At 71.2% G+C, this 113,072-nt stretch carries 101 protein-coding genes and 1 pseudogene (2 of these 102 only partly in view); 53 read left to right on the top strand and 49 right to left on the bottom strand.

Translation table 11 applies throughout. From position 1 onward, the window contains the following. From ACIHCX_RS23915 to ACIHCX_RS23900, 4 genes are all read left to right on the top strand, one after another. Positions 1-510, top strand: the 3' portion of a protein-coding gene (locus ACIHCX_RS23915; RefSeq protein ID WP_400032655.1) for an SIS domain-containing protein. The gene continues 246 nt to the left of window position 1, outside the view; only the last 510 of its 756 coding nucleotides appear in the window; its start codon lies beyond the left edge, outside the window; its stop codon occupies positions 508-510. Positions 511-691: 181 nt separating this feature from the next. After that, entirely contained in the window at positions 692-2,119 is a 1,428-nt protein-coding gene (locus ACIHCX_RS23910) for a PAS domain-containing protein (protein ID WP_400032653.1), read from the top strand. Between the two features lie 419 nt (positions 2,120-2,538). Then, a complete protein-coding gene (locus tag ACIHCX_RS23905; protein WP_400032651.1) occupies positions 2,539-3,231 on the top strand; it encodes a metal-dependent transcriptional regulator in 693 nt (230 codons plus the stop codon). 471 nt (positions 3,232-3,702) lie between these two features. Then, positions 3,703-4,605, top strand: a complete 903-nt coding sequence (locus ACIHCX_RS23900) for an alpha/beta fold hydrolase (protein WP_400032649.1) — start codon at positions 3,703-3,705, stop codon at positions 4,603-4,605. 6 nt (positions 4,606-4,611) lie between these two features. Here ACIHCX_RS23900 and ACIHCX_RS23895 read toward each other — a convergent pair whose 3' ends face one another. From ACIHCX_RS23895 to ACIHCX_RS23885, 3 genes are all read right to left on the bottom strand, one after another. After that, entirely contained in the window at positions 4,612-6,222 is a 1,611-nt protein-coding gene (locus tag ACIHCX_RS23895; protein WP_400032647.1) for a transporter, read from the bottom strand. Continuing rightward, positions 6,219-7,016 carry an ABC transporter ATP-binding protein gene (locus ACIHCX_RS23890; RefSeq protein WP_400032645.1) on the bottom strand — a complete coding sequence of 266 codons (798 nt, stop codon included), beginning with the start codon at positions 7,014-7,016 and terminating at the stop codon, positions 6,219-6,221. Before ACIHCX_RS23890 ends, ACIHCX_RS23895 begins: the two co-directional genes overlap by 4 nt. A gap of 72 nt (positions 7,017-7,088) precedes the next feature. Next, positions 7,089-7,763: a bifunctional DNA primase/polymerase gene (locus ACIHCX_RS23885; RefSeq protein ID WP_400032643.1), complete on the bottom strand. Its 675-nt coding sequence runs from the start codon at positions 7,761-7,763 to the stop codon at positions 7,089-7,091. A 327-nt stretch (positions 7,764-8,090) separates the two neighbouring features. On the opposite strand from ACIHCX_RS23885, the gene ACIHCX_RS23880 reads away from it, so the two are divergent. Both ACIHCX_RS23880 and ACIHCX_RS23875 read left to right on the top strand, forming a co-directional pair. Continuing rightward, complete coding sequence (locus tag ACIHCX_RS23880; protein ID WP_400032641.1) at positions 8,091-9,476, top strand: transcriptional regulator; 1,386 nt, start codon at positions 8,091-8,093, stop codon at positions 9,474-9,476. A 192-nt stretch (positions 9,477-9,668) separates the two neighbouring features. Then, positions 9,669-11,288, top strand: coding sequence for a hypothetical protein (locus ACIHCX_RS23875; RefSeq protein ID WP_400032639.1), 1,620 nt, complete (start codon positions 9,669-9,671; stop codon positions 11,286-11,288). A gap of 50 nt (positions 11,289-11,338) precedes the next feature. Here the strand turns inward: ACIHCX_RS23875 and ACIHCX_RS23870 are convergent, their stop codons facing one another. Next, the gene (locus tag ACIHCX_RS23870) at positions 11,339-12,649 is read right to left on the bottom strand and encodes an ABC transporter substrate-binding protein (protein ID WP_400032637.1); all 1,311 of its coding nucleotides are present in this window, start codon (positions 12,647-12,649) and stop codon (positions 11,339-11,341) included. A 117-nt stretch (positions 12,650-12,766) separates the two neighbouring features. Between ACIHCX_RS23870 and ACIHCX_RS23865 the strand changes: the two genes are divergently transcribed. Both ACIHCX_RS23865 and purU read left to right on the top strand, forming a co-directional pair. Continuing rightward, on the top strand, positions 12,767-13,267 hold the full coding sequence (locus ACIHCX_RS23865; RefSeq protein WP_400032635.1) for a hypothetical protein: 501 nt from the start codon (positions 12,767-12,769) through the stop codon (positions 13,265-13,267). A 46-nt stretch (positions 13,268-13,313) separates the two neighbouring features. Further along, positions 13,314-14,198, top strand: a complete 885-nt coding sequence (gene purU / locus ACIHCX_RS23860) for a formyltetrahydrofolate deformylase (protein WP_400032633.1) — start codon at positions 13,314-13,316, stop codon at positions 14,196-14,198. A 46-nt stretch (positions 14,199-14,244) separates the two neighbouring features. On the opposite strand, the gene ACIHCX_RS23855 is transcribed toward purU, so the two are convergent. Continuing rightward, positions 14,245-15,471 (bottom strand): zf-HC2 domain-containing protein, encoded by a 1,227-nt coding sequence (locus ACIHCX_RS23855; RefSeq protein WP_400032631.1) that lies wholly within the window; start codon positions 15,469-15,471, stop codon positions 14,245-14,247. Continuing rightward, a complete protein-coding gene (locus ACIHCX_RS23850) occupies positions 15,468-16,049 on the bottom strand; it encodes an RNA polymerase sigma factor (protein ID WP_400032629.1) in 582 nt (193 codons plus the stop codon). The genes ACIHCX_RS23855 and ACIHCX_RS23850 overlap by 4 nt, the downstream gene beginning before the upstream one ends. Positions 16,050-16,429: 380 nt before the next feature. On the opposite strand from ACIHCX_RS23850, the gene ACIHCX_RS23845 reads away from it, so the two are divergent. Beyond that, positions 16,430-16,798 (top strand): STAS domain-containing protein, encoded by a 369-nt coding sequence (locus ACIHCX_RS23845; RefSeq protein WP_400032627.1) that lies wholly within the window; start codon positions 16,430-16,432, stop codon positions 16,796-16,798. Between the two features lie 572 nt (positions 16,799-17,370). Next, positions 17,371-17,883 carry an ATP-binding protein gene (locus tag ACIHCX_RS23840; RefSeq protein ID WP_400032749.1) on the top strand — a complete coding sequence of 171 codons (513 nt, stop codon included), beginning with the start codon at positions 17,371-17,373 and terminating at the stop codon, positions 17,881-17,883. Positions 17,884-18,241: 358 nt separating this feature from the next. Here ACIHCX_RS23840 and ACIHCX_RS23835 read toward each other — a convergent pair whose 3' ends face one another. After that, the gene (locus tag ACIHCX_RS23835) at positions 18,242-19,348 is read right to left on the bottom strand and encodes a GlxA family transcriptional regulator (RefSeq protein ID WP_400032625.1); all 1,107 of its coding nucleotides are present in this window, start codon (positions 19,346-19,348) and stop codon (positions 18,242-18,244) included. Positions 19,349-19,420: 72 nt separating this feature from the next. Here ACIHCX_RS23835 and ACIHCX_RS23830 point away from each other — a divergent pair, with 72 nt between their 5' ends. After that, positions 19,421-20,734, top strand: a complete 1,314-nt coding sequence (locus ACIHCX_RS23830; RefSeq protein WP_400032623.1) for an MFS transporter — start codon at positions 19,421-19,423, stop codon at positions 20,732-20,734. A gap of 49 nt (positions 20,735-20,783) precedes the next feature. Here the strand turns inward: ACIHCX_RS23830 and ACIHCX_RS23825 are convergent, their stop codons facing one another. Then, the gene (locus tag ACIHCX_RS23825) at positions 20,784-21,998 is read right to left on the bottom strand and encodes a flavin-containing monooxygenase (RefSeq protein ID WP_400032621.1); all 1,215 of its coding nucleotides are present in this window, start codon (positions 21,996-21,998) and stop codon (positions 20,784-20,786) included. 121 nt (positions 21,999-22,119) lie between these two features. Between ACIHCX_RS23825 and ACIHCX_RS23820 the strand changes: the two genes are divergently transcribed. After that, positions 22,120-22,722: a GNAT family N-acetyltransferase gene (locus ACIHCX_RS23820; RefSeq protein WP_400032619.1), complete on the top strand. Its 603-nt coding sequence runs from the start codon at positions 22,120-22,122 to the stop codon at positions 22,720-22,722. Positions 22,723-22,762: 40 nt separating this feature from the next. After that, positions 22,763-23,650 carry a GNAT family N-acetyltransferase gene (locus ACIHCX_RS23815; protein WP_400032617.1) on the top strand — a complete coding sequence of 296 codons (888 nt, stop codon included), beginning with the start codon at positions 22,763-22,765 and terminating at the stop codon, positions 23,648-23,650. Between the two features lie 19 nt (positions 23,651-23,669). Here ACIHCX_RS23815 and ACIHCX_RS23810 read toward each other — a convergent pair whose 3' ends face one another. Beyond that, the gene (locus ACIHCX_RS23810) at positions 23,670-24,335 is read right to left on the bottom strand and encodes a pyridoxal 5'-phosphate synthase (RefSeq protein ID WP_400032615.1); all 666 of its coding nucleotides are present in this window, start codon (positions 24,333-24,335) and stop codon (positions 23,670-23,672) included. A 187-nt stretch (positions 24,336-24,522) separates the two neighbouring features. On the opposite strand from ACIHCX_RS23810, the gene ACIHCX_RS23805 reads away from it, so the two are divergent. Further along, the gene (locus ACIHCX_RS23805; RefSeq protein ID WP_400032613.1) at positions 24,523-24,900 is read left to right on the top strand and encodes a helix-turn-helix domain-containing protein; all 378 of its coding nucleotides are present in this window, start codon (positions 24,523-24,525) and stop codon (positions 24,898-24,900) included. Position 24,901: 1 nt separating this feature from the next. On the opposite strand, the gene ACIHCX_RS23800 is transcribed toward ACIHCX_RS23805, so the two are convergent. The 7 genes from ACIHCX_RS23800 to ACIHCX_RS23770 all read right to left on the bottom strand — a co-directional run bounded on the left by ACIHCX_RS23800 (position 24,902) and on the right by ACIHCX_RS23770 (position 31,008). Further along, the gene (locus ACIHCX_RS23800; protein WP_400032611.1) at positions 24,902-25,153 is read right to left on the bottom strand and encodes a hypothetical protein; all 252 of its coding nucleotides are present in this window, start codon (positions 25,151-25,153) and stop codon (positions 24,902-24,904) included. Beyond that, positions 25,114-25,866 carry an IS3 family transposase gene (locus ACIHCX_RS23795; protein ID WP_400032609.1) on the bottom strand — a complete coding sequence of 251 codons (753 nt, stop codon included), beginning with the start codon at positions 25,864-25,866 and terminating at the stop codon, positions 25,114-25,116. The genes ACIHCX_RS23800 and ACIHCX_RS23795 overlap by 40 nt, the downstream gene beginning before the upstream one ends. A gap of 221 nt (positions 25,867-26,087) precedes the next feature. After that, on the bottom strand, positions 26,088-26,777 hold the full coding sequence (locus ACIHCX_RS23790) for a hypothetical protein (RefSeq protein ID WP_400032608.1): 690 nt from the start codon (positions 26,775-26,777) through the stop codon (positions 26,088-26,090). A 33-nt stretch (positions 26,778-26,810) separates the two neighbouring features. Next, positions 26,811-28,691, bottom strand: a complete 1,881-nt coding sequence (locus ACIHCX_RS23785) for a hypothetical protein (protein WP_400032606.1) — start codon at positions 28,689-28,691, stop codon at positions 26,811-26,813. Positions 28,692-28,831: 140 nt separating this feature from the next. After that, positions 28,832-29,044 carry a hypothetical protein gene (locus tag ACIHCX_RS23780; RefSeq protein WP_400032604.1) on the bottom strand — a complete coding sequence of 71 codons (213 nt, stop codon included), beginning with the start codon at positions 29,042-29,044 and terminating at the stop codon, positions 28,832-28,834. Between the two features lie 1,156 nt (positions 29,045-30,200). After that, a complete protein-coding gene (locus tag ACIHCX_RS23775) occupies positions 30,201-30,440 on the bottom strand; it encodes a hypothetical protein (protein ID WP_400032602.1) in 240 nt (79 codons plus the stop codon). Between the two features lie 91 nt (positions 30,441-30,531). Continuing rightward, positions 30,532-31,008, bottom strand: a complete 477-nt coding sequence (locus ACIHCX_RS23770) for a helix-turn-helix domain-containing protein (RefSeq protein ID WP_400032600.1) — start codon at positions 31,006-31,008, stop codon at positions 30,532-30,534. 220 nt (positions 31,009-31,228) lie between these two features. Here ACIHCX_RS23770 and ACIHCX_RS23765 point away from each other — a divergent pair, with 220 nt between their 5' ends. The 3 genes from ACIHCX_RS23765 (at position 31,229) to ACIHCX_RS23755 (ending at position 33,154) form a co-directional block, all read left to right on the top strand. Further along, positions 31,229-31,513 (top strand): helix-turn-helix domain-containing protein, encoded by a 285-nt coding sequence (locus ACIHCX_RS23765; protein WP_400032598.1) that lies wholly within the window; start codon positions 31,229-31,231, stop codon positions 31,511-31,513. A gap of 94 nt (positions 31,514-31,607) precedes the next feature. Then, the gene (locus tag ACIHCX_RS23760) at positions 31,608-32,204 is read left to right on the top strand and encodes a sigma-70 family RNA polymerase sigma factor (protein ID WP_400032596.1); all 597 of its coding nucleotides are present in this window, start codon (positions 31,608-31,610) and stop codon (positions 32,202-32,204) included. Continuing rightward, complete coding sequence (locus ACIHCX_RS23755) at positions 32,201-33,154, top strand: BN159_2729 family protein (protein WP_400032594.1); 954 nt, start codon at positions 32,201-32,203, stop codon at positions 33,152-33,154. The genes ACIHCX_RS23760 and ACIHCX_RS23755 overlap by 4 nt, the downstream gene beginning before the upstream one ends. A gap of 55 nt (positions 33,155-33,209) precedes the next feature. Here ACIHCX_RS23755 and ACIHCX_RS23750 read toward each other — a convergent pair whose 3' ends face one another. The 3 genes from ACIHCX_RS23750 to ACIHCX_RS23740 all read right to left on the bottom strand — a co-directional run bounded on the left by ACIHCX_RS23750 (position 33,210) and on the right by ACIHCX_RS23740 (position 37,858). Next, on the bottom strand, positions 33,210-34,454 hold the full coding sequence (locus tag ACIHCX_RS23750) for a WxL protein peptidoglycan domain-containing protein (protein ID WP_400032592.1): 1,245 nt from the start codon (positions 34,452-34,454) through the stop codon (positions 33,210-33,212). Between the two features lie 93 nt (positions 34,455-34,547). After that, entirely contained in the window at positions 34,548-36,524 is a 1,977-nt protein-coding gene (locus tag ACIHCX_RS23745; protein WP_400032590.1) for a fibronectin type III domain-containing protein, read from the bottom strand. 125 nt (positions 36,525-36,649) lie between these two features. After that, positions 36,650-37,858, bottom strand: coding sequence for a HupE/UreJ family protein (locus ACIHCX_RS23740; protein ID WP_400032588.1), 1,209 nt, complete (start codon positions 37,856-37,858; stop codon positions 36,650-36,652). 170 nt (positions 37,859-38,028) lie between these two features. On the opposite strand from ACIHCX_RS23740, the gene ACIHCX_RS23735 reads away from it, so the two are divergent. Continuing rightward, the gene (locus tag ACIHCX_RS23735) at positions 38,029-38,700 is read left to right on the top strand and encodes a hypothetical protein (RefSeq protein WP_400032586.1); all 672 of its coding nucleotides are present in this window, start codon (positions 38,029-38,031) and stop codon (positions 38,698-38,700) included. Between the two features lie 119 nt (positions 38,701-38,819). Here ACIHCX_RS23735 and ACIHCX_RS23730 read toward each other — a convergent pair whose 3' ends face one another. Then, entirely contained in the window at positions 38,820-39,452 is a 633-nt protein-coding gene (locus tag ACIHCX_RS23730; protein ID WP_400032584.1) for a TetR family transcriptional regulator, read from the bottom strand. 134 nt (positions 39,453-39,586) lie between these two features. Between ACIHCX_RS23730 and ACIHCX_RS23725 the strand changes: the two genes are divergently transcribed. From ACIHCX_RS23725 to ACIHCX_RS23715, 3 genes are all read left to right on the top strand, one after another. After that, complete coding sequence (locus tag ACIHCX_RS23725) at positions 39,587-40,312, top strand: VOC family protein (RefSeq protein ID WP_400032582.1); 726 nt, start codon at positions 39,587-39,589, stop codon at positions 40,310-40,312. 189 nt (positions 40,313-40,501) lie between these two features. Further along, positions 40,502-42,847, top strand: a complete 2,346-nt coding sequence (locus ACIHCX_RS23720; RefSeq protein WP_400032580.1) for a PQQ-binding-like beta-propeller repeat protein — start codon at positions 40,502-40,504, stop codon at positions 42,845-42,847. A 183-nt stretch (positions 42,848-43,030) separates the two neighbouring features. Beyond that, positions 43,031-43,657, top strand: coding sequence for a hypothetical protein (locus tag ACIHCX_RS23715; RefSeq protein WP_400032578.1), 627 nt, complete (start codon positions 43,031-43,033; stop codon positions 43,655-43,657). A 76-nt stretch (positions 43,658-43,733) separates the two neighbouring features. Here ACIHCX_RS23715 and ACIHCX_RS23710 read toward each other — a convergent pair whose 3' ends face one another. From ACIHCX_RS23710 to ACIHCX_RS23700, 3 genes are all read right to left on the bottom strand, one after another. Then, the gene (locus tag ACIHCX_RS23710; protein ID WP_400032576.1) at positions 43,734-43,907 is read right to left on the bottom strand and encodes a hypothetical protein; all 174 of its coding nucleotides are present in this window, start codon (positions 43,905-43,907) and stop codon (positions 43,734-43,736) included. Between the two features lie 183 nt (positions 43,908-44,090). Next, on the bottom strand, positions 44,091-47,045 hold the full coding sequence (locus ACIHCX_RS23705) for a BTAD domain-containing putative transcriptional regulator (RefSeq protein WP_400032574.1): 2,955 nt from the start codon (positions 47,043-47,045) through the stop codon (positions 44,091-44,093). Positions 47,046-47,283: 238 nt separating this feature from the next. Further along, a complete protein-coding gene (locus tag ACIHCX_RS23700) occupies positions 47,284-48,801 on the bottom strand; it encodes a CehA/McbA family metallohydrolase (protein ID WP_400032572.1) in 1,518 nt (505 codons plus the stop codon). A 62-nt stretch (positions 48,802-48,863) separates the two neighbouring features. On the opposite strand from ACIHCX_RS23700, the gene ACIHCX_RS23695 reads away from it, so the two are divergent. The 3 genes from ACIHCX_RS23695 (at position 48,864) to ACIHCX_RS23685 (ending at position 52,716) form a co-directional block, all read left to right on the top strand. Then, positions 48,864-51,449: a bifunctional FO biosynthesis protein CofGH gene (locus ACIHCX_RS23695; RefSeq protein WP_400032570.1), complete on the top strand. Its 2,586-nt coding sequence runs from the start codon at positions 48,864-48,866 to the stop codon at positions 51,447-51,449. Positions 51,450-51,528: 79 nt separating this feature from the next. Further along, the gene (locus ACIHCX_RS23690) at positions 51,529-52,095 is read left to right on the top strand and encodes a hypothetical protein (RefSeq protein ID WP_400032568.1); all 567 of its coding nucleotides are present in this window, start codon (positions 51,529-51,531) and stop codon (positions 52,093-52,095) included. Between the two features lie 9 nt (positions 52,096-52,104). After that, entirely contained in the window at positions 52,105-52,716 is a 612-nt protein-coding gene (locus ACIHCX_RS23685; RefSeq protein WP_400032566.1) for a hypothetical protein, read from the top strand. A gap of 11 nt (positions 52,717-52,727) precedes the next feature. On the opposite strand, the gene ACIHCX_RS23680 is transcribed toward ACIHCX_RS23685, so the two are convergent. Next, positions 52,728-53,537 carry a hypothetical protein gene (locus ACIHCX_RS23680; RefSeq protein ID WP_400032564.1) on the bottom strand — a complete coding sequence of 270 codons (810 nt, stop codon included), beginning with the start codon at positions 53,535-53,537 and terminating at the stop codon, positions 52,728-52,730. A gap of 212 nt (positions 53,538-53,749) precedes the next feature. On the opposite strand from ACIHCX_RS23680, the gene ACIHCX_RS23675 reads away from it, so the two are divergent. Then, entirely contained in the window at positions 53,750-57,265 is a 3,516-nt protein-coding gene (locus ACIHCX_RS23675; protein ID WP_400032562.1) for a tetratricopeptide repeat protein, read from the top strand. Here the strand turns inward: ACIHCX_RS23675 and ACIHCX_RS23670 are convergent. Then, positions 57,253-57,453: a DUF397 domain-containing protein gene (locus ACIHCX_RS23670; protein WP_400032560.1), complete on the bottom strand. Its 201-nt coding sequence runs from the start codon at positions 57,451-57,453 to the stop codon at positions 57,253-57,255. The genes ACIHCX_RS23675 and ACIHCX_RS23670 overlap by 13 nt on opposite strands. Next, positions 57,450-58,262 (bottom strand): helix-turn-helix domain-containing protein, encoded by an 813-nt coding sequence (locus tag ACIHCX_RS23665; RefSeq protein ID WP_400032558.1) that lies wholly within the window; start codon positions 58,260-58,262, stop codon positions 57,450-57,452. Before ACIHCX_RS23665 ends, ACIHCX_RS23670 begins: the two co-directional genes overlap by 4 nt. Positions 58,263-58,375: 113 nt before the next feature. Here ACIHCX_RS23665 and ACIHCX_RS23660 point away from each other — a divergent pair, with 113 nt between their 5' ends. Continuing rightward, a complete protein-coding gene (locus ACIHCX_RS23660) occupies positions 58,376-58,810 on the top strand; it encodes an ATP-binding protein (RefSeq protein WP_400032556.1) in 435 nt (144 codons plus the stop codon). 290 nt (positions 58,811-59,100) lie between these two features. Further along, positions 59,101-60,222: an ADP-ribosylglycohydrolase family protein gene (locus tag ACIHCX_RS23655; RefSeq protein WP_400032554.1), complete on the top strand. Its 1,122-nt coding sequence runs from the start codon at positions 59,101-59,103 to the stop codon at positions 60,220-60,222. A 126-nt stretch (positions 60,223-60,348) separates the two neighbouring features. Here ACIHCX_RS23655 and ACIHCX_RS23650 read toward each other — a convergent pair whose 3' ends face one another. From ACIHCX_RS23650 to ACIHCX_RS23640, 3 genes are all read right to left on the bottom strand, one after another. Continuing rightward, on the bottom strand, positions 60,349-60,540 hold the full coding sequence (locus ACIHCX_RS23650; protein ID WP_400032552.1) for a DUF397 domain-containing protein: 192 nt from the start codon (positions 60,538-60,540) through the stop codon (positions 60,349-60,351). A 182-nt stretch (positions 60,541-60,722) separates the two neighbouring features. Then, entirely contained in the window at positions 60,723-61,580 is an 858-nt protein-coding gene (locus ACIHCX_RS23645) for a helix-turn-helix domain-containing protein (protein WP_400032550.1), read from the bottom strand. Positions 61,581-61,866: 286 nt separating this feature from the next. After that, positions 61,867-62,622 (bottom strand): GPP34 family phosphoprotein, encoded by a 756-nt coding sequence (locus tag ACIHCX_RS23640; RefSeq protein WP_400032548.1) that lies wholly within the window; start codon positions 62,620-62,622, stop codon positions 61,867-61,869. 470 nt (positions 62,623-63,092) lie between these two features. Between ACIHCX_RS23640 and ACIHCX_RS23635 the strand changes: the two genes are divergently transcribed. Next, positions 63,093-65,540 carry a D-alanyl-D-alanine carboxypeptidase gene (locus tag ACIHCX_RS23635; protein WP_400032546.1) on the top strand — a complete coding sequence of 816 codons (2,448 nt, stop codon included), beginning with the start codon at positions 63,093-63,095 and terminating at the stop codon, positions 65,538-65,540. A gap of 163 nt (positions 65,541-65,703) precedes the next feature. Beyond that, positions 65,704-67,578: an MFS transporter gene (locus tag ACIHCX_RS23630; protein WP_400032544.1), complete on the top strand. Its 1,875-nt coding sequence runs from the start codon at positions 65,704-65,706 to the stop codon at positions 67,576-67,578. Positions 67,579-67,692: 114 nt separating this feature from the next. On the opposite strand, the gene ACIHCX_RS23625 is transcribed toward ACIHCX_RS23630, so the two are convergent. The 3 genes from ACIHCX_RS23625 to ACIHCX_RS23615 all read right to left on the bottom strand — a co-directional run bounded on the left by ACIHCX_RS23625 (position 67,693) and on the right by ACIHCX_RS23615 (position 70,243). Continuing rightward, a complete protein-coding gene (locus ACIHCX_RS23625) occupies positions 67,693-68,598 on the bottom strand; it encodes a MerR family transcriptional regulator (RefSeq protein ID WP_400032542.1) in 906 nt (301 codons plus the stop codon). 62 nt (positions 68,599-68,660) lie between these two features. Beyond that, positions 68,661-69,182, bottom strand: a complete 522-nt coding sequence (locus ACIHCX_RS23620) for a glutathione peroxidase (protein ID WP_400032540.1) — start codon at positions 69,180-69,182, stop codon at positions 68,661-68,663. Beyond that, the gene (locus ACIHCX_RS23615; protein WP_400032538.1) at positions 69,179-70,243 is read right to left on the bottom strand and encodes a winged helix-turn-helix domain-containing protein; all 1,065 of its coding nucleotides are present in this window, start codon (positions 70,241-70,243) and stop codon (positions 69,179-69,181) included. Before ACIHCX_RS23615 ends, ACIHCX_RS23620 begins: the two co-directional genes overlap by 4 nt. A gap of 75 nt (positions 70,244-70,318) precedes the next feature. On the opposite strand from ACIHCX_RS23615, the gene ACIHCX_RS23610 reads away from it, so the two are divergent. Beyond that, positions 70,319-71,572, top strand: a complete 1,254-nt coding sequence (locus ACIHCX_RS23610; RefSeq protein ID WP_400032536.1) for an MFS transporter — start codon at positions 70,319-70,321, stop codon at positions 71,570-71,572. A gap of 158 nt (positions 71,573-71,730) precedes the next feature. Here the strand turns inward: ACIHCX_RS23610 and ACIHCX_RS23605 are convergent, their stop codons facing one another. The 6 genes from ACIHCX_RS23605 to ACIHCX_RS23580 all read right to left on the bottom strand — a co-directional run bounded on the left by ACIHCX_RS23605 (position 71,731) and on the right by ACIHCX_RS23580 (position 77,416). Then, positions 71,731-72,195: a hypothetical protein gene (locus ACIHCX_RS23605; RefSeq protein WP_400032534.1), complete on the bottom strand. Its 465-nt coding sequence runs from the start codon at positions 72,193-72,195 to the stop codon at positions 71,731-71,733. A 201-nt stretch (positions 72,196-72,396) separates the two neighbouring features. After that, positions 72,397-72,681, bottom strand: a complete 285-nt coding sequence (locus ACIHCX_RS23600) for a hypothetical protein (protein ID WP_400032532.1) — start codon at positions 72,679-72,681, stop codon at positions 72,397-72,399. Positions 72,682-72,771: 90 nt separating this feature from the next. After that, the gene (locus tag ACIHCX_RS23595) at positions 72,772-73,671 is read right to left on the bottom strand and encodes a carbohydrate ABC transporter permease (RefSeq protein WP_400032530.1); all 900 of its coding nucleotides are present in this window, start codon (positions 73,669-73,671) and stop codon (positions 72,772-72,774) included. Continuing rightward, a complete protein-coding gene (locus ACIHCX_RS23590; RefSeq protein WP_400032528.1) occupies positions 73,668-74,840 on the bottom strand; it encodes a carbohydrate ABC transporter permease in 1,173 nt (390 codons plus the stop codon). The genes ACIHCX_RS23595 and ACIHCX_RS23590 overlap by 4 nt, the downstream gene beginning before the upstream one ends. Before the next feature lie 6 nt (positions 74,841-74,846). Next, entirely contained in the window at positions 74,847-76,091 is a 1,245-nt protein-coding gene (locus ACIHCX_RS23585; RefSeq protein ID WP_400032526.1) for an extracellular solute-binding protein, read from the bottom strand. A 251-nt stretch (positions 76,092-76,342) separates the two neighbouring features. Continuing rightward, the gene (locus ACIHCX_RS23580; protein ID WP_400032524.1) at positions 76,343-77,416 is read right to left on the bottom strand and encodes a LacI family DNA-binding transcriptional regulator; all 1,074 of its coding nucleotides are present in this window, start codon (positions 77,414-77,416) and stop codon (positions 76,343-76,345) included. A 122-nt stretch (positions 77,417-77,538) separates the two neighbouring features. On the opposite strand from ACIHCX_RS23580, the gene ACIHCX_RS23575 reads away from it, so the two are divergent. Continuing rightward, entirely contained in the window at positions 77,539-79,659 is a 2,121-nt protein-coding gene (locus ACIHCX_RS23575; protein ID WP_400032522.1) for a glycogen debranching N-terminal domain-containing protein, read from the top strand. 156 nt (positions 79,660-79,815) lie between these two features. On the opposite strand, the gene ACIHCX_RS23570 is transcribed toward ACIHCX_RS23575, so the two are convergent. Further along, positions 79,816-80,610: a hypothetical protein gene (locus tag ACIHCX_RS23570; RefSeq protein ID WP_400032520.1), complete on the bottom strand. Its 795-nt coding sequence runs from the start codon at positions 80,608-80,610 to the stop codon at positions 79,816-79,818. 213 nt (positions 80,611-80,823) lie between these two features. Between ACIHCX_RS23570 and ACIHCX_RS23565 the strand changes: the two genes are divergently transcribed. From ACIHCX_RS23565 to ACIHCX_RS23555, 3 genes are all read left to right on the top strand, one after another. Continuing rightward, entirely contained in the window at positions 80,824-81,405 is a 582-nt protein-coding gene (locus ACIHCX_RS23565; protein ID WP_400032518.1) for a hypothetical protein, read from the top strand. Between the two features lie 73 nt (positions 81,406-81,478). Further along, a complete protein-coding gene (locus tag ACIHCX_RS23560; RefSeq protein WP_400032516.1) occupies positions 81,479-82,054 on the top strand; it encodes a SigE family RNA polymerase sigma factor in 576 nt (191 codons plus the stop codon). Next, on the top strand, positions 82,054-82,794 hold the full coding sequence (locus ACIHCX_RS23555) for a hypothetical protein (protein WP_400032514.1): 741 nt from the start codon (positions 82,054-82,056) through the stop codon (positions 82,792-82,794). The genes ACIHCX_RS23560 and ACIHCX_RS23555 overlap by 1 nt, the downstream gene beginning before the upstream one ends. A gap of 36 nt (positions 82,795-82,830) precedes the next feature. Here the strand turns inward: ACIHCX_RS23555 and ACIHCX_RS23550 are convergent, their stop codons facing one another. After that, positions 82,831-83,475, bottom strand: coding sequence for an RraA family protein (locus ACIHCX_RS23550; RefSeq protein WP_400032747.1), 645 nt, complete (start codon positions 83,473-83,475; stop codon positions 82,831-82,833). A 205-nt stretch (positions 83,476-83,680) separates the two neighbouring features. Between ACIHCX_RS23550 and ACIHCX_RS23545 the strand changes: the two genes are divergently transcribed. The 5 genes from ACIHCX_RS23545 to ACIHCX_RS23525 all read left to right on the top strand — a co-directional run bounded on the left by ACIHCX_RS23545 (position 83,681) and on the right by ACIHCX_RS23525 (position 90,075). Continuing rightward, positions 83,681-84,640, top strand: coding sequence for a D-2-hydroxyacid dehydrogenase family protein (locus ACIHCX_RS23545; RefSeq protein ID WP_400032512.1), 960 nt, complete (start codon positions 83,681-83,683; stop codon positions 84,638-84,640). 240 nt (positions 84,641-84,880) lie between these two features. Then, positions 84,881-85,897 (top strand): questin oxidase family protein, encoded by a 1,017-nt coding sequence (locus tag ACIHCX_RS23540; RefSeq protein ID WP_400032510.1) that lies wholly within the window; start codon positions 84,881-84,883, stop codon positions 85,895-85,897. A gap of 103 nt (positions 85,898-86,000) precedes the next feature. Beyond that, on the top strand, positions 86,001-88,331 hold the full coding sequence (locus ACIHCX_RS23535) for a FlgD immunoglobulin-like domain containing protein (RefSeq protein ID WP_400032508.1): 2,331 nt from the start codon (positions 86,001-86,003) through the stop codon (positions 88,329-88,331). Positions 88,332-88,448: 117 nt separating this feature from the next. Beyond that, positions 88,449-89,180: a ferritin-like domain-containing protein gene (locus ACIHCX_RS23530; protein WP_400032506.1), complete on the top strand. Its 732-nt coding sequence runs from the start codon at positions 88,449-88,451 to the stop codon at positions 89,178-89,180. 70 nt (positions 89,181-89,250) lie between these two features. Next, positions 89,251-90,075: an aminoglycoside adenylyltransferase domain-containing protein gene (locus ACIHCX_RS23525; RefSeq protein ID WP_400032504.1), complete on the top strand. Its 825-nt coding sequence runs from the start codon at positions 89,251-89,253 to the stop codon at positions 90,073-90,075. A gap of 320 nt (positions 90,076-90,395) precedes the next feature. Here the strand turns inward: ACIHCX_RS23525 and ACIHCX_RS23520 are convergent, their stop codons facing one another. Further along, entirely contained in the window at positions 90,396-90,617 is a 222-nt protein-coding gene (locus ACIHCX_RS23520) for a hypothetical protein (RefSeq protein ID WP_400032502.1), read from the bottom strand. A 218-nt stretch (positions 90,618-90,835) separates the two neighbouring features. On the opposite strand from ACIHCX_RS23520, the gene ACIHCX_RS23515 reads away from it, so the two are divergent. The 3 genes from ACIHCX_RS23515 to gap all read left to right on the top strand — a co-directional run bounded on the left by ACIHCX_RS23515 (position 90,836) and on the right by gap (position 94,097). Further along, positions 90,836-91,858, top strand: a complete 1,023-nt coding sequence (locus ACIHCX_RS23515) for a DNA-directed RNA polymerase subunit alpha (protein WP_400032500.1) — start codon at positions 90,836-90,838, stop codon at positions 91,856-91,858. Between the two features lie 150 nt (positions 91,859-92,008). Next, entirely contained in the window at positions 92,009-92,965 is a 957-nt protein-coding gene (locus tag ACIHCX_RS23510; protein ID WP_400032498.1) for a GlxA family transcriptional regulator, read from the top strand. A gap of 133 nt (positions 92,966-93,098) precedes the next feature. Then, positions 93,099-94,097 (top strand): type I glyceraldehyde-3-phosphate dehydrogenase, encoded by a 999-nt coding sequence (gene gap, locus ACIHCX_RS23505; protein WP_400032496.1) that lies wholly within the window; start codon positions 93,099-93,101, stop codon positions 94,095-94,097. A gap of 64 nt (positions 94,098-94,161) precedes the next feature. Here the strand turns inward: gap and ACIHCX_RS23500 are convergent, their stop codons facing one another. Together ACIHCX_RS23500 and ACIHCX_RS23495 are read right to left on the bottom strand one after the other, a co-directional pair. Continuing rightward, positions 94,162-94,575 carry a cytidine deaminase family protein gene (locus ACIHCX_RS23500; protein ID WP_400032494.1) on the bottom strand — a complete coding sequence of 138 codons (414 nt, stop codon included), beginning with the start codon at positions 94,573-94,575 and terminating at the stop codon, positions 94,162-94,164. A gap of 53 nt (positions 94,576-94,628) precedes the next feature. Then, positions 94,629-95,351 carry a hypothetical protein gene (locus ACIHCX_RS23495; RefSeq protein WP_400032492.1) on the bottom strand — a complete coding sequence of 241 codons (723 nt, stop codon included), beginning with the start codon at positions 95,349-95,351 and terminating at the stop codon, positions 94,629-94,631. A gap of 502 nt (positions 95,352-95,853) precedes the next feature. Between ACIHCX_RS23495 and metG the strand changes: the two genes are divergently transcribed. From metG to ACIHCX_RS23465, 6 genes are all read left to right on the top strand, one after another. Next, positions 95,854-97,470 (top strand): methionine--tRNA ligase, encoded by a 1,617-nt coding sequence (metG, locus tag ACIHCX_RS23490; RefSeq protein ID WP_400032745.1) that lies wholly within the window; start codon positions 95,854-95,856, stop codon positions 97,468-97,470. A gap of 226 nt (positions 97,471-97,696) precedes the next feature. Beyond that, positions 97,697-99,277, top strand: coding sequence for an SPFH domain-containing protein (locus ACIHCX_RS23485; RefSeq protein WP_400032490.1), 1,581 nt, complete (start codon positions 97,697-97,699; stop codon positions 99,275-99,277). Next, the gene (locus tag ACIHCX_RS23480) at positions 99,274-100,587 is read left to right on the top strand and encodes an SPFH domain-containing protein (protein WP_400032488.1); all 1,314 of its coding nucleotides are present in this window, start codon (positions 99,274-99,276) and stop codon (positions 100,585-100,587) included. The genes ACIHCX_RS23485 and ACIHCX_RS23480 overlap by 4 nt, the downstream gene beginning before the upstream one ends. A 337-nt stretch (positions 100,588-100,924) precedes the next feature. Further along, positions 100,925-101,719: a calcium-binding protein gene (locus tag ACIHCX_RS23475; protein ID WP_400032486.1), complete on the top strand. Its 795-nt coding sequence runs from the start codon at positions 100,925-100,927 to the stop codon at positions 101,717-101,719. Positions 101,720-101,945: 226 nt separating this feature from the next. Further along, positions 101,946-103,412 carry a SpoIIE family protein phosphatase gene (locus ACIHCX_RS23470; RefSeq protein ID WP_400032484.1) on the top strand — a complete coding sequence of 489 codons (1,467 nt, stop codon included), beginning with the start codon at positions 101,946-101,948 and terminating at the stop codon, positions 103,410-103,412. Between the two features lie 565 nt (positions 103,413-103,977). Beyond that, positions 103,978-104,295, top strand: coding sequence for a hypothetical protein (locus ACIHCX_RS23465; RefSeq protein WP_400032482.1), 318 nt, complete (start codon positions 103,978-103,980; stop codon positions 104,293-104,295). 1,116 nt (positions 104,296-105,411) lie between these two features. On the opposite strand, the gene ACIHCX_RS23460 is transcribed toward ACIHCX_RS23465, so the two are convergent. Beyond that, entirely contained in the window at positions 105,412-105,963 is a 552-nt protein-coding gene (locus tag ACIHCX_RS23460) for a hypothetical protein (protein WP_400032480.1), read from the bottom strand. Positions 105,964-106,806: 843 nt separating this feature from the next. Here ACIHCX_RS23460 and ACIHCX_RS23455 point away from each other — a divergent pair. Continuing rightward, positions 106,807-107,013, top strand: a complete 207-nt coding sequence (locus ACIHCX_RS23455) for a hypothetical protein (protein WP_400032476.1) — start codon at positions 106,807-106,809, stop codon at positions 107,011-107,013. 586 nt (positions 107,014-107,599) lie between these two features. Here the strand turns inward: ACIHCX_RS23455 and ACIHCX_RS23450 are convergent. Both ACIHCX_RS23450 and ACIHCX_RS23445 read right to left on the bottom strand, forming a co-directional pair. Beyond that, the gene (locus ACIHCX_RS23450) at positions 107,600-108,091 is read right to left on the bottom strand and encodes a tetratricopeptide repeat protein (protein WP_400032474.1); all 492 of its coding nucleotides are present in this window, start codon (positions 108,089-108,091) and stop codon (positions 107,600-107,602) included. A gap of 852 nt (positions 108,092-108,943) precedes the next feature. Beyond that, a complete protein-coding gene (locus ACIHCX_RS23445) occupies positions 108,944-109,153 on the bottom strand; it encodes a hypothetical protein (RefSeq protein WP_400032472.1) in 210 nt (69 codons plus the stop codon). 686 nt (positions 109,154-109,839) lie between these two features. Between ACIHCX_RS23445 and ACIHCX_RS23440 the strand changes: the two genes are divergently transcribed. After that, the gene (locus ACIHCX_RS23440) at positions 109,840-110,664 is read left to right on the top strand and encodes a hypothetical protein (protein WP_400032470.1); all 825 of its coding nucleotides are present in this window, start codon (positions 109,840-109,842) and stop codon (positions 110,662-110,664) included. A 93-nt stretch (positions 110,665-110,757) separates the two neighbouring features. On the opposite strand, the gene ACIHCX_RS23435 is transcribed toward ACIHCX_RS23440, so the two are convergent. The 3 genes and pseudogenes from ACIHCX_RS23435 to ACIHCX_RS23425 form a co-directional block, all read right to left on the bottom strand. Then, on the bottom strand, positions 110,758-111,147 hold the full coding sequence (locus ACIHCX_RS23435; RefSeq protein WP_400032468.1) for a hypothetical protein: 390 nt from the start codon (positions 111,145-111,147) through the stop codon (positions 110,758-110,760). After that, a complete protein-coding gene (locus ACIHCX_RS23430) occupies positions 111,144-111,386 on the bottom strand; it encodes a hypothetical protein (protein WP_400032466.1) in 243 nt (80 codons plus the stop codon). The genes ACIHCX_RS23435 and ACIHCX_RS23430 overlap by 4 nt, the downstream gene beginning before the upstream one ends. Positions 111,387-111,484: 98 nt before the next feature. After that, a pseudogene (locus tag ACIHCX_RS23425) lies at positions 111,485-111,732 on the bottom strand (hypothetical protein). A 489-nt stretch (positions 111,733-112,221) separates the two neighbouring features. Here ACIHCX_RS23425 and ACIHCX_RS23420 point away from each other — a divergent pair. The 3 genes in view from ACIHCX_RS23420 to ACIHCX_RS23410 are tightly spaced (at most 43 nt apart) and all read left to right on the top strand, a layout consistent with a single transcriptional unit that may run on beyond the window. Beyond that, the gene (locus tag ACIHCX_RS23420; protein WP_400032464.1) at positions 112,222-112,614 is read left to right on the top strand and encodes a type II toxin-antitoxin system RelE/ParE family toxin; all 393 of its coding nucleotides are present in this window, start codon (positions 112,222-112,224) and stop codon (positions 112,612-112,614) included. Positions 112,615-112,657: 43 nt separating this feature from the next. Then, the gene (locus ACIHCX_RS23415; protein ID WP_400032462.1) at positions 112,658-113,029 is read left to right on the top strand and encodes a helix-turn-helix domain-containing protein; all 372 of its coding nucleotides are present in this window, start codon (positions 112,658-112,660) and stop codon (positions 113,027-113,029) included. Between the two features lie 11 nt (positions 113,030-113,040). Beyond that, positions 113,041-113,072: the start of a hypothetical protein gene (locus ACIHCX_RS23410; protein WP_400032460.1), read on the top strand. Its footprint extends 427 nt past the window's final position; 32 of the gene's 459 nt are visible here — the first part of the coding sequence; it begins with the start codon at positions 113,041-113,043; the stop codon falls past the right edge of the window.

Below are 113,072 nucleotides of genomic sequence, written 5' to 3'. Positions count from 1 at the left end.
GACGTCGTGCCCGCCACCCTCGGCTCCGCCCTGGAACGCGTCGACGGCCTCGCCACCGCGGTCCTGGACAGCTCCCCCCTCCGCTCCGGCGACGCCTTGGTCGTCGTCTCGCTGTCCGGGCGCAACGCCCTGCCGGTGGAGATGGCCATGCGTGCCCGCGCCCTCGGCGTGCGGGTCGTCGGCGTGACCTCGGTGGCCTACGCGACCGAGACCACGTCCCGGAACGCCTCGGGGACGTTCCTGAAGGACCACTGCGACATCGTCCTCGACTCCAAGATCGCGGTCGGGGACGCCGAACTCACCCTCGACACCGTCGCGGCCCCCTTCGCGCCCGCCTCCACCGTCGTCACCTCCGCCCTCCTCCAGGCGGTCATGGCCACCACCGCCGGCGTCCTCGCCGACCGCGGTGTCGAACCGCCGCTGCTGCGCTCCGGCAACGTCGACGGCGGCCACGAGTGGAACGCCCAGGTCTTCGACCGGTACGCCGACCGGATCTTCTACCGGCACTGACCGGACCGCACGCGCACGCGCACGTCCACGGCGTCGGTCCCCGCGCATGGGAATTTCCCCGGACGGCAATTCCTTCCATGTTCTGGGAACTCGGTGTGTGCTGGGTCACGTTCCAGTTGAATGATGGGCAGTGAGCGAAACGACGTGCCGTACGTGCGGACGCAGCCTGCAGGGGGTCCAGGTGAGTGCTTCCCGGCGTAAAGGGGCCACCGACGAGCTGGGGCCGGACGAGCCCGAGCCCGAGCGGGACGGCTCGCAGGGGCCCGACGCCCACGACGGCTCCGACCTGCTGGCCGCCCTCCTCGACGGCATGGACGCGGCCCTGTGCGCCTTCGACGCCGACGGCGTCGTCACCCACTGGAACCGTGAGGCCGAGCGCATCCTGGGCTGGACCGCCGCCGAGGCCGTCGGACGGCACGGCTTCGCCGGCTGGGCCGTGCGCAGCGCGGACGCCGAGGAGGTCGAGGGGCGGCTGATGTCCGCCATGCACGCCCCCGGACGCCAGGTGCACGAGTTCGCGCTGCTCACCAAGGACGGCGGCCGCGTCCTGGTGCGGACCCAGTCCGCGGTCGTGCACGGGCCCGACGGCAAGCCCGCCGGCCTGTACTGCGCCTTCAGCGAGGTGCACGCGCAGATCGACCTGGAGCGGTCCATCGCGCTCAGCGAGGCCCTGTTCGAGGACGCCTTCTGGGGCGTCGTCCTCGTCGACGCCGACCTGCGGCCCGCCGTCGTCAACCCCTACGCGGCCCAGGCCCTCGGCATCGGCCGCACAGCGGCCCTGGGCCGGCCGCTCGGCGAACTGCTCGCCCAGGGCGCGGAGGAACTGGAGAGCGCGCTCACCCACGTGCTGGCCGAGGGCGCCCCGCCCGCCCCCGCGGAGCTCTGGGTGGGCGTACGCACCGCGGAGGGCGACCGGCGGCGCTGCTGGCGCAGCGGGTTCGTCCGGCTCGCCTCACCGCTCGCCGAGGAACCGGTACCGCTCGGCGTCGCCTGGCTCTTCGCCGACGTCACCGAGGCCAAGCAGGGCGAGCAGGAGGCCGCGCTGCTGCGGTTCCGCGGCAACCAGCTGCACCGGGCCGCCCGTGCCGCCGCCGAGTGCGAGGACCCGGCCGAGGCCGCCACCGTCCACCTCGACTTCGCCCTCGCCGGCTTCGCCGACCACGCCCTGATCGACCGGGTGGCGGGCGCGGCCCCGGCCGACTCCGAGACGGCGGCCCCGGTCCGGCTGGTCCGCGTCGCGGCCACCCCCTCCGGCGGCCCCGGGCCCAGCCTGCTCACCGGGCAGGCCGGGCTGCCCGTCCGCTACGGAACGGGACACCCCGCCCTCCAGTGCGTCGAGCGGGTCGGCTCCGTGCGGGCCTCCGCCGGGTCCGTACCGGCCGACCGGGCGCGTGAGTGGGCCGAGGCCCGGCAGTGGCCGTCGGACACCGTGCACGCCCTGTGCGCGGTGCTGCGCAGCCGCGGACGCACCCTCGGCGTCGTGACCTTCCTGCGCGGCTCCGGCCGAGCCCCCTTCGAGCGTGCCGACGCGGCCTACGCCGAGGACGTGGCCGCACGCATCGCGGCGGTCCTGGACCTCGCCCTCCTGGCGAAGGACACCCGCGCCTGACCGCACGAGGGCGCCTTGCCGCGCCGACGCACCGGCTGGCGCGAAAAAAACCTGTTGTGTATCGCCGGTCCACTTCCTAGGGTGTTGTGCACACACGAAGGGAGGTGATCCGGTAGATGAGTGAGACCCGGACGCGTGAGGTGGCTGCGGGCTAGCGGCCCGTCACCCCACCCTGTGCGGTGCCGGACCGGCGCGTGAGAACACGTGCGGCCGGCCCAATTTCAAGCAGTCACCCGACCCGCGAGCTGCCGGTACGTCCGGCCGGCTCCTCCGCCGAGGCGGAGGGACCCAGCTCGCGGGTCGTCTGCGTTGCGCGAGGCCTGCCCGGTTGTCAGTGGGATGCGTCAGAATTGACTCCAGGGCCAGCGCACGCGCCGGGAAGCCGCCGGGCTTCCGGCCGAGGTAATCGAGGGGCACGTATGTCCGGACTGATCGACACCACGGAGATGTATCTCCGCACCATCCTCGAGCTGGAGGAGGAAGGCGTCGTCCCCATGCGCGCCCGGATCGCGGAGCGACTGGACCAGAGCGGGCCGACGGTGAGCCAGACGGTCGCGCGGATGGAGCGCGACGGCCTGGTCTCGGTGGCCCCGGACCGGCATCTGGAGCTCACGGACGAGGGCCGCCGGCTGGCCACGCGCGTGATGCGCAAGCACCGGCTCGCAGAGTGCCTGCTGGTCGACGTGATCGGCCTGGAGTGGGAGCAGGTGCATGCCGAGGCCTGCCGCTGGGAGCACGTGATGAGCGAGGCCGTGGAGCGCAGGGTGCTGGAGCTGCTGCGGCACCCGACCGAGTCGCCCTACGGCAACCCGATCCCGGGCCTGGAGGAGCTGGGCGAGAAGGACGGCGCCGACCCCTTCCTGGACGAGGGGATGGTGTCGCTGTCCGACCTCGACCCGGGGGCCGACGGCAAGACGGTGGTCGTCCGCCGGATCGGCGAGCCGATCCAGACGGACGCGCAGCTGATGTACACGCTGCGCCGCGCGGGCGTGCAGCCCGGCTCGGTGGTCAGCGTGACGGAGTCGGCGGGCGGGGTGCTGGTCGGCAGCGGCGGCGAGGCGGCGGAGCTGGACACGGAGATCGCCTCGCACGTCTTCGTCGCCAAGCGCTGAGCGGGCCGCCGCCGGGCCGCCGGTCCGGCTCGCCGTGTTCCCCCGTCCGTGGCTCAGCGCGTCGAAGCGCAGCGCGCGGTCGCCGGGCGTGCGAGGCTGTCGCGAAAGGCGTGGGGTGTGAAGGAGGGGTGGGGGAGATGTGCCGCAGATGTGGGGAAGGCCCCGGCGCCGTGCGGCGCCGGGGCCCTGCCTCCCCTTCGGCGACCCGGAGCCCCGAGCTCTCAGGGTCGTCCCCCGCGGACCCCTTTTCCCCGAGTGGTCCGCCTCCCGTTGAAGATCTCCCCAGGGGGGCGGCGATCAATCCTGGCCAGGCGTCACTCGAACGAGGGGTGTTGGCGGCGGTACCCAAATTTTCGAATAGGTATTCGATAATCTGAGTGCCCGCGTGGGAGGGGCCCGCGGCCCGCGCTACAGGAATGTGCACGACGGCATACAGAAGCGGAACACGGTTCCAGGGGGGTGCCAGGACCAATGGTGCGGCGCATCGACGTGACCGGGTCGGGCGGTGTACGGCTCGCCGCCTGGGAGTTCGCCGAGCCTCCGAAGGCCGTGCCGGGGCAGGTGAGGGAGCGGACGCCGGAGCGGTCCGACGCGGGACCCGGGCGGACCGACGGCGTGCTGTTACTGCACGGACTCATGGGCCGTGCCTCGCACTGGGCCGCCACCGCCCGCTGGCTCTCCGGGCGGCACCGCGCCGTCGCCCTCGACCAGCGCGGGCACGGCCAGAGCGAGAAGCCGCCGCAGGCCACCTACACCCGTGAGGCCTACGTGGAGGACGCCGAGGCCGCCCTCGAACAGCTCGGCCTCGGCCCGGCCGTCGTCATCGGGCACGCGATGGGCGCGCTGACCGCCTGGCAGCTGGCCGCCCGCCGCCCCGACCTGGTGCGCGCCGTCGTCATCTGCGACATGCGGGCCTCCGCGCTCGGCGCCGCCTCCCAGCGGGAGTGGGAGGACTGGTTCCGGGCCTGGCCGGTGCCCTTCGCCGCCCTCGCCGACGTACGGAAGTGGTTCGGCGAGGACGACCCCTGGGTGGAGCGCCCCAACCCGGCACGCGGCGAGTTCTACGCCGAGGTCATGCACGAGAGCGCGGACGGCTGGCGCCCCGTCTTCGATCCGCGGCAGATGCTGGCCTCCCGCGAGGCCTGGGTGTACGACGCCCACTGGGAGGAGCTGGCCCAGGTCCGCTGCCCGGCCCTCGTGCTCCGCGGCCTGGACGGCGAACTCGGCCGGGCCGAGGCCCAGGAGATGGTCCGCGTCCTGCCGCGCGGCGAGTACGCGGAGGTGGCCGACGCCGGTCACCTCGTCCACTACGACCAGCCGGAGGCCTGGCGGACGGCCATCGAACCCTTCCTGGAGGCGGTGCTCACCGGATGAGCCCCCTCAGCCCTTGCTCACCGCCGTCAGGATCTCGGGCAGCCGGGCCGCCGTGCGTGGCGCCGCCAGACGCAGGCCCAGCAGGATGAGCGCCGCCCCGTACGCCGCGCCCACCGGCAGCAGCAGCCAGCTCCAGCTGCCGCCGGAGGCGCTGACGTTCGACCAGATGAGGAGGGCGATGAACGGCGAGCACAGCAGGGCCGCCGCGACCATGCCGCCGAAGATGGAGGCGAAGGCGAGACCGGCCTGACCGGCGGCCACGTTCTTGTGGCCCTCCTGCGGGATGGAGTACGGGAAGCGGGCCGACGTCCACGCCCCGGTCCCCAGCAACGCGCCGAGCAGGGCGAAGGACAGGCCGAGCACCTCCGGCAGCCGGCGCCACTCGCCGAGCAGGCCCGCCGTCAGCACCGTGACCAGGGTGGCGTACGGCAGGGTGATCAGCAGCAGGGCCAGCGCCCGCGCGCGCAGCTCGACGTAGGCGTCCCGCGGGGCCGAGATCGTCAGCGCGACCAGCCAGAACGCGGAGGTGTCCTGGCCGAACTGGTTGTACATCTGGATGCCGAGCATGCCCGCGGCGAAGCAGGCGAAGTACGGCGTCCCGTTGTCCCGGACCGCGTTGAACACCGGGACGATCAGTCCGATGGCGAGCGAGGTCACCCAGGCCGCCTTGGTCTTCGGGTCGCGCCAGACGTAGCGCAGGCTGCGCTCCATGACGGTGCCGGTGCGGCCGGCCGGCAGCCACCGCGCCAGGCCGCCGCCCTCGCGGGCCCGCTCGCGCGCGGGGGCGGCGGCGGACTGGAGGGTCGAGGAGTCGGGCGAGGTCATCAGCCGGGTCAGGCTGCGCGACCACACCACCAGCAGGGCGGCCAGGGCGGCCGCGGTCAGCGCGAGCTGGGCCGTCGCCACGCCGTAGGAGCCCCTGCTCACCGAGTCCACCGCGCCCACCGCCGACGCGGGCGGCAGCCACCGCAGCACGTCCGCGACCGGGTCGAGCTGGCCCAGGCCCGCCGTCCCCAGGCGCTGCATGCCGAAGTTGACGACCTGCGCCCCGATCGCGATGACCAGTCCGCTGAGCACCGCCAGGTCCCGTCCCTTGCGGCTGGTCAGCAGCCGGACGTTGGCGGCGGCCACGGCCCGCGCGAGGGCCACGCACACCAGCAGCGTGAGCACGAGGGCGAGGACCGCGACGACGGACGCCGCCGCCCCGTGCGCCACCGAGATCACGCAGCCCACCAGCAGCAGCACCGTGAACAGCGGCCCGATGCCCACCAGGGACGCCGCCAGCAGGGCGCCGACCAGCGGTCGCGGCCGCAGCGGCAGCATCACCAGCCGGGTCGGGTCGAGGGTCTCGTCGCCGCTGGGGAAGAACAGCGGCATCACGGCCCAGCCCAGCGCCAGCACGGCCACGCCCAGCACGGCCACGGCGTCGATGTGCGCGTGGCCGCGCAGCGCGATCAGCGCGGTCATCTGGAGCGCGGCGAACAGCAGCGCGACGACGGCCGACGCGATGAACGCGGCACGCCGCCCGCCGGACTGCCTGAGCCCGTTGCGCAGCAGCGAGAGCTTCAGCCGTACGACGACGGGCGTGACCGAGGGGGCCCCGGTGCCGGTGCTCATCGGGAACCGCCGCCCAGCCAGTCCAGGTGGGATCCGGCGTCCCGGCCCTGCGCGCCGACGAGTTCGAGGAACGCCTGCTGAAGGGTGGGAGCCTCGCCGCGCACCTCGGCGAGCGTGCCCTGGGCGCGGATGCGGCCGGCGGCCATCACGGCCACCCAGTCGCACAGGGACTCGACCAGTTCCATGACGTGCGAGGAGAACACGACGGTGGCGCCGGAGGCGGTGTACCGCTCCAGGACGCCCCGGATGGTCTGCGCGGACACCGGGTCGACGCCTTCGAAGGGCTCGTCGAGGAAGAGGACCTCCGGGTTGTGCAGGAGCGCGGAGGCGAGTCCTATCTTCTTGCGCATGCCGGTCGAGTAGTCGACGACGAGCTTGTGCTGGGCGCCGGCGAGGTCCAGCACGTCCAGCAGCTGCGTGGCCCGCCGGTCCACCTCGTCACCGGGCAGCCCGCGCAACCGCCCGGAGTACGACAGCAGTTCCCGGCCCGACAGCCGCTCGAAGAGCCGCAGCCCCTCGGGCAGCACGCCGATCCGCGCCTTCACCGCCACCGGGTCCCGCCACACGTCGTGCCCGACGACCTCCACGGTGCCCTGGTCGGGCCGCAGCAGCCCGGTCACCATGGAGAGCGTGGTGGTCTTCCCGGCCCCGTTGGGCCCGACCAGACCGATGAACTTCCCCGCGGGCAGCTCGAGATCGATCCCCGCGACGGCGACCTGCTCCCCGAACCGCTTCCAGAGCCCTTGCACGCGTACGGCGTTTGTACCCACTACGACTGCTCCCTCCGTCGGCATGAACCCTACGGGGCTCCCCGCCCGAGGGGCGCGGGACCGAGCTGATCCGGGGTTCCGCCCTGCGCGGGTGGCCTACCGGTCCCTTCCGCACGCGTACGCCAGCGGCGGGGCCAGCTCCTCGACGTCCGGCAGCCACCGGTTGGCCGGCGTCGGCCGGCAGGCCCACTGCACGGCCCGGGACCCGCACCGTGTGGGCGGCGCCGCCACGTACGCCCCCTCGCCGAGGGCGACCAGGTCGAGGGAGGCCGGCGACCAGCCCAGCTTCCGTACCAGGTACGGCAGTTTCACGGACGTGCCCGGCAGCACGAAGAACTGCATCCGCCGCCCGGGGGTCAGGATCACCGGCCCCAGTGCCGACCGCATCCGCTCCAGCCGGGCCAGCGCGAGGAACCCGGCCGTCTCCGGCACGGAGACCGCGTCGAACGTACGGCCCGTGGGCAGCAGGATCGACGCCGTCGGCCGGTGCTGCCACATCCGGCGCACCGTGCTTGCGCTGCCGGTCGCCAGGGACGCCCAGTCCCCCCGCGCCGGGTGCGCGCCGGGCGCGGCGCACCCGGGGTCCGCGCAGGAGCAGCGCTGCATCCCGCCGACCGCCACCAGCCAGGTGCCGGGGAACACGTCCCAGTGGCGTTCCTCGGTGTAGCGAACGGCCGTGTCCAGCAGCGACTCCCCGCGCTGCTGGGGAATGTGACCGGCCACCCGGTCGGCGCTCTGTGCGGCTTGCGCGCCCGCGATCGTCTCTTTCACGCCCCACTCAACTGCCGCGCCCACCTGGAGTTACGGGCGGGTCGCGTGGGTGGACGCGCCGGGGTGGAGCACCCCCTCGGTGCCCGGGGCGCACGGGTGCATGGGCGGGGGCGCGCGGGAGGATCGCCGCCGGACGCCGGGTAGATCTGTGGGGGGCGGCATCCACCTTCACCCCGGCAATCCTCACATGTCCCGCATTGTCGGTATGTCCACGGGGCATCGATCTCCACGGCCGGAGTTTCCGCCGGAGCGCGGATCGCGTCCGGCCGCGCAAGAGCCGTCAACCCGGTGCGTGGGCAGGCACCGCAGCCTCAGGGGGTTAACGCCATGGCCGCCAGGCCTCTCGTCGCGCGGCAGCCGAACGAACGGTTGCAGGCGCTCATCCAGGAAGCGGGCTGCTCGAACGCCGGGCTGGCCCGCCGGGTCAACATGTGCGGCGCCGAGCACGGTCTCGACCTGCGCTACGACAAGACGTCCGTGGCGCGCTGGCTGCGTGGACAGCAGCCGCGCGGCCGGGCCCCGGCGATCATCGCCGAGGCGATCGGCCGCAAGCTCGGCCGTACGGTCACGATCGACGAGATCGGCATGGCCAACGGCAAGAACCTCGCCTCCGGCGTGGGCCTTCAGTTCTCGCCGACGGTGCTCGGGGCCGTCGAGCAGGTCTGCGAGCTGTGGCGCAGCGACGTGGGCCGCCGGGACTTCCTGTCCGGCTCCGCCGTCGCCGCCTCCGCGCTGGTCGAGCCGAGCCGTGACTGGCTGATCTCCGCGCCGGATCCGCAGGTGGCGCGGGCGGCCGGGTCGCGGGTGGGTCAGTCCGACGTCGCCGCCGTACGGGCCATGACGCAGGCGCTGGTCGACCTGGACCACAGCCACGGCAGCGGGCATGTGCGCCCGGTGGTCGTGCACTACCTCAACAGCGTCGTCTCCGGGCTGCTCGCCGGCTCCTACCGGGAGGCGGTGGGCCGCGACCTGTTCGCCGAGGTCGCCCGACTCACCGAGCTCGCCGGGTACATGGCCGTCGACACCGGCCAACCGGGCCTGGCCCAGCGGTACTACATCCAGGCGCTCCGGCTCGCTCAGGCGGCCGGCGACCGCGGCTACGGCGGCTATGTGCTGGCCGCCTCCATGAGCCACCTCGCCGCACAGCTCGGAAACCCGCGGGAGATCGCGCAGTTGGCGCGCGCGGCGCAGGAGGGCGCGCGCGGCCGTGTGACACCGCGTGCCGAGGCGATGTTCCACGCGGCCGAGGCGCGCGGGCACGCCCTGATGGGCGACGCGCGGGCGGCCCAGCTGTCCGCCGGGCGGGCGGTGAGCGCGCTGGAGGCCGCCCAGCCGCACTCCGGGGACGATCCGACGTGGATCGCGCACTTCGACGAGGCCTATCTCGCCGACGAGTTGGCGCACTGCCACCGGGACCTGGGGCAGGCGGAGGCGGCGGCGCGGGCGGCGCGGGAGTCGCTGGCCGGGCACCCCGCGTCGCGGGCGCGGCGACGGGCCATCGGCCATCTGCTGCTCGCCACCGCGCAGGTGCAGCAGCGCGAGGTCGAACAGGCCTGCAGCACCGCGCTGAAAGCGGTCGAGCTGCTGCGCACGCTGCGCTCCGACCGGGGCGCGGAGTACCTGGAGGACTTCCAGCAGCGCCTGGAGCCGTTCCGGGACGAGCCGGTGGTGCGGGAGTTCGGGGCACGGCTGGAGACGCGGGTGGCGGCGTGAGCGTGTTTCCGGGTTCCTCGGGCCGCACATGTCCGTTGTGAGACCCGGGACATAAAGCAGCGTGCAGGGCGTGGGTTTTGTTACTGCCGTCACAGGGAAGGAGGTCTGGCCCTGTGCTGCGTGGCACGGGGCTCCGGGGACCCGGTAGCGTGAGCCGACGATTCCGAAGGTCCCCCATTCGTAGGAGTCCCGGTGACGCAGAGTGGACAGGGCGAGGAGCCCTCGGCGCGGCCCGCGCACGAAGGCATCGTGCTGCCCTCCGACGGTGGTGAGCCCCTGCTGCCGGGCATGCCCGGCGGACCGGGTGGCCACCCGGGTGCCGGGCAGCCGGCCGGTCGGGCCCCGGGGGCGACCCCGGCCGGCGGTCAGGCCTGGGGCCAGCCGTGGGGCCCCGACCCGCAGCAGCAGCCGCAGCAGCAGGACCAGGGCTGGCAGCAGGCGTGGGGCTCTCCTGAGCCGTACCAGCAGGGCCAGTGGGACGTGCAGGGCCAGGCGCCCCGGCATCCGGGCGCGGGCCCCCTGCCCCCGGAGAACGCCCCGTCCCACGGCGCCCCGCCGTACCAGCAGCCCGGCGCCGACCCCTACGGCGCCCCCGCGCACGGGCTGCCGCCCGCCGGTGCCGACCCCTACGGTGTCCCCGGCCACTCCATACCGCCGGGCGCGCACGGGCTGCCGTCCTCCGGGGCGGACCCGTACGCGGCCGGGCACGGCGCCCCCGCGCAGGGGATGCCGGGCGCCGACGAGGGAGCGACGCAGTACATCCCGCCGGTCCCCGGTGGGCCCGCGGACGAAGGGGCTACCCAGTTCCTGCCGCCCATGGGAGGCGCGGCGGTGGACGAGGGAGCGACGCAGTACATTCCGCCGGTGGGGCCGGGAGCCATGCCGCCGGCGGCGGGCGGCGGTCCGGCCCCGTTCCCGGGCGGGATGCCCCAGGGTGCCGCACCCGGTCACCCCGACGCCGAGGCGACGCAGTTCATCGCGCCCGTGGACGCCCAGGCGGACGGGCGGCAGACGCCGGCCGAGTTCGACAACCTCTTCCGCAACGACTCCGGCGGCGCGGGCCCGGCGACCCAGCAGCTGCCCCACCTCCCGCAGGGCCAGGCCGACCAGTTCCACGCCCGGCCCGAGCCCACCCCGCCCGCCGGGTACGACGGCGACGGCGGCCGCGGAGGCCGGCGCACCGGCTCGCGGGTGCCGGTGATCGCGGCCGTGGGCGTCGGGATCGCCGTCCTCGGCATCGGCGCCGGGGCACTGCTCAGCGGCGGCGACGGCGACAGCGACAGCGGCGACAAGAACACCAACGTCGCGGCCACCGCGCCCGCCACCGACGACGCCTCCGCCTCGCCCGCCGCCGACCCGGCCAAGGAGCAGGCGGTCGAGTTGGACAAGCTGCTGGCCGACAGCGGCAGCAGCCGCGCCTCCGTGATCAAGGCGGTGGCCGACGTCACGAACTGCTCCAACCTCGACCAGGCGGCCTCCGACCTGCGTGCCGCGGCCGAGCAGCGCAAGGGCCTGGTCAACCGCCTGGGACAGCTGTCCGTCGACCAGCTCCCCGCCCACGCCGAGCTGACGGCGGCCCTCGACAAGGCCTGGAAGGCCTCGGAGTCGGCGGACCTGCACTACGCGGCCTGGGCCGACCAGGCCCACGGCAAGAAGGGCTGCAAGAAGGGCCACGCCCGTCCCACCGGCGAGAGGCATGCGGGCGACCGCGAGAGCAACGTCGCCAGCGGCCAGAAGGCCAGGGCCGCCCAGCTGTGGAACTCGATCGCGAAGACGTACGGCCTCACCCAGCGTCAGCCGACCCAGCTGTGAGGCCCGGTCACCGCAACAGGCCCTAGGACCCCTCGCCGGAGCGGGCCGGCTCAGTCGGCCTCCTCCAGCGTCTTCGCCACGTTGACGAAGCCCTTCGCGGCCGGCACCAGCCGGCCCCGGCGCACCGTCTGAAGGGACACGTCGGCGTTGGTGAGGCGGGCCAAGCCGGTGGAGGCGAGCAGGTCGGACAGACGCCACCGCAGCGGCGGGGTCAGCCCGCCGGTGCGGACCTCGAGCCCGCCGTCGAGGGCGCGCCGCACGGTGGAGGCGCTCACCTCCCCGTCGCCGATCTGCTCGATGACGGCCCGGAGCACGGTGTAGGCGATCCATGTGGTCTGCACCCCGGCGTCCTCGGGGTCGATGCGGTTGTCGCCGAAGGCCGCCTCGTTGATCACCTTCTTCATCCCGTCCCAGCGCGCGTCGCTCGCCACCGGGTACCAGCCGGTGAGGTGCGCCCCCTCGTACGGGCCGGACCGCCCGCCACTGGCGTCGATCACGGTCTGGTCGACGCTGCCGAGCACGGCGGCGGTGCGCACCTCGGGATAGGAGTCGCGCGCGCGGCGGAAGGAGTCCATGAAGATGTTCGTGCGCTCCCCGAGGGCGGGGATCACGCAGCCCGGCCGGCCCGGGTCGGCGCTCGCCTGCCGCAGCGCCAGATCGGCCTGGTCGGAGTATTCGGTGGCGTCCTCGGCGGCCCGCTGGTCGTCGGCCGGTTCGTGTCCGCCGGCCCGCAGCCCCGCGTTGAGCAGCCCGGGCAGCTCGTCGCCCGCGATGGTGTCGGGCCGGATCAGGGTGACCGGGCCGCACTGCTGGGCGAGCTCCTTGCCCAGACCGGCCAGCAGGGCGGGCTGGCCGCCGTTGACGGGGTAGGACAGGGCGCGGGTGAACTCGGTGGTGGTGACGCCGTAGCCGCCGATGAACGGGATTCCGGCCCCCTCGAGGGGCGGGAAGAAGGAGTCGCTGTACTGGCTGTAGGAGCCCACGACGGCGACCGCGTTCTCCTTGACGGCGCGCCGCGCGCACTTCGCCGCGGCCACGCTCTCGTTGCCCTCGTTGCAGGTCAGCACGTTGAGCCTGCGGCCGGCGATGCCGCCGTGGGAGTTGACCCAGCGGGCGTAGGCGAGGGCCATCGCGGGCATGCCGGGCTTGTTGGTCGCCCGCGTGTTCTGAGGCGCCCACGTCATCACGGTCACGGAACCGCCCCCGGAGCCCCCCGTGGCACCGGGGACGATTCCGCAGCCGGCGGCGAGCGAGGCACACGCCAGCAGAGCCCCCGCCGGCAGCAGGGCTCTTCTCACGGACCGGGTGAGGCGAGTAAGGGGGAAGAGGAATGTGCCACGGGAGCTTCGCCTGCCGGTCATGCTCACGCACGATTCCGCCACATCGCCAACCCGTTGATGACTCTCGGTCAACGAGTGGTGACGTATGGGTGAATTACGGGGGCAGGTGGGACCCCTGGGGCGGGGAACGTACGATCGATGACCGTGCAAGGTTCGGAGAACTCTTCCCGTCGCGGCCGTCGCTCCTCCACCATGGGCGGCATGCCACTCAACGACATGCCGTGGTGGCGCTGGCGCAGCAATGTGCGTTCCGCGCTGCACATGCTCTCCGACCCGGTGTTCCAGCGCGACGTCTGGCTCGCAGGCGTCGAAGGGTACGGCGACGTGACCGACGCCGTCTACCGCCTGGTCGAGGACACCTGGCTGGACAACTGGTCCGCCGAGAAGTACGTCGGCACGATCTTCCGGGACTCCCAGGAGGCGGCGCTCGTCGACACCGCGGTCCTGCGGGTGCTGCGCATCATGCACCAGGTCGGCCCCGACGCGCCGGTGTCCGCCTACCTCGACCACCACGGCTGGCCGGAGGCGGTGCGGGCGGCCTGCGATGCGCACGTGCGCCTGGCGGCGAGCGACGGCGAGGACCCGGACGCGCCGCCCCGCAGCCTCGAGGTGCTGAGGATCCTGACCCGTTCCGCTTAGCGGACGAGGAGCCACGCGCGGGGCCGGACGTGAGACGCTGTCCCGCATGAGCGAGCAGTCCTCCCGAGCCGCCGCGGCGCAGGCCGATCAGTACATCCTCATCCTGTCGTGCCCGGACAAGCAGGGCATCGTGCACGCGGTGTCCAGCTACCTGTTCATGACGGGCTGCAACATCGAGGACAGCCAGCAGTTCGGCGACCACGACACGGGACTGTTCTTCATGCGGGTCCACTTCTCGGCCGAGGCGCCGGTGACGGTGGACAAGCTGCGCGCCAGTTTCGCGGCGATCGGCGACTCCTTCGGGATGGACTGGCAGATCCACCGGGCCGACGAGAAGATGCGCGTCGTGCTCATGGTCAGCAGGTTCGGGCACTGCCTGAACGACTTGCTCTTCCGCGCCCGGATCGGCGCGCTGCCGGTGGAGATCGCGGCGGTGGTGTCCAACCACACCGACTTCGCCGAGCTGGTGGGGTCGTACGGCATCCCCTTCCGTCACATCCCGGTGACCAAGGACACCAAGTCCGAGGCCGAGGACCGGCTGCTCGAGATCGTGCGCGAGGAGAAGGTCGAACTGGTCGTCCTCGCCCGTTACATGCAGGTCCTCTCCGACGACCTGTGCAAGCAGCTCAGCGGCCGGATCATCAACATCCACCACTCCTTCCTGCCGAGCTTCAAGGGCGCCAAGCCGTACCACCAGGCGCACGCCCGGGGCGTGAAGCTGATCGGCGCGACGGCGCACTATGTGACCGCCGACCTCGACGAGGGCCCGATCATCGAGCAGGAGGTCGAGCGGGTGGGCCACGACGTCACCCCGGACCAGCTGGTCGCGATCGGCCGGGACGTGGAGTGCCAGGCGCTGGCGCGCGCGGTCAAGTGGCACGCGGAGCGCCGGATCCTGCTGAACGGGCGCAGGACGGTGGTCTTCGCGTAGCGCGCGGTCCCTCGGGGAGGCCGTCCGGTCGCGGCCGTCGGCGGGCTCACATGCGGCTGAGGGACGCCGCCGCGCACAGCACGTCCCGGATCGCCTCACGGTCGCCGACATGGCCGGCCGCCGCCTCCCGAGGGGCCACGTGCCCGGCCGTCAGCCGGCAGAACTCCACGCCGTCCAGCGCCACATGGGCCACCTCGTGGTCCGCGGAGCCCACCGCCGCGGGCGAGTCGAGCGGGATCAGCCACTGGCCGCCGCCCAGTCCCTCGATCTCCAGCCGCAGACTGCGCCCCGGGGCGCCCGCGGTCACCAGGCGCCGGGCGCGGGCGGGTGAGGCCAGTCCGGCCCGCCGCCGCGCGGCCAGCACACCCGGCAGCATCCGGGCGGCGAGGTCGATCATCCGGTGCAGGTGGCGCGGGGCCGGCGGGTCGTACGGGTAGTCCACGGCCTCCGCGATGTCCTCGGCGTGCACCCAGCACTCGAAGGCGCGGTCGAGCATCGCGTCGGGCAGCGGCAGTTCGAAGGCGCCGTACGGCACCGGCGGCCTGCGCACACCGTTCGCGGCGAAGGAGACCGTCCGCACCAGGGCGTGCGTCTGCTCCCGCCACGGCGCCCGCACCGAACGGGTCGGCGGGCGGTGCGCGGCCCGCCAGCAGGCCTCGGTGCGCGCCGCGGGGGTGGGCCCGTCGGCGGCGCCGGTCGCGTCGCCGAGCGGGTCGTCCAGGCCGAGGGCCACCGCGACCAGTCCGTCGACGCTCATCAGATGCGCGATGACCCCGGCGACGGTGGTGCGTCGGCTGGTGGCGTCCTCGCCCTCGAACCACCGCAGCCGCACCGGGGCGTGCCACTCGCGGTCGTCCATGTCCTGGAGCAGCGCGTCCAGGCGCGCCGTCTCGGCGTCGTAGGGCGCGGCCCAGTCGGGCACCGGGATCCGCGGCGGCCGCCGCTCGAGACAGCTCTCCAGGACCTGTGTGCGCAGCCCCGGGGCCGGGTCGAGGGTGTCGGGCCGGTGCAGCAGACCGACCGCCTCCCGCAGCGCCAGCGCCTCCTGCGCGCAGTCGCCGCACCCGCCGAGGTGCTCCTCCACGACAGCCGTCTCCTCCGGCGAGCACGCGGCCAGCGCCCAGGCCCCGAGCAGCGACTTCAGCAGGGAGTGCGCGGGCCCGCCCTGATCCTTCGCCTCCGGGGTCTCCGCGGCCTCTGTGATCTCCGCGGTCTCTACGGTCCCCGGGGTTTCCTCGGTCTTTGCCGGCTCCGGGGCGGCGTCCGGGGTCATGCGGCGCCTCCGTGTCCGGAGGGCGTGTCGGGGGCGTCCACGGTGTGGGCGGTGGAGAGGAGCTGGAGGCCCAGGCGCAGGCGGCGGCGGGCCTCGTCCTCGGTGACGCCGAGGTCGGCGGCGGTCTGCCGGTAGTCGCGGCGCTGGAAGTGGGCGAGTTCCAGGGCGGCGCGCAGCGGGGCCGGCATGGAGTGGACGATGTAGTCGGCGCGGGCGGCGGCGGAGGCACGGCACACCCTGTGCTCGAGCTCCTCGGCGGAGCCCGGTCCGCCGCCGGCCAGCGCGGCGCTCTCGGTGGTGCGCAGCCGCCGCACGGCGAGGCGGTGGGCCAGCCCGGCCACCCAGGCGCGCAGCGGACCCTGCCGGGGGTCGTAGGCGTCGGGGTGCTCCCAGACCTGTGCGAACACCTCGCGGGTGATGTGGTCGGCGGCCTGCTCGTCGCCGAGGACCCGGTGGGCCAGGCCGTGCACGAGCGAGGCGAAACGGTCGTAGAGCTCACCGAGGGCGGCCGCCTCTCCGCGTACCAGCCGCTGCCGCATTCTGCGGTCCCAGTGGGGCGGTGCGTCCGTCTTCGCCATGCGGCCCCCTCCGCGCCCGGCCGTGCCGCGCCCTGCGTCCCGGCCCGTTCCTCGTCCGGCGTGTGTGTCCGGCGTGCGTGTCCAGCGTGTCCGACGTGGTCTTCTCGAATGTAGTCGGCATGTCCGACAGCACACGCCCCTTTATGACAATGTGCGCCCCCCTGAGAACTGCTGGTGGCGAGGGAGCAAGGGTGTTGTGCCCTTTCGAACGTGACTGAAGCCGACCGAAGCTGACCGAAACAAGTCGCTGGCGGAGCGGTCCCGGTTTGCTGTCCTGCGTTTGGGGGAACGGCCGCTGGGCAGCCGCGCGGAGAGAAGCGTAGGGACTGGTTCCGTTTCCGAGCGGTTCCGGGGAAGTTCCGGCTGACGGAGGGCGGGCCGTGGCGTTCAAGGTGACCGACGACGAACAGGGCGAGTGGAGCGTGCTCCGGGTCGCCGGCGAACTGGACCTGATGACCTCGCCGACGCTGCGCCAGAGAGTGCACGAGGTGGTGGCCGAGGGGCGCCACGACCTCGTCCTGGATCTCTCCGAGGTCTTCTTCTGCGACTCCAGCGGCGTCGGTGTCCTCATCGCGGCCCGCCGGCTGATCCGCTCCTGCCGGGGCCGGCTGCGCCTGATCCTCCCGGCCCGCGGCGCGGTCGACGGATCCCACGTGAACCGCGTCCTCGGCGCGCTCGGCGTCCGGCGCCTCTTCGACGTCTACCCGGACCTGGCGGCGGCGGTGGACGACGAGCCGCTGTCCGCCTGACCGGCCGGCCGCCGAACCCCCTTCGCCCAGCCCGTACTTGAGCCCCCTCCGCGGCGTCTCGCCCCACGGAGGGGGCCGCCGTGCGTGCGGGCGGGTGCCCAGCCAGGCAACACGCCCGGGCGCACGAGCAGTTCGGAGCGCCCACGGGTACCTTCCGGGCCGCGCTGCATGCCGCGACGCGGGGCGCCGGACGTGAATGTCGCCGATCGTGGCGCTGGGGCGTCACGGAGCGTTGATGTCGGGTGGTGTCCCGGGCGCGACTCGTCACGTCCCGGAGCCGCCGTCGTGCTCGGGTACCTTGTGTGGGATGCGAGTGCTTCCGAGCCTGAGCCGTCCCATGACGAGCGTCGCACAGTATGGCGCACGGGTACTCCTTCGCGCGGGAATATGCCCGAAGCGCTTGTTGCGGTGACGGTACGTCAACCATGCTGTCTCCCAAGGGAGTCACGTTCCGTGACCCTTGCTCTGGCTGTTGTTCTGGCCATGCAGAAAATGGCTACGATCGTGGCCTCGTGAGGCGCGAGGCTGTGTGTCCGCCGGTTCGGATGGTGTGAGCGGTGCAGGTGCTTCAAGTGCAGCTGGAGATCCGGCCCGACCCCGCGGAGGTGGGGCGAGCCCGGCGGTGGGCCCGGTCCCGGCTCGCCGGGTCGGGGATAGCGGCGGACGAGCCGCTCGCCGAGACCCTGGTCCTGCTCGTCTCCGAACTGGTCACCAACGCCGTGGTGCACACCGGCTGTCCGGCCGTGCTGCGGCTGCTCCTGTCCGGGGGACCGGCCGGGGCGGCCACCACCGTGCGCCTGGAGGTGGCCGACGTCAGCACCCGTGCCCCCGTGCCCCGCTGCTCGGGCGACGAGTCGACCAGCGGCCGCGGCCTCGCCCTCGTCGACGGCCTCGCCGACCGGTGGGGCTGGTGCCCGGAGGGCGTGGGCAAGCGCATCTGGTGCGAACTCGACCGCTGCGCCACGGCCGTGGAATCGGCGGAGACGGCGGCGTCGACGGGCTGCGGGCGTTCGGCCCCGGCGTACGAGGGGCTGGTCCAAGGGGCCTACGGGGCTTTCGGGGGCCTGGCGTACGGGGCGGTGTAGGTCCGGGCCCGCAGTACCGGTGTTCCGGTGTTCCGGTGTCCTGCCGTACCCGCGGCGCGGTCGTGCGCCGGGAGATGCTTCTGTGCGCGCCCTGTTGCGATGGGGCATAACGGGTAAACCGGCAGGGTGGTGTTGACGCCTCGTGTTCGCCTGATCACGCTGGTGGTCAGCGATTCGCCGTGAGGGGACGCCGAGGGCCGGGGCACCGGAAGTCCTCGGCGAGTGTGGGTCGTGATGCCGGCGCCGACCGGTCCCTTCAGGGTCCGAGGGGGTGGGGCCGGTGCGCCGGGATCGGGTGGCGGCGCGCTGCCGTGTTCGGGGCGGGCAGGGGCGCGCCGCCGGCCGCGCCTGCCCCGCCTCAGCGGTGCCCGAACACCGGGCGCTTGTCCACAGGCTGTGGACAACCTGCCGGGTTCCGGACCTCCGCTCCGGTTCGGGGGGAGCCGTTCACCCGGAAGGTCCGCCGGTAGGCCGTCGGTGTCACCCCGAGCGCCGTCTGGAGGTGCTGCCGCATCGACTGGGCCGTGCCGAAGCCGGCGTCCCGGGCCACCTGGTCCATGGACAGGTCCGTGGACTCCAGCAGGTGCCGGGCCCGTTCGACGCGCTGCTGGGTGAGCCACTGCCCCGGACTGATCCCGGCCTCCTCGCGGAAGCGCCGGGTGAAGGTCCGTACCGACATCGCCTCCCGCGCGGCCATGTCCTGCAACCGGATGGGCTCGTGCAGGCGGCCCAGCGCCCACGCCCGCGCGGTGGTCGTGGTGGCCAACTGCGGGTCGGGCAACGGGCGGTGGATGTACTGTGCCTGGCCGCCGTCGCGGTGCGGCGGTACGACGGTCCGCCGGGCCACCTCGTTGGCGACCGCCGTGCCGTGGTCGCGGCGCACCATGTGCAGGCACAGGTCGATCCCGGCCGCGACGCCCGCCGAGGTCAGCACGTCGCCGTCGTCGATGAACAGCACGTCCGCGTCCACCTCGACCTGCGGGAAGACCCGTTGGAAGTGGTCGGCGTCGGCCCAGTGCGTCGTGGCGCGCCGCCCGTCCAGGCGGCCCGCCGCTGCCAGCACGTACACGCCCGTGCAGATGGAGGCGAGGCGGGTGCCGGGCCGGATGTGCGCCAGGGCGGCGGCCAGTTCCCCGGTCAGCACCCCCTGCTCGTAGACCGGGCCGAGTTCGTACGAGGCCGGGACGATCACGGTGTCGGCGGTGGCCAGGACCTCCGGCCCGTGCGGCACGTGGATCGAGAAGTCGGAGTCCGTCTCCACCGGTCCCGGCGGCCGGACGGAGCAGGTGACGACCTCGTACAGCGGCCGTCCGGCGGTGTCCACGGGCCGTCCGAAGATCCGGTGCGGGATGCCCAGCTCGAAGGGCAGCAGCCCGTCGAGGGCGAGGACGGCGACGCGGTGCGGGCGGAAGTCCGTGGTCCCGTCCATGGCCCTGTCCGTGATCCTGTCCGTGCTTCTGCCCATGGCCCGATCCTAGCGAATGCTGTCCTTCAGGCCAGTGGAGCCGGCCGGGCCGGATACCGGAAGCTCTAGGGCGTGACCCAGACAACCGAAGCCGCGTCCGCCACCGAGGCTCGAACGCCGTCCGCCCGCCGCGCGGCCCGCGTCCACCGGGCGTGGTTCGTCGCCGCCGTCACCTTCGTCACGATCACCGGCGCCGCGGCCTTCCGCTCACTGCCCGGACTGCTCATCGATCCGCTGCACCAGGAGTTCGGCTGGTCGCGGGGCACCATCGGCGCCGCGGTCTCGATCAACCTCGCGCTGTACGGGCTCACCGCGCCCTTCGCCGCCGCGCTCATGGACCGCTTCGGCATCCGCCGGGTGGTCGCCGCCGCGCTCGTGGTGATCGCCGCCGGGTCCGGACTGACCGTGTGGATGACCGCCGCCTGGCAACTGTGGCTGTGCTGGGGCCTGCTGGTCGGCCTCGGTTCCGGCTCGATGGCGCTGGCCTTCGCGGCGACGGTCACCAACCGCTGGTTCACCGCGCGGCGCGGCCTGGTCACCGGCATCCTCACCGCCGCCTCCGCCTCCGGCCAGCTGATCTTCCTGCCGGTCCTGTCCTGGACCGTCCAGTCGCACGGCTGGCGCCCGGCCGCCGTCACGGTGGCGCTCGCGGCCCTCGCCGTCGTCCCCTTCGTCTGGCTGTTGCTGCGCGACCACCCGGCGGACGTGGGCGTGAAGCCGTACGGCGCCGACGCGTTCGTACCGAAGCCGGAGCCCCTTCCCGGGGCCGCCCGTCGCACCCTGGCCGTCCTGTCCTCGGCGGTGCGCACCGGTCCCTTCTGGCTGCTGGCGGGCACCTTCGCCATCTGCGGCGCCTCCACCAACGGCCTGATCCAGACCCACTTCGTGCCCGCCGCCCACGACCACGGGATGCCCATCACGGCGGCCGCCTCGCTGCTCGCGGTCGTCGGCGTGTTCGACGTGGCGGGCACGATCGCCTCCGGCTGGTTCACCGACCGCTTCGAACCGCGCCGCCTGCTCGCCGTGTACTACGCGCTGCGCGGTGTCTCGCTGCTGTTCCTGCCGATGCTGCTGGCGCCGAGCGTGCACCCGCCGATGGTCTTCTTCATCGTCTTCTACGGTCTCGACTGGGTCGCCACCGTGCCGCCCACCCTCGCCCTGTGCCGGGAGCACTACGGCGAGGACAGCGCGATCGTCTTCGGCTGGGTGCTCGCCTCCCACCAGGTCGGCGCGGCCCTGGTCGCCTACCTCGGCGGCCTCGCGCGGGACGTCTTCGGCTCCTACGACGTGGTCTGGTACGCCTCGGGCGCGCTGTGCGCCGCGGCGGCGCTGATGGCGCTGGTGATCCGGAGGCGGCCGACGGTCCCGATCCCTGCGGTCGCGTGAGGCCTCCGGCGGCCGCCGCAGCGGGCGGGCGTCGGTGACGGCGTGCCGGTCAGGCCGGCAAGCGGGAGACCCGGCGGCCGCCCTTGCGGGCGTTCTCCTTCGCGACGGCCTTGGCGATCCGCTCGGCGTCGAGCGCCAGTTCGCGGAGCATGCCGCTGATGGGGTTGGTGAAGCCGGTGAAGTACAGACCGGGCGCGTTCCTGGGCGTGCGGCGGCCGCGGACGACCGGCCTGCCCCGGGAGTCAAGCACGTCCAGATGGCCGACCAGGCCTTCCAGGGCGCGGACGTAGCCGGTGGCGGCGATGACGGCGTCCGGCTGGATACGGGTGCCGTCGGCGAGGAGGACCTTGCCGCTCTCGAAGCCCTCCACGGCGGCCACCACCTCGACTTCGCCCTTGCGGACCGCGTCGACGAGACCGACGTCCTGGACCGGGATCGCGCCCTGCCCGACCCGCGAGTACAGGCCGGCGCGGGGACGGGGCAGGCCGTGCGCCGACAGGTCCGGCACGGACAGTGCCGCCACCGGTCTGGCCAGCAGGTCGACGAGCCGGACCGGCAGCCGCCGCACCAGCACCCCCGTGTACTGGGCGGCCCACCCGGCGGTCGAGCGGCGCACGATGTGCGGGGCGGTGCGCACCGACAGCCGTACCCGTGCGGCCCCGCCCTCCGCCAGGTCCACGGCTATCTCCGCGCCGGTGTTGCCGGCGCCGACGACCAGCACGTCACGTCCGGCGTACGGCCCGGCGTCGCGGTACTCGCAGGCGTGCACGAGTTCGCCCGGCCCGCCCTGGTACGTCTCCCGGCCGGTCCAGTCCGGCACGCGAGGCGTGTGGTTGTGGCCGGTGGCGACGACCACCGCGCCGCCGGTCAGCTCCCGTCCGCCGGAGGCGCGCAGCAGCCAGCCGGTGCCGTCCGGCGCGGGCTCGACACGGGAGACCTCGACGCCGGTCACGACCTCCAGCCGGTGGTGCTCGGCGTACTTCTCCAGGTACCGCACCACGTTCTCGCGCGCGACCCATCTGCCGAACCGGCGCGGCATCGGCAGCCCGGGCAGCGCGGACAGGCGCCGGGTGGTGTGCAGGCGCAGCCGGTCGTAGTGCCGCCGCCAGGACGCCCCGACCCGGTCGGACTTCTCCAGGACGACCGCGCGTATGCCCCGCGCGCGCAGTGCCTGGGCGGCAGCCAGCCCGCCCGGCCCGCCGCCGATGACGTAGACGGGACGGTCGGCGTGCCGCGCTGCGGAGGCGCTGGTCGAGTCGGTCATGAGCGCGAGAGTAGATCGCCCGCCTGGTGTGAGGGGCCGCCGTCAACGCCGTAACCGGTTGCGGATTGATCACAACCGCACGCGTGTGCGGTCCGGGTGCGCGGCGGTGTCTAATGGGCCGGTGACCGCCGAACTCCGTGACCCAGGGAACCTCGCGACGGTACGGGCCTCGGGGCACGGGCTGCTGCTGGGCCCGTGGGACCCGGAGTCCGACGCCGACGTACGGGCGTGGCTGCGCGGCATCACCGACCCGGAGTTCCGCCGCTGGAACACACCGCTCGTCCCCGTCACGGACCTCACCGGCGCCCGTGACTCGCTGCGGACCCGGGCCGTGCGCGCGGCGGAGGGCTCGGCCGCGTCCTTCCGGATCGCGGACGCCGAGAGCGCCGCGACGCTCGGGCACATCGGCGTCAACGACATCCGCCTGCCGCTCGGGGTCGCGAGGATCGGCTACTGGGTCCTGCCCGAGGCCCGCGGGCGCGGGGTCGCCACCCGGGCGCTGAAGCTGGTGGCGGGCTGGGCGTTCGGCGAACTGCGCCTGCACCGGCTGGAACTGGACCACGCCGTCGGGCACGGGGCGTCCTGCCGGGTCGCCGAGCGCTGCGGTTTCCGGCACGAGGGGACCCTGCGCGGGGCGATCTTCGAGGCGGAGCGCAGGGACGCCTTCAGGGACGCGCACCTGCACGCGCGTCTGGCGACGGATCCGGAGCCGGACGCCCCGTAAACACGAAGACGCCGGGCGGCCGTTGGCAGGACCATGGGGCATGCCTTCCGACGACTGGTACCTGATCGACGACGTTGATGAATTCCTGGCGCGTGCGGGGGAGTTCCTGCGCTCACGGCCCGCACCCCACACCGTGCACCTGACGGTGACGGAGAACCTGCGCTCGAGCGGCAGCCACATCTACGGGGACGCCGACCCCGAGTTCGGCGTGCTCCCCGGAGAGGGAGGGGCGCGGGAGGGAAAGACAGGTGACACCGACGTGCGGGCGACCTTCTTCCGTACGCCGCCGCACACCCTCAACCCCACCCCCCTGACCGAGGACGAGGCCGACGCGCTGGCGGCGCTGCTGGCGGGCCAGGGGCGTGAGCTGCCCGGCGTCTCCGCGGCCCGCGACACCGCCGCCGCCTTCGCCGCGGCCTGGCAGCGCCACACGGGTGCCGAGGCGGTCCTGCGGGAGCGGATGCGGCTGTACCGGCTGGACGAGCTGACCGTCCCGCAGCCGGTCCCGCCCGGGCGTGCGAGGGTGGCCGGCGAGGCCGACCGGAAGCAACTGGCCCAGTGGTTCGAGGAGTTCTGCCGGGACGCGGGTGAGCCGCTCCTGCGGGACGCGCAGGAGTGGGCGGACGAGCGCGTCGAGCGCGGTGACGTCATGTTCTGGCAGGACCCGGACGGGACGGCCGTCGCCATGGCCGGGGCGAGCGTGAAGGTCGCCGGACAGGTACGGGTGGTCGGGGTCTACACGCCGGCGCACCTCAGGGGGCGTGGATACGCGGGAGCCGTCACGGTCGAGGTCACCCGCGCCGCGCTCGCCTCGGGAGCGGAGGAGGTGCTGCTGTTCACCGACCTCGCCAATCCGACGAGCAACGGGCTGTACCAGCGCATCGGCTACCGACCGGTGTCCGACTTCGCGGTGTACGACTTCCGTTGAGCCGCCGCACGGCGTCGGGTCACGGCCACAGCAGCTCGCGGGCCCAGCCGTCCCCCGTACGGCGGTAGCGGAGCCGTACGTGGCGGCGCCGGGCGTCGCCCTGGAAGAACTCGGCCTCGGTGGGCTGGAGGCGGTAGAGGGTCCAGGAGGGGACCTCGGTGTCCGGGGCGCCGGCGGCCCGCTCCCAGGCCGACTCCGAGGCCCGGGCCAGCTCGTCCAGGGAGCCCAGGACCTCGCTCTGACGGCCGGTGAGCGCGGCGGCCAGGGCACCCGTCGAGCGGGCGTGCAGGTCCGCGTGCGCCTCCTCCCGCGGAGCGACCGTGACCGGGCCCCGGACACGGACCTGGCGGCCCAGGACCGGCCAGTAGAAGGCGAGGGCTGCGTACGGACTCGCGGCCAGGTGACGGCCCTTGCGGCTGCCGGCGTGGGTGGCGAAGGACCAGCCGGCGGTGTCCGCGCCGTGCAGCATCACGACGCGGACGTCCGGCCGACCGTCCTCGTCGGTCGTCGCCAGCGACATCGTGTGCGGCTCCGTCTGCCCGGCCGCCGCCGCCTCCGCCAGCCACCGCGCGAAGAGGGGCAGCGGGGCGGCGGGCGCCGTCGCGGGGTCGAGGGCGGGCAGCTCGGTGCACTCCGGGTCCCAGACGCGAAGGGACGCCAGCAGCTCGTGAAGATCCGGTTCCATGCCCCGAGTATCACCGCGCGGCACTCTCCGCCGACCGGTGGACCGTCTTCCGGCCGTCGCGGCCGCCACCGAAGTCCGCCGCCGAAGGCCGTGGCCGGAGAATACGTGCAGAACGACCGGAGGGTACCGCCGTTAGACTCATTGGCAAGCGGCCGACCGACCCCCCTCCACACAGGAAGTACCAGCGGTGCCCAACACACTGCAGGAAATGATCAAGAAAAAACTGGATCAAAAAGGCTGGTCCTACAGCGATGTAGCGCGCCGCGGCGGCATCTCTCGCTCGACTGTCCACCATCTGGCGACGTCGGCGCAGCTGGCCCAGATGCCTCAGCAGACCACCCTCGAAGGTTTGGCCAGAGGTCTGGGTGTGCCCGTGGCGCCTGTTCTGCGGGCCGCGGCCGAGGCCGCTGGTATCCAGGTCTATTTCGAGAACGCGCCGAAGAACACGGATCCCGAGGTGGACATCCTCATCGCCAGCGTGCAGAAGCTCAGTCCCACGGACCGTCGGCATGTGGCCGCGCTCGTCGAGTCGCTGTTGCAGGCAGGGGAGTCCCAGGCGGGGTGAGTCAGGGTCCGGTGCATCGGAATCCCTCCCTGCCCGCCGTTCTGATCCAGTTGATCAGTGTCTGTACGGTCCCGTAGTCGAGTTCCGCCATCCTGATGATGGCCCGCAGGTCGCTGGAACCCATCGGCACGCATGCCGCGTCCAGGGCGCAGTACAGCAGCACCTGATGGGCCTGCGTCGCCGAGAGAGGCCTTCCCGCATCCATCCCGACCCTCAGTTCTTCGGCGATGGGCAGGGGTGGTGTGACGTCCATGTCTCCAGTTTTTCCTCGAGCAGTCCCGGGTCTTTCCCGTCGTGGTGGTCCCTGAGTTCGCCGCGCATCCCTGCCCAGAACGCCTCGGCCACCGCGTGATCGCACCAGTCGCCGACGGTCCCGGAGTTCCGCCCGCGCCTCAGGGCCAGCGCGCGCCTGGTGAAGCGGCACCCGGCAGGACTCCTCTTCGTGGTGCCGGCGGCCGGTTCCGCGGCGGCCGCGTGCGCGACCGCGTCGGCGAGCGCGCGATCGATGAGCAGGGCGCTTTCCCCGGGGCCCACACTCCAGCCCACCAGGTGGTGCGAGACCGAGTCGAGGACGACGGAGGCGGACAGAGCGCCCGTGGGCGTTTCGTAGGTGAACACGTCGACGATCCAGCGCCGGGTGGATACCTCGGACACGGTGGGCGGCGCGTCCTCGGGCGCCCTTCCGGACCTGCCCCGGAGGCCGGCCTGAGTCATCAGGAGTTCCACCGTGCCATGGCTGACACTGATGCCGTAGCGGCGGCCGAGTTCCTGTTGGACGCGGCGGTAGCCGAAGGCCGAACCGGACGAGCGGTGGATGTCGAGAATGATCCGGGTCAGCCAGGCGTGCCGCAGTGAACGGGCCGACGGAGTCCGTTCACGCCACGCGTAGTAACCGGACTCCGAGACGCCGAGCAGCTCGATGACTCCACGCGCGGGGAAGCCCTCCTCCGCCATCCTGGAAATCACTTCGTACCTTCTTTTGGGCGTACCACTTCCCTCATGAGGTCGATGACGCGCCGGCATGCCGCGAGCTCGCCCTCCAGCTTCTCGATGCGGGCCTGCGCTCGCTTCAGCCCGGACTGCGACGCGCGATGAGCGCTGCTCACTGGACCTCACTCTCCGGCTGGAATTCCAGCACTCAGGGCTGCGGGGGGAGTCCACAGCCCTGAGCGTTCTGGGGGTCCGGCCTACCGGACGTGGCGGTGCATGGTCACGGTCGGGGCGAAGTCGGCCAGGGGGTCGCCGCCGTTGCCCCTCGGCGCGCGGGCCGCCTCACGGTCGAGGACCGCCTTCACCTGCTGGGCCAACGCGTCCGCCTGCAGGCTGAGCCGGGAGATCGGCAGACGAGACGCCTTGAGGGCGTCGACCTGGCGGTTGATCGAAGCGAGTTCTCCACGGGCTTCGCGGCTGAGGCCGAATCCCCGGGGCGTGGCCACGATGAACTGGTACGCCGCGGAGTACGTCTCGCACGCCGGGCAGTGTTGGTTGACGGCACTGCTGATGTTGGAGGCGTTGACGAGGCGCGCGTTCCGGCCGGCCGTCGTGACGATCTGGTAGGAGAGGGCGATGGAACGGCAGGGGGCGTCGAGGGAGCAGCCGGCCGACTGCGCGACGGCCCGGTTGTTCGCCGCCACGGCGACGGACGGACCGTATTCGTGGATCCTGAAGGATTCGTCGAACTGGTTCACGTGGGCCCTGTCTGCGTGACTGTGCGCCATGTCGACGGCGACGGCGACGGCCGGGAAGACGCGGGACGTGCCGGGGCTGGCACCCGCCGGGGTGGTGCTGGCCGTCATGGCCAGTCCGGCGGTCGCGGCGATGCCGAAGCCGATCGCCGCCTTGCTGGACTTCTTGGTGCGCGGCTTGCGGTGGTTCACGGTTCTCTCCTGCGGATGAGGCGGTGTGCGGGGTCAGGAAAAGCCGGCCCATGGCGGGGCGGTGACAGAGGGTGAGGGGAAGTCGGTGACGGACTCCGAGGGTGGGGGAGTGGGGGACGCGGAGGCCGTCCGGCTCTCGGACGGGCGCGCGGACGGCGTGGTGGGGGTGCTGCCCGTCGGAGCGGACGGGGTGGGTACGGGCTCCGCCGTGCGGGCGGCCGGGGTGCCGGCGGGAGGCGTCGAAGCGGTCGCCGAGGTGGCGGGCGTGGTCGCCGCGGACGCGGATCGCGTGACGTCCGGGGACGGAGTGCCGCTGTGCCGCGTGGATCGCCTCTCCTCGGGTGCGGTGCCGGCGGGGCGGCTCGTCCGGGAGGCCGAGGGAGTGGGGTGCGGGGCCCGAACGGTGGGCACGCCGGGTTGCAGGACCGGGGTGACCGGGGCCGCCTCGGGAAGCGGCTTGGGTGCGAGTCCCTCCACCCAGGCGGTGGTGAGGACGGCGCAGCCGGCGACGACCGCGGCCGCCAGGGCGAGACGCATGGCCGGCTTTCCCGCTGTCGCCTTGGTGGCGGCCCGGGCCAGGCGGACCGCCAGCCGGCCCGAGAGATAGGCGCCTCCCGCCATCGGGCACAGCAGCATGAGGGTGCCGATGACGCCGACCAGCCCGGACGCCAGGTGCCCCGAGGCGAACGCCAGGTAGGTGCCGAGGCATTGGGCCGAAAGGCTGCGCACCGCGGTGGTCAGGAGACGCGGAAGGTTCCACAGGGCGTACGCGGCCTCCGCCACGAGCAGGGGGATCACGGTCAGGACCCACACCGTCACGACGACCCGGGCGGTGCGCTTGAGGCCGACCACGTCCGGGAGGGCCCGTTTACGTCCCGGCACCATGCTCAACAGGATGGGCTTGACCTTGCCGTACAGGTCGGGAACGCCGGCCAGGTCGCCGAGGATGTAGTAGCCGTCGAGCCGCACCACCGGCATCAGCTGCTCGAGGACCTCGAAGTGCGCGAGGTACACGGCGGCCAGGAAGAAGGTCTGGCCGGTGAGCAGGTAGCCCCCGGTGAGGGCCAGCATGAAGATGACGTTGAAGTACACGCCTCCCAGCCCGGTGCGCAGCCGGCCGGCTCTCCCGATCCGGTACACGTCGGTGACGTCCGTGTACATGGACGGCCAGATCAGGAAGATGCCGCAGCCGATCTTTCCGGGTACGCCGCCGCTGTACCGGCAGGCCGACGCGTGTCCGAACTCGTGGAAGACGAGGGAGGCGACGGTCAGCACGAAGAGGAGGAGCATCCACACCGGCTGCTCGAGTACTTGCAGCACGGGCGTGATGGCTCCGTGGACACCGAAGAGCCAGATGTCCATGGCGGCGGTGCCCGCGAGTGTCAACACCACGACCAGCGGCCGGTGCAGCCAGGACAGGGCGGCGGCGATGCGGGCCACCTGCGCCTCACGGAAGATCACCTTGTGGCCCCGGAGGGCGAGGAGCAGGTCGGAGCGCGGGGTGGGGAGCTCCTCCGGCTGCTCGCCGAAGGGAACCGTGACACCGAGGGGGGTGAGCTTGCGCTCCACCAGGTAGACGACGTTCTCCGTGCTGACCTCGGCCCCGTAGCGCCCACTCACCCGGTGGGAGATCGTTTCGGCGTCGCGTACGCCGTCGACCGACCTCACGACGAGGTACAGCAGGCGCGACAGCTGGATCACCTGGCCGTCGGCCCGGCGGACGATGTACTTGGAGTCGGTGAAGCCCGACCCCTGGTACTCCCCGAGGATCTGCAGGCCGTTGCTCAGCCGGGGCACCGGCGCGGCGCTCCACGTCAGGGGGAAGCCGGCCGCCTCCTGCGGGGGACATGCCTCCCAGTAGTGCGGAACCTGACTGTCCAGCGTTCTGGAGCCGCCGTGTTCTTCGGCCGCCATCTTCCTCTTCTCCAAGGCGCGTCTGGCGTGGTGGCGTACGGTCACAGCGCTGGTCCGCAGGCGTGCCGTAGGGGATGCGTGGTGGGGAGAACGTGCAGGGCCAAGTCCGCCGACCTGGCCCTGCACGGCGCCCGAGCGAGTTACTGCTGAATGCTGATGGTCTGCGCGGCCTCGGACTGGGCGACGGCGTACGGCGAGCACTGGTTCAGCGCGTACGACTCGTTGTGCGCGTCCACGTGCGCGACCTTCTTCGTGATGTTCGACATCTTGGTGAAGTTGAACGAGAACTTCCCCAGCGCCTCCCGGCCGGGCAGCAGTTCAGCGGTCTCGGCCTCGAGCTGGTCCATGTTCATGAGGACACCTTTCATTCATTGAAGGGGTGTTGAGGGGATCCGGACGGCAACCCCGCTCTCCGTGGCCGGGCCATGCGGAAGACCCTGCTGCGGAGTTGGGCGCGGCGGGACCGCTGGTGGAACCAGCGGCCACACGCCATCGGCGCCGTCCGGACCCTCCGGACAGGTCGTCCGGAGGGCCTGGACAGTAGTCGAAGCGGAAGGAGGAGTGCAAACCGCGTATATGCGACATGCGTTCAAAAGCGCACGATCGTTCACTTCCGCCCTGCCGCCGTGCCGGGGCGGGTCGCGCCGGCCCGTCCCTCCGGCCGAGGTCCGAACGATCTCCGGAAAAGCCGGGGCAGATCAATGACGGATATCCGGCGCCATGGAACGCGAAATAACAGATGGTGAGGGTGTCGCCCTGTTTCGCAACTCCTTGAAACACGGGTCATTCAAGGGTTGGAATTCGCCCGGAAGGGATAATTCACGCTGTTCCGCGAGCCGGTCGGGTGGCTGATTTCGCCACGCCCGCCAATTCGTCTGGACGGGTGCTTCGAATAAGCGGGACGCCGCTGGTTCCGTACGCTCGGAAAGGCCGCTGAGCTGTGGGTTTGAATCCCGGATGACTGTCCCCGGGTGTGTCCGGCCGCGCATCGACTTCCGTGAGGGGCCAGGTAATTCGAGGTAGCGTCGTCGCAGCGGCAGGGAAACAGGGAATTCCTGCTGTTCGAAAGGAGAGTAAGTGAAGACCATTGCTAGATCGGTGGCGGTCGCACTTCTGACCGCCGGGGCCGTCGTGGTGCCCGCCTCGGCAGAGGCGATCGCGGCACCGCTCCACGTGCCGGCCTCCGTGACCTTGGCGGCCCACGGCGGGCACCACGGCCCCCACGGGTACCGTCACGACGCTGACCTGTGGCGATACCGTGGCGACGGCCGTGGCTACTGGCGTCATGGCAACTACCGGTACGGGAACTGCGGCCGCGACTGGGATGACTGTGCTTGGGACCGGCACACCTCGTCGCACTACTGGGACTGCTACCCCTCCTGGCGCCGTTAGTGCCGCTGTGGTGAAAGGCCGCGCCGCCCGCCGTCGAACCTTCCGACGGCGGGCGGCGCCGTTTGATCACGACCCGGAACCTGTACGGTGCAGGGATTTCGCTGTGGGGGCCCGTGCTCAGTCGACGGCCAGTCTGTAGACCGTCAGGATCTTTCCGTCGAGCGGGACGCGGGAATCCACCCGGAGTGTTCCCAGTGTGGGGACGACTCTGCTGACGGCCTGGAGTTCGGCCACGCTGAGAACCGCGGTGGCGGCCTTGATCAGATCGGTCAGCGTTGTCTCGGGTACTTCCTGGCGCGTGTCACCGGCGAGTAAAATCACTGGCTCACCAGTGCTGCCGCGGACGACAGCGGTCATTGAAGTTCCTCGTACGACGAGCACCTACTACCCCTCTCGCCGGCGCGCCATTTCCAGCCCGCCGATCCTGGCACGGCAGGAGGGTATACGGTCACCCTCGTGCAACGGCCTCCCAGGCGTAGGTCGCGTCGATTTCCTCCTGGAGCGTGATCGCGTGGACGATGCTCCCGTTGAGCGTCCTGCGAATGATGGGATCGGTGATCCCCCACGCGTTCATGGCCTCGTCCGGGGAGAGCGCTGCCGAAACCGCCTCCCGACGTGCGGGCGCGGGGCCTCGTTCTTCGGGGATGAGGCCGCTTTCCACCACCATCGTTCGGTGGTCGAGATTGAGGACCGTAGCCCACTTCGCCAGTTGTGAGGGGAGCGGCAGGGTTCTGCCGTCCAGCGTCCGGCTGATGGTGGTCAGGCTCAGCCCGGTCAGGCTTGCGAGTTGCGCGCGACCGCCCTTGCGCCGGCGGACGTCGTACCCGGCCGCGGTCGCGGCCGCGGTGAGATAGGCGCCGACACGTCGTGCCTGCGCCTGCCGCATGGCCCGATCGCCTTGGTGGGCATCTTCCGTACTCCGCATGTTTCGGAGGGTAGCGCGCATGCATGTACTTTCACGCTAGTTGCATGCGTGCACCTTCGCAGGTCAGGTCCTAGATCGGCATTCTCGCAGGCCAACTCCTCAATGTCGTACCTATATACGAATATAAATAACCTTGCGTCACTTCGTCCTGGCAACTTCCATACGTCCGTGCGTGTGGGTTAGGCGCACGGATGCAAGTTCTTGAGGAGGTCCTGCGACCATGCTCCGTCTCCACATGGCCGAGCTCCTGACGAAGGCCAAGGAGCTTGGTGACGAGAGCGTTGCCGACGTGGCGCAGCGCACCGGTATCAGCAGGTCGACGCTGCACCGGCTCGCGGCCGGGTCGAAGGAGCCGAGTCTCGCCACGCTCTGGACACTGCGTGACGCCTACGGGGTCGGTCTGGACACCCTCGTCTACGACGACCCGGAGACCACGCGGGGCGCCGCCGTTCCACGCAGGCGTCCGGCGCCCGATCCGGTCGGGCGCCGGCGCGGATCCGGCTGACGCCCGCGGAGCTTCGGCCCGAGGCCGGGCCCCGAGCGGTCCCTCCTCGTCACCAACCCACCACCGTCGCTCACTTCACGATTGGAAGCAGGACGTGATTTCTCATGCTCAAGCCCTGTACGGCGGCCACTCGGCGAGGGAACCGGCCCTCATCACCCGCGCCCAGCAGGGCGATCCCGAGGCGTTCGGCGAGCTGTACCGGATGTACCACGACGCCGTCGCCGCGTTCATCAGCATCCGCGCCAGATCGAACCCGCCCCTGGTCGAGGACCTCACCGCCGACGTCTTCACGAAGGCGTGGGCGAAGATCGGCACCTTCCGGTGGACCGGTACGTCGATCCGTGCCTGGCTGTGCACGATCGCGCGCAACGTGGTCGCCGACCACTTCAAGGTCGCCGCGACACGGCGCCTGACCTTTGTCGACCAGATCACCAACGTGGGGGACGTGTGGGCGACCCCGGTGAGCACCGCCGAGGACACGGTCCTGTCCACCCTTGCCGCCGCGGACCTGCACGATGCGCTCTCCGGCATCACCCCGCGCCAACAGGCCGTCATCAGGCTGCGGTTCCTGAGTGAACTGTCCGTCAGCGAGACGGCCCGCACCATGGGCACCACCGACGCCGCCGTCAAGACCCTCCAGTGGCGTGCGCTCGACTCGCTCCGCAGGGTCTATGTGAAGGCGGAAGCATGACGAGCACCCCCGAAAGCCGGGACGACGCCGAGGTCGAGCGGGAACTGATCGAGCAACTGGCGCAGCTGGCCCGGAGATTCATCGCCGACCTCCAGACGCAGGGGCGCCTGGTGGAAACCGGCGGCGCCGAGGCCCTCCAACGGTTGCGGGAGCAGGACGAGACCCAGCGGGGCCTGCCCGAGGCGGACCGGGCCGTCGTCATCGCCGAAGCCGATGCGGAAGCGGTCGTCGGTCCGACACCGCGCATCGTGGCGCCCCGCGACGCGATCTCCCTGCCGGGCAACGGTCTTGGCGCGCTCGTCGTGCCCGATGCCGCGGCACCTGTGCCGCAGCCGGCCGTCGTGCCCGTCGCCGAGCAGATCCCCACGGTCAGGCCCGCCGCCGCCCGGACCCCGGGCACCGAGGAGCAGAGCCCGGTCCACTGGGATCCGGCGCAGGCCAGGACGGCCGCGGTGGTGGCCAGGCTGCGGGCCGAGAACGCGGGCCGGCTCGAGATCAGGCACATCACCTCGAACCACGAGCGGGTCACCGTCCACATCCACGCGCTGTCACTCGGCGACTGGGACTACTGGCTGACCGCGATCGGCGCACCGCTCGACGCTCCGTCCCACCGCACCGGATGGGCCCAGATCGTGCACGGACAGGTCGACGGTGTCGAGGTACAGCTCACCGCGGACGAGGTGCCCCGCCTCCTCGACCAGGCCGCGGAGGCCGCCGGGGAACCCTTCCGTCTGGGAGGGCGCGTCTACGACCTCGCCCGCGGCCAGCTCGACCGCCATGGCCAGCTGTGGCGCTACCTCGGCCAACGCCAGGACGACGGCGTGCCGCTGCTGGCGCTCGGCGGAACCAGCGGCCCTCTCTACCCGCTCACCTCGATCGTCACGGTCAACGGTCCGCTGTCCGTCGCCGAGACGCAGACCTCCGCGGGCTCGTCCGACACCATGCAGTGAGCCCCGCCGCCGAGCGCGGTGAGCCGGCCGCCGACTCGACGCCGCAGGGGGGCCGTCAGCTCTTCGGCGCGTTTTCCGGCTCCGGCGTCTTCTCCGGCTCCGGCGTCTCCGGCGCCTTCTCCGCCTCGGGCGTCTTTGCCGCCTCGGGCGTTTCCGGCGTCTCGGTCGTCTCTGGCGTCTTCGGTGTCTCCGGCGCCTTCTCCGGCTCCGGCGTCTTCGCCGCCTCCTCGGTCGTCCCCTTCTCACGAAGGGCCTGGGCGACCGCGTCCCGCACGCGGGCGTCCTCGCGCAGCTTGCGCCGGGCCCGGCCGCGACGGGTACGGACGACCGCGCCCGCGGTGAGGGCGATCAGCAGGACGAGGATCAGCAGCAGCGTCCACGGGACGGCCCAGCCGTGCGCGGTGGCCGGCACCGGATCGAGCGCGGTGGTGGAGCCCGAGGCGTCGGTGAGTAGCGGGGTGAGGGTGGCGGTCGCGGTCAGGACGACGCCGGGCGTCACGCCGCGCACGGGCACGGTGACCTTCCAGCTCTCGCCCGGGAGCAGCTCCGGCGGCGCGGGGATCCGACCCGCCTCGGTCCGCAGCCATCCGAACGGTCCCGCGACCGCCACCGACTGCCGGGCCGAGAGCACGGCGTTGCCGGTGTTGTGGATCGTGTACGTGACGGTGGCGTCGCCCGCGGCGAGCGGGTTGGCCGAGCCGGAGTAGTCCACGTGCAGGTTCTCGACCGCCAGGGTCGGCCTGAGGTCGCCGCCGACCCGCAGCTTGACCCGGATGCCCAGGCGCCGGTCCACGTTGATGCCCTCGGCCTCGTCGGACTGCCGCAGCGAGGTCAGGACGCCGCCCACGTAGTCGCCGGGCGTGGCGTTGTCGGGCACGGTGACCGTGAAGGGGACCTGGACGGACTTGCCGGGCCGGAGGACGACGCTCCTGCGGTCGGCGTGGACCCAGGCGCCGACGCCGACGGACTTCTTGTCCTTGGTGAGCAGGTCGAGTTGACCGGTGTCGGTCGTGAAGCCGTCGGCGGCGTAGACGGCCAGGGTGAGCGGGGCCTTGCCGCGGTTGGCGACGACCATGGCGTCCTCGACGCGGCCACCGGGGTTCACGGCGTAGCTGAAGCTGGACCGGTCGGCACCGTAGCTGTTCGGCGCCGTCCTGACCGTCCAGGTGACGTCGCCGCCCTCCGCCGCGGCCGGAGTGGCCCGCACCCCGGTGAGGGCGAAGGCCATGAGCAGAGCCAGGGCGGCGGTGCGGGCGAGGGCGGTGACCGTGGTCTTCCGGCGCGTTGCGGGCAGGGGCATCTCGGGGTCCTCGGGCGGTCTGGTGCGGGTCTGGGGCGAGCGGAGGGGGGTGGGCACCGGAAGGTGCCCACCCCCCAGGTCAAGCGGTTACGGTCAGCTGCTCAGCGCAGTGATCGTGAGGGTGGCGCGGTAGGCGCCCTTGTCGACGCTGCCCGGGATCTTCAGATCCAGGTCCGCGCCCAGCTTGGCGTTGCCCTTGGGGTGGCCCTGGTCGGCCCAGCCGAGCCCGCGCGAGACGGACAGACCGGCGCCGCCGTCGTAGCCGGAGGCCACCTCCCCGCTGGCCTTGGCGCCGGCGCCCTCCTGGAGCACGTTCGGCGTCCAGCCGAGGTAGGCACCGGAGAACACCTTGTCGGCGTCCTTGAAGTCACCCACGCTGGCCGAGATCGACCACGGGGCGAGCGAGCGGCGGCTGTCCGACACGAGGATCGGGTTGATCCTGCCGTCGGCCTGGAAGTAGGCGCCGTCGTGGTCCTTGGCCGTGCCGAGGTCCACCAGGCCGTTGTAGCCGTCGATCGTCCAGCCGAACTCGCCCGGGGCGGCGTTCGGGACGTTCACCTGGATGTCCTGGCCGCTGCCGTGGTACGGGTGCACGGTGACGTTGTCGACGAGCGAGCCGACCGGCTGACCGGAGGGCGTGTTGGTGCAGGAGACCTGGCCCAGCTCCACCGACGCGTTCGGCGCCTCGCAGGTGCCGCTGCGGACGTTCTCGACGACGAGCTTGTCGTTGCGCACCTTGACCTTGACGTAGGTGCGGACGTTCTCCTGGTTCTGGACCGAGTTGTACCAGTAGTTGTCCGGGTTCAGCGGGTCCGCGCCGTTGCCGTCGCCGGTGGTGCCGCTGTTGTCCGGCTTGGTGATGCCGTAGTACTTCGAGCCGGAGGCCGAGTTGGCCGTCACGTACAGCACACCGCCGGGACCGGGGTACACGTCGGCCGCGCCGGGCTTCTCGTCCTTGTTCTGCTTCGCGCTGTTCTTCAGCAGGTAGCTGCGCGAGTAGGCGTGGTCGTGGCCGGCCAGCACCAGGTCGACGCCGAGCTTGGAGAAGGCCGCCGGGAGGTCGTTGCGGCGCACCTTGGCGTCGGCGTCCTTGGCGTGGGAGGCCGGCGAGTACATGGCGTGGTGGAAGACGAGCACCTTCCACTTGGCCTTGGAGCCGTGCTTGTTGATGACGTCCGTGACGTAGTCGATGTGCGCCGCGTCGCCGCCGCCGCCCTGGCTGGTGGCGTAGCTGTTGCTGTTGATGTCGATGAACAGCACATCCTTGTAGATGTACCAGTAGTTGCCACCGGACGTGTTGGAGCTCGGCTGGCCGTTGGAGTACAGCGGCGCCGAGCGGTCCGTGTTCGGCGTGTACAGGTGCTGCTCGTACGCCTTGCCGCCGACGTCGTGGTTGCCGATGGTGGCGGCCCACGGGTACTGGCGCAGCTGGTCGGGGGCGAGGAAGGCGTCCCACTGCGACTCGGTGTTGGCGGTCTCGACGTGGTCACCGCCCGACACCAGCAGCTCGGCGTCCGGGTTGGCCCCGACCGCGACGTCCAGGGTGTCCTGCCAGCCGGCCTGGTCCTTCGCGGTGTTGCCGGACGAGCCGATCTGCGGGTCGCCGAAGAACAGGAAGTCGTAGTCGCCCTTGTAGTCCTGCGTCTTGAAGGAGTACGTCGGGGACCAGTTGCCCTCGGAGCCGACCCGGTAGGAGTACGCCATGTGCTCCTGGAGGCCGGTGAGGGTGGCGTGGCGGTTGTAGCCGCCGCTGGTGGAGATGTTCTCGCCGCCGAGGGCGTCGAAGGTGGTGGCGGAGGCCGGGAACTCTCCGTTGTCGAGCTGCGCCGTCGGGGCGAGCTGGACCTTCTGCGTGGTGTCGGCCGAGGAGTACCAGGTCACGGTGCGCTGGGACTCGTTGGCGCCGACGCCGAGGATGATGCCGGTGAACGTGCCGGTCTCGGCTGCCTGGACGGGGGAGGCCAGGCCGCTGCCGAGGGCCACGGTCAGGCCCAGGAATGCCGCGGCGGCACCCGTGGCCACCCGGCGCCGCGCAGACCCGGAGGACTGCGAGGAGGGTCTCGAAATCATCAGACTCGTTCCTTAGGTGCACGAAGGTGCAGGGAATGGAGGCCAACAAGGTCTCTGGATTTGGTAAATCAATCGCAAATGTGATCTAGGGATCAGCTGAACTTCCCGCTAGACCTGGGCTGTTCTCAGCCCTCGAGCACCCGCTGCACGCACCACACCAGACCCATGGCGGCCACCCCCGCGCACAGCGCGCCCGTCGCCCACGCGCCCGCCCTCGGCGCCCGGCGGCGCAGCAGCGCGAGAAGCGGGAAGACGAGCACGATGATCCCCAACTGCACGGCTTCGATACCGACGTTGAACACCAGCAGGGACCACAGCAGGGTCCACGACCACGGCTCGTCGATCCCCAGGGCCCCCGCGAAACCCAGACCGTGCACGAGCCCGAAGCAGAACACGACCCCGAGGCGCAGCCATCCGGCCCGGTCCAGGCCCAACGGCCCTTCCTCGGCGGTGTCGTGGAGGGCGACCCGGTCGTCGCCGCACCGCGGCAGCCGCCACAGGTGCCAGCCGGCGACGACGGCGATCGACAGCGCGATGACGGGCTCGACGATCCGCTCCGGCACGTGCACCAGGCCGAGGGCGGCGAGCAGGAACGTCACCGAGTGGGCCAGGGTGAAACTCGTGGCCGCGAGCACGATCTCCCGCAGCCGGCGGGACCCGGCGATGAGCGCCAGCAGGAACAGGATGTGGTCGACACCGGTCAGCAGGTGCTCGGCGCCCAGGCGGAAGAACTCCCAGAACCGCTCGTACCACGACTGACCGATCGAGAAGGAAGGGTGGCCGGCGTCCAGCGCCGCACTGCCCGACAGGCCCGCCAGGTCGTAGGTGGCGATCGTCCGGGTGCCGCGCACGTAGCCCTCGGAGTCGGGGAAGAGCGCGCTGCGCACCTCGGGGTCGCCCTGCCCGGCGCAGGACCACTCGAGCGGCATGACGGCGTACGGCACGCCCTCCTGCCGGCCGATCGTGAAGTCACCCGCCCGGGACGGTGTGCAGGCCGTGCCGCCGGAGCCGACCGAGAAGCGCTGGGTGACGTACGCGAAGGCCGACTCGGTGTGGGATTCGAGCGCCGCGGCCTGTGCCTCGGCGTCCTCGGCCTCGAAGGCGGCGGTGCCCACCTGGAAGAGCGGATCGTCGTGCTCGAAGTCGGCGGCGGACACGATGAAGAGGTCGTACTCCAACTCCAGCACCGTGCGTATGCGACCGCCGTCGCCGCCGGTGACGTGGACGTACACGACCGACGAGAACCCGTGCGCGGAGGCAGGTTGCCCGACGCCCAGGAAAGCGATCACCGCCGCGGTGATTCCGACGAGAGCGCGGCGGACCCGTGATGACATGGTGGCTCCTTGAGGTTTCCCGTGCACGGTGCATGCCATCGGTGAACAAACTCGGGCCCGTCGGCGAACCGTTGAGAAACAAGCCCCGCAACCGCCCGCGCGGAGGCGATCCGCGGCGATCGGGAGGGGAGGATGACGGCGCACCCCTCATCACTCGGAGGACGATCGCCTTGCGCTCCCCGCTTCGCGCCATTGCCACGCTGGCCGCGGCCGCCGCGCTGGTCGCCGGATGCGGCTCCGGCGACGACTGGTCACGGCCGCACCCCAAGCCCACCGCCGTCGGCATGCTCGGCGCGGGCTTCACCGACCCCTCCGCCCCACCCACCCCAGAGGCCACGGTCACGCCGCGGCCCGGTTCCTGGCAGCAGGTCCACCCGCCGAAGGGCTACCGCGTGGTGCTGCTCACCGCGGGCGAGGACCGTCCGACCAGGGCCCTGGCCGCAGCGGTCGAGGACTGGGCCGCGAGCGAGCACGTCGACCTCAGGACGGTGGCCGCCGACGGCCCCCACGACCTCGTCCCCGCCATCACCAGGGCCATCGACATGGGCCCCGACCTCGTCATCAGCGCGGGCAACGATCTCGTCGACCCGCTCGCCGTGGTCACCGCGAGCCATCTGTCGCAGCAGTTCCTGGTTGTCGGCGCGGAACTGGCCGAACCCACCCACAACGTCACGGCCGTCGACTGGTCGGGTGCGTCGTTCCGCGGCGAGGGGCTCGGCATGTCCTCGACGTACGACCCGAAGTCGTTCACCGCCGCACGCTGCGCGGCCGCCGTCGGGGCGGGCGTCGCGGCCGTGCTCCACGACCTGACGGGCATAGTGATCTGGCTCGACCACCACTAGGGCCTGGGCCCCCTAGGCAATCTTCCCCCACAACGCAACAGGCGGCGGTCCACTCGGGTGGACCGCCGCCTGCCTGACAGGACTTGGGGCCTGGAGGGACTCCGAGGCCGGGGCGCGGGCTATCGGGTCGGCTTCTTGCCGGTGACGCCCAGGTGGACCAGCAGCGCAAGGTTCGGTTTCAGATCGGCCTGCTTCACCCCCGAGACGAAGCCTTTCTGGTGCGAGGCCACCGCCGCGAGCATCGCGACGAGCGAACCGGCGACCGCCGCCGGATTCACGTCCTTGTCGACCCGGCCCTTGGACTGGAGTTCGGTGACCGTGTCCGTCAGGGAGTTGTTCACTGAGTTCAGGATCTTCATACGGATCTTGTAAAAGCGCTTGTCGCCCTCGGCGGCACCGAGATCGATCACGCGCAGGATGGCGTCGTTGTGGCGCCAGAACTCCAGAAACCCGTCCACGAGTTCCTGCGCCGTCTGCCAGCCGGCCTTTCCGGTCCACGACCGGCCCTCGAGCAGCCCGGCCAAACCGGCGCCCTCGGCGGCCATTTGCTCCGCGATCTCCAGAACGGCGCCTTCGACGTCAGGGAAATACTGATAGAAGGTCGCGGGCGAAGTGCCCGCCTTCCTGGCGACATCGATGACCTTGACGTCCCGGTAGGGGGAGGAGCTGAGCATCTCGCTGAGGCAGTCGAGCAGCTTCTGCCGGGTCGCCTGCCCACGTCGACCGGCCACGCGGCCGTCGACGGTACGCACTTGTCCTGTCATGTCGTCAGCTTACCGAGCAGTGATCGGAGCGCGATTCGGCCGACTGCAAATGGGGTGCATGCGCTCAAAGGGGCTGGTGTGCCTGGTCTGCGGGTCGCGCGTGACCCGGCTAGTTTGGCGACATGGCCGAAAACAGGGCATCCGCGAGCACAGAGGGCGTCCCCTGCTGGGTGGACGCGCAGCTTCCCGACGTCGAGGCGGGCAAGCGGTTCTACGGTGCGCTCTTCGGGTGGAGCTTCGCGGAGGAGACGTACGGCGGATCCGTACCGGCCCGGCTGGAGGGGGAGCCCGTCGCCGCGCTCTCACCGAAGACGGACGGCCGGATGCCCACCGTCTGGACCGTGTACTTCGCCACCCCGGACGTCCGGGCGCTGGCCGAGCGGATTCGGGCCGCCGGCGGGCAGGTCGTGACCCCGCCCACTCGGGTCGAGGGCCTCGGCACGGCCGCCCTCGCCGCCGATCCCGAGGGTGCGGTCTTCGGGCTGTGGCAGCCGGACAGCCACCAGGGCTTCGGCAGGCGCCGCGAGCCGGGCACCTTCGTGTGGGCCCAGTTGTACGCCCGCGACATCGAGGCCGCGAACGTCTTCTACGGCGGACTGTTCCGCGACGCCCTGTTCGGGCCGGGCGCCGAGCCCGACTTCGGCCGGTCTCCCGTCTTTGAGGTCTTTCCGCCCGAGATGCCGCCGCACTTCCTCGTCCACTTCCGGGTCGCCGGGATGGAGGCCGCCCTCGGCACGGTCGCCCGGCTCGGCGGGCGGGTGCAGGTACCGCCTTTCGGGACGTCGTACGGAACCGTCGCCGTCGTCGCCGACAATCAGGGGGCGTCCTTCGCCCTGCTGGAGAGGTGAAATCCGCCCCCCGGCCGGGAAGAGGGGGGTTTGCGGCATGACATCCCGATGTGTCGCCGGGTTCGCAACCTGTGCGCCGGACAGGAAGAATCAGGGTGCGTGCCGCCAAGGCGGTGCGGTGGTGAGACGCTGCACGTCGGTCGCGTACATATGTGGGTGGCGCGGCTCGTACGGGGAGGTGGCAGGCAAGTGGTGGATCAGCTGACGCAGCACGACCCTCGGCGGATCGGGCCGTTCGAGGTGCTGGGACGGCTGGGTGCCGGCGGCATGGGGCTGGTCTATCTCGCGCGCTCGGCGTCCGGGCGGCGCGTGGCGATCAAGACGGTCCGGACCGAGCTGGCCGAGGACCAGTTGTTCCGGGTCCGCTTCACACGTGAGGTGGAGGCCGCGCGGGCGGTCTCCGGCTTCTACACGGCCGCGGTCGTCGACGCGGACCCGCGCGCCGCCGTGCCGTGGCTGGCCACCGCCTATGTCCCCGCGCCCTCCCTCGAGGAGATAGTGACCGAGTGCGGTCCCCTCCCGGCCCAGGCGGTGCGCTGGCTGGCGGCGGGCGTCGCCGAGGCGCTCCAGTCCATCCACGGCGCCGGGCTCGTCCACCGCGACCTGAAGCCGTCCAACGTCCTCGTCGTCGAGGACGGGCCGCGCGTGATCGACTTCGGCATCGCCTCCGGTGTCTCGAACACCCGGCTGACCATGACGAACGTCGCCGTCGGTACCCCCGCGTACATGTCCCCCGAGCAGGCCAAGGACTCCCGCAGCGTCACCGGCGCCAGCGACGTCTTCTCGCTCGGCTCGATGCTGGTCTTCGCCGCCACCGGGCACCCGCCCTTCCACGGCGCCAACCCCGTCGAGACGGTCTTCATGCTGCTGCGCGAGGACCCCGACCTGGAAGGGCTCCCGGACGAGCTGCGTCCGCTGATCGATTCCTGCATGGAGATGGAGGCCACCGCCCGGCCCAGGCCAGCCGACCTCCAGGCCCAGCTCGCCCCCCATCTGTTCGGCTCCGGCTCCGACGACAGCGGTACGGCCTCGGCCTGGCTGCCCGAGCCGGCGGTCGGCCTCATCGAGTCCCGCCGCGGCGGCCGCCTGGCCGTGCAGCCCGCCGCGCCCGGTCCCCGCGGTGGTGGCTCGGTCCCCGTACCGCCCCCGCCCTCGCACAGCCCCGCCGTCCCGGCGCCGTCCGCGCCCGCGCCGGTGGGCGTCCCCGACTCCGGTCCCGTGCGGCTGGCCGGCGCCCAGGTGCCGATCGGGCCCGGGCCGCGCGTCGCCGACGCCCGCGCCGCCGCCGTCAAGGCGCCCCCGCCGGAGGCGGGCCTGGCCGCCACCTGGTCCAGACCGCACCCCGGCGTCAACGGCGCCGACCCCGCCATGCCGGTCGTGCCGCCGGCGCCGCCGGAGACCCCGGCCGGGTGGCGGCCGTGGCGCTTCCGCATGTCCAACGACGTCTGGGGCACCCCGTCCGTCGCCGACGACCTCGTCTACGTGACCTCCTTCGAGGTGCACGCCCTGGACGTGGCCACCGGCCGCCGCCGCTTCAAGACCCGCGACGTGGCCTGGTCCATGGCGGTCGCCGACGGCCGGGTCCACGCCTCCGACGGGCCCACCCTGTTCGCCCTGGACGCCCGCGGGGGCGCCGATCTGTGGCGGGTGCAGACCGACTCCTGGGTGTACTCCCTCAAGGCCGACCGCGGCACGGTCGTCACCGGCACCCGCGGCGGGGGAGTCCAGGCCTGGGAGGCCACCGGCGGTCAGAAGCTGTGGGAGACCAACGGCTGCCAGACGGACTTCGAGTCCCCCGAGGCCGGCCCCGTCGTCCACGACGGCACGGTGTACGTCTGGCAGGACGCCCGCCTGCGCGCCCTGGAGGCCCGCACGGGCGAGGAGCGCTGGTCCTACCCGATCGGCGACGCGGCCTCCTGCGGCGGCGTGCCGGTGCGGGTCACCCCGGCCCCCGACGGCTACGTCTACGTCTGCGCCGGCACCCGTGTGCTCGCCGTGGACGTGGCGAGCGGCCACGTCCGCTGGCACTTCGAGGCCCCCGCGGTCTTCCTCTGCCCGCCGGCCTTCGCGCCGGGTCCGACGGTGAGCGGCGGCGGCGTCTACCTCGCCGACTACCTCGGCACCGTCTACGCCCTCGACGCCACCGACGGTCGCGACCGCTGGCGCATCGCCACCGAGTCCCGGGCCTCCGTCGCCCCGGTCCTGGTCGCCGCCGGGCACGTCCACGTCGGCAGCGGCAGGGGCCTGTACACCCTGGACGCGGTCACCGGAACGCCCAAGTGGCGCTTCCAGGCGGGCGGCGAGATCGTCGGCTCCCCGGCCGTCGCCGAGGGCCGCATCCACTTCGGTTCCACCGACCACCTGCTGTACACGCTCAAGGCCGACGACGGCCGGCTGCGCTGGAAGCTCGCCACCGGCGGCGAGATCACCGGCTCCCCGGTGGTCAGGGACGGGGTCGTGTACGCGTGCAGCAAGGACCGCTGCGTGTACGCCCTGGACGCGGAGAAGGGGACGGGCACCGCCCGCACCACCTGACCCCGTGCCGGGGCGGTGGGGTGACGGCCGTCGTACGGGATACACGGAAGGGGTCTCGGACGACGGCCGCCGGTCCAGATCAGCGGTGCTCGGTCACCGCCCACGCACAGGACGCTACTTCGCGTACGGGCCCGTCGCCAGGCGAATCCCGGCGGGCCGGCGTTGCGCCGTTAGGGTGATCGCATGCAGACACGGGGGCGCAGGATCAGGTTCACGGCGGTGTCGGTGGTAGTGGTGCTCGCCCTGACGGGCTTCTCCCGAAGCCACGGTCACGGCCACGGCCGACACGGCAGCGGTGGCGGAGGCGGCTGCAGCAACTCAAACCAGAACCACGACAGTTCGACATCGAGCGGCTCGTACGGTGGTTCGTCCGGTAGCTCGTACGGTGGTTCTTACGGCGGCTCGGCCGGCGACACCGAAACCAGCGACACCAGCGACACGGGCGGTACCGGCGGCACCGGCGGGACCTACCACCGCCGTCCCGGCTACCGCTCGACGCCCACCCCCTCAAGCAGCGGCACCGGCAAGGGCCGCGACCTGCGGGACGCCACGGTGAGGCTGATCAGCTGCGCGACGCAGAAGAGGCCGTACGCCACCGTCGAGATCACCAACCCCAACGACAGCAAAGCCGAGTTCCAGGCCTGGGTCACCTTCTACGACGCCGACGGAACCCTGCTCCTGAAGAACTCGTCCCCCACGGTCCCGGTCCCCGCGAACGGCAGGGCGACCACCGAGATCAAGCTCGGCGCGAGCTACCTGCTGTCGGCCGACCGCTGCGAGACGGACCCCACGGCCGCCCCCAGGAACTGACCGCCCCCGAACACACCTCGGCCGCGGCGGCTCCCCCTCGGTGCCACCGCGGCCGATCCCCCGTTTGTTGAGGCCGTCAGGCCTTTTCGTCGGTGATGTGGGTGTCGAGCGGCTTGACGGTGCCGTCCTTCAGCGGGGCGTCGGTGATGTGGGTGTCGAGCGGCTTGACCGTGCCGTCCTTCAGCGGGGCGTCGGTGATGTGGGTGTCGAGCGGCTTGACGGTGCCGTCGGACTTCTTCGCTTCCGCCATCGTTGTTCAACTCCTGTGGCTCTGTGGTCGTGAGGCCCGCCCGGCGACTCCCCCGAGGGCCGCCGGACGGACTGGTAGGGACCGCTCACCCTAGTGGCGGGCCCGATGCGAGCCGTCTGCCCCCCGACGCGACGGCTTGACAGGACGAGAGTGCCGTAAGGGCATAAACAAACGATGAACGCCTCAACGGACGCTTTGGGCAGTGCGCGTGGGAAGAAGCAGTTCCTGGACTTCGGCCGCCTCGGCGGCCCCCAGTGCCTCGTAGAGCGACAGCGCGTCGTGCCAACAGGCTTTGGCACGGTCGACCTGGTCGACCTGGTGAAGTGCCTTTCCCAGCAGGGTCAGCACGTTGCCGAGACGCCAGTCGCCGCCGATCCCCCGCAGCAGGGCGAGGGACTGCTCTGCGAGGGCCGCGGCCGGCGCCGGCTTGTTCGTGGCGAGACCCACCTCGGCGAGGCGGAAGATCGTCATGCCCTCCCAGAGCCGCTGTCGGCTTTCCCGGAAGCCGCCGAGCGCTTGGGTGAACTGCTCCGCCGCCTCGTCGAGTTCTTCGGCCTGCGCCAGTGCGAGCCCGAGAGCGTAGCGCCCGTTCGCACCGCGCAGCGTGTGACCCAGACGGTCGTAGATGTCGACGCCCTGCTGTGCGAGGTCGATGGCGCTGGCGGTCTCTCCCAGGGCGAGGTGTGACCGGGAGAGGTTGCACAGGGCGCTTGCCTCGCCCGCCAGGTTGCCGTCCAGGCGGAAGTTGGTGATGGCCTGCTGCAAGAAGGCGGCGCCTTCGTCGTGGCGGTTCCGATAGACCGCGATCACGCCGCAGTGATTCGGGACCCAGCAGTTCAGGGCCGCGTCGTCGAAGTCGGCGATCAACGATGCCGCATGCTTGGCCTCTTCGTCGGCCTGCGCGAAGCGACCGGCCACCAGATGTGCCTCGGTCAGCGTGATGCGCGCCCTGGCCTCGGCGCGGGCGTCATCGCGGGTCTGCGCGGCTTCGCGGGCCGCTGTCGCGGCTGCTCCGTAGCCGAGGCCGTTCGCGCCGGACTCGGCCAGGTCCTTCGCGGCCCAGAGGAGATCGACGGCTCGGCGCAGCCCGCTGTTGCCGACCGACTGACTCACACAGGCCAACAGGCAGTCGGCCTCTGCGTACAGCCAGTCGCGTGCCGCACGGCGATCGCTGAACCGCAGGCCCGGGAACGCCGTTGGTTCCAGGTGATCCACCAGTCGGTCCCCCGGCCGTTCGATCGCGTAGACGCCGGCTGCCGTGGCCAGGTAGAAGTCCAGCAGCCGCGACATCGCCGCCTCCCGCTCGCCCGGCGGGTGTTCGTCGCGTTCCGCGCAGGCGCGGGCGTAGAGGCGGACCAGGTCGTGGAAGCGGTAGCGGCCGGGGGCCGCCGATTCCAGGAGGGACGTGTCGACCAGGGACTCCAGGAGGTCCTCCGTGTCCTCCACCGGGAGGTCCAGTACGGCCGCCGCCGCGGCCAGGGAGATGTCCGGGCCGTCGGCCAGCCCCAGCAGACGGAACGCCCTGGCCTGCGCCGGCTCCAACTGGCCGTAGCCCAGCTCGAACGTGGCCTTCACCGCCAGGTCGCCCGCCTGGAGTTCGTCCAGGCGGCGGCGTTCGTCCGCCAGCTTCGCCGCCAGGACCGAGACCGTCCAGGTGCGGCGGGCCGCGAGGCGGGAGGCCGCGATCCGGATGGCGAGCGGCAGGAAACCACACGCCGCCACCACGTCCAGGGCCGCCTCGCGTTCCGAAGCGACCCGCTCCTCGCCCACGATCCTCGTGAACAGGGACAGCGCCTCGTCCGGGCTCATCACGTCCAGGTCCACCAGGTGCGCGCCCGCCAGGTCCACCATCCGTACGCGGGACGTCACCAGGGCCGCGCAGCCGTCGGTGCCCGGCAGCAACGGCCTCACCTGGGCCGCGTCCCGCGCGTTGTCCAGCAGGACCAGCACCCGGCGGCCGTCCAGGACCGAGCGGTACAGGGCCGCCCGCTCCTCCAGGGATTCGGGGATCGCCGTGTCGGCCGTGCCGAGGGCGCGCAGGAAGGAGCCGAGGACCGTCTCCGGTTCGGCCGCCCTCGCGCCGGCCCCCTGGAGGTCCACGTACAACTGGCCGTCCGGGAAGGCGGCCCGCGCCTGGTGGGCCACGTGGACGGCCAGCGTCGTCTTGCCCACGCCGCCGATCCCGGCCAGCGCCGACACGGCCATCACCCGCCCGTCGGCCGAGGCCAGCACCTCGCTCAGCTCCGCCACGAACGAGCTGCGTCCCGTGAAGTCCGGTACGGTCGCCGGGAGTTGTGCCGGGCGCACCGGGACCACCGCCGGTTCGGCCGCCGGAGAGGACGGCTCCGCGAGGGCAGGGTCGGCCTGGAGGATGCGCTGTTGCAGTTCGCGCAGTTCCGGGCGGGGGTCCACGCCCAGCTCGTCCGCGAGCAGGCGCCTGGTGTCGGCGTACACCGCCAGCGCCTCCGCCTGCCGGCCGCTGCGGTACAGCGCCAGCATCAGCAGCTCGCGCAGCCGTTCCCGCAGCGGGTGCGCCGCCGTCAGCGCCGTCAGCTCCGAGACGGCCTCCGCGTGGCAGCCCTGTTCGAGGTCCATGTCCAGGCAGGCCTCGAGGAGTTGCAGGCGCCATTCCTCCAGACGCACGCGCTGCGTCTCCGCGTACGGACCGGGCACGCCGGCCAGCGGTTCCCCGTCCCACAGGGCGAGCGCCTGCCGCAGCAGTTCGCGTGCCTGGCACAGGTCGCCGGCCGACCGGGCCTTCTCGGCACGGGCCGCGAACTCCTGCGCCTCGGCCAGGTCCAGTGCGCCCTCGGCCGGCCCGCGCACGGCGTACCCGCCGGACTCGCTGACCAGCACCCCCGGATCCAGCGCCTTGCGCAGCCGGGAGGCGTACGTCCGCACCGCCGCCAGCGCCTGCGACGGCGGCTCCTCGCCCCACAGCGCGTCGATCAGCTCGGCCGCGGTCGCGGTGCGGCCCTCGCGCAGCAGCAGCGCGGCCAGCAGGGCGCGTTGCTGCGGGGAGCCGGTGGGAAGGGGCTGCTCACCGCGCCAGGCACGCACCGGTCCGAGCACGCTGAAGCGCAGTGTCGCCGACTGCTCGGCACGCCGCTGCTCAGGCACCCGCGGTACACCTTCCATTGCTTCCCCCTGGCCCCCTGTCGCACCGTCAACAATCAGACCCAGTTTGCCTTGTTCACGGCAGATGCGTCAGCTCCCGAGACCGCGATCACAGCGCCGCACTTCCCACGACACAAGCCCCACACATCCTCTTCGCACGCTCTCTGCCGCGGCGGCGGGGCGCGCACGGTCATCCGCGCGGGCATTCGACAGGCACCCGCACGGGCTCCCAGCGGTCGTCCACCCGGGCACCCGCCACTCAGCCGTGCGCGGCCGTCCCCAGGAAGATCGGGTTCGTGAGCGCCGCCATCACGCCGGGCAGCGGGCCCACCGCCGTCTCGTGACGCACCTCCGCGCGGACGTAGGCCGCGTACGCCGGGGTCGTACGCCACTCGACGACCCCCGAGCCCGACACGGGGAACGGCTCGCTGGTGAGGAGCACCCCCTGGTCGGTCACGAGGCGGACCGAGCAGCGCGGCACACCGCGGGCCTCCAGGCGGACCGTCACCGGGGAGTCCGCGGCCACCCGCAGTCGCTCCCCGATGCCCGCCCGCTCGCCCCCGGGCCCCGTCGCGGTGAAGGCGAGTGACACGTTCGCGGACTCGGCGACGTACGAGCGGCCCGCGCGGATGCCGTCCTGGACCGCCTCCCGGGTGAGGTCGTCGGCCAGGACGACCGTCTGGGGCAGGCCCACGGAGTCCGGTGGCCGGTGGGCGTCGCTGCTGCCCATCGCGGGCAGCCAGCGCCGCTCCTCCCGTGCGGCCGCCACGAGCGTGGCGTCCCACGCGGCCACGGCCGTCTCGTCGTCCGGGGTGAAGGGGCCGTTCCACACCTCCACCGCGTCCGCCTCGCCGAAGCCGAACTTCCAGGCGCAGCCGACGCAGCCGGCGTGCGGATGGGCGGGCACGACCAGGCCGCCCGCGCGGCGGATCTCGCGGGCGAAGCGGCCGAAGCGGTCCTCCCGCGCCCGGTAGCGCCAGTCGACGAAGGTGCCGGGGTCGGTGCCGAGGGCCAGGACGTGGCCGTTCCTCGTCGTCACCTCCTCGCCCAGCATGATCAGCAGGTCGTCGCCGGCCAGGTCCGCCCAGTGCGCGTGGGCGGCGTGGGTGTTGTGCTCGGAGCTGTTGATGAAGTCCAGGCCGGCCGCCCTGGCCTGCGCCGCGATCTCAGCCGGGGTGCGGCTGCCGTCGGAGTACCGGGAGTGGATGTGGCAGTCCCCCCGGTACCAGGCCCGCCCCCGCCCCCTGGCCCACTGCGGCGGGTACGACGGGGGTACGGCGGCGCCGGGCGCGCCGTGGGTCAGGCAGACCGTCAGCTCGTACGACAGGCCCTGCGGGGCGACCGTGTAGGGCCCGAGCGCGATGTGCCAGACACCGGCGTCGACCGGCCCGGCGAGGTAGCCCGGCGTCGCGTCGTCCGCGCGGATGAAGAACTCCGACCGCGCCCCGCCCGACCACCCTCGGAACCCCGGGCCGCCCAGCTCGGTGCCGCGCTGGTCGAAGATCCCGATGTCCAGCGCGTTGCCGGGGGTTCCGGCGGGCACGGCCGGCCTGTCGTAGGTGTACGAGACCCCGATCTCCCGCACCCCGTCCGGGACGTCGACGGGAACGTACACGTAGTCGGGGGCGCCCGGCGCCAGCGTGCCCCGGATCGTCCGGGTCACCCGCCCGCCGTCCGCGCCCCCGGCACCACTAGCGAAGGTCACGCCTCCCAACGTAGGCGCAGCGGCGGCGGCCGTCACGGTCGGAGTGCGCCGTCCGGGTCCGCGGCCGGACAACCGGCGGTGCCGGCCGGTCTTTCCTTGATCGGCCCTGGTGACCGCGACCGTATGCTCGAAGGATGACGACTTCCGCGACCTCCGGAACCGGTCCCACCGAGAACTCCCTGCGTCGCGCCCTCAAACGTGCCCGGGACGGGGTCGCGCTCGACGTCGCCGAGGCGGCGGTGCTGCTCCAGGCCCGGGGTGAGCACCTCCAGGACCTCGCCGCCTCCGCGGCCCGGGTGCGGGACGCGGGTCTCGAGGCCGCCGGCCGCCCCGGCGTCATCACCTACTCCAAGAGCGTCTTCATCCCGCTCACCCGGCTGTGCCGGGACAAGTGTCACTACTGCACGTTCGTCACCGTGCCCGGCAAGCTGCGCCGCGCCGGGCACGGGATGTTCATGTCCCCCGACGAGGTCCTGGACATCGCCCGCCGCGGTGCCGAACTCGGCTGCAAGGAAGCCCTGATCACCCTCGGCGACAAGCCGGAGGACCGCTGGCCGGAAGCGCGTGAATGGCTGGACGCGCACGGCTACGACGACACCATCGCCTACGTACGCGCCGTCTCCATCCGCATCCTGGAGGAGACGGGACTGCTGCCCCACCTCAACCCGGGCGTCATGACCTGGACGGACTTCCAGCGCCTCAAGCCCGTCGCCCCGTCGATGGGCATGATGCTGGAGACGACCGCCGAGCGGCTCTGGTCCGAGCCGGGTGGCCCGCACCACGGCTCCCCGGACAAGGAACCGGCCGTACGGCTGCGGGTCCTTGAGGACGCCGGCCGCTCCTCCGTCCCCTTCACCTCCGGGATCCTGATCGGCATCGGCGAGACGTACGAGGAGCGCGCCCAGTCCCTGTTCGCGCTGCGCAGGATCGCCCGTGCCCACCACGGCATCCAGGAACTGATCATCCAGAACTTCCGCGCCAAGCCGGACACGGCCATGCGCGGCATGCCCGACGCCGAACTCGACGAGCTGGTCGCCACGGTGGCCGTCGCCCGGCACATCATGGGCCCGTCCGCCTGCCTCCAGGCCCCGCCCAACCTGGTGGACGCGGAGCACGAACGGCTCATCGGCGCCGGTATCGACGACTGGGGCGGTGTCTCCCCGCTCACCATCGACCACGTCAACCCCGAGCGCCCCTGGCCCCGGATCGAGCAGCTCGCCGAGAAGTCGGCCGCGGCCGGCTTCGAACTGCGCGAACGGCTCTGCGTCTACCCGGAGTTCGTCACCCGCGGCGAGCCCTGGCTCGACCCGAGGCTGCTGCCGCACGTCCGCGCCCTGGCCGACCCCGCGACGGGCCTGGCCCGCCCGGACACGGTGGCCGAGGGTCACCCCTGGCAGGAGCCCGACGAGGCCTTCACCGCCACCGGCCGCACCGACCTGCACCGCACCATCGACACCGCCGGCCGCACCGCCGACCGCCGTGGCGACTTCGACGAGGTGTACGGCGACTGGGGCGCCCTGCGCGAGGCGGCCGCCCCCGGCATGGCCCCGGAGCGCGTCGACACGGACGTACGGCAGGCCCTGCGCACGGCCGCCGACGACCCGACGAAGCTCACCGACGACGAGGCGCTGGCGCTGCTGCACGCGGACGGCCCGGCCCTGGACGCGCTGTGCGGCATCGCGGACGACGTCCGCAGGTCCGTGGTGGGCGAGGACGTCACGTACATCGTGACGCGGAACATCAACTTCACCAACGTCTGCTACACCGGCTGCCGCTTTTGCGCGTTCGCCCAGCGCCGCACCGACGCGGACGCCTACACCCTGTCCCTGGACCAGGTCGCCGACCGGGCCCAGCAGGCCTGGGACGTCGGCGCGGTGGAGGTCTGCATGCAGGGCGGCATCCACCCCGACCTGCCGGGCACGGCCTACTTCGACATCGCGCGCGCGGTGAAGGAACGCGTCCCCGGCATGCACGTGCACGCCTTCTCCCCGATGGAGGTCGTCAACGGCGCCAGCCGCACCGGCCTGTCCATCCGCGAGTGGCTCACCGAGGCCAGGGCGGCGGGCCTGGACAGCATCCCCGGGACGGCGGCGGAGATCCTCGACGACGAGGTCCGCTGGATCCTGACCAAGGGCAAGCTGCCCACGGCCACCTGGATCGAGGTCGTGACGACGGCCCACGAACTGGGCATCCGCTCCTCGTCGACCATGATGTACGGCCACGTGGACCAACCCCGCCACTGGCTGGGCCACCTGCGCACCCTGGCCGGCATCCAGCAGCGGACGGGCGGCTTCACGGAGTTCGTGACGCTCCCCTTCATCCACACCAACGCCCCGGTGTACCTGGCGGGCATCGCGAGGCCCGGCCCCTCCGTACGGGACAACCGGGCGGTGACGGCGATGGCGCGCCTCCTCCTGCACCCCTGGATCCCCAACATCCAGACGAGCTGGGTGAAGCTGGGCGAGGCGGGCGCCGCCGAAATGCTCCGCTCCGGCGCGAACGACCTCGGCGGCACGCTGATGGAGGAGACGATCTCCCGCATGGCGGGCTCCTCCTACGGCTCGTACAAGTCCGTCGAGGACCTGGTCGCGGTGGCGGCGGCGGCCGGACGCCCAGCGAAGCCGAGGACCACGCTCTACGGCGAGGTCCCGGAGGAACGGCGGCGGGCGGCGGCCGCGTCGGACGGCCACCTGCCGGACCTGCTGCCGGTCCTCGACTGAACCGAGGCAGACGCAGCTCGCAGTACGATGATCCGACCCCCGGTGGAGGGGTCGAGTAGCACCGAGGAGATGCGTGCCCATGGCGGCCCGAATACCTTCGTGGGCCTGGGTCAGCGGCCTGACCGTGGGCGCGGTCGCGGCAGTGGCCGTACTGGCGGTGAAGGCCGACCAGGGTCCCCACCCCACGGCCGCGACGGCCCACCCGCGACCCACCCCCTCGGCGAGCGCCAGCCCCTCGGCCAAACCCACGCCCCCGGCTCCGCCGGCCGTCCCGGCCGACTCGGGCGTGGGCCGCCGCGTCGTCTACGCCCTCGCCCAGAAGCGTGTGTGGCTGGTCGACGAGAGCGACAAACCCACCCGCACCTTCCCGGTGTGGCCGGGCACGGTGAGCCCCGACCCGGGCGCCTACGCGATCTCCCAGCGCGTGGCCGCGACGACCGGCTCGGACGGCGTGCAGATCGAGCACATCACGTACTTCGCGGGCAAGTCCGGCGTCTTCATCGCGTTCAGCAACGCCGTGGACGGCGCCTCACCCCCGCCGGCCGCCGCCGACGCCAAGACGGGCGGCATCCGCATGGGCAAGCCCGACGGCACGGCCCTGTGGACCTTCGCCGCCCAGGGCACGAAGGTCGAGGTCGTCCCCTAGGTTCTGCCCATGGAACTGGCCCAGACCGTGGCCCGGCTCGACCAGTGGCTGAAGGAGCACGCCCCGGGCGACTTCCGGCAACTCGCCCCGCCCGCCGAGCCCGCGCTCGTAACGGCTGTGGCGGAGAACCGGTTCGAGCCGCATCCAGACGTCCGGTCCTGGCTCGCCCTGCACGACGGCTCGGCCCTCGACCCCACGCCCGCCGCAGGCGCCTTCGTGCCCACCGACTTCCCGCTCCTGGGGGCCGTTGGCATGTCCGTCGGGCTGCGGGAAATGGAGGAGGAGGTCGCCCGGGCCCTGGAGGAGGACGAGGCCGAGTACGTCGTCGGTGTGACGGCGGACGTGCGCTGGCTGCCGGTGGCGATGAACCACACGGGTGGACAGCTCGTGGTCGACCACCGGGAGGGCCCCGGTTTCGGCGCGGTCCTGGAACTGGACCCGTCCATCGACGTGAACGGAGTGAAGCGCTGGGACAGCCTGTCCCACCTCTTCGACTCCGTCCTGGACGCCCTGGTCCATGGCACCCCGGTCGCCACAGCCAGCGGTGCGCGGAGCTTCCCACGCATCGAGGACACGGGAAACTCGTTGCCTCACGTCGTCTGGGACATCTACTACGGCTGACCGGTCCCGACTCATCGGAGGAAGAAGCTCGGCTCTCTTACGGCCACTGTGGATGCCAGGTCGCGCAGTTCGCCGTCAGTGATGTGCGTTCCGTACGAAGCGAGCACGGTCACGGCACCATTCCGACGCACGAAATAGAAGACCGCGTGCTGCCTGACCGTGCGCCAGGTGTTCGGGGCCACCGGTTCGCACGGCATCTGGTACAAGGGGCCACTGGAGCCTTGCGCCTCGCAGACCGGTGGGTGGAAGCCGGACTCCACCGGTGCCACGGTCACATGGACGGCCCAGCCGTTCGGATCATTGACGTCGACGCCGGCCCGCTCGGGCCACAGGCGGTAGAAGAGCTCGTGATCGTGCCGAGTGGCCCATGGGTGGTCGAGGCGGTAACCGGTGACGTCGGGCGCCAGCAGGGGGACGTCGGCATCCACGAGCTCACTGCGCTTGCTCGTTTCAGTGCGGTGGTCACCCACGAGCCCCGAAAGCGGCCACAACAGAGCAAGAGCAATGAGCAGCACGATCCGGGGCCGCCAGAAGACGGGACGGGGCGCGGTCAGGACAGTGGCCAGCGCGAACAGGGCGGCCGAGGTCAGCGGGAGAACCGCTGTCGGAAGGCTCCCGACGAGCGCCCGATCGTTCAGCTCCGCCCCGAACCAGAAGAGCAGGCTGGTGAGCACAGCAACCCGCCAGGCCGGCCGGACACCCGCCAAGCGCAGCAGCAGCCAGCTCGTCAGGAAGCCAACCACCGCTGCCGCTCTGAACAGCAGAAGGGCCAACCCCAGGCAGCCCCACTCTTGCTGATCGCACGGGAGGAGTTCATCCAAGGGCCAGGCGGACAGCGCGGCGGCAAGCACAATCAGAGCTGCCCCGAGCCCGGCTCCGACCGCCGACGACCTGGCCACACGGGTGCCCAGGAACGAGCGCCACCGAGTGGGTCCCCGATCCCCTCCAGCGCGTACCGATGCCATCTCCTCTGCCGCCCCCTCCGCAAGCCCGACCTGGAGACCGATCATGGGTGCGCGAGAAGGGGGCTGACATGAGTACACGTACTCAATGGCCCGGGCGCCAACTGCCTTGCTACTCCTGGCTCATGCGCTCTTGGGCGGCGCTGCCGTCGACGACCCACATCCGCAACCGGAACGGCCTGGGCGCGGGCGCGGGATTCGAGCCACTTCCGGACATCGCGAGCCGCGCGGGCCAGAATTGCCGCAGGGGCGAGGCGACGGAGGGGGACGAACGGATGGCGCAGGCGCGGCGGTCGATGCAGGACCTGGTCCGGCAGCGCAGGCGGGCCGGGTTCGTCGGACGGCGGGCCGAACGGGCGGCGTTCCGGGAGAACTTCGGCCATGCGCCCGAGGACGAGCGCCACCGCTTCCTGTTCCATGTGCACGGCGACGCCGGGGTCGGAAAGACCTTCTTGGTCAGGGAGATGGAGCACACCGCCCGGGAACGCGGAGCCCTGACGGCGTACGTGGACGAGGGTGTCGGCAGCGTGCCGGAGGCAATGGCCGCGATCAGCCGCCAGTTCGCCGAGCACGGATTCCGGTGCAAGGAGCTGGACCGGTTGCTGGCCGCGCACCGGGACCGCCGGCACGAGGCCGAGGCGGCGGTGGCCGCGATGGAACCGCACCCCGAAGGCCCGTCCCCGGTGAGCACGACGGCGGTACGGCTGGGCCTCGCGGGGATCGGGCTGATACCCGGGGCCGGGCCCTTCGTCGGGGCCGTAGACGCCGCCCAGCTCGCCCAGGGGGCGGACCGGTTACGGGCGAGCCTCAGCGCCCGCTTCCGCAGTCAGGACGACGTGCAGCTCGTGCTGTCGCCGGAGCGGAGCCTCACGCCGGTGCTGCTCGGCGAGCTGACGGACATCGCCGACCAGGTGCCGTGGATCGTCCTCTTCCTCGACACGTACGAGGTGACGGCCCCGTTCCTCGACAGGTGGCTGCACGACATCATGGCGACGGATCGGTACGCCGGATCGCTGCCTGCCAACGTCGTCGTGGTCACTGCCGGTCAGCAGCGCCTGGACCCCGCACGCTGGAGCGGCTTCTCCGACTTCGTCCAGGACGTTCCCCTCGGCCCGTTCACGGACGAGGAGGCACGGGGGCTCCTGGCCGTCAAAGGCGTCCTGGCCGAACCCGTCGTCGAGGAGGTGATGCGGCTCACCGGTGGGCTGCCCGTACTGGTTTCCACCCTCGCCGAAGCCCGGCCCGACGATCGCGAGGACGTGGGCGATCCGAGCGCGACGGCCGTGGAACGCTTCCTGAAGTGGGAGCAGGATCCGATACGGCGGGCGGCGGCGCTGGCCGGTGCCCTGCCCCGGCGGCTGGACGTGGACGTGTTCCAGGCGGCAGTGGACTGCCCGGAGGAGGACGTCGAACCGCTCTTCGCGTGGTTGCGCGGCATGCCGTTCGTCAGCGAGCGGGGCGACGGACTCCGGTACCACGACGTCGTACGGGCGCCGATGCTGCGGTTGCAGCGACGGCGTTCCCCGCGTGGCTGGGCACAGCGGCACGAGCGCCTGGCGGGGGCCTTCGGCGGCTGGCGCGCGGATGCGGCCAGGGGCCTTCGGCCCGACGAGGAGTGGGAGCACGAGACGTGGCGGGAGCTGCGCCTCGAGGAGAAGTACCACCTGCTGTGCTCCCAGGGGCTCGCGGTTCTCGGTGAAACGTTGCTGGACCTGGTTCTGGCCTGCCGTGAGGAGCGGGTACTCGGCCGCCGGTGGGCGCGGATGCTGGAGGACGCGGGGGAAGCCACGGACATCCCTGTTCTGCGGGAGTGGGGAAGGTGTGTGGGTGAGGCTCTGTCCGACGAGCAGTCCGGGGTGCGCGAGGCGATGGACCGGCTCCTGGCCAGGACCGGTCTGGACGTTCGCGGGCGGGCTGTGGCGCACACGGTGCGGGGCAGGGAACTGCGGAACGCCGGCGAGTACCAGCGGGCGCTGGCCGAGTACGACCGGGCGGTCGAACTCGATCCGGAGCTGTCCTGGGCCCATTACGGGCGGGGCTACACGCTCGCCCTGTCGGGTGATTCCTCCGCGGCGTTGGCCGAGTACGACCGTGCCGACGAACTGGCCCCCGACACCGCATGGATCATCGCGGAGCGCGGGGAGACATTGCGGGTCCTGGGACGGTTCGAAGAGGCCCTCGACGCGTGCGACCGGGCTTTCCGTCTGGACCCGACCGACGCCTTCCCGCTCGCCTCCAGGGCGGCGTGCAAGCATGCGCTCGGGCAGTACGACGCCGCTCTCGCCGACTTTGACCGGGCGCTGAGCCTCGATGAGGACTACCTGTGGGCACTGGTGAGGAGGGCCCGGCTGCACCGCACCAGGGAGCAATGGGACGAAGCGTTCGCCGACCTGGACCGGGCGGTCGGCCTGGCACCCGACTCCGCATGGATCGCGTCGGAGCGCGGTGACGCCTACCGGCTCGCCGGCAGGTTCGAAGAGGCCGTCACCGAGCTCGGACGAGTTCTGACGCTCGAGCCCCGCCACGAGTCGGCCCTGGCGAGCCGGGGTGCGGTCCTTTTCGAGATGGGCAGGTTCGAGGAGGCCTTGGCCGACCTCACCGGTGCGGTGGAACTGGACCCTGAATATTCCTGGGCGCTGGTGATGCGCTCCCGCGTGAGGCTTCGGCTGAACGACCGCGACGGCATGTTCGAGGACCTCCGCCGAGCGGTTGACGCCGCCCCGGACGCCAACTGGGTCGGGCTCGAACTGGCAGAGCAGTACCGGATCGCGGGCCGCTACGACGAGTCCGTCGTCCTGTACCAACGGCTGCTGGGACGGGATCCGGAGTACCCGTACGCGCTCGCCGGTCTCGGCGCCGTCCACCGCGCCCGATCCGAGTACACCGAAGCCCGCCGGTTCCTCGACCGAGCGCTGGCAGCCGACCCGGACTACGGCTGGGCGTACGGACAGCGTGCGCGTGTCTGTGTCGCGACCGGGTGGGTCGAACAGGCCGTGGCCGACCTGGACCGGTGTGTCGCCCTGCGGTCGGAGACGGACTGGGCACGCCGAACCGTGATCGAGCTTCTGATGTGGTGCGACCGGTGGGACGAGGCACTGGACCGGCTGGCCGACGCGCGGACGGAAGTGACCAGCGACGAGGACAGCATGGATGACTTGTGGACAACCGTGTACCGGCATGAGGGTCGACCGGCAGAGGCTCGATCGGTCGCAGAGCGGTTGCGCGTTTCGGAGCCCGTTCCAGGTACCTATCAACTGTCCATGGTGATGGCGCGCTTCGAGGGGATGCCGGCTGCGAGGCCGCTGTGGCGGGAGCTGGCACGGTCACTGCCCGAACTCGAACTGGACGCGGCGGGACGTGCGGTAGGACGGTGCGTCGTGGGCTGGGGCCTCGGCGACTGGGCCGAGGCCGACCGCGCACTGGCCGAAGTCCTGGCCGCCGATCCGGACTGGGACGATCTCGCGGACCTCGCCCACTTCCTCACCGAACTGCTCCACAGCCCAGGCGCGGACCGCTCCCGCCTCGCCCCCCGCCTGGCGACCGTCGGCGCCGCCCGCGACGCCGTCCGGGCGCGTTACGCGGAATGACCGGCGAACGTGACGAACACCATCCAGGCCGTTCCCCTGAACGCGAGCCGTGCACCGTCCCGGTCCTTGGAGTCACGGACGTGGACGGTGGTGGGGGAGGGGGCGGCTATGGCCACCTCGACACACTCCGGGCCGTCATTGCTGCTGTAGCTGCTTTTGAACCACTTCAGCGGGGTGGTGGCGGTCATGTCTCTTCTCCCAGCACTTTTTTGAGGAAGGCCAGCGACTCCCTGGGCGTGAGAGCCTGCGCCCGGATCATTCCATAGCGCATATCCAGGATCTGGACTTCCCGCGGGTCACTGATCACACGGTTGTGCAGCTGGGCCTCTGAATGTCCCAGCATCTTGCCGTCTCTGAGTTTCAGTACCTGGAGCGAACCGCCCATGCCGGCGTGGTCCTCGCATCCGGTGGGCATCACCTGGATCTCGACGTGCCGCAAGGTGCTGACGTCCAGCAGGTGTTCGAGCTGTTGCCGCAGCACCATCCTGCCCCCGATCGGCCGTCTCAGTGTCACCTCTTCCTGGACGAATGTGAGCAGTGCCCGGGGTGTTCGGTCGAAAACGGCCTTGCGCGCCATGCGTGCGGCGACATGACGATCGATCTCGTCCTCGGCGTAGGAGGGGCGCCGCATCGCGTACAGCGCTCGGGCGTACTCCGGAGTCTGCAAGAGGCCGTGGATCTGGTGATTGGCATAGGCCCCCAACTCGACGGCCTCGCCCTCCAACTTCGCCAAGTCCCGTACCTTTTTCGGGTACCGGGCCCGCTCCACATCCGCCTTCATCACGGACAGCTTCCCGCCCGCGCCGAGCACCTCGTCGGCCTTGTCGAGGAAGTCGGGCTTGGGGATGCGCCGTCCGCGTTCGGCCGAGGAGACCATCTCGTCGCCGTACCCGATGGCGGCGCCGAGTTCTCCCTGCTTGAGCCCGGCGGCCTCCCGCCACATCTTGATCTGCCGACCGACTGTCCGGAGTACGGCCTCGGCCTCTTCGTCCTCCATGCGATCCCCTCCCGACGTACGAGCCGGACGACTCCGCCCTGCGCCCGTACAGTCACGTTGCGTACCGTGGTGATGGCTGTTCAGCCTAGGGATGGATGACGACTCTGGGTGACATGAGTAGGAAATTCCCCCTTCCGATCGCTGCTCCGCCGGCCCGCTTCGCCGTGCAGCTCTCCGCGACGCGCAGAGGAGCGCGACTGGCCCGCCTGCTGGCCGAGCGCCAACTGGACGACTGGGGAGTGGACTGGGCGGACGCGGTGCAGATCGTGGCGGAGCTGGCGGCGAACGCGGCGTTCCATGGGCGGGTCAGGGGGCGGGACTTCCGGCTCGTGCTGAAGCTGCGCGGGGACGGCGACCTGCGTATCGAGGTGACCGACGCGCGCGGCGACCGGCTCCCGAGGATCGCGGACCCGGTGGCGGCGGACGCGGAGTCGGGACGGGGCCTGCTGCTCGTGGCCGCGCTCGCCGACCGCTGGGGCGTTGCTGAGGCACCCGCCCACGGCAAGACGGTCTGGGCCGAACTCGCACCGCGTCGCGGAGATCGGTGACCCGGCGGCGCCCGACGCCAAAGACCAAAGAACCGGGGAAAGAACCGAACCCGCCCCCACCGCCCCCGTCGATCACCCGGCGGAGTGAATATGCCCCGCCCGGCTGGCGTGGCGAGATGATCGTGGTGCAGCGTCTGTTGCACCAACCGGCGCGGTTCTTTCGCTGACGCTTTCGGATCACTTTCACCACACCTCCCTCACCAGTCCATCCCCTGAACAGACCGTTCCCGTTCGATTAAAGTGCTGAATTGTTGGGCGTACGGACGGGTAACTCTCGGGGAGGTCTCAGCGTGGGTGCGACGTCCGGGGGTGTCTGGGGGCGTGGCGAGCAGCAGGACTTCCGGAGTCGGGTGCGGGGGACGTTGCTCGGGGTGGCCGTGGGGGACGCCCTCGGTGCGCCGGTGGACTCGCTGGACCTCGGCGCGATCAGGGAGGCCCACGGACCCGAGGGGATCCGCGATCTCGTGCCCGCCCACGGGCGGCGCGGCGCCGTCACGCACGTCACGCAGCTCACCCTGTTCACCGTCGACGGGCTCATCCGGGCGCAGGTCCGCCGCGACACCGGCGCCTGGCATCCACCCACCGATCTGCACCGCGCCTACCTGCGGTGGGCCGCCACCCAGCGGGACTGGGGGCCCGACGAGCGGCGCGAGGACGACGGCTGGCTGGCCCGCGAGGAGTGGCTGTACGCCCGCCGGGGCCCGAGCCGGCCGCTGCTGATGGGGTTCGGGGACGACACCATGGGCACCCTGGAGGCGCCCAAGAACCCCGCCGAGACCGGTCCGGAGGCGGTCGCCCGGTCGGCGCCGTTCGGGCTTCTCGTCGGTTGGGAGCCGCAGCTCGTCACGCAACTAGCCCTCGAGTGCGCCGCGCAGACCCACGGGCACCCCACCGCCTGTCTCGCCGCCGGCGCCTACGCCGTCATCGTGCACGCCCTCGCCCGCGGCGACAGTCTCGACGGCGCCGTGCAGAAGGCGCTGGCGCTGCTCGCCGCGCGCCCCGGCCACCAGCCCGTGTCGGACGCCCTCCAGCACGCGCTGGGCGCGGTACGGCAGGGCATGCCGACCCCGGACCGGGTGGAGGACCTGGCGGGGGAGGGGACGGCGGCGGGGCTGCTCGCCGTGTCCGTGTACTGCGCGCTGGTGAGCGAGGACGTACGCCACGGGCTGTGCCTGGCGGTGAACCACAGCGGCTCCTCCAGCGCTGCCGGTGCCCTCACCGGCGGACTGCTCGGCGCCCTGCACGGGGAGACGGTCCTCCCGCCGGCCTGGCTGGCCGAGCTGGAGGGCCGTCCCACTCTGCTGCTCCTGGCGGACGACTTCGCGATGGAGATGACCCAGGGACCCGCACTGCACGGGCCCACCGGGTCCTCTCCGGGATGGCTGGCACGCTATCCGCGCGGGGCCCGGTAGTCCGTCCGGGACCCCGGCCCGGAGGCCGGGGTCCCGGCACAAGCGGAGCCCCCTCGGCAAGGACGGCGAACTCGTCGAGAGGGCCCATCAATCGGTGCTTGTCGCAGTTGTCTTGACGTCGTCTTCTCAAGCCTTGAGCGACGTCACGAACGTGTTCCAGGCGTCGGCGCGAAAGCCGACCACCGGGCCCGTGGGGACCTTGGAGTCCCGGACCGCCATGGCCGCGACCACCGGTGACTTGACTTCGACGCACGCGCCGTTGCCCGTGGAGTACGAGGACTTGGTCCACGTCTCCGTGGTGCCCTGACGAATTGCCATTTCTGCTCCGGAATGCGAGTGGAGTGGATTGCGCCACCGTTGTGCTTGATGGCGTGATCGACGCTACCCGCCGCACTCCATGTCGGAAGCGACCGTTCATCCTTACGGATGGCATATTCCAAGGGAGTCTTCCGGCTTTGCCTGGTGACGGTGTACGGTGCGGCGCCTTCAACCCGCAGCACTCAGCGCGCGTGCTCCTTGGCCATGTTCGCGATGAACTGCCGTGACTGCTCGACGTTCAGTGCCTGCGCCCGCAGGTGCTCGTACATCACGCTGTACTTCTGGACGTCGTTCGCCTTCTCCAGGTACAGGTCGCTGGTGACGCCCTCGATGTAGACGACGCTGGAGTCCGCCGCGTCCGGGAACTCCAGGATCGCGTACTGCCCGTTGAGGCCCGGGTGCGCGCCCATCTCGAAGGGGATGACCTGCACGGTCACGTGCGGCAGCCGGGTCTGCTCGACCAGGTGCTCCAACTGCTCCCGCATCAGGGAGGGGCTGCCGACGACCCGGCGCAGCGCGGCCTCGTCCAGGACCGTCCACAGCCGCAACGGGTTCTCGGAGGCGGAGATTCGTTCCTGCCTGCGCATTCTGACCTGCACCCGCTTCTCGATGTCCGCGTGTGCCGTCTCCGGCAGGGCGCCGGCGATCAGCGCCTCCGCGTACTGGCGGGTCTGCAGCAGCCCGGGCACGACCTGCGGGTCGTAGATGCGCAGGCTCGCCGCGTCCGTCTCCAGGCCGATGTAGACGCTGTAGGGGATGTCGCCGAACGAGTGCCACCAGCCCTGCTGGCGCGAGTCCTTGGCCATCTGCATCAGCGAGTCGACGACCCGGTGGTCGTCCACCTCGTAGACCCCGCACAGATCGCGGACGTCACGCTGGCTGATGCTGCGCCGGCCGTTCTCCAGGCGGCTGATCTTCGACTGCGACACCAGCAGTCGCTCGGCCACCTCCTCGGCCGTCATGCCCTTGAGTTCGCGCAGCCTGCGCAGCTCCTGGCCCAGTCGGCGCCGCCTGACTGTGGGATTGACATTGGACGCCACGGGACGTGCACCTCCGGCCGCATGCCTCTACTTTGCGTATCTGCTGCTGAGCAGACTGCCACCAAGGTGCTTCATACCGCTGGGAAACGCCGGATATGCAGCGAGTACACGTCAGTTCGGGCACGCGTTCAGCACTCGGACGTGGCAGAGCGGGCGGCGGGACGCGTACGAGGTGTACGGTCCCGCCGCCCTTGTCGATCCTGCGGCTCCCGAACCGTCGCTCCGGGGCTGGGGACTGCGATGCGGCGTGTGCTGTGCGGTGCGGCGTTGCTGTGTGCGGTGCGGCTCAGTGGGCCACGGCGCGGGCCATGGCGCCGCGGCGTGGCTGCATCGGCACGCCCCGAGCGGGTTCCGCCGCGGGCCTGGCGCCCGCCCCGCTCTGGCGGCCTGCCGAGGCCGCGTTGCGGCGTGGCTGGGCCGCCACGCCGTTCTGGACGTCCATCACGGCGTGCGCCACGAGTCCGCCCATGGGGTCGTGCCGGATCAGGTCCCTGAGCCGGGACCGTGACGACCGTCCCTCGTTGCCGGGGTACAGGTGCTTGCCGAGGCCGACCGCGTGCGCCAGCGCGGCGAGCGCCGCGGTCCGCGGGTCCGGCGGTACGCCGGTGCGGATCGCCGAGTCCAGCCGGGCCCTGATCTCCCGGCTGATGGCGGTGTCCGTCGCCTGGTAGCGAGTCGTCGGCAGCACCCCGCACATCTGGCCGGCCACGGCGTGCACCATGCCGCACCGCTCCAGATGCGAGAGGTAGGTCTGGCGGAGCCCGAGACGCGGCCCGCCGATCCAGTGGACGGCCCGTACCGGAGCGCCGCGCCTTCGCAGCAACTCCAACGCGCAGTCCAGAGTTGGATCTCCTGTCGGCCGTGGTGCCACCACGGCGATACGATCCCCGTCTGGGGCTATCCGTCCGGCCAGCGCCAGCTCCACTAGCTGTGCTCCGGCCAGACCTAGGTCGAGCGACTGCGGCTGCGCAGTGGTACCCGTGGCCGGGTCCAGTGCCAGCAGCAGAAGCTCTTCCGGAAGTGTTCTGCGGCTCCTGCCCATCCATGCCTCCCCGCGTGGATGAATGACAGGGTGACCCCTCTCACATTGGTCTGTCGAGGGTGCGTGACCGGTTCGTAAGGGAACCGGTAGGTATGTCGTTCTCGTCTATCGCATCGGTTTGGCCCGTACACAGGACACTGGTACATGGTTCGGACAGCGGTACGGCCAACGGTTCGGCTGCGTCGTCCGGGTGGCGGGTCAGGTCGTGATGCACGGTTCGGTAGCGGCACGTTGGGCGTGCGGCGCATGAGGAGGTATCGGTGGCGGGCGAGTCCCCCGACAGGTCGAAGCAGCGCGAATCGTCGGCAGATGGGACGTCGGGGAGCGCGGGTTCGGTTCCCGAGTCCAGGAACGAGGCCGGCGACCCCCGCCTCGCGTTGACGGGGGAGTCCGGAGAGTCGGGAGCGTCCGGCGGCTCCGAGCAACGCGGCGGGGTCGACACGGCCACTCGGGTGCTTTCGGTGCGGGATGTGAAGCCGGGGACTACGCGGGAGTCGGAGCCGGAGAAGGCGACCGACGAGGGCGGGGCCGCCGACGACGGTGACGAGGCCGACGCGGCGGGTGACGGGCGCCTGCGTGCGGCGGTGGCCGCGTGGGTGAGCTCCGGGAGCGACGGGAAGCGCCCGGAGGCGGAGACCGAGGGTGCCTCCGGCTCCCCCGAGGCCGACGACGCGGAGGACGCCTCCGACGGGGAGGCTGCCGCGCGCGGGAAGGCCGGGTCCGAGTCCCGGGCCGCGGACGAGACCGCGCAGGACGCGGAGGGCGCCGACGACGCCCAGCGCGGCGGGAAGGCCGGGGTCGCGCCGGAGGCCGACGTGGAGGGGCCTGACGACGCCGAGCGTGGGAAGGACGGGGACAGGTCCCGGGCCGTCGACGAGACCGCGCAGGACGCTTCCGACGCCGAGGACGTCGACGACACCGAGGATGACGCCGACGCCGAGGGCGCCCAGGCCGGAACCGCGCCCGAGGACGCCACGCGTTCGAAGGACGGGGCTGAGCCCAAAGCTGACGCCGAGGACGCCGAGGACGCCGGCGATGACGGCGATGACGGCGACGGCAAGCGTGGCGAGGCCGACGAGCCCACCGAGGCCGCCGAGAGCGCCGGCGATGACGGCGACGGCAAGCGTGGCGGCGACGGCAAGCCCGCCGGGGCCGGCGAGGCCGGCGAGGCCGCAGAGGACGCCGGCGAGGCCGCCGAGGACTCCCACGAGGCCCACGAGGCCGACGAAGCCGCCGAGGACGCCCCCGAGGCCGGTGACGGTGGCTCGGAGGGCTCGGGCTCGGGTGAGAAGCCGCCCGTGGACCAGCCCACCACCATGCTGAAGCTGGGCGGTGCCGCCAAAAAGCCCCAGGTCGACCAGCCCACCACCATGCTGAAGCTGGGCGGTGCCGCCAAAAAGCCCCAGGTCGACCAGCCCACCACCATGCTCAAGCTGGGCGGCGACAAGAAGCGGGCGCCCGAGTCCGACGCCGAGCGGACCAGCAAGTTCGTCGCGCTCAAGCGGCCCGACGCGGTGCAGACCCGCAAGCCGCAGCCCGCGCAGCCGGTCACGCCCAAGCCCGCGCCCGCGCCCGCGGAGGGCACGGCCGCCGTCCCGCAGGCCGGCCCCGAGCGCACCACCCAGCAGCCGCTGCCGCCCAGGCCGCCGCTGGACCTGCTGGCCGAGCTCACGAACACTCCGCCGCCCCCGGAGACCCCGCTGCGCACCGCGGTGCGCCGCGTCAAGATCTGGACCCCGCTGGTCGTCCTCCTGCTGATCGTCTTTGCGGTCGTGCAGGCCGTGCGCCCGCTGCCGGAGCCCGCCCTCGCGCTGACCGCCGAGCCCACGTACACCTTCGACGGCGACCAGGTGAAGCTGCCGTGGCCCGACGAGGGCCAGGGCTGGATGGACGTCGACGGCGTCGGCACGATGGACCACTTCGGCGACCAGAAGCCGGTCGCCATCGGCTCGGTCGCCAAGACGATGACCGCGTACATCATCCTGCGCGACCACCCGCTGAAGGCCGGTGAGGAAGGCCCGAAGATCGAGATCGACCCGACGGCAGAGAAGGAGGGCGGCTACGACAAGGCCGGCGAGTCCACGCTCAACACCATGAAGGCCGGCGAATTCCTCACCGAGAAGCAGGCCCTGTCCGCGGTCATGATCCCCTCCGCGAACAACATCGCGCGTCTGCTGGCCCGCTGGGACGCCGGCTCCGAGGCGGAGTTCGTCAAGAAGATGAACGCCACCGCCAAGGAACTCGGCATGTCCCACACGACGTACACCGACCCCTCGGGTCTGAAGGAGACCACCGTCTCCTCCGCCGAGGACCAGGTGAAGCTCGGCACCGCGGCCATGAGGATCCCGGCCATGGTGGCCGTCACCAGCGCGGCCAGCTGGACGGACCCGACCGGGACGTACTGGAACAACTACAACGAGCTGCCCTACACCATCGGCGCGATCGGCATCAAGACCGGCTCCACCACCGCGGCCGGCGGCAACCTGCTCTTCGCCGCCCACAAGCAGGTCGGCGGCCGGACGGTGACGATCGTCGGCGCGATCCTCGGCCAGCACAAGCCGACGATCCTTCAGACGGTCAACGCGGTCAGCAAGACCGCGCTGCTCGCCGCGCAGGACGTGCCGACCTCGGCGAAGATCCTGAAGAAGGGCGACGTCGTCGGGTACGTCGACGACCGGCTCGGCGGTCACACGCCGGTCGTCGTCACCAAGGACGTCACCGCGGTCGGCTGGGCCGGGCTGCGGCTGAAGCTGTCCCTCACCACCAAGGACGTCCTGCCGCACACCGCGAAGGCCGGTACGGAGGTGGGCAGCCTCACCGTCGGTGACGGCGCGGACGGTGCCGTACAGGTGCCCGTCGCCCTTCAGGGGGACCTCGCCGAGCCGGGCTTCCCTGCCAAGCTGACCCGCATCGGCTGACCTGCGCGTCATCCGGCGGCCGGAGCCGCCCCCGCCCACCCCGTCGGGCAGCCCCACCCGGGAGCTGACCCGGCGGGGTGCGTGCTAGCGTCACGAATCGGGCACGTCGCCGGTCGCGGGACGCGGCCGCGGACAGAGAACAGGACACGGGGAGTGCCTTCAGGTGGCCACAGCGGATCCGACACGCGCTGACGACGCCGATCCGGGCCCGGGGAACGGTGCCCGAATAGGCGCGTCCACGCCTGACGCGGCCGGTGACCACGGGCGGCCGGGCGACCCCGCGGACGACCGGGGCGGCGAAGGGTCCCGCGTCCGGTCCGCGGTCCTGGCGGTCCGGGAGCGGATGCTGCGGCACCCCGTCCTGTCCGTCACCGTCCTGGCCGGTCTGCTGCACATCGTCTGGTTCTTCACGTTCGCCAACAGCGGCGGCGACCTCGCGGCGCAGGACGCCTGGGCCGAGTTCGTCGGCCGGCACCCCGACTCGGCGTACAACCTCGCCTGGTACGGCGGCATGCACCCGGTGTCGTACAGCGTGGTGTCGCCGTACCTGATGTCCCTGCTGGGCGTCCGCACCACGATGATGATCGCGGGCACGGTCTCGGCGGCCCTGCTGACGCTGGTCCTCATCCGCAGCCGCTCGGTCAGGAACCCGCTGTGGGCGGCGCTGACGGGCGTCTTCGGGCTGGTGTGCAACGCGGTGTCGGGCCGGGTGACCTTCGGGCTGGGCACGATGTTCGCGCTGGGCGCGGTCGCGGCCGTGTTCTGCTGGCCGCACCGCTGGCGCTTCAAACGCTGGGCGAAGGCGCTGGTCGCGGCGCCGCTGGCCGCACTCGCCACCATGTCCTCGCCCGTGGCGGGCCTGTTCGTGGGCCTGGTCGCGGTCGCGCTGTTCCTGCAGAAGCGCCGCCCGGGCGCCTGGGCGCTGGGCCTGGCCCCGGCCGCCGTGGTGGCCGTGTCGGCCTGGCTGTTCCCCTTCTCCGGCACCCAGCCGATGGCGTTCGCCTCGGTGATCCTGCCCCTGCTCTACGTCGTCCTCGCCGTCGTCCTCGTCCCCCGGGAGTGGAAGACGGTCCGGATCACGTCCGCGGTGTACGGCCTCGCGGTCGTCCTGGTGTGGCTGATCAGCTCGCAGATCGGCTCCAACATCACCCGGCTGGCCATGCTGTTCGCCGGGGTGGTGATGGTGGCGGCGCTGCCGTTCACGGTCCCGCGCTCGCGCACCTGGTTCACGACCGTGCTGGCCGTCGCCGTGTTCGTCGGCTGGATAGGGTTCAAGTCGGTCGACGACATCGTCAACACCACCCCCGCCGCCTCCTGGGCGCGCGAGCTGGCCCCCCTGGTCAACCAGTTGCAGCAGGTCGGCGCGGAGAGGGGCCGGGTCGAGGTGGTCCCCGCCCGCTCCCACCGCGAGGCCTCCGCGCTGGCGCCCTACGTCAACCTGGCCCGCGGCTGGAACCGCCAGGCCGACATGCAGCGCAACCCGCTCTTCTACGACGACACGCTCAACTCGGCGAACTACCACGACTGGCTGCAGCGGTGGGCGGTGCACTACGTGGTGCTGCCCAAGGGCGACGTCGACGGCGACGGCGGCGAGCGCGAGCGCGCCCTGGTGCAGGAGGGCATGCCGTACCTCAAGCAGGTCTGGGGCGACGCCAACTGGCAGCTGTTCAAGGTCACCGACCCGGCGCCGCTCGCCGAGCCGGACGCGGTCGTCGAACGCGCCGAGCAGGGCGAGATGACCATCCAGGTGCGCAAGGCGGGCCGCATCCTCATCCGCATCCCGTACTCGCCCTGGCTGAGCCTCGTCGACGACGAGGGCAAGAGCCTCAAGCCGCCCCAGGAGACCGACGCCTCCAAGCACCGCGCCGAGGGCGAGCCGAAGACGTACGACAACGTCAACGGCTGCCTCATGGAGACGGAGCAGGACGCCCAGGGCGACAAGTGGACCGCGCTGCTCGCGCCGAAGGCGGGCACGTACCGGCTGGCGTCGCCGTACCAGCTGCCGCGGGGCACTCCGTGCCCGGACGAGTTGAACTGACCGCTGCCGGGTCGGGAGCGGGGGGCCGGGGACTGCCGTCCCCGGCCCCCCGCTTCGGTCTGAACGGCCTCGTCCTCAAACGCCGGACGGGCCGGTCGGTCCGCTCACCTCAGCTCACCTCACGGGAAAGGCCACGTCGCACACCGGGTCCTGCGGTCCCGAGGCCTCCCAGTCCGCGAAGTACACCTCCCGGCAGGAGGCCGCCTGCTCCAGTCCCTGCTCGGTGATCCACTGCTCCACCGCCCCGAACGCGGCCAGGATCTGCGGATGGGCCACCTGCGCCTTGGTGATCCGGGTGAAGGCCAGCCGCCGTGCCGGCTCCACCCGCACCTTCGTCTCCCAGGGCCGCCCCCGCTCCTCGGCCCACGCCCGGGCGGCCGCCTCGTCGGCGACGGGCACACAGACCTCGGCGGGCCCGTCGCTCTCCATGGACACCTCGGCGTGGTAGACGACGAACGGCGACGCCGTGACGCCCCCGCACTCGCCGGCCGCCGCCAGCAACCGGGTCAGCGACGCCCCGATCCACGTGGGCAGCTCGTCCACCAGGGTGTGCCGGGTCTCGGTGATCACCACCTGCTCGGGCACGTCGGCCGTGTGCACCTCGAACTTGCCGTACATCTCGGAGCTCCTCCCCGAAAGTCGTCCACGGAGGTACTCGGCGAGGGTCCGCTGACCGGCCACCCGTGTCTCGACGCCCGCCCAGTACGCGGCGAGCCGGTCGGCCGCCACCGCGCCGTCCACTTCGACGGCGTCGACCACCTCGGCGACCTTGGCGAGCGGCATGTCCAGCTCGCGCAGCAGCGCCACGAGCCGGGCCCGCTCGATCTGGGACCCGCGGTAGTAGCGGTAGCCGCTGAACGCGTCGACGTGCGCCGGGATCAGCAGGCCGAGACGGTCGTACAGCCGCAGGGCCTTGGCCGACAGGCGGGCCCGCGTGGCGAACGCGCCGATGGTGAGCAGCTCCTCGTCCACGCCCTCGTCCTCGTCCTCCGTCGCCGGGCGGCCTGTTCCGCCCGGCATGAGGGAAGCTCCGCCCTGCCCCAGGGGCAAGGTCAACACCCGTGGGGCGGATCCGGGGGACCTCAGGCGAGCTGCTCCTCGACGGCCGCGACCAGCTCGGCGGCCTCGGGACCCGTCTGCGGGGAGAACCGGGCGACGACCTTGCCGTCCCGCCCGACCAGGAACTTCTCGAAGTTCCAGCGGATGTCGCCGCTGTACCCGTCGGCATCCGCGAAGCCGGTCAGACGCTCGTAGAGCGCGTGCCGTCCCTCCCCGTTCACCTCGACCTTCTCGGTCAGGGGGAAGGTGACGCCGTACGTGGCGGAGCAGAACTCGGCGATCTCCTCGGCGCTGCCCGGTTCCTGCCCCATGAACTGGTTGCACGGCACCCCGAGCACGGTGAAGCCCTGCCCGGCGTAGCGCTCGTGGAGATGTTCGAGCCCGGCGTACTGCGGGGTGAGCCCGCACTTGGACGCCACGTTCACCATGAGCACGACCCGCCCCGCGTACTGCCCGAGGTCGGCCGGCCCGCCCTGGAGGGCGCCGATCTGCACGGCCAGGGGGGAGTCCGGGGCGGTCGCGGCGTTGCTGTCTGAAGTGGTCATGAGCGGATGCTAGTGCCCGGCCGGCCGTGCGCATGAGCGGACGCCGGAGGGTCTGTCCCCGGGTCTGTCCCCTGGTCTGTCCCTGAGCCTATCCTTGAGGCCGCCGCCACGAGGATCTGCCCCGCCCCGGTCCGCGAGTACAGCACCGAACGTCCGGCCCGCCGGCGCTCCACCAGCCCGGCGTCCAGCAGCACGCGCAGATGGCGGCCCACGGAGCCCAGCGTCTGCCCGGTCAGGGCGGTCAGCTGGGTGGTGCTGAGCGGCGAGGCGAGCAGGATCAGCACCCGGGCGCGGGTACGGCCCAGCAGCGCGCCGAGGCCCGTGGGCACGGAGACGCGTCGCGCGTCGGTGTCGGCGAGGGCGCCGGCGCACGGGTAGACGACGGCGTACCGGCGCCGCGCCTCGTCCCACGCCACCCAGCCCGCTGTCGGGGTGACCGGGACGAAGACGAGCTGGGCGCCGGAGATCTCGCGCGGCGGGTACTCGTGCAGATTGACCTGGAACCGGTTCTCGCCGAGCCAGCGCGTGCCCGGCCGCAGGGTGTCCAGGACCGCGGCCCAGCCGCCCCGGCTGACCTGCGCGGTCCGTACCCCGACATCGGCTTCGAGGACGCGCCGCCGCCGGTCCCAGGTGGGCCGTACGGCGTCCGCCCACACCCACTCCAGGAGCCGGGCCGCGCGCTCGGGCAGATCGTCCCGCTCCAGGACGGCCGGCAGCGGGCCGGCGAGCGAGGTCCGCAGGTGCGCGCGGGCCTCGGCAGGACCGGCGGCGCGCACCCGCTCGACGCCCTCCTCGAAGGACTCCTCGTCGTGTGGCGTGGGGGTGAGGAAGTCGGCGATCCAGTCCCGGCCGAGTCCGGCGCGGACGAGGAGCGCGGTGACCGGGTCGTCGGCGAGGAGCCGCCGGTAGGCGGGCAGGTGCGCGCGCAGCCACGCCTGCTCGCCGGGATGCCCGCCGGCGCCCGCGTGCAGCAGCTTCAGACTCGCGAAGGTCTCGGCGAGCGGTGAGAGCAGGAACCGGCTCCCGGCGAGTGTGTCGGCGTTGACCTGCCACCAGCCCATGCGCCCTCCCCGGGACCTTTCGCACCCGCGCGAAACAATAACCACCGTCCCCCGACCCGTTCGAGACTCCGGCGCATGCGCAGCTACCAGCAGCTCTTCCGCACCCCGGAGTTCACCCCGCTCTTCCTCGCGTCCTGTGCGCAGACGGTGGCCCAGACGGCGAGCGGGCTCGCGCTCGGCACCCTGGTGTACCGGGCGACGGACTCGCCGCTGCTCGCGGCCGTGAGCATGTTCGGCCCCGCGCTGGCCCAGGTGCTCGGGGCCACCCTGTTCCTGTCCGGTGCGGACCGGCTGCCGCCGCGGCGTGCGCTGGTGGGCGTCTGCCTGTCCTTCGCGGCGGGCACGGCACTGCTGGCGCTGCCCGGTCTGCCGCTGTGGGCGCTCTTCGCCGTGGTCCTCGCGCAGGGGCTGGTCGCCTCCCTGGGTGGGGGAGTCCGCTGGGGTCTGCTGAACGAGATCCTGTCCAAGGACGGCTACCTGCTGGGGCGTTCGGTGTTCAACATGATGAGCGGCATCATGCAGATCGTCGGGTACGCGACGGGCGGGGTGCTGGTGGCGGCCCTGTCCCCGCGAACCTCACTGCTGCTGTCGGCCGCGCTGTACGCCGTGGCGGCCGCGGTGCTCCGCCTCGGCCTGACCCACCGGCGGCCCCGTGCCGGTGGCCGCCCCTCCGTCTCGGCGACCTGGCGCACCAACGCCCTGCTGTGGTCCACCCGCCTGCGCCGCCTGACCTACCTGGGTCTGTGGATCCCCAACGGCCTGGTGGTCGGCTGCGAGTCCCTCTACGTCTCCTACGCCCCCGCCGCGGCGGGCACGCTGTTCGCGTGCGCGGCGTTCGGGATGCTGGTCGGCGACGTGACGGTCGGCCGCCTGCTGCCCCCGGCGGTACGCCGCCGTGCGGCCACGCCGCTGCTTCTGTTGCTGGCCGCCCCGTACCTGCTCTTCGCCCTCCACCCGCCCGTACCGGTGGCGGCCTGCCTGGTCGCCCTGGCTTCCGTCGGCTTCGGCGCGAGCCTGGTCCAGCAGGAGCGCCTGATGGACTCGACCCCCGACGAACTGGCCGGCCACGCGCTGGGCCTGCACTCCGCGGGCATGCTCACCCTCCAGGGCGTCGGCGCCACCCTGGCCGGCACGCTCGCCCAACTGACCTCCCCCGCCACGGCGATGACGGCGACGGCAGCGGCCTCGGCGGCGGTCACCCTGACCCTGGCCACGGCCTCCCGCCGCCCCGCCCCCGAGAAGCACACCCCTTCTTCACCCACACCAGCCCACCCCACCGCCCCAACAGCCCCATCCCCAGACCCACAAGAAGAGCACCCCAGTCGATGACATGCGGCAACCCGGGAAAGAACGCGAAGAACCCGACCCCGACCCCGAACCCAACGACAAAGCCGCATACCCCGGCCCTTCGCCGCATCACGCCTGCCCACTTCTGTGCCGGTCCGGCCGCCTTCCCCTGCTGCCGCTGCTGCTCGCTCATACTCGGCTCACTTCGTGACGTGGTGACACTGACTCACCCGCCGCACGCCGTTGACGTAGAGGTGGGCGCATGCCTTGCCATAACGAGGCAGAGTCTGAGGAGAGTTGCTCCGCATGGGGTCGATCTTGCACTCGTCGTGCGTTCGGCCGCGCGAGGTGCGATACGTGCGGTTGCCGGTGTCCGCGTAGGTGAAGTCGATACGCCAGTTGCAGAAGCCGCTGCTGAGTGCTCCCACGAAGGCGCAGTCGACGCCGGCGTTCTGGTAGGTGATCCGGAGTGCGCTGCCGCGGACGATGTGCGTGAACATGCAGCCGGTGGGGACTTTCATGGTCACACCGCCCACGCTGTACTCGAAGGTGCGAACGGGTGTCGAGCCGACCGCCGTGGCACCGGCGCCCGTCGCCGACGAGAAGACCAGCGCGCCGGCGGCACCCAGGGCCGTGATGAGACGCGCGACCTGTCGAATGGCCATGGTGATCCCCTCCTGATGGCCTCTTGTCCATTACGGGGGACAACCGCGCCCAGGCAGCGCGAGTTGCGGGGTCACGATCCGGTTCACCGTCCCAGGTGATCGCTGTATGCCCTTGCTGACCTGCAGAAACGTTATGAACGGCGCGGCGGGTTGTCCCGCCGCGCCGCTTTGTCTGCGAAGGTTCCCGAACGCTCCGCTGCGCTACCGGCGCCAGTCGTCCGGCAGCTTCTGCCGCTTGTGCCGCGGCGGGACGCCTTTCGCTCGACGATTCAGCTTTCGGCACAGCCACAGCCACCACGACAGCGGCAGCACCGCGCGCAAGAGGCACAGGATCGCGACGTAGGCACCGGCGACCAAGCCGACACCGCAGCCCTTGCTGAGCAACGTGTGATGGTGGTCGTCCGCCCAGTCGCCGAGCGTCCCGGCGCCGAGCAGCAGGGCGATCCCGGCTGTCGCCGCGAGGAAGAACAGGAAGCGCGTCCGCATGGCGCGGATCATCGCACTGGCGCGAACGAGCACGCCAGGACCAATGGCTGTGCCAGTGAGTGCCAGCGTCCGACCACAACAAATGCCGGCCTAGTCCTTGACCGCCCCCGCGTTCGCGCCCTGGACGAACTGGCGTTGGAAGCAGAAGAAGAGGATGGCCACGGGGAGGGTCGACAGTAGGGCCGCGGCCAGTTTCAGGGGGTACTGGGTGCCGCCGCCCAGGCTGCCGGAGACCATGCGGGCGAGGCCGGTGGTCAGGGTTTCGTACTGGCTGGACTGGGTGGCCACGAGGTAGTGGGTGAACTCGTTCCAGGAGCCCTGGAACGCCAGGATCGTCACCGTGATCAGGGCGGGCCGGGCCATCGGCAGGACGATCGACCAGTAGGTGCGGAAGACACCGGCGCCGTCGACCCGGGCGGCTTCCTCCACTTCCCGGGGGATCGACTCGAAGAACTGCTTCATGATGAAGACCTGCGCCGCGTCCACCAGCAGCGGCAGGATCATGGCCGCGTAGGTGTCGAACAGCCCGAAGGTGTTGAGCACCAGGAACCTCGGGATCAGCAGCACAATGGGCGGCACCGCGATCACGGTGAGCAGGAACCCGAACAGCAGCGCGCGGCCGGGGAAGCGCAGCCGGGCCAGCGCGTACCCGGCCATCGAGGCGAACAGGACCCGCCCGGCCGTGACGACGGACGCGACGAACACCGAGTTGCCCAGCCAGCGCAGGAACGGCACACCGTCCCCGGCCTGGTTGATGCCGAACAGACGCTGGTAGGCGGCGGTCGTCGGGGTGACCGGGAGCAGCCCGAGGGGATGTGCCGCCGCGTCCGGGTCCGTCTTGAACCCGGTGACCAACTGGATGGCGAACGGCATCAGATACAGCAGCCCGAGCAGCACCAGCAGCGCGTACCCGAGGATCCGCAGGGGCCGGGGGAAGCGTCCGAGTACCGGACGCCCCTGCGCCCGGGCGGCGTGGGAAGGCGCGCTCATCGGTTCCTCCGGGGGCGGGCCGCGCGCTCGCGCAGCAGGAAGCGTTGCAGGCCCGTCATGGTCAGGATCAGTACGAGCAGGATGAAGGCGATGGCCGCCCCCTGACCGAAGTCGGCGTCGTCGAAGGCGGTCGAGTAGGACAGGAAGGCCGGCGTGAGCGTGGTGTTGCCGGGCGCGCCCTGGCTCATCACGTACACCTGGTCGAAGACCTGCCAGGTGGCGATCAGGCCGAGGGTGAGCACGAGGAACAGCACGGGCCGCAGCGCGGGCAGCGTCACGTACCGCAGCATCTGGAAGCGGTTGACGCCCTCGATGGCGGCCGCCTCCTCCAGCTCGCGCGGGACGTCCTGGAGGGCCGCGAGGAAGATCAGCATGAAGGTGCCGGACGTCGTCCACACGGCGAGCAGGATGATCGTGCACATCGCGACCGACGGCCCGGACAGCCACTCGAACCAGGAGAGACCCATGAACGAGTGGTCGACCAGCACGCCCGAGGGGTGGGCGGTGTCGACGACGCCCAGGCCACCGAGCAGCAGGGAGAGCACTCCGCGCGGATCGTTGAACCAGTTCGGGCCCTTCACCCCGATCCAGGACAGCGCCGTGTTGACGGCGCCGCTGCCCTGGAACAGGAAGAGGAAGATCGTGGAGACCGCGATCGAGCTGGTGACCGAGGGGAAGAAGAACGCGGTGCGCAGGGCACCCCGTGCGCGCAGCAGCCGCTGATTGACGATGAGCGCCAGACCCAGCGCGAGGAGGGTCTGGAGCGGCACGGTCAGCAGCACGTAGTACAGGGTGTTGCGCAGCGAGGTCGCGAACAGGGTGCGGTCCAGGCCGTCCTGGGCGAGCAGGTCCCGGTAGTTGTCCAGGCCCGCGAAATCCGCCTGCGCGCTGAACGGGTTGGACTGCCCGTCCCAGTGCAGCAGGCTCACCCACAGCGCCATCAGGGTCGGCAGGACGAGGAACAGGCCGAGAACGAGCACCGCGGGGCTGACGAACAGCCAGCCCCAGGCGCCCTCCGCGCGGCGCCCCACCCGCCGGGCGGGCGCCGCCGAGTTCAGGCCGGGCCCGCCGGGCGTGTCAGGTTCGCCCGGCGGGCCGGCCGTACGGGACCCCTCGCCGGCGCGGGAGCGCGGCTCCGGACGGGGGTGGTGTGGCGTACGCGCGGACACGGTGGGTCAGTTGCCCTTCGTGAGCGCTGCTTCGCCGTTGCGCTGGAGGCCGGCGAGGATCTTCTTCGGGTCGGCGGTGGCCAGCCCCGCGAGGTCGGTGTTGAACTGGCCGAGCACCTTGTCGAACCCGGCGAGGGTCACGGGACCCTGGGCGTAGGCGCTGGCGTCGACCCATGCCTTCGCGTCGGGGTTCTGCCGCGCGTACTCGGCCAGGGCGCTGGTGCGCGAGGGCATCACGCCGAAGGCGTCGGCGTTCTTCAGCTGCTGCGCGCTGGAGTTCAGGTGCGTCACCAGGTCCACGGCCGCGGCCCGGTGGGCGCTCTCGGCGGCCACGCCCCAGCACTGGCTGAAGGCGAGCGTGCCCTGGCCGGACGGACCGGCGGGCAGCGGGACCATCTTGTACTTCACGTCGGGGAAGTCGGCCTTCATGGCGCCGCTGAGCCAGTTGCCCTCGATGGTCATGGCGGCCTTGCCCTTGCCGAAGGCCTCACCGCCCCAGTTGGTGTCGACCTCGTTGGCGTACTTCATGGAGCCGGACTTCAGCAGGGACTGCACGTAGCGGAGCGCCTGCACGTTCTGGTCGCTGTCGGCGGTCATCTTCGACTGGTCGGCGTTGGTGATCCAGCCGCCGGCCTCCTTCATGAAGACGCCGAGCCGCGCGTATTCGCCGCTGGTGACCAGTCCGGTCACGCCGTGCCCGGTCAGCTTGTCCGCGACCTTCCTCAGCTGGTCCCAGGTCGTCGGGTAGTCCTTCTCGGTCAGCCCGGCCTTCGTCCACAGGGCGGTGTTGACCGCCAGGGCGAGCGTGGAGGTGTCCTTGGGCAGGCACACCAGCTTGCCGTCGTGGGTGAACGAGGCGCGCAGCTGCTCGGAGAAGTCGTCGGCGTCCTTGACCTTGTCGCCGTAGGCGTACAGGGAGCCGCCTCTGGTGTAGTTCGCGAACTGGTCGGAGTTGACGTAGAAGGCGTCCGGCGGCTTGTGCCCGGCGAACGCCTGGGCGAGCTGCTGGTTCATGTCCTTGGCGACATCGACGGTCACCGTGTTGCCGGACTGCTTGGCGTACGCGGCCGCCGCCTCCTTGACGGCCTTGGTCTCGGCGTCGCCCGAGCTGGCTATCAGCACCGTCAGGTGCTGGTGGGAGCCGGAGTCCTGCTCCGTCTTCTTGTCGCCGCCGAAGCTCGACGAGCAGCCCGCGGTGGCCAGTAGTGCCGCGCAGGTGGTGAGGGCCGCGACGGCCGTACGGTGGGACATGGATTCCTCCGGGGTTCGGGGATGTTGGGGTGCGGCTCCGCCCGGCGGCGCGGGACACGGCCGGGGTGGAGGAGGGGGGAGTACTCGGGATCGGGGTCGCCGACCGGGGTGGCGCCGACCGAGGTGGCACCGACCGGGACGGTGCTGAGCGGGATGGTGCTCAGCGGGACGGTGCGGCCTGGGCGGTGCCGATCGGGTGGTGCCGGCGGGGTGGTGCCGGCCCGTGGTGATCGGTGCCTGTCGAGCCGTCGTCAGACGGGGGGCACGGTCGCGGCCGCTCCCGCGTTGGGTGCGCGGGCGCTGTCCCGGACGACCAGGGACGGCGGCAGCAGGATGCGTTCGGGCGGTGCGTCGGGAGCGGCCATCCGCGCCAGCAGCAGCCGCACGCACTCCCGGCCGACCTCCTCCAGCGGCTGGGCGAGGGAGGTCAGCGCGGGGGACAGGAGTTCGGCGGTCGGCGAGTCGTCGAAGCCGACCACGGCCACGTCGCGGCCGGGGACGGCGCCACGCTCGCGCAGGGTCTGGTAGCAGCCGAGCGCCAGCATGTCGCTGGCCGCGACCACCGCGGTGGCGCCCGCGTCCAGCAGCGGCTTCACGGCGGCGCGGGCCGCGTCGATGTCGTTCACGCTCTCCGCGCGCCGCCCGCGCGTCGGCAGCCCGTGCCGTTTCATGGCCCGCTGCCAGCCCTCGGCGCGGTCGTCACCGGCGCCGGAGGAACCGCGCCCCCAGCCGAGGAAGGCGATCCTGCGATGCCCCAGGGCGACCAGGTGCTCCACGGCGGCGTCCGTGCCGAAGGCGCCGTCGACGTCGACCCAGTCCCCGATCTGCCGCCGGGACCACATCCGGCCGAAGGCGACGAACGGCACGCCCCGCTTGGCGAGCCAGGCCTGGCGCGGGTCGTTGTGCTCGGTGCCGCTGAGCACGAAGCCGTCGACCTCGTGCTGGTCGAGCAGCTCCTCGTAGCCGTCCAGCGTCGGTTCGCCGGGCTGGCAGGCGAACAGCAGCACGCGGTAGCCGGCCTCGTCGGCGGCCTGCGACAGGGCGTGCAGGAACCGGTCGAGGACGGGGCTGCTGGCCGGGGCGGGCAGGATGCCGTAGCCGATCAGCTTGCTGGAGCGGGTGCGCAGCGTCTGCGCGGCGCGGCTGGGGCGGTAGCCCATCTCGTCGATCACCCGGCGGACCCGCTCCAGGGTCTCGGGGCGCAGCAGGCCGGGCGAGTTGATCGCGTTCGACACCGTCTGCGGGGAGACCCCGGCCCGGCGCGCGACCATGGCGAGCGTCACCGGGCCGCCCCTGGCGGGCGGGTCGTTGCTGGAGCGGGGCATTGCGGGCCTCCGGCGTGCAGAGGGAACGAGGAGCATGTTTTAGCGTTCCAAAAGCATTGTCAGCGCTCTGACGAGTCACTTACTGTCTTTGGAACGTTCAAACGCTGAGAGGTTCTACTCCCTTGGACTCGACTGTCAAGACCCCGGACGCCAACGGCTCGGTCACGCCGCCCCCCGCGGTGACCGAGGGCCTTCAGCCGTTCCTGCACGACGCGGTCGTCACGCTGTACGCGCCCAGCTTCGTGATCTCGCGCCCGGACGGGGCCCTGGACGGCGGCGCGGACGGCTTCTTCCACGGCGACCGCCGGGCGCTCTCCCAGCTGACCGTCGCGGCCGACGGCATCCCGCTGGTGCCGGTCGGGCACGGGCTGCGCGGGGCGGACCAGGCGGACTTCCGGTCGATCCTGCGCGGGCTCGGAGAGGTGACGCCCGACCCCGCGGTCGCCCTGCACCGCCGCCGGACCACGACGTCCGGAGGGCTGGAGGAGGTCCTCGACATCACCAACGCGGGCACCCGGTCGGTCCGTTTCCGGCTGACGGTCACGGCCGGCACGGACCTCGCCACCATGGAGGAGGTCAAGTCCGGGCGCCTGGTGGAGACGGCACCCGCGCAGGCCTTCGGCGGGAGCGAACTGGCGTGGGCGAGCGACGGGTTCGCCGTACGCCTGACCAGTGAGCCCGCGCCCGACGCGCTGGACGCGCCGGCGGGCCGGCTGTCGTACGACATCGCCCTGGACGCCGGTGCCTCGTGGACGGCGACCCTGCGCTGCACCGCGGCCCACGCCGACGGCGACCAGTTCCCGGCGCCCCCGGCCGACGCCCTACCGTGGCGCACCCCCGCCCTGCGCAGCGCGGACCGAGGCCTCGACCGGTGGCTGGAGCAGTCGCTGGCCGACCTGGACCGCCTGCGCCTGACGGACCCGCGGTCGACCGGGGAGCGGCCGGACCAGTTCCTGGCCGCGGGCGCCCCCTGGTTCCTGACCCTCTTCGGCCGCGACTCGCTCTGGGCCGCCCGCATGCTGCTCCCGCTCGGCACCGAGCTCGCGGCGGGCACCCTGCGCACCCTCGCCCGCCGCCAGGGCGGCGTCACCGACCCGGCCACCGAGGAACAGCCGGGCAAGATCCTGCACGAAGTGCGGCGCGGCACCTCGTCGTTCAGCGACACGTTCTCGCTGCCGCCGGTGTACTACGGCACGGTGGACGCCACCCCGCTGTGGATCTCCCTGCTCCACGACGCCTGGCGCTGGGGCCTGGCACCGGAGGAGGTCGAGCGGATGCTGCCGCACGCCGAGTCGGCGCTGGCCTGGATGCGCGACCAGGGGGACGCCGGCGGTGACGGCTTCCTCAAGTACGTCGACCTGTCCGGCCGGGGCCTGGCCAACCAGGGCTGGAAGGACTCCGGCGACTCCATCCGGTACCGCGACGGCAGCCTCGCCCGCCCGCCGATCGCGCTGTGCGAGGTACAGGCGTACGCGTACGAGGCCGCGCGCGGCGGAGCGGCGCTGCTGCGGTCCTTCGGCCGCCCGGGGGCCGACGAGTGGGAGGAGTGGGCCGACCGGCTCGCCGCGCGCTTCCGCGAGCGCTTCTGGGTGGAGGACGAGCGGGGCCCGTACCCGGCGGTCGCGCTGGACGGCGACGGCAGGCCGGCCGACTCGGTCACCTCGGGCTTCGGCCACCTCCTGGGCACGGGGCTGCTGAACCACGAGGAGAGCGCGCTGCTCGCGGCCCGGCTGGCCGGCGGCGACCTGGACGCGGGCCACGGTCTGCGCACGCTGAGCAGCGAGGCGGTGGGCTTCAACCCGTACGGCTACCACATCGGTTCGATCTGGCCGCACGACACGGCGATCGCCGTGCACGGCCTGGTCCGGGCCGGTTTCCCGGACGCCGCGGCGTCGCTGGCGGACGGCCTGCTGACGGCGTCGGCGGCGTTCGAGGCCCGGCTGCCGGAGCTCTTCGCGGGTCACGGTGCCGAGGCCGGCCCGCGTCCCGCGCCCTATCCGGCGTCCTGCCGGCCCCAGGCGTGGGCGGCCGCGTCCTCGGTCCTCGTGCTCCAGTCGGCCCTCGGCCTGAGCGCGGACGTCCCCGCCGGCACCCTCACGGTGACCCCGACCTTCGCGCGCGCCTACGGCCCGCTGACGGTCACCGGTCTCCAAGCGGGCGGACATCCTCTGGACGTCACGGTGAGGGCGGACGGATCGGCCGAGGTGACGGCCCCGAAGGGGCTGACGCTGATCACCGGCTGACCTGGGCCGAGGGCCGACCGCCGGCTACGGGACGGGGGAGAGCCCGAGGCCCGGGCTGGTCGGAGTACGGGCTGGTCGGGGTACGGGCCCGGCAGGCTCCGGGTGGCGGCGGCCCCCGTCGGTCGGGGGAGCCGCCGCCGGTCGCAGGAGCCGGTGTCACTCGTCGTCGAGCGGGGCCGAGGACTCCGCGAGCCGTTCGCCGATGTCGTCCGCCCATTCCTGGGCCCAGCGGCGGAGCTCGGCGACGGCCCGGTCGTCGAGCCCGCAGGCGGTGAACTCGCGGTCGTCGATCCATTCGGCGCCGACCAGGCGGGTCTGGAGATCGGTGAGGTCGAGGGCGTCACCGGCGTGGCGGCGGCCGAGTTCCTCCAACTCCGGGTAGCTCCACCGGTCGGCGGCGGCGTGGACGTCGACGAGGTCGGGGGCGAGGCCCTGGCCGGCCAGGGCGCGCACCCTGGTGCCGACGAGGTCCTCGAGGGAGAGGACCGGCCCGGACTCGCTCACCTCCACCGGCCGCCACAGCACTTCCTTGACCACCTGCACGACGTACTCCGCCCCGGCCCTGAACTCCGCCTCGGGCTCCGGCTCCGTCCCGGCGCCCGCCCCGGCCCCGGTCTCCGCCCCGGCCCCGGTCTCCGCCTCGGCCCCGGTCTCCTCCTCGGCCCTGGTCTCCTCCTCGGCCACCGGGGCGTCCACCACCAGCCGGGCCGCCAGCGGCTCCGTCTCCGATGTCCGCACCCGCCAGCCGCGTTCCTCCAGGCCGGCGCGTAGCGCCGTGACGATGTCTCCCGTCTCGACCGGGCTCTCGGTGGCCACGTCGACGCCCCGGACGGGCCGGTCCACCAGCCCGTGCGCCCGTACCGCGTCCCCACCGGCGAGCACCAGGCCGTACGGCGTCCCCACCGCCAGCAGATCGCTCAGCAGCCGCCGCCGCACCTCACCGCCGTTCACCCGACGATTATCGCCACCGGGCGCCGACCGGGGCGGTACCGGCGCCCGGACGCGCGTCGGCCCTGTCGCCGCTCCGCGAAGAAATCCCGCGGGGGTGTCATCCGGCCGTGATCCGACGGGAGTTTGAACAGGTGGAGAGGCGCGAGGCGTCCTCCTTCCGACAGCCAGCCTGGATCCCGCAAGGGTCCGTGTTCCGCGAGGAGTTGCCCGTTCATGAGACGGACACTGAAGTACCTGGCCTGCGCGGCCGTCACCGCCGCCGTGGTGGGAACGGCCACCGCGTCGTACGCCGTACCCGCGAAGGCGCCGCACAGCACGGTCGCGAAGGCCCGGACCGCCGCGGTGGCGCACCCGACGGCGAAGAAGACCGCCCCGACGCCCCGCATCGTCGCCCCCGGTGAGCACGTGACGGCCGTCCCCGGCTTCGAGCTCTGGCTCACGGCCGAGGGCAAGCACTGGACGACGCCCTTCTCGCCCGAGCCGCAGTTCCGCAGCGTGGTCGACGGCAACATCGACCGGAGCACCCCCGGCGTCTCGATGCAGTCCGAGGTCACGGAGAGCCGTGCCTACCTCTCCGGCCTGTACTACGGCGGCAAGGGCACCGCGTCCAGCGTCGAGGTCGACACCGCGGACGGGACGGTGCGCGGCAAGCTCATCGAACTGCCCGGCAAGCCCGGATGGGGCGTCTGGTACGCCACCGCCGACGTCAAGCCCGGCAGCGGTTCCTGGGACTACGTCTCCCAGGTCACCGTCCACGACACCAAGGGCGGGATCTACGCGCAGTTGATGCGCTGATCTCCCGGGCGGGGGCCCGCGCGGTCCCCGCCCCCGGCCCCTCCCCGTACCCGACCCCCAGGGAACCGCCTCCGTGCCGCAGTACGAGAGATTCGCAGCCTCCTCCGGGAGCACCGACTTCGCCGCCTACGCCAGTGCGGCCTGGAGCCGTCTGTTACGGACCGCCCTCCTGCTCACCGGCGACTACCACGAAGCCGAGGATCTCGTGCAGACCACGCTGGCCAAGGTGTACGCGCGCTGGGGACGCATCCCGCCCGACGACGTCGACTTCTACGTACGACGCTCACTGGTCAACAACAACCTCAGCCGGATCCGCAGGAGACGTGTCACACACCTGCTGATGCCGTTCCTGCCCGAGCGGATGCAGCAGTCGGACAGCGGTCACGCCGAGTCCGTCGAGCGCCGCGCCGCGCTCACACAGGCGCTCGCCACGCTCTCCGCCCGGCAGCGGACGGTGCTGGTGCTGCGCTACTGGGAGGACCTCTCCGAGACCGACATCGCCGAACTGCTCGGCTGTTCGCTCGGAACGGTCAAGACCCATGCGCAGCGCGGCCTCGCGGCCCTGCGCGCCCATCCTGCCTTCCACTCCGCCGACGCTTCCGACTCCGACATCCCCGACCGCTCCCACTCCGTTTCCGGAGCCCGCTGATGAATGACCTCAGAACCACCGCGGCCGACACAGGCCCGGAACACGCCGAGACCGAGCGGTTGCGTCAGGCACTGGCCGAGGTCGCGTACAGCATCACGCCCTCCCCGCCGCCGCTGGCGGCCGTGGAGCGCTGGGGGCGGCGGATCCGGCGCAGGCGGCGGGCGGCCGTACTCGGCGCGGGCTGCGGGCTGTTGCTGGTGCCTCTGGCCGTCGTCGTGCTGCGCGGCACGGAACCCGGCGCCGCCCGCGCCACGTCCCCGGCGGCACCCGCGTCCGTCTCGCCCTCGCCCTCCGTCTCCTCGACCGCCCCGGCCCCGACGCCTCGTGTCGTCGCCCCCGGTGAGCACGTGACGGCCGCTCCCGGCTTCGAGTTCTGGCTCACGGCGGAGGGCAAGCACTGGACGACGCCCTCCTCGCCCGAGCCGCAGTTCCGCAGCGTGGTCGACGGCAACATCGACCGGAACACCCCCGGCGTCTCCGTCCAGGAGGAGTCCGAGGACGGCCGCGGCTACCTCTCCGGCCTCTACTACGGCGGCAAGGGCACCGCGTCCAGCGTCGAGGTCGACACCGCGGACGGGACGGTGCGCGGCAAGCTCATCGAACTGCCGGGGAACCCCGGATGGGGTGTCTGGTACGCCATCACCGACCTCACCTCCGGCGAGGACCCCTTCCACCTCGACACCCGAGTCACCGTCCGCGACACCGAGGGCGGGGTCTACGCCCGGTCGGGGCCACGGTGATCCGGCGGGCAGGTCCCCGGTGAACGACGTCCGGTGTCAGTCCTCGAAGCCCTGGGCGCGCAGGATCCCGTTGACGCGGGTGCGGTGGGCCTCCTCCCACGCGTCGAGGGTCTCGTCCGCCTCCTTGGCCAGCTTGGCCCGCGCGGCGACGAGGATCTCCTCGCGGTGGGCGGCCGGGACGACCACGACGCCCTCCTCGTCGGCGACCACGATGTCCCCGGCGCTCACCTTCGCCCCGCCGCAGGTCACCTCCGTGTTCAGCGGCTCCACGGCCTTCTTGCCGCCCGGGATCGGGATGACACCCCGGGCGAAGACGGGGAAGCCCGCCTCGCGGACCTCGCACAGATCGCGGATCAGACCGTCCAGCACGAAGGCCGCGACGCCCCGGCGCTGCGCCACCGCGCAGACGTTGCCGCCTGCCAGGGCGTAGTCCAGGTCGCCGGACTCGACGACGATGACGGAGCCCGGGGCGGCACGGTGAATGGCCGCGTGCAGCATGAGGTTGTCCCCGGGAGGGCACCGCACGGTGAACGCCGGCCCGGCCACGCGGGGCACCGGCGACCACAGCGGGCGGATGCCGATGTCCATGACCTGCGCCCGGCCGAGGAGGTCGGCCAGCGTGGTCGTGGGGATGTCCGCGAACCCGGCGGCGGGAGCGGTGGCTTCGGCGGAGTCCGTCATGGCGTCCCTGCTGGCGTCCGTCATGGCACCTCTGATCGTCTCGAGTGTTCGTCCCTGTGGCTGCCGCGCTCGACGGTACGGCCCTCGTCACCCGTGGTCCACCGGGTTTGCCGGACAGTGGTGTGATCGAACCTACGGATCAGCCCGAACCGGCCGAACAGCGCCACCGACTGATCGGCCCGAACCAAGGACGGAGACAACGGACATGCCGCTGCGCTGCGCCGTGCTCGACGACTTCCAGGACGCCGCCCTCGCCTCCGCCGACTGGGGCCCGGTCGAGGACCGGGTGGAGATCGTCACGTTCCGCGAGCACATCGCCGACGAGGACGAACTCGCCCGCGCGCTTGCCGACTTCGACATCGTCGTCACCCTGCGCGAACGCGTCGCCTTCCCGGCCTCGCTGTTCGACCGCCTGCCCCGCCTGAAGCTGCTCGTCGCCTCCGGCATGCGCAACTCGGTCATCGACTATGCCGCCGCCGAGCGGTGCGGTGTCACCGTGTGCGGGACCGGGAGCTCCTCCACCCCGCCGGTGGAACTGACCTGGGCGCTGCTGCTCGGCCTCGCCCGCGGCCTGGTGACCGAGAACAACGCGCTGCGCGAGGGCGGCCCCTGGCAGTCCACCGTCGGCGCCGACCTCCAGGGCGCCCGCCTGGGCCTGCTCGGCCTCGGCAAGATCGGCAGCCGGGTCGCGCAGGTGGGCCTCGCCTTCGGGATGCGGGTCAGCGCCTGGAGCCGGCACCTCACCGCCGAGCGCGCCGCCGAGGTGGGCGTCGAACTCGCCTCCTCCAAGGAGGAGTTGCTGTCGCACAGCGACTTCGTCTCCATCCACCTCGCGCTGAGCGACCGCACCCGCGGCCTGCTCGGCGCCGCCGAACTCGCCCTCCTCGAGCCCACCGCCTACCTGATCAACACCTCGCGCGCCGCCATCGTCGACCAGGACGCGCTGCTCGCCGCCCTGCACGAGGGCCGTATCGCCGGTGCCGGAGTGGACGTGTTCGACGTCGAACCGCTCCCCGCCGACCACCCGATGCGCACCGCCCCGCGCCTGCTCGCCACGCCCCACCTCGGCTACGTCTCGCAGGCCAACTACGCGACGTACTACGGCGACGCCGTGGAGGACATCCGGGCCTACCTGGCGGGCGAGCCGGTACGCCGCCTGGGCTGACGGGCCCTGCCCACGCCGGTCGGCTTCCGCCGGCCGGCTCCCCGATCACTGGTTCGGCCGGGTGACCTGGGCGGACCTTGTCCGGCCCCGGCCGAGGCAGTCCGAACGGTCGTAGGCGCGAACAGACCCAGGCCCGAACAGTCCTAGGTCCGAACACTCCTGGGGCCCGGGCAGCCCTAGGTCCCGGCCTACGTCCTGAGCCCGTTACGCGGCCGCGGAGTCCCGTCTACGTTCCCTGCCATGGATACGACGGGCATTCTCGACGAGGCACTTCAACGACTGCACACCACGGGACCGGAGCGGCTGGGACGACTCAGCAACCACGCGCCGATGGCCGTCGAGGCCCTCGCCGCCCACGGACAGGCACGTTCGGTGCACCGCTGGCTCGATCTGTACACACCCAAGCTCGAGGAGTTCCCGTCCGCCGTCGCACCGGTCACGGCCGCCGACTGGCGAGGCGCGCTCGGTGACCCCCGCCGCGCCGCGGACTGGATCGACCACTTCGGACGCGAGATCGCCGAGCGTCCCTGGCGCGACGTGCTCGCCGAGTGGTGGCCCCGCCTCCTGCCCGGTCTGTACGGCGGCGCTGCTCACCCGGTGATCCGGGTGGGCCACGCGGTGCGCACGCTGCTCGCCGGCGAGGCCACCGAGCCGCGCCTGGCCGAACTCGCCCACGGCCTCGGCTACTGGGCGGCCCGCCACCACCCCGTCTCGGACCTCACCCCGCTGCCCGGCGCGGACAGCGCGGCCGCCGCCCTCGACACGGTGACGCCCATCGCCGAACGGGACGGCGGCTTCCCCGACCGGCTCGCACGCGTCAGGAGCCTGCCGACCTGGGCGGCCGCGGTCACGGACTCGGACCCCGACGCGGCCCACCGCCGCCTGGCCGAACTGGTGCGGGCGGCCACCCACCGGTACGTCACCCACGGCCACGGCGACGCGACGATGCTGGTCCACGCGGCCACGGCACCCAACGCCGTCCTGCGCGCCCTGCCCGCGCTCCCGCGGCCCCTGTGGGCGCCGAGTCTGCGGGCCGCCTGGACGGCCTGCGCGGCGGTGACCGCGATGTACGCGCCGGACGCCCCGGTCGCCTACACCCCACCGGCCACCCTCACCGCCGAAGAGGTCCTCGAACTGGCCCTGGAACACGGCGACGAACACGTCATCAAACTGACCGACACGGCTCTCGACGTGGGCGACGAACAGGCTCTCGCGGCAGCCCTGCGCTCCATCGAACTGAGCGAACCACTGCGCTGAGCGCACGCCGAGACGACGAGGCGCGGCGGCTGAGGGCACGCCGAACCGATGAGGCGCGGCGGGTCGGTGTGACGTTTCCGTCCCGCCGTGCGCTGTGGCAATCATGGACATGAAATTCGAACGTTTAAGCGATGTTGCCCGCCGTCTCACCCTCGTCCTCGCCCTCGCCGCCGTCCCCGCGATCGCCGTCCCCACGGTGGCACGGGCCGGGGACACCGAACCGGCGGAGCTGGTGCTGACCGCGCCGGACAGGTACGAGCCGGTGCAGGACGTGCTGTACGCCTCCGGAGACACCGGCTACCTGCACCGCCTGGAGACGAACGACGGCTCCACCGCGCCGTACCAGTGGCGGGGCTACGACGGCAGCGAGCGGACGGTCGAGGACTTCACCGGCAGACTGCCGGGCCAGCAGGGCTACTACGGCACGGGCACGGACATCCTGCCCGTGTCCGTCGGCTCCAGCGGAGTCGTGCGGCTGCGCGACCCGGCGACCGGGGAGTCGACGCCGCTCACGGTTCCCGACGGGCAGCACACCGTGGGCTCGTTCGGCCGGACCGTCCTGACGGTCTCGTACAACGAGGTGTGGCAGGTGGACAAGCTGCACATCCTCCGCCTGGAGGACGGCGTGACCACGGACACGCCGGTCGAGCCGCCCTCGGGGATGAGGTTCGACCCGTACCCGGTCGCGGCCGGCGACGGGCGGGTGGCCGTCGTGAAGTTCACGCACACCTACGCGCTCGGTGTCCTCGACCTGACCTCCGGCGACCTCACCTCCGTGACCACCCACGCCGTCGGCCCCGACGAACCGTGGACCCTCCAGGCCGCCGTCTCGCCCACCCACATCGCCTGGTACCAGCAGGGCATGCGCCAGGCCTTCGTCGTCCGCCGGGACGACCCTGACGGAGCGCAGACCTCCGTCGCCATGTCGCCTTCGGACGCGGGCGACCAGGTCATCGGGCTGGCGGGCGACTGGCTGCTCACCGCCTTCCGGCCGGCGACCTCCCACGAACACAACCCGCCGCTGACCCGCGGCGGCCCCCTCAAGGCCACCCCCCTCGGTGGTGGATCGCCGGTCACTCTGCTGGCGGCCGCCCAGTCCGACCTGACCCAGATCCCCGGCGGCGGGGCGATCACGGTCGGCGGCGCGGACGCCGGGGACTGGGCCGTGCGCCGCGTCGAGGTCGCGGCGGACGGCGGTCTGACCCTGCGGACCCTGTCCAAGGTGCCGGCGAGACCGGCCGCCGTGCGCGGCATCGCGCTCGCCGCCGGTCAGCTGGTCACCAGGGAGATCGACAGCGCGCCGCTTCCCTCGTACCACACGCGCACGGTGACCCTCACCGGCACTCCGTCGGCGGGGGAGCGCACCGAGGTGGCCACCGCGCCCCTCGAGGACAGCTACGGACAGCCGCTGGGCGCCGGGGACGGGTCCGTGGTGTACGCCCGGCACGACGACGCCGCCCAGCGGGACGTCCTCGTGCGCGCGACCGCGTCCGGCCAACGCACCGAGGTCATCGCGTACGACCGCCCCACCCCGGCGGCCTCCGGACGCGGCCTGTACGACGCCTCCGGACGGTACGCGTTGTACAACGGCGGTCTGCTGGTCGACTTCGAGGCGCCCGGCGGCGGGGCGGTGGTGGAGCAACTGGACACGTGGGCCGCGCTGTGGGGGTCCGAGCTGTGGGCCGGCGGCACCGGCGGCCGGATCGAGGCGCGCGATCTGGCGTCCGGCGCGGTCACCTCGTACCACGTCGACGCCTCCTGCGAGATCCGGCAGATCCAGACCGTCGGGCGCTGGGTGTACTGGGACTGCCTGGGGCGGGACGTGACGTACGACAGCTCCGCCCCGTTCGGCGTGTACGACCTGCGGACCGGGCAGAACATCTCCCTGCCCGAGCGCGGGAAGCTCGGCGACGGCTTCGTCGTCAACCAGGACACGGGCGCGGGCCGGCTGCTGCTCACCGACTTCCACACCGGAACCGCGGCCGCGCCCCGCGTGCTCACCGACCTGCCCACCGAGTCCTGGTGGAAGAACTACGACGTGGACAAGTACGGCGGCGGCATCGCCTGGCTGGACGCCGACGGGGCGGCGCACGTCGTACCGAGCGGAGTGCCCGCCCAGGCCCTCACCGCGACCGCGAGCCGGATCGACACCGCCTACGCCCCGCGGCCCGGGACCACCTGGAACCCGACCTGGCAGCTGTCCAAGCCGTCCACCGGCGCCCAACTGGTCATCAAGAGCAAGAAGAAGGCCGTGCGCACGCTCACCCCCACGGCAGACGGCGCCACCCTGACCGCCCGCTGGGACGGCACCCTCGCGAACGGAAAGCCCGCTGCCGCCGGCACCTACACCTGGGAACTCACCGCCACCCCCGAGGACGGCGCAGGAGCCCCCCTCACTCTGACCGGCACCCTCGCGGTCACCGCCGGCCCGTAACGGGAGCAGCGGCGGAAGATTCCTCAATTCGACGCGAGCGTGGAACGGTTCGGAGCCCACCCGCGTCGTCACTCCCCGGGGCACAGTGGCTGTGCCCCGGGGGGAAGGGGAGACCAGGTGGATACGGGCGGCTTCGCCAAGTGGACAAGGCGGTTCGAGGACGAGCGGGAGCGCAGGAGCGCCCTGGGCGACCCGGACTGGGGGCGGGGAGCGACGCTGCGTCCGGCGGTGTGGGCGAGCATTCAGCGCTTCCAGGTCGGCGAGGACGGTGACGGAGCCAACCTCGTCGGCAAGGCGGACGAGGCCGGTGACGCCGACTACGCGCAGGCAGTCCGGCTCTTCGTCGCGGAGGAGCAGAACCACGCCCGGCTGCTCGCTCGCCTGCTGGCCGCGGGCGGTGTACCGACCCTGCCCGGCCACTGGACCGACACGGTCTTCGTACGGCTGCGGCGTCTCATGGGCCTGCGCATGGAACTGCTGGTGCTGATGATCGCCGAAGTGGTGGCGCTCCGCTACTACCGGGGCCTGCGCGACGGCACGGACGACTCTCTCACCTCGGAGGTGGCGGGGCGGATCCTGTCCGACGAGCAGCGCCACGTCCCGTTCCACTGCGAGCGCCTGCACGCCTCCCTGGCGGAACTGCCCCGCGCGACGCGCCGCCCGGTGATGGCCCTGTGGCGGCTCCTCCTGCTCGCGGCCTGCTTCGTCGTCGTCGCCGACCACGGCCCGGCGCTACGCCAACTCGGCATGGGGCGCAGGCGGTTCGTGGCCGACGTCATGGCCTCGTCCGGCGCGGTCGTTGCCGCGGTGCTGGCGCCCCGCCCGGACGCATGGACGTCCGCGGGCTGACCGCGGACGGTCACCGCTTCCCGTCCATATTCGGTCGACGGACGGCCATGGAGGTTGTTGTACTTCGAGGATGTCCGACAACGATTCGCGTCCGGATCCGCACCCGGAGCCCACGCCGTTCGCCGAACTCAACCAGGTACTCCGGGAACTGACCGAGCGCGCCGCGAGAATCCTCGGCGACAACTTCGTCGGCGCCTACCTCCAGGGTTCCTTCGCCGTCGGCGACGCGGACCTCCACAGCGACTGCGACTTCCTGATCCCCGTCCGCGGCCCCGTCACCCCGGATCAGGAAGCCGCCCTGCGGGCCCTGCACGACGAGATTCCCACCCGTCCGGGACACTGGCCGCGCCACCTGGAGGGCTCGTATCCCGACAGCACGGCGCTACGAGGGCTCGAAGGGCTCGGCCGGCCCTGGCTGTTCGTCGACCACGGTTCGCGCACGATGGAATGGTCGACGCACTGCAACACCGAGGTCGTCCGATGGTCGCTGCGCGAACGCGGCGTGACCCTCACCGGACCGGACCCCAGGGAACTCGTCGACCCCGTCGGCCCGGACGTCCTGCGCGCCAGGATGCGCACATACGCCCGGGACTTCTCCGCCGACCACGCCTGGCTCGACTACGACGTCGCGTGGTCCCAGCGCTACGCCGTCACCAGCCTCTGCCGCATCCTGCACACCCTCGAGACGGGTCGTGTGACGTCCAAGCGGGCGGCCCTGCTGTGGGCGGCGGACCACCTGGACCGGCAGTGGTCGGGCCTGATCCGCCAGTCCCTCGACGACCGCCGACTCGGACTGGACTTCGACGACCCGCCGCGCCCGGGCACCGTCGAGCGGACCGCCGCCTTCGCCGAGTACGTCAGGGCGACAGCCGGGACCACGCACGAAGCACCGTGAACTCGACCCTCCGCGAACTCGAAGTCCTCCGTTGGTCCGGAAGAGGCCTGAGAGCACCGCACCAGGGCGCGCTAGGCCGCCTTGGGGTGCGCGGCGCGGATGCCCGGGGCGGGCCCCTGTACGTCCTCGAACGGGAAGGCCTCGTCCTCCCCGAAGTCCGGGGCCTGGAAGGGGTTCGTCGCCGGCGGCGGCGACGCGGCGGAGGAACGACGGGGTTGCCCTTCCAGGGCGGAGAACAGCGACGTCGGGTCGATGAGAGGTCTCCCTTTCGCTACAGGTCCCCGAAGGGGCCTGGTGTGCCGTGACCGGGCACAGCGGTCCTACAGCTTGGTCATCTTGGCGTACGGGCTCAGGATCCGCATCTGCGCCGAGCCGAAATCCACGAGGGCCGCGATTCCGTCCTCGACGCCGATCACCCGGCCGAGGCCGTACATGTCATGAGTGACCTGGTCGCCCACGGCGAAGTGCTTGGGAGCCGCCGTGACCGGGGCCTTGAAGGGGCTGGTAGGCAAATGACGCTTCGGTGCAGCAGGCTTTGTCATTGCCCCCAGTATGCACCTACGAACTGCGCCGGTGTCCGACTTCCAGGGGCAGGGGCCGCCGATCCCTGGAGTCCACTCCAAGTCTTGGCCGAGCCGCCGACCCGCCGGCAGACGGGCGCGGTCGGGCGGTTCGGCCGCGTGGGAGGGCGAACCGCCCGTACCCTTCGTGGTGTCCACGGCGTCACATAGCGGGCGCCACACACTGGAGGCAATACCTCGTGCTGATCGCTCAGCGTCCGTCACTGACCGAAGAGGTCGTCGACGAGTTCCGCTCCCGGTTCGTGATCGAGCCGCTGGAGCCGGGCTTCGGCTACACCCTCGGCAACTCCCTTCGCCGTACCCTCCTGTCGTCGATCCCCGGTGCCGCTGTCACCAGCATCCGCATCGACGGTGTCCTGCACGAGTTCACCACCGTGCCGGGTGTCAAGGAGGACGTCACCGACCTGATCCTCAACATCAAGCAGCTGGTCGTCTCCTCGGAGCACGACGAGCCGGTCGTGATGTACCTGCGCAAGCAGGGTCCGGGTCTGGTCACCGCCGCCGACATCGCGCCGCCGGCGGGTGTCGAGGTGCACAACCCCGATCTCGTCCTCGCCACGCTGAACGGCAAGGGCAAGCTGGAGATGGAGCTGACCGTCGAGCGCGGTCGCGGCTATGTCTCCGCGGTGCAGAACAAGCAGGTGGGCCAGGAGATCGGCCGTGTCCCGGTCGACTCGATCTACTCGCCGGTGCTGAAGGTCACGTACAAGGTCGAGGCGACGCGTGTCGAGCAGCGCACCGACTTCGACAAGCTGATCGTCGACATCGAGACCAAGCAGGCCATGCGTCCGCGTGACGCCATGGCGTCGGCCGGCAAGACCCTGGTGGAGCTGTTCGGTCTCGCGCGCGAGCTGAACATCGACGCCGAGGGCATCGACATGGGCCCGTCCCCGACGGACGCCGCCCTGGCCGCCGACCTGGCACTGCCGATCGAGGAGCTGGAGCTCACGGTCCGCTCCTACAACTGCCTCAAGCGCGAGGGCGTCCACTCGGTGGGTGAGCTGCTGGCGCGTTCCGAAGCCGACCTGCTGGACATCCGCAACTTCGGTGCGAAGTCCATCGACGAGGTCAAGGCGAAGCTGGCCGGCCTGGGCCTGGCCCTGAAGGACAGCCCGCCCGGATTCGACCCGACCGCCGCGGCGGACGCCTTCGACGCGGACGACAACGGGAACGGGGGTTTCGCGGAGACGGAGCAGTACTGAGCGCGTCACCGCGACGACGGACACCACGAACGTCCCGATGGCCGCCGCCTTCGACCGCGGCGGCCATGCGGTGACCGGGATCCGTAGGGTCCTGGAGGCTCCGGGCAACGCACGAGCGGATCGAGGTCACGTCCCACGTAACCTCTTCCTGTGCCCCCCTCCCGCCTGCATCGCGTCGCCGTCCTCGTGCTCGAGGGCGCGAAGCCGCTCGATGTGGGAATCCCCGCGCAGGTTTTCACGACCCGCGCGAGCATGCCGTACGAGGTGCGGGTGTGCGGGGCGACACCCGGCCTCGTGACCGGCGGCGACGGCCTCGCGTACTACGTCGCCCACGGCCTCGACGCCCTTGCCTGGGCCGACATCGTCTTCGTCCCCGGCTACCGCTTCCCGGACCGCGACGACCCGCCGCGGGCCGTCGTCGACGCACTGGTCGCCGCCCACGACCGGGGCGCACGGCTCGCCGCCATCTCCACGGGCGCCTTCGCGCTCGCCGCCACGGGCCTGCTCGACGGCAGGCGCGCCACGACGCACTGGCACTACACGCGGGCACTCGTGGCCCGGCATCCGCTCGTCCACGTCGACGAGAACGTGCTGTTCGTCGACGAGGGCAGCGTGCTCACCTCGGCCGGCGCCGCCTCCGGCATCGACCTGTGCCTGCACATCCTGCGCGGCGACCTCGGTGTGGCCGCGTCCAACCACGCGGCCCGGCGCCTGGTCGCGGCCCCCTACCGCAGCGGCGGTCAGGCCCAGTACGTGCCGCGCAGCGTCCCCGAGCCGCTCGGCGAGCGGTTCGCCGCCACCCGCGAGTGGACGCTGCACCGGCTCGGCGAGCCCCTCACCCTCGACACACTGGCGCGGCAGGCGGGGGTCTCGCCGCGCACGTTCTCCCGGCGCTTCGTCGAGGAGACCGGCTACACGCCGATGCAGTGGGTGATGCGCGCCCGCATCGACCTGGCCCGCGAACTGCTCGAGCGCTCGGAGCGCAGCGTCGAGCAGATCGCCGCCGACGTAGGGCTCGGCACCGGCGCGAACCTGCGCCTGCACTTCCAGCGCATCCTCGGCACCACCCCGAGCGAGTACCGGCGCACCTTCACCCGGGGCGAGTGACCCGCCCGGCACTGGATGACGGGTCCGTGTGGCGGACGGGGTGGCGGGATCCTTTTGAACCATGGCGATCCCGCCACTGTCGGGCGGCGCGAGCCGCGGGCGACCCTGGTGGCGAAGGAAAGGGACCTCACTCATGACTCGCATCGCCATCAACGGATTCGGCCGCATCGGACGCAACGTGCTGCGCGCACTGCTGGAGCGCGACAGCGACCTTGAGATCGTCGCCGTCAACGACCTGACGGAGCCCGCCACTCTCGCCCGGCTGCTCGCCTACGACAGCACGGCCGGCCGACTCGGGCGCCCGGTGACCGTCGACGGGAACGCCCTCGTCGTCGACGGCCGCCGGATCACGGTGCTGGCAGAGCGCGAGCCGGCGCAGTTGCCGTGGGCCGAACTCGGCGTCGACATCGTCCTGGAAGCCACCGGCCGCTTCACCTCGGCCAAGGCCGCCCGCGCCCACCTCGACGCGGGCGCGAAGAAGGTACTCGTCAGCGCGCCGTCGGACGGCGCCGACGTCACGCTCGCGTTCGGGGTCAACACCGACGCCTACGACCCGGCCCTGCACACGATCGTCTCGAACGCCTCCTGCACCACCAACGCGCTCGCGCCGCTGGCCGCGGTCCTCGACGAACTCGCCGGTATCGAGCACGGGTTCATGACGACGGTGCACGCCTACACGCAGGAGCAGAACCTGCAGGACGGTCCGCACCGCGACGCGCGTCGCGCCCGGGCCGCCGGCGTCAACATCGTGCCGACCACGACCGGTGCCGCCAAGGCGATCGGCGTGGTGCTGCCGAACCTCGACGGCAAGCTGTCGGGCGACTCGATCCGCGTGCCGGTGCCGGTGGGCTCGATCGTCGAACTCAACACGACCGTCGCCCGCGACGTGACGCGCGAGGACGTGCTGGCGGCGTACCGCGCCGCGGCGGAGGGGCCGCTCGCCGGCGTCCTCGAGTACTCGGACGACCCGCTCGTGTCGTCCGACATCACGGGCAATCCGGCCTCTTCCATCTTCGACTCGGCCCTCACCCGCGTCGACGGCCGCCACGTCAAGGTGGTCGCCTGGTACGACAACGAGTGGGGCTTCTCGAACCGCGTGATCGACACGCTCGAGCTTCTCGCCGCGCGTTGACCGGACGCCGGGGGCGGTACCCCGCCCCCGGCCCGGCGACCGCGCCGGCCGGCACCTGGACGGCTCACCCGGCGTCGAGCTGGTGGTCGGCCCAGACGTAGCTCTCGGGCAGCAAGTCGGCCACGGGGACGGTCCGGACGCGGTCGCCTTCGCCGACGATGACCTCGAGGGCGGGGAAGTAGTCGAGAAGGACCTGACGGCACCGACCGCACGGGGGAACAACCCCCCGGTCGCGGTCGCCCACAGCGACTATGGTGTCCAGGTCGTAGGCGCCCTGGGCGGCTGCCGCACCGATGAGGACCAGCTCCGCGCACGGTCCTCCCGTGAAGTGGTACGCGTTCACCGCGGTGACGATCCGGCCGTCCCGGGCGCGGGCCGCGGCCGCCATGGTGTGGTTGTCACCCCGGCAGCGAGTCCGCGCCACGTCCGCCGCGGCCTGGACGAGTTCGTGATCGACGTGGTGGCTCTGCACGGTCATCTTCTCTGCCTTCGTCAGGTGGCGGGCGACGTTGCCCCGGGACTCGCACTGCCTCAAGGGCGTTGTGCGTCTTGCAACCGCTCGACCTGCCGTTCGACCAGGTCGGCGGGGAAGGACGCCCTGCCGTCGACGTTCAGCTTCTGGAACGTCACGATGGCGTTCCCGGCCCGGACCACGGTGAACTGTTCGTTGCGCATGCTGGGGCGCTCAAAGCCCGTGGAGGTGACGGGGATGGTCTCCCGGAATCGCACGGCTTCGTCCCCGACGTCCGGCGCCTGTTCCATCGTCAGCGCGGCTTTGAACTTCCCCACCCAGCCTGTGCCTTCGTACGAGCGGCAGGAACCGAGTGCCTGCTTGAGCTGTGCGAAGGCCTGCTGGGCCTTCCCGTCCTCGTAGGCGGCAAATGTCGAATCGCCACCGTAGATGTCGCCCTTCCAGTTGAAGACCTGCACGACGACGGTGGACGCGTGCTCCCCGTCGCGGATGTCGAGCATGGTCTGGCACGTCGGGTCGGACACCGGCGGGAAAGAGCGCCGTTCCTCTTTCGGCGGGGGATCCTGCAGCGAGAGCCCGGCCTCGTACACCCCCGCCACCTCGCTCTCCTCGAGGGTGAGCGCCCGCAACTGCGCCCGCGTCAGGGGCGCTACGGTGGCTTCGGCCGATGCGGTCGCCCGCGCGGTGACCGGGTCCGGCCCTGCGGAACACCCGGAGGCCATCAGGACCCCGGCCATCACGGTGCCGAGAGCCGGCAAAAGCCGCCGCGCGCGGACGCACATGGATGTCCCCCCAAGGCCTGTGAGCGTGAGGACGCTGACGGTAGCGGTGCAGGGGCGCCCATGACCAGGGATTTCCCGTGGAACCACGGGTGCGGCGGTCGCTGAGGGTTGCCCAGCTGAACATCCGTATGCCTGTGGTCGGTGAAGGCTGGCTGCGGGCGAGTTGGTTGCCGTGCTTCGCTGCTGTGCCGAAGCTCCATCGGACCCCCGACAAGCAAGGCGGCATCCGCTCGTGGACAGCATGGTCAAGATCCGGCAGGATCGGCGAATGTCGAGCTGGGAACGGCCGGTGGTGGGCGCCGTATGTGGGTCCCCGGGGGCCGGAAAGACCACCGTTGCCCGCGCAACGGCGCGTCGCCTCGGTGTGCCGTTCCTGACCCGGGATGAGATCAAGCTGGGTCTCGGGCTGTCCTCCGCTTCCGTCGCCGAGGACGGCGGTGTTCGGCTCAACCCGGACTTCGACATCGCCGGCGGTCCTTTGAGTCTCCGCGCTGAGGCTGTGATGGTCAACGCAGGCCAGCTGCTCGCCTCCTCGGGGGTGAGCTTCGTCAGTACGCCCATCTATTACGTCAACGACGTTCCTCACCTGGGCCATGCCTACACCACGTGCGCGGCCGACGTGCTCGCCCGCTGGCACCGACAGCGCGGCGAGCACGTGTGGTTCCTCACGGGGGTGGACGAGCACGGCCAGAAGATCATGCGCACGGCCGAGGCGAACCGGGTATCCCCGCAGGAGTGGTGCGACAGGCTCGTGGAGGAGTCGTGGAAGCCGCTCTGGGAGCATCTGGAGATCGCGCATGACGACTTCATCCGCACCACGCAGAAGCGGCACACCGACCGCGTCCAGGAGTTCGTGCAGGACCTGTACGACAAGGGCGAGATCTACCAGGGCGGCTACGAGGGTCCGTACTGCGTGGGCTGCGAGGAGTACAAGCTCCCCGGTGAGTTGCTCGACGGTGAGGGCGAGCACGCCGGTCAGCAGCTCTGCCCCGTCCACAGGAAGCCGGTGGAGATCCTCAGCGAGGAGAACTACTTCTTCAAGCTGAGCGACTACGGCGACAAGTTGCTCGCCCACTACGAGGCCAACCCGGACTTCATCCAGCCCGAGTCGGCCCGCAACGAGGTCCTGAACTTCGTTCGCCAGGGGCTGCAGGACCTGTCGATCTCCCGCTCGACCTTCGACTGGGGCATCCCGATCCCGTGGGACCCCAAGCACGTGATCTACGTGTGGGTCGACGCGCTGCTGAACTACGCGACGGCGGTCGGCTACAACGAGAACCCGGACAAGTTCGAGTCCATCTTCCCGGCCGACGTCCACCTGGTCGGCAAGGACATCCTCCGCTTCCACGCGGTCATCTGGCCGGCGATGCTGATGGCGCAGGGCCTACCACTGCCCCGCAGGATCGCCGCGAACGGCTGGCTGATGGTCGGCGGTGAGAAGATGTCCAAGTCGAACCTGACCGGCATCAAGCCGCAGGATCTGACCTCGCACTTCGGCGTCGACGCCTACCGCTGGTACTTCCTGCGCGCCATCGCCTTCGGTCAGGACGGCTCCTTCTCCTGGGAGGACTTCTCCGCCCGCTACACCAGCGAGCTGGCCAACGACTACGGCAACCTCGCCTCCCGGGTGGCGGCGATGGTCGGCAAGTACTTCGGTGGCACGCTGCCCGAGGCCACGGCCGAGGACGAAGCCGCGAAGGCGATCCACGACGGCCTGGCCACCGCTGTGGCGGAGGCCGACCGGCGGATCGGCGACGAGCTGGACTTCCAGGGCGGCATCCTGGCCGTCTTCGAGTTCATCAAGCAGGTCAACGGTTACCTCACGGAGCAGGAGCCGTGGAAGGTGGCCAAGGACGACTCGGAGGACGCCCCCGCCCGCCTGGCCACGATCCTCTACACGGCGGCCGAGTCGCTGCGCGCCGTCGCCGTCCTGCTGAACCCGATCATGCCGGAGACCTCGCGGAGGTTGTGGAACTCCCTGGGCGCCGAGGCATCCTTGGGTGCCCTGTCGGACCAGAAGGTCCAGGAGGCGGGCGAGTGGGGCAAACTTCCCGCCGGCACGACCGTCACCAAGGGCGCCGCCCTTTTCCCGCGCCTGGAGGAGCCCGCCCAGGCGTGAGGTGGGCCGGGTGCCCCGCTCCTGGCTTCCTGAGGTCCTGCCCCGGCCTGTGGGGAACGCCAGGGCGGGTCCTGACGGGGTACCTGTCGTGACCCCGGATCGCGGCATGGTGTGGGATGGCGGACAACATCCACGCACGTCCGGCAGCGAAGGGGGAATCGTGGCACGAGCCCAAACCATACGGGCGCTTGCGCGTACGGTGGCCGAAGGAGCCGATCCACGGGCGGTGGCCCAGGAGGAACTGCGCCGCCGCAGTGGACTGGGTGACGGCGGAGGACAGTCCCGGCCATCCGGCCAGGAGAGCGACGTCCAGGACAACGGGATAGACCCCGCCGACTTCCCGGCCGCCCGGGAGCAGAGCGGCGTCATCGACACCGTGATGACCCAGCGGACCGTCCAGCTGGACGAGGCCGGGGAGGCGCTCAACCGCAGCGAACAGCGCCAAAAGGACGGGCAGCACGTCCATGTCATCTGCCCGATGGTCATCCCGCGCGGCCGTTCGTTCCTGAGCATGCTGCCGGTGTCGCTGCTGCTCGTGGTGGGCGTGGTGGGAACCGTCATCGTGGCGGCCACCGGCGGCAGCCCGCTCACCAATCCGCTGTTCGGAATCCATTACTGGCTGCTGGCGGTCGTGGCCGTGGCGTTCGTGTGGTGGCGGCAGGGCATGGTGATGGTGCCGGACGGCTGCCAGGCACTGATCACCCGCTTCGGCAAGCTGGAGCAGGTGGTCGGGTCGGGCCGGGTGGTCCTGCTGAACCCCTGGAAGCGGGTGTCGTACATCGTCAACACCACGCGCGAGTACCCGTTCAACGCACCGGTGCGCGAGGCGCCGACCCGGGGCGGGGTGAAGGCCTCGATCGACCTGTTCATCCAGTTCCGGATCAGTGACCCGACGGAGTTCGTCTACACGCTGGGCGCGGTGCGCGGCTTCGAGGAGAAGCTGGGCAACGCGGTCAGCGAGACGATCCGAAGCCTCATCTACGAGCAGGAGGCCGCCGGGATCTACGACATGGTGGGCGAGGACACCAGCCGGCTGCTGGAACAGCTGAACCAGCAGTTCCGGCCCGCGGTGGAACTGACCAACGCCAACATCACCCACGCGGAGCCGTCGGACCGCGCCTACCGCATGGACCTGGCGTCCCCGGAGATGGTGCGGGTCGCCAAGGACGCCTACACCCACGAGTACGCGCTGCAGCTGCGCAAGGAGCAGGACGAGGGCGACCTGAGCAAGGAGCTGGCCACCCGTCAGGAGACGCTCTCCGCGATCCAGGCGGACATCGCCCAGTACCAGGCCCAGATGGACACCGCGGTGGAGCGGGAGACGAACCGGGCCGAGGCGCTGGCCCGGCAGCGGTACGTGCAGGCCGAGTCGGAGGCTCGTGCCAACGCGGCGCTGCTGGAGGCTCAGGCCCTGGACATTCGTGCGGTGACCGCCGCCGAGGCCCCGGAGATCCTGGAGTACCGCTACCAGCAGCAGGTCCTGGACACGCTGGAGGGAGTGGCGGACCACCTGCCGCGGCTGGTGCGGATCGGCGGCTCGGGCGGTCCCGAGGGCGCGGTCGGCGTCGACTACCTGGCACTCGCACGGGAGCTGGTGGGCGAGCGGGCCACGGAGCTGTTCTCCGACGCCGACATGGAAGCCGTACGGGCCCGTCTGGGGGAGGTCTCCGACCGTATCGCCGGGCGCGAGGCGGAGATCGGCGCCCTACTGGAGGCGGAGCAGCCGACCGTGCCGGCAGTCGGTGCCGGGGACGCCGGAGAAGAGTCCGAAGCCGCAGCCGAGGTGTCCGAGGAGGCCGCACAGTGAGCACCGCACGCACCGTCAACCACCGGTCGGTCATCTCGGAGGAGGTGGCGCCCTGGAGCGACATCCGCCAGCTGCTGCGCGGCGGCGAAGCGGGCATGCTGATCCCGGTCATCATCCCCCGCCACCGGCGCAAGCTGTGGTGGATGCTGCCGTTGTGGCTCGGACTGTTCGGCGTACTGACCGGCGTGATGCTGGCCGTCCAGGGCTCGGACGGCCTGTCCGGCGACGCCTACGCGGCCCTGGCCGTGCTGGCGTTCGTCTTCGGGGCCCTCCTGCTGCTGGCCGGAGGGCTGTGGTGGTGGCGCTCCTCGATCGTGGAGATCGAGCAGGGCACCACCGGCGTCCTGGCCCACTACGGGGCGATCGCCGGCACGCTGGAACCCGGCCGGCACTACCTGTGGCACCCGTGGTCGCGCGTGGACTTCGTGGTGGACACCTCCACCGAGATCCCGTACTCGGCGCCGGTGGTGGCCTGCCCGACGCGGGAGAGCGTGCCGTTGCGGGCGATCGAGTTCTTCCTGAAGTTCCGCATCACCGACGCGGTGCTCTTCGTCCGGACCATCGGCGCGGGCAACTTCGACCTGGTGCTGTCCAGCGTGGTGCAGGACGCCATCCGGCAGCGCGGCCGGCAGGTACGGACCGAGCGGGCGTACGACCTGCGGGGCTCGGACGTGGCCGACATGCAGGAGCTGCTCAACCGCCAGCTGTCCCGCTACGGCGTGCGCATCACCGGCTGCAACATCCCGGACGTGCAGCTGCCCGCCCAGTACCAGCAGCACCTCGCGACCCGCGAGCGGGTCGCCAAGGAGCGCACCGCGTACGAGCAGGAGTGGGGCCTGACGCGCAAGCGACGCACCGACAGCCTGCAGATGGACATCGAGCGGGCGAAGAAGGTGCGCGACGCACGGATCGTCGAGGTGAAGGCCGCGCTGAACAAGGCCCGCGAGGAAGTGGCCCAGCTGCTGGAGGAGCAGGAGACCAACGCGCAGCGGGTCCGCTTCGAGATCGAGACCCGCGGCCGCAGTGGGCTCATCTCCGCCGAGAACGAGGCCCGCGCCCAGCGCAGCCTCGCGCAGGCCTACCGTGACAATCGGGCGGTGCTCCAGTACGAGCTGGCCCGCCGCCGGCTGGAGGTGGGCGCGGTTCTGGCCCAAAAGGCTCCGCAGCCGGTGGTGATCAGCACCGATGGTGCGGGCGGCGACACGTCGGCGCTGTCCACTCTGCTCACCGCCCAGCTGCTGCCGAGGCTCGCCCTGCCGTCCGTGCCCGGCGCGCCCCGCGCCGAGCACGCGCCCGACGGCGAGAGGTAGCGAGCGAGCCGGTTCGCGGAATCAGGGTCCTACGTCTCTTCTTCGCCCCGTCGATCGTCCTGGTCGGCGGGGCGAAGTCGTGCGGGTGACTGGTGGCGAGTGACTGCTGCGGTGCGAGTGACTGCTGCGGCTGCGGGTGCGGCTGCGGGTGCGGGTGAAGATCTCTCTGCGGTGCAACCGTCCCCGGGGTTCGGTAGTCGTCTTCGGTGCCGTCCGCGCCGCCGAGGCGGATCAGGCCGCCCTCATCGGGGTGACCTGACCTCCCCTGCGCCGGATGCGCCTCGCCGGCTTTGGTCCCGGGCGCCCGGGGCCACCAGAGTGTGGAGGAAACACACTTATGCGCAAGCGCGTCACCGTGTCCGCCGTCGCCAGCGCCCTGGCCCTGTCCGCGTTCGCTGTTCCGGGCGCCGCCCAGGCGGACGAGTCCGTGGGCGACACCAAGATCACCAAGGTGGTCGTCAACGGCGGGTCCAACATCGCCCTGGGCACCACGAACGCGAAGACCTTCACCATCGCGGTGACCGCCACCGACGACTCGGGCATCAAGAAGAACTACACCTCTCCCGCGCTGTGGTACGGGCCCGGCCAGAAGATGCCCGACGACCCCTACGGGCTCGTGCTCCCCCGCGACGTGTCCGGCAAGTGCGTGGACCACAACGCCACCACGACCACCTGCACCTTCACCCTGACCATGCGCCCGCGGATCGATCCTCAGGACAACACCACGGCCGGAACCTGGAAGGTCCGCGCCAGCATGGTCGGCAACGACTGGGACTACGTCAGCAAGGACGTCGCCGCCACGGTGAAGGTCAGGCGCTACGCCAAGCTGACGGTCAAGGCCTCGCCGAAGCCGGTGAAGAAGGGCAAGACCCTCACCGTCACCGGCAAACTGACCCGCGCCAACTGGGAGACCTACAAGTACGCCGGCTACACCCGCCAGCCGGTGAAACTGCAGTTCCGCAAGAAGGGCACCAACACCTACACCACCGTCAAGACGGTGACCACGGGTACCGGCGGCGCCCTGAAGACCACCGTCAAGGCCACCACCGCCGGCTACTGGCGCTGGTCCTTCGCCGGCACCTCCACCACCAGCACCGCCACCGCCACCGGCAACTACGTCGCCGTGAAGTAAGCGACGACGAAGCGGGCGGAGACGCTCGCCGGCCGTGGACGGGTCGCCGAGTGCCGGCCCGGCGTGCTGACCCCTGTACCCGGCTCGGTTGTGGCACGGGCTGTGCTCGTCACTCGGCGGTCGCGCCGCGGCGGGGATCGGCCGACCGGATGCAGTCAAGGGCAGACCCGTATCGACTGGCAGCGCCACATGAGCCCTGCTAGACCGGAAGAACGGGAGGTTTGGCATGCCTCGTGATCTGGTCAGGGGGCTGACCGCGCTCCTTGCGGCAGCAGCAGTCCCGCTCGCCGTCTGTCTGCTCCTGCTGCCCGCCCGAGGGATCCTGTCCGTAACCAACGTAGTGCTGATCCTGATGTTGGTCGTCGCGGCGGTGGCCGCCTTCGGCAACCGTGGGGCTGCGGTCCTCACGGCCCTGTCCGCCGCCGTGTGGTTCGTCTTCTTCTTCACCACTCCGTACTCGAGTTTCACCTACATCAACAACGCGGACGAGATCATCACCGCCGGGTTGCTGCTCGTCGTCGGCCTTGCCGTCTCTCAGCTGGCTCGCCGCTACAACCGCGAGCGAGTCATCGCCACCACCCTGCAGCGCAGCCTGCTGCCCCGTGTACTACCGGACACCAGCGCCGTCCGGGCGGCGTGCCGGTACGTACCGGCCGAGGCCGAGGTCGGCGGGGACTGGTTCGACCTGATCCCTCTCCCGGGCTTCCGCACCGCCCTGGTGGTCGGAGACGTGGTCGGCCACAGCCTCAGCTCCGCGGTCACCATGGGTCGGCTGCGCACCGCGGTCCGCAACTTCTCCACCCTCGACCTGCCGCCCGAGGAGCTACTGGCCCGCCTTGACGATGTGGTTCATCAGATGGATGCGGAGGCCGGCACCAGCGAGGACGGGACGGTGGCGGCTACCTGCCTGTATGCGATCTATGACCCGGTCTCCTGTAGCTGCGCGATGGCAAGAGCCGGTCACTTTCCGCCCGCCGTCGTCCATCCGGACGGTCGGGCGGAGATTCTCGAGCTGCCCGAATGCCCCCCGCTCGGCGTAGGCGGCGTGCGCTTTGAGGCCGTCGAGCGGCAGCTGCCGGAGGGCACGCAGCTCGTGCTCTACACCGACGGGCTCATCGAGTACCGACACCGCGACATCGGGGCCGGCCTGAAGCTGCTGTGCGACGCACTCTCCGGCGCGGGGGTCGACCCGGAGGAGACGTGCGAGACGATCCTGAAGGAGGTGCTCCCCGCCCGTCCGATCGATGACGTCGCTCTCCTGATCGCCCGCACCCGCGCGTTTCCGCGTGACCGTATCGCCGAATGGGACATCCCGGCCTCTCCCGCCGCGGTGCCCGCCCTGCGCGCCGAGGTGTCCGCGATGCTGGCCGACTGGACCCTGGGGGAGGCGGCATTCGCTACCGAACTGATCCTCAGCGAGCTGGTCACCAACGCCATCCGCTACGGGGTACCCCCTCTCCACCTGCGTCTTCTGCGCGGAACCACTCTGGTGACGGAGGTCAGCGACAGCAGTAGCACCTCCCCGCACCTACGCTACGCAACGACCACGGACGAAGGCGGTCGCGGAATCTTCCTCGTCGCCCAGTTCGCCGAACGGTGGGGAACCCGCTTCACCCCCACCGGGAAGATCGTCTGGGCCGAGCAGACAGCCCCGTCAGCTCCCGTCGCCCCCGTACTGGCATCGGTTGCGTGAGACGCCGGTGTGCTGCGGAGGCGACCCGGTCGTCGGTGACCGCCCTCGTTGAGCACGTCGGTCAGTGGGCGGGTCAGACCGCCTCGGGCGGCACCACCGACATCCTCACGCAGGATTCGAACCCGCGACACCCGCTTGAGGAGTTCGATTGCGTGGAGCGCCGCCGAAGGCGCCCTTCACCGACCTGACCAGCCGCACACTCAGCCGTCGGGCGGCCCGTCACGGCCTCAGCCCAGGTGGGGAATTACGTGATGCCGACCATGGAGATCGTGGGGAATTTTATGACCGCTCACACATAATCGCCACCAGTGGCAGTTGGCACGTCAATCACGGGGATTAGGCCATAAGTGGACATACTGGCCGGCGCTCGCTACGGTCAAATGAGAGACGCCACAACTGCGAGTAGTAGTCGGTCCGCAGGGAAGTTGGCGTCGGGCGCCGGAATCCACCGGCCTCATGGTGCCAGAGCGAATAGATGCCGCTCCCTGATCATCAACCGCACGAGGGATGTGCTTGGCCAGGTCGAGGCACCATGTGTCGTACCGCTTCAAGGAAGAGGCTAACTATGCGCGCGAAGCGAACCGTCGCACTCGTGGCGAGCCCCCTCGTCGCAGCCGTGGCCCTGGCCTTCTCGCCCGCAGCCATGGCACAGGGCTCGGCCAACACCACCCACGCCGCGCCGGTGTCTGTGACGCAGACCCCGACGCCGTCCCTGGGGGCGAAAGAGGGCAATCGCGATGGGCGGATAGCCGGGCAGGCCGACGGCCCGGACTGCGCATACAAGCAGTCCTGGGCGCCGAAGTCGAAGAACTCGAAGTACATGCAGGCTTACACGGCTGCCTACGAAAGGAACTACGACAAGCTGTGCACCGAGGCGGAGTAGAACAGGGACTTCGCGAAGTCCGGCAGGATGCGCCGGATGTCCCAAGCCCCAAAGACCAGGCTCCGTCACGCGGCTGGCGGGGCCTGCCGCGTGAGACTGGACGAGGAAAGCCCTCCTCGTCACCGCTTTCGGGGCTCCAGTTGCTCCGGCGTCGCCACACAGCGGAACCCGGTGTCGTCGAACCCACGGTGACATCGCTGCCACGACGGGGTGGTCTCTTCGTTCCAGGTGGTGAATACGACGGCCAGGAGGTCGACTAAACCCTCACGAGGCGCCCCGCGGCCACGCGCCGCGGGGCACTCCCGCGCGAGCGTGGCCGGGAGAGTCGCGAGCGCAGCGAGCTGCCAAGGTTTGCGTGGCCGCAGCTCCAGTAATTTCACCGAAAGACAATCTTCCCACTCTCGGCAAAATGATCTCTGCATTTCGAGACAGGCCAGATAAGTGGAATTTCGCTTTCACGGTGGATTCAGTCGCCGACCCTAAGGTGGTCCTGGTGGGCATGATGCAGATCATGTGGACCAACGAATGCACTCGACGGGCTCCCGATTTCGCCGTACCGCACCCGCCTGCCACCGACCGCTTCCGCCTGGAGCCCCTCGGTCCTCAGCACAATGCTGCCGATCACGCCGCCTGGACCTCCAGCATCGCCCACATCCGAGCCAACCCCGACTTCGCCGGCCGCTCCTGGCCGCCTCCGGGGGGCCTGGTGTTACCGACGTCCGCTCCTGGGTCCGGGCGGACCATGCTTCCCTCGACGCCGAGCTCTACCGCGTCGTCAGCGACTGGCTGGCCCGTGAGTGGCCCTTCGGCCGTGTGGAGTACGCGCCTCGCTGAACCAGGCGATCCGTGCCACCACGTCCGGCAGGCAGCACGCAGAAGGCCCGCATGTGCACTAGCGGGCCTTCTGATCTGGGTCACTGGTCGGGGACTTGAAGCCTGGACCCCTTCGTCCCGCAGCAACTTGGGCGGGCGCTGCACCTTGGGCTAGGGCGCTTCGCACCTGCAGCGACCGTCCATCGGCGTTCGCACGAGGACCTCGCAGAACTCGAAAGCGAGTAGGCAGCCCTGCCCGGACGGCTCCCGAACTGTCGCCGTTCGCAGTCAGGTCCAACTGCCTCAGAACCAGCCGTTGTCGCACTTCTGGTCGGTGTGCTTTTGGAACTCCTCGACAGTCATGGCCCGTCCGCCGGCCCAGACCTGGCCCGGTTCCAGTCGCGCCAGGTCGGCTGCGGTGAAGTGAACAACGCCGCGATAGCTGACGCCGCCGCCACCAGAGGCCACGATGAAGATGACCGAGTACCTGTGGGTCGCTTTGAGCCGCTGGTCACCCAGCGGCGCCGGGTCGCCCGTCCAGCCGTCGGGCGTGTGGAACAGCTGGATCTCCTCCGGGCCTTGAACGGACTGGGGTGATCTCACCTGCCAGGACGTGAGATCCTCCACCGGGTCATCTGGGTTGTCGCGGATGACCGAACCCAGTACGTCGACGGAAGCCACACGGTCTTTCCCACAAGGCCGCAGTGAGGCGATGGCGCCGCTGTCCGCTGTCGGGCGGATGCCGATGAGTTCCCGCTGCGGCGGGGAGCAGGAGGCCAGCGTGGATGCGGCCAGTGTTGTGGTCGCGGCCGTCGCCAATGTGCTGGCCCAGCGTCTGTGCACGCGCATTCCCATGGGCCGCCACCATAGAAGCCGCCGGTCACGGGCCGATCACGTTCGGGATGCGCCGGGGAATGCGGAGCGCGACCAGACCGGTCGAAGACGTCAGCAACAGGACGAGGTGCAGCGGGCCCTGCTGCTCGTCTCGCGTCTGACGCGGGCCGCTGGGAGGTGCCTCTCGAAACTCAGGATGAGTCGGAATGGCACGCCCATGTCCGCCGTCTCAGAGCGTCGGACACGCGGTCCGGACCAGGACTCCTCCCCGTAGTGGAACGCCTGTGGCACGCCCCCTGAAATGTCGAAGGGCCAGTCCGGGAGGGAGTTCCGCCTGAGCTGGCCCTTCTCTCTGTGCCCCCGGCAGGATTCGAACCTGCGACACCCGCTTTAGGAGACCTTCACCGCCTCTCAACGGCTCACCTACGTCGGCGTGAGGCAGTCACGGTGATGGTGCCCTGATCCTTCCGTGGAGCAGGCTTTCCAACGGTCCGTCTGGTCGTTCGGAGGCGTCTGTTGGGGTGCGGGGGGCAGGCCGGACGGCGTGCGCGTACGACCGTGAACGGTGGTAACCGTCAGTGCAGAGACGGCCGGCTCGCCGGGCAGGCGCGCGGCGCCGCCGGGGAGTGGTGGAGACGAGGTCTCAGCCGTGGGCGTTCGGCTGTCCTCGCCCGGACCTTGAACGATGTCGTAGACAGCAGCGGCGTGACAACGGCGAACTAGGGCCTGCCTGACGGGTCGCGTCACCGACCCCGCACCCGCCAGCAATGTCACCCGAACGGCGCAACATGGCGTGCCACCCACACGGGTGAAGGTCAAGCTGACTAGTGCCCCAACCGAGGCAATCCGTGAAAGGGGAACCACATGCGCATTCGACGACTCCTCACCGCCGTCATCGCCACGGCAGCCCTCGCCGGACTCGGCCTCGCAGATGCCGCGACCGCCACCGCCGCCGCCCTCACCCCGGGTGAGTGCACGGACGGCGGCGGAAAGGTCGATTGGACCAAGTCGCAGGTGCCCCACACCGGGACCTGCGTGGGCGGTACGCACAACGGGCAGATAGTCGACTAAACCCCGCTACTAGGCGCCCCGCAGCCACGCGCTGCGGGGCGCTCCCTCGCGAGCGTAGCCGGGAGAGCCGCAGGGACCGTGCCGACCCGTCGGGCACGCCAGGTCCAAGTCGGCCCGGAAGCACGTGACGGGGGGAACTCCTCATCTCGGCTGCCAGTCGCCGACATCCGGGTCACCCTGAACCGCCGGGCCACCTCCCGGTCACTGGCCCCGATCAGCGGCTTCGAATCGCACTTGCTCACGCCGAGCCCGCTCCTCGGCCGGCCGTCAGCCCACCGCCATCGGGATACCTCACCTTCCCGGCATAGCGCATCCCACAGGAGCCGTCACGAAGTCGACCTTGATCCCGATTCCGGTCTCCTCGTAGGTGGCGGTCACCTTCTGGAAGATGAGTCCACGCAGCGCGTGGGCCCAGCCGGTTTCCGTTGGTGAGAACTGTCGTCCAGACAGCGTGACCGTTGGCAACACGTCGCACGTGAGGACGGGCATCACTGGAGAGAGCAGTAGCTTCCCTGAAGCCTCCGGGTGCGCCACGGCTGAGAGCCGCAGACTACCGACTGATGCCGACAGAGCACGCGTCTCCTGCTCACCGTTCCCCCACTCCCGGCACAACCCGCGTGTATCCGGCCTCCACTGCGCGGCGTAGCCACTCTCGAGCCTCGTCTTCTTCACCACGTCGGCTCAGCCAATACGCCAGATTCACCATGGCTGGCGGAGATCCGCAGTCCGCCGCGTGCCGGTAGACCACAAGGGCGCCATCCTGATCGCCCGCATGATCAAGGGCGAGCGCGAGGTTGAACAGCTGAAGCCCGGCCCTGTAAGGCGCCAACTTGGACAGATACTGCCGCTCGACATACTCCAGTCCATCGCGGCGGTAGGCCTTGAGCAGGAGATTCGTCGCGATTCTGGTACCCAGCGGGGTGGAAAACCAGGCAAGCGGCAAACCAATGAAGATCGCCAGAGCCGCGATCACCCACGACGCCCAGGTCGGTGCGCCAATCACCGAATGACTCCACCCCGTGACGGCTCCGAGGACGAGCACCACCGGAACTCCCGCCGAGACCGCGAAGAGCAGCACGAGCGAACGTCTACTCCAACCGTAAGCCACTTCATAAGGTGAGCATGTCGAGCAACGTGCGACAAGGGCCAGTCACTCCCGAGGTCGATGGAGCCTCAGTCAGAGCGTCATCGATCGGCCGAGCATCTCGGCCAGCACCTCGGCGACCGTCGTCCATGCGTACTCGTCCATGGGCAGATCACGACTGCAACGGCAAACCCTCGACCAACATGGAGTGTTGATCTCTTCGTCCCGAAGGAAGTTTGCTGGGCGCTTGACCTCGGGCTGGTATGTCTCTCACCTGCTGTGACGGTCCGTAAGAGTCGGTGCTCGTCCGCCCCTGTCCGTCTGCGTTGTCACGCAGTTGGACACCCAACGGTGCGGCTCACGTTGAGTGTTAGTGCTCAGATCGTGCAGCGCAGTGAGTTCCTTCAGGTCGTTCGCGACCATGACTTGAGCGAGGCGACCGGCGACGGCCACGACTTCTGACCAAGATCTGTACGGCGCACTCTCCGCCGACCATGAGTGGCCGGTCTTCAGCGTGCTCCTGCGCTCCGGCCACACCATCTACGTCGTCTACCGCAACTTCGACGGAGACCGAGGGGTGGACTACCTGATACACCACCCGGCTTGGCCCGCAGCGGAAACCCTCGCAGTGGACGACGGCCACTTCACGGGGCCCGGCACGGCCTGGCCGGAACTGCTGTCCGCTGCTCGGCAGCCGGCGCCAGAGGGCGTTGGCAATATCGACGCTCGCCTCCTTCTGCTCTTCCCGACGCTCGGCGATGCGCGGCTCCCCGACGGCGCGGCCACCCCGGCTGCGCTCGCGAGGGAGCGCCCCGCGGCGCGTGGCTGCGGGGCGCCCTGTGGGGTTTAGTCGATCCCCCGGCCGTCGTATGTACCGCCCTTGCAGGTGAAGCCCTCTTGCGTTCCGCCGCCCTCCTTGCACTGTTCAGAGGTGATCCAGTGTTGACCAGGGGTGGGGCTGGGTGTGGCGGCGGTGGCGGTGGCGGCGCCTGTGAGGCCGAGTCCGGCGAGGGCTGCCGTGGCGAAGACGGCGGCGAGGATTCGTCGAATGCGCATGTGGTTCCCCTTTCACGGATTGCCTCGGCTGGGCCACTAGCCAGCTTGATCCTCGCCCATGTGGGTGGCACGTCATGGTGCGCTGTTCGGGTGACAGTGCTGGCGGGTGCGGGGTCGGTGACGCGACCCGTCGGACAGGCCCTTGAGCCTGTGCGTGGGCACGCGGTCGGCGTAGCGGCATTGGGGTGGCGCTGCTTTGGCGCGAGTGATCAAGGCCCCGTAAGCTTCCGGCGCGTTGGGCAGTCTGTGGACCTGCCCGGTAAAGCACGACGTTGGGGCCATGATCTTCGAGGCTCGCGCCAAAGTGGCTCCGTAAAGCCGTGGAGCCGACCGCCCGCGCCCACCCGGAGGAGCGAAGCGACGACGGGTGCTTGAACCAGTAGAGAAAGTTGTAACTCAGTCTGTGCGGTGGGGCTTGTCTGGTCCCGGTAGATGCGTGGCACTTCGGTCCCAGCTGATGGTTGACGGTTCCGCCCTCGATTTGCTGTCTGCGACTGCCGCGGTCTCGGTGGCTGGTTGCGGCATCAATACACTCTCCGCTCATCGGTAGAGGAGCTTGAGCGAGAACGGGGGATGCAGTGTCGGCAGCCATCGAGATCCAGAGGGTATGGAGGCCGCCCCTTGCGGATCGCTGGGCAGGGCCACGTCCTTTGTGGTGGACGGTCGGCCCCGCAGGGGAACTTGCCGTGCTGCTCGTCCATCGACACCAGCTCCGCCGAAGCCGCTATGTGAAGGGCTGGGTGGCGTGGGGGCCGGAGGTCCCCTTCGACGGCGTGCTGGTCATCCGTGGAGCCGAGGGGTCAGTCCAACGCCGGGTGATTAAGGATCTTCCTCTCCGGCCCAGTCACATCGCTCTTCTCCCCGACTCCCGGCTCCTGGTAGCGAGCGGTCGCACGTTCAGGACGGAGTCGGGTTCCTGGGAGCTGAACGCCGTGGTCCTCTCTCCGGAGGGCGAGCAGGAAGCAATCTTCTGCGTCGGCGATGACATCCCTGCCCTGGTGACCGATCGGAGCGGATCTATCTGGACGGCCTACGGTGACGAAGGCATCTACGGTGGTCATCCGGAGTCGGCAGCAGGGCTCGCCGGCTGGAGCACGGACGGCCATGCCATGTGGGCCCCAGAAGGCCGTCTCCCTGATACGCCCCTGAAAGGCTGCACTACCGCCACCGAGGATGACAGCGTGTGGTTGGTCTGGTACTCCGGCAGCAGCCGCGGAGGCACATACCTGACGCGAATCATGCCCTCGACGGGCGAGGTGACCAGCTGGCTCAGCCCGGTACGTGATCCGGACGGATTCGCGGTACGCGGCCGTCGAGCAGTTATGACCAGACGCGTCCACAATCGGCGGTCGACCGAGGTGGTTCGGGCTGAGCTGGTCGACGATACGTGGAGCGTGACCGAGCGGCGCAAAGTGCGCATGCCCGGTCGAGTGGTCATGAAATGTGGTCAAGGGCGTGACGGCTCGCTGTGGCTTCGCGCCGGCGACACCTGGCTTCGTATCGAAGCTTGACAGCTGCAGGAAGACACATAGGTCATGGACACAACCGTTGGAAGATCGTCTAGGGCAGACGTCAAGCATCACCCGACGCCAGCCCGTCAACCATCAACTGAGACTCGACGCTGTGCGGTGGGGCTTGAAGCTGTGTGCGCATGCTGGGAGTTCAGCGTCTTGCCGGTGTGCGAGGGGCAGAAAGAGCACCGGCCGGATCGTCCAGGTGACGCGGATGTCGGCATGCGTGATGGTCACCGTGCAAGGCTCGGAACGCATCAGGGCCCTTCGGGTCTCGGCGCGATCTTCGTGTAGCCACATCCACGCCTCGTCCGACGCGTCGGAGTCGAGTGCCGGTGAGATGGCGCGGAGAGCGATGGCAACCCATCGGTCTGCCTGAGGTGCCGAGTACGCGTCGAACGATGCCAGGTGCGTCGGCTCTTCTGGGCTGGTGACATCCTCGGTCCAGCATTCGCACCAGTAGCCGCGGGTGGGTCCGTTCATGAGGTCGCTCCCACCGGGTAGGCCAGCAACACGTAGCGGGTGCTCTTGTCGTAGAGAGTGAGTTGGTAACCCGTGCCACCGGTCATGTAGGAGAGGGCTCGTTCGTGTTCGGCCTCGTCCGTCAACCAGTGCAGGCCCGGCTGCGCGTATGCGGCGTCGAGCTGGTCAGTGATGTGCCGTGTGCGCTCGCGTAACCAGCGCAGTGCCAGGGGTGGGCTTGTGGCGGCGTGTGCTCCCAAGGGGAGGGAACGGACCTCGTTTGACAGGTAGGCGGCGGCTCGGCACAAGTAGGGAATGGGGCGGCTGCCTGTGCTCAGCGCTACGGGAGGAGCAGACATCAGCACGGGTGCCCTCCTACCGACCCGGTCTCAGTGAAGAGCTCCGCAGGGACCGTGTAGCCGTCGTGGCTGTTGTGGACTACGACCCGGTGAGCGATCGCGCCCGCAGGCCGCCGGCCGTGTGGAGGATCGCGTTCGCGCTCAGCTCGCTCACGATCAACTCTGCGTCCTCGGCCAGGGGAGATCCACGCAGGATGTCCCGCGTTGGCACGCGTGTGGCACGCCCCCGGACACGACGAAGGGCCAGCCTGGGAGGTAACCCCTCCTGGGCTGGCCCTTTTCTCTGTGCCCCCGGCAGGATTCGAACCTGCGACACCCGCTTTAGGAGATCTTCACTGCCTCTTGGCGGCCAGCCTCTCAACGGTTCACCCGCAGCGGCTGGGTTGGTCGGTGCCCTCCATGGTGAGGCAAAGTACGTCTACGTTGCCGTCAGTTATTGCCGTCAGGCGCCATCCTTGCTGGCCGCTGGAAGAGTGCACCTGGCCTGCGGTGCGGTAGGTCCACGATTGGCATGAGGGAGAAGCCGGCAGCTTTACAGCGAGCCCGCTGGGCCCCCACTGACCTGGACAAAGACGAGGCCGCTGTTCGATCGGGGAACGTCTGAGGGAACGAACCCCCAGACGTCGTACTTCGCTCTCCTCGTGCCTCCTCGCCGGGCGCATGAACATCACCCTCTGTTATGTCGGCAGAGCGCGCGGTAAGGTCAACGCCGCGCTAGGCATGGGGGTGGGGGTTGATGGCCAAGAGGTGGGAGTTCTATCGGTCATCGGTGGACGCCGATGTGGTCCAGAAGGAGATCGCTAAGTGCCGCATGAAGCGGGACGAGCTAGTCCGCCTACAGAAGATCATGGAGCGCACAGCCAGGGACGAGCTGTTGCCCAAGGATCGGAAGCCACTGGGGGAGGGCCTGTGGGAGCTGCGACTCAACTGTGGTGAGCGCATCTTCCGGCTGTTCTATAGCGAGGTGGAGGGGGCGGGCCCCCTGCTGCTTGGGCTCAAGTTCGTCAACAAGAAGTCCACACAAGGCATAAAAACCGACCCAGGCGATATTGAGACCGCACGCAAACGGCTGTCTGAGTGGCAAACCAGGCAAAGCGGTGACGGGTCTGCTCCTGGGGCGTTGAAGTGATATCGGTCCTGAGCGATACTCGGCAGTCAGGGAAGGAGTGACTATGGACGAGCACCTGGCGGGGCTGCTTGGCCTCGACCTCGACGATGCGCAGACGAGCGCTGCCGCCAGCGACACTGAAGCGGTCATGATGCTCGTAGAGACCCTGGTCAGGCATCGCAAGGCATGTCGGATCACTCAGAAGCAGGTCGCGCAAGCCATGGAAACGACCCAGTCCGCCGTTTCCGACTTCGAGCGCCTTGGGGGGGACCCCCGGCTGTCCACGATCATGCGCTACGCCAGGGCGGTGGGAATGGCTGTTGCAACCAAGGCACACGTCGTCGACGAGCCAGCATTGAGCACGCGCTCCTGGGAACCGCTGGCACACAGTGCAGAGCCCGTACCAGTAGCACGCAGCCGGCGCGGTGCCGCATGAGCGCAAGCCCGATGCATGAGGTCTCCTCGCTTGAGGAGCTACA

Source organism: Streptomyces sp. NPDC052043 (genome assembly GCF_044548235.1).
GTDB lineage: Bacteria > Actinomycetota > Actinomycetes > Streptomycetales > Streptomycetaceae > Streptomyces.
Note: the sequence above shows the minus strand (reverse complement) of the source record. Positions and strands in the feature narration are given on the sequence as shown.

What these genes read in the sequence shown, in the direction of transcription:
- ACIHCX_RS23785 (WP_400032606.1), bottom strand. Translation starts at nt 28,691, where the DNA reads ATGGCGGCCGAAGAACACGGCGGCTCCAGAACGCTGGACAGTCAGGTT.
- ACIHCX_RS23660 (WP_400032556.1), top strand. Translation starts at nt 58,376, where the DNA reads ATGAGTAGGAAATTCCCCCTTCCGATCGCTGCTCCGCCGGCCCGCTTC.
- metG (WP_400032745.1), top strand. Translation starts at nt 95,854, where the DNA reads ATGGTCAACGCAGGCCAGCTGCTCGCCTCCTCGGGGGTGAGCTTCGTC.
- ACIHCX_RS23465 (WP_400032482.1), top strand. Translation starts at nt 103,978, where the DNA reads ATGCGCGCGAAGCGAACCGTCGCACTCGTGGCGAGCCCCCTCGTCGCA.
- ACIHCX_RS23780 (WP_400032604.1), bottom strand. Translation starts at nt 29,044, where the DNA reads ATGAACATGGACCAGCTCGAGGCCGAGACCGCTGAACTGCTGCCCGGC.
- ACIHCX_RS23615 (WP_400032538.1), bottom strand. Translation starts at nt 70,243, where the DNA reads ATGGGCTGGTGGCAGGTCAACGCCGACACACTCGCCGGGAGCCGGTTC.
- ACIHCX_RS23745 (WP_400032590.1), bottom strand. Translation starts at nt 36,524, where the DNA reads ATGATTTCGAGACCCTCCTCGCAGTCCTCCGGGTCTGCGCGGCGCCGG.
- ACIHCX_RS23705 (WP_400032574.1), bottom strand. Translation starts at nt 47,045, where the DNA reads ATGGAAGGTGTACCGCGGGTGCCTGAGCAGCGGCGTGCCGAGCAGTCG.
- ACIHCX_RS23520 (WP_400032502.1), bottom strand. Translation starts at nt 90,617, where the DNA reads ATGACAAAGCCTGCTGCACCGAAGCGTCATTTGCCTACCAGCCCCTTC.
- ACIHCX_RS23770 (WP_400032600.1), bottom strand. Translation starts at nt 31,008, where the DNA reads ATGCGGAGTACGGAAGATGCCCACCAAGGCGATCGGGCCATGCGGCAG.
- ACIHCX_RS23755 (WP_400032594.1), top strand. Translation starts at nt 32,201, where the DNA reads ATGACGAGCACCCCCGAAAGCCGGGACGACGCCGAGGTCGAGCGGGAA.
- ACIHCX_RS23815 (WP_400032617.1), top strand. Translation starts at nt 22,763, where the DNA reads ATGCCTTCCGACGACTGGTACCTGATCGACGACGTTGATGAATTCCTG.
- ACIHCX_RS23740 (WP_400032588.1), bottom strand. Translation starts at nt 37,858, where the DNA reads ATGTCATCACGGGTCCGCCGCGCTCTCGTCGGAATCACCGCGGCGGTG.
- ACIHCX_RS23605 (WP_400032534.1), bottom strand. Translation starts at nt 72,195, where the DNA reads ATGGCCATTCGACAGGTCGCGCGTCTCATCACGGCCCTGGGTGCCGCC.
- ACIHCX_RS23850 (WP_400032629.1), bottom strand. Translation starts at nt 16,049, where the DNA reads ATGGCGAAGACGGACGCACCGCCCCACTGGGACCGCAGAATGCGGCAG.
- ACIHCX_RS23585 (WP_400032526.1), bottom strand. Translation starts at nt 76,091, where the DNA reads ATGTCCCACCGTACGGCCGTCGCGGCCCTCACCACCTGCGCGGCACTA.
- ACIHCX_RS23880 (WP_400032641.1), top strand. Translation starts at nt 8,091, where the DNA reads ATGGCCGCCAGGCCTCTCGTCGCGCGGCAGCCGAACGAACGGTTGCAG.
- ACIHCX_RS23800 (WP_400032611.1), bottom strand. Translation starts at nt 25,153, where the DNA reads ATGGACGTCACACCACCCCTGCCCATCGCCGAAGAACTGAGGGTCGGG.
- ACIHCX_RS23475 (WP_400032486.1), top strand. Translation starts at nt 100,925, where the DNA reads ATGCGCAAGCGCGTCACCGTGTCCGCCGTCGCCAGCGCCCTGGCCCTG.
- ACIHCX_RS23670 (WP_400032560.1), bottom strand. Translation starts at nt 57,453, where the DNA reads ATGACCGCCACCACCCCGCTGAAGTGGTTCAAAAGCAGCTACAGCAGC.
- ACIHCX_RS23495 (WP_400032492.1), bottom strand. Translation starts at nt 95,351, where the DNA reads ATGTGCGTCCGCGCGCGGCGGCTTTTGCCGGCTCTCGGCACCGTGATG.
- ACIHCX_RS23595 (WP_400032530.1), bottom strand. Translation starts at nt 73,671, where the DNA reads ATGAGCGCGCCTTCCCACGCCGCCCGGGCGCAGGGGCGTCCGGTACTC.
- purU (WP_400032633.1), top strand. Translation starts at nt 13,314, where the DNA reads ATGAGCGAGCAGTCCTCCCGAGCCGCCGCGGCGCAGGCCGATCAGTAC.
- ACIHCX_RS23810 (WP_400032615.1), bottom strand. Translation starts at nt 24,335, where the DNA reads ATGGAACCGGATCTTCACGAGCTGCTGGCGTCCCTTCGCGTCTGGGAC.
- ACIHCX_RS23435 (WP_400032468.1), bottom strand. Translation starts at nt 111,147, where the DNA reads ATGAACGGACCCACCCGCGGCTACTGGTGCGAATGCTGGACCGAGGAT.
- ACIHCX_RS23535 (WP_400032508.1), top strand. Translation starts at nt 86,001, where the DNA reads ATGGACATGAAATTCGAACGTTTAAGCGATGTTGCCCGCCGTCTCACC.
- ACIHCX_RS23445 (WP_400032472.1), bottom strand. Translation starts at nt 109,153, where the DNA reads ATGCGCATTCGACGAATCCTCGCCGCCGTCTTCGCCACGGCAGCCCTC.
- ACIHCX_RS23725 (WP_400032582.1), top strand. Translation starts at nt 39,587, where the DNA reads ATGGCCGAAAACAGGGCATCCGCGAGCACAGAGGGCGTCCCCTGCTGG.
- ACIHCX_RS23525 (WP_400032504.1), top strand. Translation starts at nt 89,251, where the DNA reads ATGTCCGACAACGATTCGCGTCCGGATCCGCACCCGGAGCCCACGCCG.
- ACIHCX_RS23855 (WP_400032631.1), bottom strand. Translation starts at nt 15,471, where the DNA reads ATGACCCCGGACGCCGCCCCGGAGCCGGCAAAGACCGAGGAAACCCCG.
- ACIHCX_RS23825 (WP_400032621.1), bottom strand. Translation starts at nt 21,998, where the DNA reads ATGACCGACTCGACCAGCGCCTCCGCAGCGCGGCACGCCGACCGTCCC.
- ACIHCX_RS23470 (WP_400032484.1), top strand. Translation starts at nt 101,946, where the DNA reads ATGCCTCGTGATCTGGTCAGGGGGCTGACCGCGCTCCTTGCGGCAGCA.
- ACIHCX_RS23765 (WP_400032598.1), top strand. Translation starts at nt 31,229, where the DNA reads ATGCTCCGTCTCCACATGGCCGAGCTCCTGACGAAGGCCAAGGAGCTT.
- ACIHCX_RS23835 (WP_400032625.1), bottom strand. Translation starts at nt 19,348, where the DNA reads ATGGGCAGAAGCACGGACAGGATCACGGACAGGGCCATGGACGGGACC.
- ACIHCX_RS23565 (WP_400032518.1), top strand. Translation starts at nt 80,824, where the DNA reads ATGAGACGGACACTGAAGTACCTGGCCTGCGCGGCCGTCACCGCCGCC.
- ACIHCX_RS23690 (WP_400032568.1), top strand. Translation starts at nt 51,529, where the DNA reads ATGGCGGCCCGAATACCTTCGTGGGCCTGGGTCAGCGGCCTGACCGTG.
- ACIHCX_RS23550 (WP_400032747.1), bottom strand. Translation starts at nt 83,475, where the DNA reads ATGACGGACTCCGCCGAAGCCACCGCTCCCGCCGCCGGGTTCGCGGAC.
- ACIHCX_RS23415 (WP_400032462.1), top strand. Translation starts at nt 112,658, where the DNA reads ATGGACGAGCACCTGGCGGGGCTGCTTGGCCTCGACCTCGACGATGCG.
- ACIHCX_RS23710 (WP_400032576.1), bottom strand. Translation starts at nt 43,907, where the DNA reads ATGGCGGAAGCGAAGAAGTCCGACGGCACCGTCAAGCCGCTCGACACC.
- ACIHCX_RS23555 (WP_400032514.1), top strand. Translation starts at nt 82,054, where the DNA reads ATGAATGACCTCAGAACCACCGCGGCCGACACAGGCCCGGAACACGCC.
- ACIHCX_RS23500 (WP_400032494.1), bottom strand. Translation starts at nt 94,575, where the DNA reads ATGACCGTGCAGAGCCACCACGTCGATCACGAACTCGTCCAGGCCGCG.
- ACIHCX_RS23870 (WP_400032637.1), bottom strand. Translation starts at nt 12,649, where the DNA reads ATGACCGGCAGGCGAAGCTCCCGTGGCACATTCCTCTTCCCCCTTACT.
- ACIHCX_RS23540 (WP_400032510.1), top strand. Translation starts at nt 84,881, where the DNA reads ATGGATACGACGGGCATTCTCGACGAGGCACTTCAACGACTGCACACC.
- ACIHCX_RS23775 (WP_400032602.1), bottom strand. Translation starts at nt 30,440, where the DNA reads ATGACCGCTGTCGTCCGCGGCAGCACTGGTGAGCCAGTGATTTTACTC.
- ACIHCX_RS23675 (WP_400032562.1), top strand. Translation starts at nt 53,750, where the DNA reads ATGAGTACACGTACTCAATGGCCCGGGCGCCAACTGCCTTGCTACTCC.
- ACIHCX_RS23460 (WP_400032480.1), bottom strand. Translation starts at nt 105,963, where the DNA reads ATGGGAATGCGCGTGCACAGACGCTGGGCCAGCACATTGGCGACGGCC.
- ACIHCX_RS23640 (WP_400032548.1), bottom strand. Translation starts at nt 62,622, where the DNA reads ATGGGCAGGAGCCGCAGAACACTTCCGGAAGAGCTTCTGCTGCTGGCA.
- ACIHCX_RS23545 (WP_400032512.1), top strand. Translation starts at nt 83,681, where the DNA reads ATGCCGCTGCGCTGCGCCGTGCTCGACGACTTCCAGGACGCCGCCCTC.
- ACIHCX_RS23625 (WP_400032542.1), bottom strand. Translation starts at nt 68,598, where the DNA reads ATGCCGGGCGGAACAGGCCGCCCGGCGACGGAGGACGAGGACGAGGGC.
- ACIHCX_RS23665 (WP_400032558.1), bottom strand. Translation starts at nt 58,262, where the DNA reads ATGGAGGACGAAGAGGCCGAGGCCGTACTCCGGACAGTCGGTCGGCAG.
- ACIHCX_RS23600 (WP_400032532.1), bottom strand. Translation starts at nt 72,681, where the DNA reads ATGCGGACGCGCTTCCTGTTCTTCCTCGCGGCGACAGCCGGGATCGCC.
- ACIHCX_RS23610 (WP_400032536.1), top strand. Translation starts at nt 70,319, where the DNA reads ATGCGCAGCTACCAGCAGCTCTTCCGCACCCCGGAGTTCACCCCGCTC.
- ACIHCX_RS23895 (WP_400032647.1), bottom strand. Translation starts at nt 6,222, where the DNA reads ATGAGCACCGGCACCGGGGCCCCCTCGGTCACGCCCGTCGTCGTACGG.
- ACIHCX_RS23685 (WP_400032566.1), top strand. Translation starts at nt 52,105, where the DNA reads ATGGAACTGGCCCAGACCGTGGCCCGGCTCGACCAGTGGCTGAAGGAG.
- ACIHCX_RS23695 (WP_400032570.1), top strand. Translation starts at nt 48,864, where the DNA reads ATGACGACTTCCGCGACCTCCGGAACCGGTCCCACCGAGAACTCCCTG.
- ACIHCX_RS23650 (WP_400032552.1), bottom strand. Translation starts at nt 60,540, where the DNA reads ATGGCAATTCGTCAGGGCACCACGGAGACGTGGACCAAGTCCTCGTAC.
- gap (WP_400032496.1), top strand. Translation starts at nt 93,099, where the DNA reads ATGACTCGCATCGCCATCAACGGATTCGGCCGCATCGGACGCAACGTG.
- ACIHCX_RS23455 (WP_400032476.1), top strand. Translation starts at nt 106,807, where the DNA reads ATGCGCATTCGACGACTCCTCACCGCCGTCATCGCCACGGCAGCCCTC.
- ACIHCX_RS23715 (WP_400032578.1), top strand. Translation starts at nt 43,031, where the DNA reads ATGCAGACACGGGGGCGCAGGATCAGGTTCACGGCGGTGTCGGTGGTA.
- ACIHCX_RS23865 (WP_400032635.1), top strand. Translation starts at nt 12,767, where the DNA reads ATGACCGTGCAAGGTTCGGAGAACTCTTCCCGTCGCGGCCGTCGCTCC.
- ACIHCX_RS23620 (WP_400032540.1), bottom strand. Translation starts at nt 69,182, where the DNA reads ATGACCACTTCAGACAGCAACGCCGCGACCGCCCCGGACTCCCCCCTG.
- ACIHCX_RS23890 (WP_400032645.1), bottom strand. Translation starts at nt 7,016, where the DNA reads ATGCCGACGGAGGGAGCAGTCGTAGTGGGTACAAACGCCGTACGCGTG.
- ACIHCX_RS23900 (WP_400032649.1), top strand. Translation starts at nt 3,703, where the DNA reads ATGGTGCGGCGCATCGACGTGACCGGGTCGGGCGGTGTACGGCTCGCC.
- ACIHCX_RS23580 (WP_400032524.1), bottom strand. Translation starts at nt 77,416, where the DNA reads ATGCCCCGCTCCAGCAACGACCCGCCCGCCAGGGGCGGCCCGGTGACG.
- ACIHCX_RS23750 (WP_400032592.1), bottom strand. Translation starts at nt 34,454, where the DNA reads ATGCCCCTGCCCGCAACGCGCCGGAAGACCACGGTCACCGCCCTCGCC.
- ACIHCX_RS23420 (WP_400032464.1), top strand. Translation starts at nt 112,222, where the DNA reads ATGGCCAAGAGGTGGGAGTTCTATCGGTCATCGGTGGACGCCGATGTG.
- ACIHCX_RS23905 (WP_400032651.1), top strand. Translation starts at nt 2,539, where the DNA reads ATGTCCGGACTGATCGACACCACGGAGATGTATCTCCGCACCATCCTC.